The 115,343-nt window shown below is 70.2% G+C and carries 84 protein-coding genes (1 of these 84 running past the window's edge); 35 read left to right on the top strand and 49 right to left on the bottom strand.

The window, feature by feature from the left end; all coding sequences use genetic code 11:
- On the top strand, nucleotides 1-714 hold the 3' portion of the coding sequence (purT, locus tag EJ913_RS19415) for a formate-dependent phosphoribosylglycinamide formyltransferase (protein WP_127000894.1). The gene continues 456 nt to the left of window position 1, outside the view; only the last 714 of its 1,170 coding nucleotides appear in the window; its start codon lies off the left edge, out of view; its stop codon occupies nucleotides 712-714.
- Nucleotides 715-848: 134 nt separating this feature from the next.
- Here the strand turns inward: purT and hydA are convergent, their stop codons facing one another.
- The 5 genes from hydA to EJ913_RS19390 are packed head-to-tail and all read right to left on the bottom strand — an operon-like array spanning nucleotide 849 to nucleotide 6,879.
- Nucleotides 849-2,288 carry a dihydropyrimidinase gene (gene hydA, locus EJ913_RS19410; RefSeq protein ID WP_127000892.1) on the bottom strand — a complete coding sequence of 480 codons (1,440 nt, stop codon included), beginning with the start codon at nucleotides 2,286-2,288 and terminating at the stop codon, nucleotides 849-851.
- Between the two features lie 17 nt (nucleotides 2,289-2,305).
- Entirely contained in the window at nucleotides 2,306-2,977 is a 672-nt protein-coding gene (locus EJ913_RS19405; protein WP_127000890.1) for a TetR/AcrR family transcriptional regulator, read from the bottom strand.
- Nucleotides 2,974-4,224, bottom strand: a complete 1,251-nt coding sequence (locus EJ913_RS19400) for a Zn-dependent hydrolase (protein WP_127000888.1) — start codon at nucleotides 4,222-4,224, stop codon at nucleotides 2,974-2,976. Before EJ913_RS19400 ends, EJ913_RS19405 begins: the two co-directional genes overlap by 4 nt.
- A 21-nt stretch (nucleotides 4,225-4,245) precedes the next feature.
- Entirely contained in the window at nucleotides 4,246-5,541 is a 1,296-nt protein-coding gene (preA, locus tag EJ913_RS19395; RefSeq protein ID WP_127000886.1) for an NAD-dependent dihydropyrimidine dehydrogenase subunit PreA, read from the bottom strand.
- A gap of 15 nt (nucleotides 5,542-5,556) precedes the next feature.
- Complete coding sequence (locus EJ913_RS19390; RefSeq protein WP_127000884.1) at nucleotides 5,557-6,879, bottom strand: NAD(P)-dependent oxidoreductase; 1,323 nt, start codon at nucleotides 6,877-6,879, stop codon at nucleotides 5,557-5,559.
- A 417-nt stretch (nucleotides 6,880-7,296) separates the two neighbouring features.
- On the opposite strand from EJ913_RS19390, the gene ogt reads away from it, so the two are divergent.
- On the top strand, nucleotides 7,297-7,839 hold the full coding sequence (gene ogt / locus EJ913_RS19385) for a methylated-DNA--[protein]-cysteine S-methyltransferase (protein ID WP_127000882.1): 543 nt from the start codon (nucleotides 7,297-7,299) through the stop codon (nucleotides 7,837-7,839).
- Between the two features lie 66 nt (nucleotides 7,840-7,905).
- Here ogt and EJ913_RS31730 read toward each other — a convergent pair whose 3' ends face one another.
- Nucleotides 7,906-8,274 (bottom strand): hypothetical protein, encoded by a 369-nt coding sequence (locus tag EJ913_RS31730; protein ID WP_211099010.1) that lies wholly within the window; start codon nucleotides 8,272-8,274, stop codon nucleotides 7,906-7,908.
- 271 nt (nucleotides 8,275-8,545) lie between these two features.
- On the opposite strand from EJ913_RS31730, the gene EJ913_RS19375 reads away from it, so the two are divergent.
- The 5 genes from EJ913_RS19375 to EJ913_RS19355 all read left to right on the top strand — a co-directional run bounded on the left by EJ913_RS19375 (nucleotide 8,546) and on the right by EJ913_RS19355 (nucleotide 15,292).
- Entirely contained in the window at nucleotides 8,546-9,340 is a 795-nt protein-coding gene (locus tag EJ913_RS19375; RefSeq protein ID WP_127000880.1) for an SDR family NAD(P)-dependent oxidoreductase, read from the top strand.
- Between the two features lie 287 nt (nucleotides 9,341-9,627).
- The gene (locus EJ913_RS19370) at nucleotides 9,628-11,667 is read left to right on the top strand and encodes a methyl-accepting chemotaxis protein (protein WP_127000879.1); all 2,040 of its coding nucleotides are present in this window, start codon (nucleotides 9,628-9,630) and stop codon (nucleotides 11,665-11,667) included.
- A 399-nt stretch (nucleotides 11,668-12,066) separates the two neighbouring features.
- Nucleotides 12,067-13,917 (top strand): DUF2491 family protein, encoded by a 1,851-nt coding sequence (locus EJ913_RS19365; protein ID WP_127000877.1) that lies wholly within the window; start codon nucleotides 12,067-12,069, stop codon nucleotides 13,915-13,917.
- A gap of 47 nt (nucleotides 13,918-13,964) precedes the next feature.
- Entirely contained in the window at nucleotides 13,965-14,390 is a 426-nt protein-coding gene (locus EJ913_RS19360; RefSeq protein WP_127000875.1) for a DUF350 domain-containing protein, read from the top strand.
- Between the two features lie 134 nt (nucleotides 14,391-14,524).
- Nucleotides 14,525-15,292, top strand: coding sequence for a hypothetical protein (locus tag EJ913_RS19355; protein WP_127000873.1), 768 nt, complete (start codon nucleotides 14,525-14,527; stop codon nucleotides 15,290-15,292).
- Nucleotides 15,293-15,371: 79 nt separating this feature from the next.
- On the opposite strand, the gene EJ913_RS19350 is transcribed toward EJ913_RS19355, so the two are convergent.
- Nucleotides 15,372-16,739: a replication initiation protein gene (locus EJ913_RS19350; RefSeq protein ID WP_127000871.1), complete on the bottom strand. Its 1,368-nt coding sequence runs from the start codon at nucleotides 16,737-16,739 to the stop codon at nucleotides 15,372-15,374.
- A 657-nt stretch (nucleotides 16,740-17,396) separates the two neighbouring features.
- Complete coding sequence (locus tag EJ913_RS19345; protein ID WP_127000869.1) at nucleotides 17,397-18,149, bottom strand: TSUP family transporter; 753 nt, start codon at nucleotides 18,147-18,149, stop codon at nucleotides 17,397-17,399.
- A gap of 137 nt (nucleotides 18,150-18,286) precedes the next feature.
- Here EJ913_RS19345 and EJ913_RS19340 point away from each other — a divergent pair, with 137 nt between their 5' ends.
- Nucleotides 18,287-19,156, top strand: a complete 870-nt coding sequence (locus EJ913_RS19340; protein WP_127000867.1) for a LysR substrate-binding domain-containing protein — start codon at nucleotides 18,287-18,289, stop codon at nucleotides 19,154-19,156.
- Between the two features lie 39 nt (nucleotides 19,157-19,195).
- Here the strand turns inward: EJ913_RS19340 and gntR are convergent, their stop codons facing one another.
- Entirely contained in the window at nucleotides 19,196-20,254 is a 1,059-nt protein-coding gene (gntR, locus tag EJ913_RS19335; RefSeq protein WP_211099009.1) for an HTH-type transcriptional regulator GntR, read from the bottom strand.
- A gap of 479 nt (nucleotides 20,255-20,733) precedes the next feature.
- Between gntR and EJ913_RS19330 the strand changes: the two genes are divergently transcribed.
- The 5 genes from EJ913_RS19330 (at nucleotide 20,734) to EJ913_RS19310 (ending at nucleotide 24,728) form a co-directional block, all read left to right on the top strand.
- Nucleotides 20,734-21,279 carry a gluconokinase gene (locus tag EJ913_RS19330; RefSeq protein WP_127000865.1) on the top strand — a complete coding sequence of 182 codons (546 nt, stop codon included), beginning with the start codon at nucleotides 20,734-20,736 and terminating at the stop codon, nucleotides 21,277-21,279.
- Nucleotides 21,276-21,794: a TRAP transporter small permease gene (locus EJ913_RS19325; protein WP_127000863.1), complete on the top strand. Its 519-nt coding sequence runs from the start codon at nucleotides 21,276-21,278 to the stop codon at nucleotides 21,792-21,794. The genes EJ913_RS19330 and EJ913_RS19325 overlap by 4 nt, the downstream gene beginning before the upstream one ends.
- A gap of 18 nt (nucleotides 21,795-21,812) precedes the next feature.
- Nucleotides 21,813-23,090 (top strand): TRAP transporter large permease subunit, encoded by a 1,278-nt coding sequence (locus tag EJ913_RS19320; RefSeq protein ID WP_127000861.1) that lies wholly within the window; start codon nucleotides 21,813-21,815, stop codon nucleotides 23,088-23,090.
- 56 nt (nucleotides 23,091-23,146) lie between these two features.
- A complete protein-coding gene (locus EJ913_RS19315; protein ID WP_127000859.1) occupies nucleotides 23,147-24,154 on the top strand; it encodes a TRAP transporter substrate-binding protein in 1,008 nt (335 codons plus the stop codon).
- Between the two features lie 256 nt (nucleotides 24,155-24,410).
- The gene (locus EJ913_RS19310) at nucleotides 24,411-24,728 is read left to right on the top strand and encodes a GIY-YIG nuclease family protein (protein WP_238520097.1); all 318 of its coding nucleotides are present in this window, start codon (nucleotides 24,411-24,413) and stop codon (nucleotides 24,726-24,728) included.
- A 4-nt stretch (nucleotides 24,729-24,732) separates the two neighbouring features.
- Here the strand turns inward: EJ913_RS19310 and fes are convergent, their stop codons facing one another.
- From fes to EJ913_RS19230, 16 genes are all read right to left on the bottom strand, one after another.
- Nucleotides 24,733-26,337: an enterochelin esterase gene (gene fes, locus EJ913_RS19305; protein WP_244939419.1), complete on the bottom strand. Its 1,605-nt coding sequence runs from the start codon at nucleotides 26,335-26,337 to the stop codon at nucleotides 24,733-24,735.
- Between the two features lie 10 nt (nucleotides 26,338-26,347).
- Nucleotides 26,348-33,598 carry a non-ribosomal peptide synthetase gene (locus EJ913_RS19300; RefSeq protein ID WP_211099007.1) on the bottom strand — a complete coding sequence of 2,417 codons (7,251 nt, stop codon included), beginning with the start codon at nucleotides 33,596-33,598 and terminating at the stop codon, nucleotides 26,348-26,350.
- 67 nt (nucleotides 33,599-33,665) lie between these two features.
- Entirely contained in the window at nucleotides 33,666-33,872 is a 207-nt protein-coding gene (locus EJ913_RS19295) for an MbtH family protein (protein ID WP_127000857.1), read from the bottom strand.
- A 12-nt stretch (nucleotides 33,873-33,884) separates the two neighbouring features.
- Entirely contained in the window at nucleotides 33,885-34,670 is a 786-nt protein-coding gene (dhbA, locus tag EJ913_RS19290) for a 2,3-dihydro-2,3-dihydroxybenzoate dehydrogenase (RefSeq protein WP_244939418.1), read from the bottom strand.
- 5 nt (nucleotides 34,671-34,675) lie between these two features.
- On the bottom strand, nucleotides 34,676-35,542 hold the full coding sequence (locus EJ913_RS19285) for an isochorismatase family protein (RefSeq protein ID WP_127000855.1): 867 nt from the start codon (nucleotides 35,540-35,542) through the stop codon (nucleotides 34,676-34,678).
- 13 nt (nucleotides 35,543-35,555) lie between these two features.
- A complete protein-coding gene (locus EJ913_RS19280) occupies nucleotides 35,556-37,244 on the bottom strand; it encodes a (2,3-dihydroxybenzoyl)adenylate synthase (RefSeq protein WP_127000853.1) in 1,689 nt (562 codons plus the stop codon).
- On the bottom strand, nucleotides 37,241-38,482 hold the full coding sequence (locus tag EJ913_RS19275) for an isochorismate synthase (RefSeq protein ID WP_127000851.1): 1,242 nt from the start codon (nucleotides 38,480-38,482) through the stop codon (nucleotides 37,241-37,243). Before EJ913_RS19275 ends, EJ913_RS19280 begins: the two co-directional genes overlap by 4 nt.
- Before the next feature lie 419 nt (nucleotides 38,483-38,901).
- Nucleotides 38,902-42,108, bottom strand: a complete 3,207-nt coding sequence (locus EJ913_RS19270) for an efflux RND transporter permease subunit (RefSeq protein ID WP_127000849.1) — start codon at nucleotides 42,106-42,108, stop codon at nucleotides 38,902-38,904.
- 1 nt (nucleotide 42,109) lies between these two features.
- Nucleotides 42,110-43,240 carry an efflux RND transporter periplasmic adaptor subunit gene (locus EJ913_RS19265; protein WP_127000848.1) on the bottom strand — a complete coding sequence of 377 codons (1,131 nt, stop codon included), beginning with the start codon at nucleotides 43,238-43,240 and terminating at the stop codon, nucleotides 42,110-42,112.
- On the bottom strand, nucleotides 43,237-44,496 hold the full coding sequence (gene entS, locus EJ913_RS19260; RefSeq protein ID WP_127000847.1) for an enterobactin transporter EntS: 1,260 nt from the start codon (nucleotides 44,494-44,496) through the stop codon (nucleotides 43,237-43,239). The genes EJ913_RS19265 and entS overlap by 4 nt, the downstream gene beginning before the upstream one ends.
- Nucleotides 44,493-45,284 carry a thioesterase II family protein gene (locus tag EJ913_RS19255; RefSeq protein ID WP_127000846.1) on the bottom strand — a complete coding sequence of 264 codons (792 nt, stop codon included), beginning with the start codon at nucleotides 45,282-45,284 and terminating at the stop codon, nucleotides 44,493-44,495. The genes entS and EJ913_RS19255 overlap by 4 nt, the downstream gene beginning before the upstream one ends.
- Before the next feature lie 163 nt (nucleotides 45,285-45,447).
- A complete protein-coding gene (locus EJ913_RS19250; RefSeq protein ID WP_127000845.1) occupies nucleotides 45,448-47,376 on the bottom strand; it encodes a TonB-dependent receptor domain-containing protein in 1,929 nt (642 codons plus the stop codon).
- Between the two features lie 384 nt (nucleotides 47,377-47,760).
- On the bottom strand, nucleotides 47,761-49,362 hold the full coding sequence (locus tag EJ913_RS19245) for a PepSY-associated TM helix domain-containing protein (RefSeq protein ID WP_127000843.1): 1,602 nt from the start codon (nucleotides 49,360-49,362) through the stop codon (nucleotides 47,761-47,763).
- A gap of 16 nt (nucleotides 49,363-49,378) precedes the next feature.
- Nucleotides 49,379-49,723 carry a hypothetical protein gene (locus EJ913_RS19240; RefSeq protein WP_244939417.1) on the bottom strand — a complete coding sequence of 115 codons (345 nt, stop codon included), beginning with the start codon at nucleotides 49,721-49,723 and terminating at the stop codon, nucleotides 49,379-49,381.
- A gap of 2 nt (nucleotides 49,724-49,725) precedes the next feature.
- A complete protein-coding gene (locus EJ913_RS19235) occupies nucleotides 49,726-50,001 on the bottom strand; it encodes a hypothetical protein (protein ID WP_127000841.1) in 276 nt (91 codons plus the stop codon).
- 310 nt (nucleotides 50,002-50,311) lie between these two features.
- Nucleotides 50,312-50,794 (bottom strand): Lrp/AsnC family transcriptional regulator, encoded by a 483-nt coding sequence (locus EJ913_RS19230; protein ID WP_127000839.1) that lies wholly within the window; start codon nucleotides 50,792-50,794, stop codon nucleotides 50,312-50,314.
- Nucleotides 50,795-50,932: 138 nt separating this feature from the next.
- Between EJ913_RS19230 and EJ913_RS19225 the strand changes: the two genes are divergently transcribed.
- Nucleotides 50,933-53,350 (top strand): thiamine pyrophosphate-binding protein, encoded by a 2,418-nt coding sequence (locus tag EJ913_RS19225; RefSeq protein ID WP_127000837.1) that lies wholly within the window; start codon nucleotides 50,933-50,935, stop codon nucleotides 53,348-53,350.
- Between the two features lie 31 nt (nucleotides 53,351-53,381).
- Here the strand turns inward: EJ913_RS19225 and norR are convergent, their stop codons facing one another.
- Entirely contained in the window at nucleotides 53,382-54,986 is a 1,605-nt protein-coding gene (gene norR / locus EJ913_RS19220; RefSeq protein WP_127000835.1) for a nitric oxide reductase transcriptional regulator NorR, read from the bottom strand.
- Nucleotides 54,987-55,119: 133 nt separating this feature from the next.
- Between norR and hmpA the strand changes: the two genes are divergently transcribed.
- Nucleotides 55,120-56,295 (top strand): NO-inducible flavohemoprotein, encoded by a 1,176-nt coding sequence (gene hmpA / locus EJ913_RS19215; RefSeq protein ID WP_127000833.1) that lies wholly within the window; start codon nucleotides 55,120-55,122, stop codon nucleotides 56,293-56,295.
- A gap of 213 nt (nucleotides 56,296-56,508) precedes the next feature.
- A complete protein-coding gene (locus tag EJ913_RS19210; RefSeq protein WP_127000831.1) occupies nucleotides 56,509-56,925 on the top strand; it encodes a hemerythrin domain-containing protein in 417 nt (138 codons plus the stop codon).
- A gap of 21 nt (nucleotides 56,926-56,946) precedes the next feature.
- On the opposite strand, the gene EJ913_RS19205 is transcribed toward EJ913_RS19210, so the two are convergent.
- Nucleotides 56,947-58,659: a Na/Pi cotransporter family protein gene (locus EJ913_RS19205; RefSeq protein WP_127000829.1), complete on the bottom strand. Its 1,713-nt coding sequence runs from the start codon at nucleotides 58,657-58,659 to the stop codon at nucleotides 56,947-56,949.
- Nucleotides 58,660-58,843: 184 nt separating this feature from the next.
- Here EJ913_RS19205 and EJ913_RS19200 point away from each other — a divergent pair, with 184 nt between their 5' ends.
- Nucleotides 58,844-59,914: a hypothetical protein gene (locus EJ913_RS19200; RefSeq protein ID WP_211099006.1), complete on the top strand. Its 1,071-nt coding sequence runs from the start codon at nucleotides 58,844-58,846 to the stop codon at nucleotides 59,912-59,914.
- A gap of 143 nt (nucleotides 59,915-60,057) precedes the next feature.
- Here the strand turns inward: EJ913_RS19200 and EJ913_RS19195 are convergent, their stop codons facing one another.
- Nucleotides 60,058-61,272 (bottom strand): alpha-hydroxy acid oxidase, encoded by a 1,215-nt coding sequence (locus EJ913_RS19195; RefSeq protein WP_127000827.1) that lies wholly within the window; start codon nucleotides 61,270-61,272, stop codon nucleotides 60,058-60,060.
- Between the two features lie 179 nt (nucleotides 61,273-61,451).
- On the bottom strand, nucleotides 61,452-62,288 hold the full coding sequence (locus EJ913_RS19190) for an aldo/keto reductase (RefSeq protein WP_127000825.1): 837 nt from the start codon (nucleotides 62,286-62,288) through the stop codon (nucleotides 61,452-61,454).
- 505 nt (nucleotides 62,289-62,793) lie between these two features.
- On the opposite strand from EJ913_RS19190, the gene EJ913_RS19185 reads away from it, so the two are divergent.
- From EJ913_RS19185 to EJ913_RS19150, 8 genes are all read left to right on the top strand, one after another.
- A complete protein-coding gene (locus EJ913_RS19185; RefSeq protein ID WP_238520115.1) occupies nucleotides 62,794-64,164 on the top strand; it encodes an oligosaccharide flippase family protein in 1,371 nt (456 codons plus the stop codon).
- 32 nt (nucleotides 64,165-64,196) lie between these two features.
- On the top strand, nucleotides 64,197-66,551 hold the full coding sequence (locus EJ913_RS19180) for a GumC family protein (protein ID WP_127000823.1): 2,355 nt from the start codon (nucleotides 64,197-64,199) through the stop codon (nucleotides 66,549-66,551).
- Nucleotides 66,552-66,587: 36 nt separating this feature from the next.
- On the top strand, nucleotides 66,588-67,745 hold the full coding sequence (locus EJ913_RS19175; RefSeq protein ID WP_127000821.1) for a glycosyltransferase: 1,158 nt from the start codon (nucleotides 66,588-66,590) through the stop codon (nucleotides 67,743-67,745).
- 49 nt (nucleotides 67,746-67,794) lie between these two features.
- Nucleotides 67,795-68,775 carry a glycosyltransferase family 2 protein gene (locus EJ913_RS19170; RefSeq protein WP_127000819.1) on the top strand — a complete coding sequence of 327 codons (981 nt, stop codon included), beginning with the start codon at nucleotides 67,795-67,797 and terminating at the stop codon, nucleotides 68,773-68,775.
- Nucleotides 68,772-70,220 (top strand): O-antigen ligase family protein, encoded by a 1,449-nt coding sequence (locus tag EJ913_RS19165; protein WP_127000817.1) that lies wholly within the window; start codon nucleotides 68,772-68,774, stop codon nucleotides 70,218-70,220. Before EJ913_RS19170 ends, EJ913_RS19165 begins: the two co-directional genes overlap by 4 nt.
- On the top strand, nucleotides 70,217-71,425 hold the full coding sequence (locus tag EJ913_RS19160) for a glycosyltransferase family 4 protein (protein ID WP_244939416.1): 1,209 nt from the start codon (nucleotides 70,217-70,219) through the stop codon (nucleotides 71,423-71,425). Before EJ913_RS19165 ends, EJ913_RS19160 begins: the two co-directional genes overlap by 4 nt.
- Nucleotides 71,422-72,690, top strand: a complete 1,269-nt coding sequence (locus tag EJ913_RS19155) for a glycosyltransferase family 4 protein (RefSeq protein WP_127000815.1) — start codon at nucleotides 71,422-71,424, stop codon at nucleotides 72,688-72,690. Before EJ913_RS19160 ends, EJ913_RS19155 begins: the two co-directional genes overlap by 4 nt.
- A 172-nt stretch (nucleotides 72,691-72,862) precedes the next feature.
- Nucleotides 72,863-74,485 (top strand): DUF2190 family protein, encoded by a 1,623-nt coding sequence (locus EJ913_RS19150; protein ID WP_244939415.1) that lies wholly within the window; start codon nucleotides 72,863-72,865, stop codon nucleotides 74,483-74,485.
- Here the strand turns inward: EJ913_RS19150 and EJ913_RS19145 are convergent.
- Complete coding sequence (locus tag EJ913_RS19145; protein WP_127000811.1) at nucleotides 74,472-75,653, bottom strand: glycosyltransferase family 4 protein; 1,182 nt, start codon at nucleotides 75,651-75,653, stop codon at nucleotides 74,472-74,474. The two genes, EJ913_RS19150 and EJ913_RS19145, sit on opposite strands and share 14 nt — an antisense overlap.
- A gap of 323 nt (nucleotides 75,654-75,976) precedes the next feature.
- Between EJ913_RS19145 and EJ913_RS19140 the strand changes: the two genes are divergently transcribed.
- Nucleotides 75,977-78,673 carry a carbohydrate-binding domain-containing protein gene (locus tag EJ913_RS19140; protein ID WP_127000809.1) on the top strand — a complete coding sequence of 899 codons (2,697 nt, stop codon included), beginning with the start codon at nucleotides 75,977-75,979 and terminating at the stop codon, nucleotides 78,671-78,673.
- Between the two features lie 64 nt (nucleotides 78,674-78,737).
- The gene (locus tag EJ913_RS19135; RefSeq protein ID WP_127000807.1) at nucleotides 78,738-79,535 is read left to right on the top strand and encodes a glucose 1-dehydrogenase; all 798 of its coding nucleotides are present in this window, start codon (nucleotides 78,738-78,740) and stop codon (nucleotides 79,533-79,535) included.
- A 19-nt stretch (nucleotides 79,536-79,554) separates the two neighbouring features.
- On the opposite strand, the gene EJ913_RS19130 is transcribed toward EJ913_RS19135, so the two are convergent.
- Nucleotides 79,555-80,595, bottom strand: a complete 1,041-nt coding sequence (locus EJ913_RS19130; RefSeq protein WP_238520125.1) for a lytic transglycosylase domain-containing protein — start codon at nucleotides 80,593-80,595, stop codon at nucleotides 79,555-79,557.
- Between the two features lie 118 nt (nucleotides 80,596-80,713).
- Complete coding sequence (locus tag EJ913_RS19125) at nucleotides 80,714-81,094, bottom strand: hypothetical protein (RefSeq protein WP_127000803.1); 381 nt, start codon at nucleotides 81,092-81,094, stop codon at nucleotides 80,714-80,716.
- Nucleotides 81,095-81,266: 172 nt separating this feature from the next.
- On the opposite strand from EJ913_RS19125, the gene EJ913_RS19120 reads away from it, so the two are divergent.
- Complete coding sequence (locus tag EJ913_RS19120) at nucleotides 81,267-82,313, top strand: hypothetical protein (RefSeq protein ID WP_127000801.1); 1,047 nt, start codon at nucleotides 81,267-81,269, stop codon at nucleotides 82,311-82,313.
- A gap of 56 nt (nucleotides 82,314-82,369) precedes the next feature.
- Here the strand turns inward: EJ913_RS19120 and EJ913_RS19115 are convergent, their stop codons facing one another.
- The 8 genes from EJ913_RS19115 to EJ913_RS19075 all read right to left on the bottom strand — a co-directional run bounded on the left by EJ913_RS19115 (nucleotide 82,370) and on the right by EJ913_RS19075 (nucleotide 92,500).
- Nucleotides 82,370-83,371 carry an LLM class flavin-dependent oxidoreductase gene (locus tag EJ913_RS19115; protein WP_127000799.1) on the bottom strand — a complete coding sequence of 334 codons (1,002 nt, stop codon included), beginning with the start codon at nucleotides 83,369-83,371 and terminating at the stop codon, nucleotides 82,370-82,372.
- Between the two features lie 142 nt (nucleotides 83,372-83,513).
- Complete coding sequence (locus tag EJ913_RS19110) at nucleotides 83,514-84,635, bottom strand: DUF1513 domain-containing protein (RefSeq protein ID WP_127000797.1); 1,122 nt, start codon at nucleotides 84,633-84,635, stop codon at nucleotides 83,514-83,516.
- A gap of 4 nt (nucleotides 84,636-84,639) precedes the next feature.
- Entirely contained in the window at nucleotides 84,640-85,755 is a 1,116-nt protein-coding gene (locus tag EJ913_RS19105; RefSeq protein ID WP_238520129.1) for an imelysin family protein, read from the bottom strand.
- Between the two features lie 215 nt (nucleotides 85,756-85,970).
- A complete protein-coding gene (locus EJ913_RS19095; RefSeq protein WP_238520130.1) occupies nucleotides 85,971-87,257 on the bottom strand; it encodes a di-heme oxidoredictase family protein in 1,287 nt (428 codons plus the stop codon).
- A complete protein-coding gene (locus EJ913_RS19090) occupies nucleotides 87,250-88,701 on the bottom strand; it encodes a multicopper oxidase family protein (RefSeq protein ID WP_127000791.1) in 1,452 nt (483 codons plus the stop codon). Before EJ913_RS19090 ends, EJ913_RS19095 begins: the two co-directional genes overlap by 8 nt.
- 131 nt (nucleotides 88,702-88,832) lie before the next feature.
- Nucleotides 88,833-90,113, bottom strand: coding sequence for an imelysin family protein (locus tag EJ913_RS19085; protein WP_127000789.1), 1,281 nt, complete (start codon nucleotides 90,111-90,113; stop codon nucleotides 88,833-88,835).
- A gap of 169 nt (nucleotides 90,114-90,282) precedes the next feature.
- Entirely contained in the window at nucleotides 90,283-91,200 is a 918-nt protein-coding gene (locus EJ913_RS19080; protein ID WP_127000787.1) for a bestrophin family protein, read from the bottom strand.
- A 148-nt stretch (nucleotides 91,201-91,348) separates the two neighbouring features.
- The gene (locus tag EJ913_RS19075; protein ID WP_127000785.1) at nucleotides 91,349-92,500 is read right to left on the bottom strand and encodes a trans-sulfuration enzyme family protein; all 1,152 of its coding nucleotides are present in this window, start codon (nucleotides 92,498-92,500) and stop codon (nucleotides 91,349-91,351) included.
- A gap of 223 nt (nucleotides 92,501-92,723) precedes the next feature.
- Here EJ913_RS19075 and EJ913_RS19070 point away from each other — a divergent pair, with 223 nt between their 5' ends.
- Nucleotides 92,724-95,507, top strand: a complete 2,784-nt coding sequence (locus tag EJ913_RS19070; RefSeq protein WP_185909849.1) for a hybrid sensor histidine kinase/response regulator — start codon at nucleotides 92,724-92,726, stop codon at nucleotides 95,505-95,507.
- Between the two features lie 19 nt (nucleotides 95,508-95,526).
- Here EJ913_RS19070 and EJ913_RS19065 read toward each other — a convergent pair whose 3' ends face one another.
- From EJ913_RS19065 to EJ913_RS19055, 3 genes are all read right to left on the bottom strand, one after another.
- Entirely contained in the window at nucleotides 95,527-96,597 is a 1,071-nt protein-coding gene (locus tag EJ913_RS19065; RefSeq protein WP_127000781.1) for an AbrB family transcriptional regulator, read from the bottom strand.
- 133 nt (nucleotides 96,598-96,730) lie between these two features.
- Nucleotides 96,731-98,095, bottom strand: a complete 1,365-nt coding sequence (locus EJ913_RS19060) for a globin-coupled sensor protein (protein ID WP_127000779.1) — start codon at nucleotides 98,093-98,095, stop codon at nucleotides 96,731-96,733.
- A gap of 530 nt (nucleotides 98,096-98,625) precedes the next feature.
- Entirely contained in the window at nucleotides 98,626-99,099 is a 474-nt protein-coding gene (locus tag EJ913_RS19055; RefSeq protein WP_127000777.1) for a hypothetical protein, read from the bottom strand.
- A gap of 669 nt (nucleotides 99,100-99,768) precedes the next feature.
- Between EJ913_RS19055 and EJ913_RS19050 the strand changes: the two genes are divergently transcribed.
- From EJ913_RS19050 to EJ913_RS19035, 4 genes are all read left to right on the top strand, one after another.
- Nucleotides 99,769-100,467: a hypothetical protein gene (locus EJ913_RS19050; protein WP_127000775.1), complete on the top strand. Its 699-nt coding sequence runs from the start codon at nucleotides 99,769-99,771 to the stop codon at nucleotides 100,465-100,467.
- A gap of 52 nt (nucleotides 100,468-100,519) precedes the next feature.
- Nucleotides 100,520-101,101, top strand: coding sequence for a HutD/Ves family protein (locus tag EJ913_RS19045; RefSeq protein ID WP_127000773.1), 582 nt, complete (start codon nucleotides 100,520-100,522; stop codon nucleotides 101,099-101,101).
- Nucleotides 101,102-101,411: 310 nt separating this feature from the next.
- Nucleotides 101,412-101,936 carry a PAS domain-containing protein gene (locus EJ913_RS19040; protein WP_127000771.1) on the top strand — a complete coding sequence of 175 codons (525 nt, stop codon included), beginning with the start codon at nucleotides 101,412-101,414 and terminating at the stop codon, nucleotides 101,934-101,936.
- Entirely contained in the window at nucleotides 101,911-103,203 is a 1,293-nt protein-coding gene (locus tag EJ913_RS19035; protein ID WP_127000769.1) for a methyl-accepting chemotaxis protein, read from the top strand. Before EJ913_RS19040 ends, EJ913_RS19035 begins: the two co-directional genes overlap by 26 nt.
- Here the strand turns inward: EJ913_RS19035 and EJ913_RS19030 are convergent.
- From EJ913_RS19030 to EJ913_RS19010, 5 genes are all read right to left on the bottom strand, one after another.
- Complete coding sequence (locus EJ913_RS19030) at nucleotides 103,178-104,557, bottom strand: GH1 family beta-glucosidase (protein ID WP_127000767.1); 1,380 nt, start codon at nucleotides 104,555-104,557, stop codon at nucleotides 103,178-103,180. The genes EJ913_RS19035 and EJ913_RS19030 overlap by 26 nt on opposite strands.
- Before the next feature lie 28 nt (nucleotides 104,558-104,585).
- Nucleotides 104,586-104,921, bottom strand: coding sequence for an acyl carrier protein (locus EJ913_RS19025; RefSeq protein ID WP_127000765.1), 336 nt, complete (start codon nucleotides 104,919-104,921; stop codon nucleotides 104,586-104,588).
- Between the two features lie 348 nt (nucleotides 104,922-105,269).
- Nucleotides 105,270-106,679 carry an MBOAT family O-acyltransferase gene (locus EJ913_RS19020; protein WP_127000763.1) on the bottom strand — a complete coding sequence of 470 codons (1,410 nt, stop codon included), beginning with the start codon at nucleotides 106,677-106,679 and terminating at the stop codon, nucleotides 105,270-105,272.
- Nucleotides 106,680-106,748: 69 nt separating this feature from the next.
- Complete coding sequence (locus EJ913_RS19015; protein ID WP_185909848.1) at nucleotides 106,749-108,197, bottom strand: GDSL-type esterase/lipase family protein; 1,449 nt, start codon at nucleotides 108,195-108,197, stop codon at nucleotides 106,749-106,751.
- Between the two features lie 83 nt (nucleotides 108,198-108,280).
- Nucleotides 108,281-109,816: an SGNH/GDSL hydrolase family protein gene (locus tag EJ913_RS19010; RefSeq protein ID WP_185909847.1), complete on the bottom strand. Its 1,536-nt coding sequence runs from the start codon at nucleotides 109,814-109,816 to the stop codon at nucleotides 108,281-108,283.
- 226 nt (nucleotides 109,817-110,042) lie between these two features.
- Between EJ913_RS19010 and EJ913_RS19005 the strand changes: the two genes are divergently transcribed.
- On the top strand, nucleotides 110,043-111,395 hold the full coding sequence (locus tag EJ913_RS19005; RefSeq protein WP_185909846.1) for a M48 family metalloprotease: 1,353 nt from the start codon (nucleotides 110,043-110,045) through the stop codon (nucleotides 111,393-111,395).
- Between the two features lie 9 nt (nucleotides 111,396-111,404).
- Here EJ913_RS19005 and EJ913_RS19000 read toward each other — a convergent pair whose 3' ends face one another.
- Nucleotides 111,405-113,012: a YncE family protein gene (locus tag EJ913_RS19000; protein ID WP_127000755.1), complete on the bottom strand. Its 1,608-nt coding sequence runs from the start codon at nucleotides 113,010-113,012 to the stop codon at nucleotides 111,405-111,407.
- Between the two features lie 399 nt (nucleotides 113,013-113,411).
- Here EJ913_RS19000 and EJ913_RS18995 point away from each other — a divergent pair, with 399 nt between their 5' ends.
- Nucleotides 113,412-114,875: a DUF3828 domain-containing protein gene (locus tag EJ913_RS18995; protein WP_185909845.1), complete on the top strand. Its 1,464-nt coding sequence runs from the start codon at nucleotides 113,412-113,414 to the stop codon at nucleotides 114,873-114,875.
- Nucleotides 114,876-115,343 lie beyond the last annotated feature (468 nt).

Below are 115,343 nucleotides of genomic sequence, written 5' to 3'. Positions count from 1 at the left end.
GGCAAGGGCCAGAGCACCGTCCGCACGGCGGCGGAGCTGGAGGCGGCCTGGGACTACGCGGTGGCGAACATGCGCGGCGACCGCCGGAAGGTCATCGTCGAGGAGTTCGTGGCCTTCGAGTACGAGATCACCCTGCTGACCGTCCGCACCCGCGACGGCGTGTTGTACTGCGAGCCGATCGGCCACCGGCAGGAGCGCGGCGACTACCAGGAATCCTGGCAGCCGGTCGCCATGCACCCGCAGTTGCTGGACGACGCCAAGGCGATGGCGGCCCAGGTCGTGGACAACCTCGGCGGCTACGGCATCTTCGGCGTCGAGTTCTTCGTCACGGCCGACGAGGTGATCTTCTCCGAACTGTCGCCGCGCCCGCACGACACCGGCATGGTGACGCTGCTGTCGCAGACCCTGTCGGAGTTCGACCTGCACACCCGCGCCATCCTCGGCCTGCCGATCCCCCGCATCCGCCTGCACGGCCCCACGGCCTCGGCCGTGATCCTCGCCGACCGCGAGGCCGAGAGCTTCGCCATCGAGGGGCTGGCGGACGCGCTTCGCCTCGGCACGGCGGAGCACGAGGTGGACGTGCGGCTGTTCGGCAAGCCGACGACGCGCAAGAACCGCCGCATGGGCGTGGCGCTCGCCGCCGGCACGACCACCGACGACGCCCGCGCCCGCGCCCGCCAAGCCGCTGACGCCGTACGGATCCGGTATTCGTAAAGAGCTTCGGAGCATTTTTAGCGCCCTTCTCCCCTTGCGGGAGAGGGGTTGGGGTGAGGGGGCGCAAACTGATTTCGCCTTCGGCGAATACCCCTCATGCCAACCCTTCTCCCGCAAGGGGAGAAGGGCTTGAATTACCGCTCCACGGGCTTCGCCATGGTCAGCGCGTTGCGCTTGGCGACCGCCTCGTACACCGGCGGGAAGGCCGGACGGTTGACGTAGCGGCCGGCGCCGCGCACCGCACGGCTTTCGCCCAGCGCGTGGACGATCCTCCCCTGGCTCAACGTGTAGACCGGCAGGCCGGTGACCTCCATGCCCTCGAAGATGTTCAGGCCGACCTTCTGCATCTGGGTCCTGGCCGAGATGGTCTTGGTCGCCTTCGGGTCCCACACCACCAGATCGGCGTCGGCCCCGACGGCGACCGAGCCCTTGCGCGGGTAGAGGTTGAAGATCTTGGCCGCGTTGGCCGAGGTCACCGCGACGAACTCGTTCATCGTCAGCCGGCCGGTGTTGACGCCGTGGGTCCACAGCGCGGTCATGCGGTCCTCGATGCCGGCGGTGCCGTTCGGGATCTTGGTGAAGTCGTCCTTCCCCATCGCCTTCTGCTCGGCGCAGAAGCAGCAATGGTCGGTCGCCGTCGTGTGCAGCCGCCCCGCCTGGAGGCCGCGCCAGAGCGCCTCCTGATGCTCCTTCGGGCGGAAGGGGGGGCTCATGACGTGGCCGGCGGCGAAGTCCCAGTCGGGGCTGCGGTAGACGGCGTCGTCCAGCAGGAGATGGCCGGCCAGCACCTCGCCGAACACGCGCTGCCCGTCGTTCTGGCCGCGTTCGATGGCCGCCAGCGCCTCCTTCGCCGAGACGTGGACGATGTAGACCGGCACGCCGAACACCTTGGCGACCTGGATGGCCCGGTTGGCGGCCTCACCCTCGACCTCGGGCGGGCGGGAGAGGGGGTGCGCCTCCGGCCCGGTCATCCCCTGGGCCAGCAGCTTCTTCTGGAGCTGGAAGACCAGTTCGCCGTTCTCGGCGTGGACGGTCGGGATGGCGCCCAGTTCCAGGCAGCGCTGGAAGCTGTTCACCAGCGTCTCGTCGTCGGCCATGATGGCGTTCTTGTAGGCCATGAAATGCTTGAAGCTGTTCACCCCGTGGTCGGCGACCAAGGTTCCCATGTCGGCGCGCACGCTCTCGTCCCACCACGTCACCGCGACGTGGAAGGAATAGTCGCCGGCCGCCTTTTCCGCCCAGCCGCGCCACGTGTGGTAAGCCTCCATCAGGCTCTGTTTCGGGTTCGGAATGACGAAGTCGATGATCGTGGTCGTTCCGCCCGCGAAACCGGCGGCGGTGCCGCTGAAGAAGTCCTCGGTCGTCACCGTGCCCATAAAGGGCAGTTCCATGTGGGTGTGCGGGTCGATGCCGCCCGGCATGACGTAGCAACCCCCAGCCTCCACCACCTCCGCCCCGGCCGGGACATCCAGGGCCGCGCCCACCGCCTTGATCGTTCCGTCCTCGCAATAGACGTCGGCGCGCGTGGTCTGTTCGGCGGTGACGACGGTTCCGCCACGGATGACGATGCCCATGGAAGGCGCTCCCTTGCTTATGCGTTGGACGGATGTGGAGGGGTGTCGGGAAGCCCGGCGGCGCGCAGGATGAGCCGCAGGACCTCGGCGGTGATGTGGGCGAAGTCCTGGCGCGTCAGGGTGCGGCGGCCCATAACCTTGCGGACCTGGACGTCGAAATCGGCGTAGTGCTGGGTCACCGCCCAGATCATGAACAGGAACTGCCGGGCGTCGAGCGGCGCCACCCGGCCCGCCGCCACCCAGCCGTCGATGACGGCGGCCTTGTCGTCCACCAGCCGGCGCAGATCCTCGGCCAGGAAGCGCTCGATCTGGGTCGCGCCGTGCAGCATCTCGTTGGCGAAGACCTTGGAGGCGTGGGGGCGGGTGCGCGACGCCTCCAGCTTGGCGGTGACGTAGGCGGTCAGCGCCTTGGCCGGGTCGGCGTCGGGGGTGATCGCGTCGATGGGCGACAGCCACAGCCGCAGGATGTTGTCGAGCACCGCGCGGTAGAGCTCCTCCTTGGTGCCGAAGTAATAATGCAGGTTGGCCTTGGGCAGACCGGCCCGGTCGGCGATGTCGGCCATGGTGGCGCCGGCGAACCCCGCCTCGGCGAAGACCAACTCCGCCGCCTTGAGGATGCGCTCGCCATTCTCGCGCCGGATGCGGCCGGGCAGGGGGGTGTCGGTGGCGATGGAGGAGGAAGGCATCATTCCGCCTTGGCGTTCGCGCGCTCCAGCACGGCGTGCAGCAGCACCTCGCAGCCGGCGGTCACCCATTCCGGGGTGGTCTCCTCGATCTCGTTGTGGCTGATGCCGTCGATGCAGGGGATGAAGACCATGGCGGTCGGCGCGACCTTCGACAGGTAGCAGGCGTCGTGCCCGGCGCCCGACACGATGTCGCGGAAGGAATGGCCGGTCCGCTCCACCCCCTGGCGCACCGCCGCCACGCAATCGGCGTCGAAACGGATCGGCGCGTAGTACCAGATCTGCTGGAAGTCGCTGTCCAGCCCGATCCCGTCCGCGATCTCCGCCACGGCGGCGCGCAGCTCGCCGTCCATCGCGGCGAGGATCGAATCGTCGGGGTGGCGGAAGTCCACGGTGAAGAAGACCCGGCCCGGAATGACGTTGCGCGAGTTCGGGTGGATCTGCATCAGCCCGACCGTGGCGCAGGCGAAGGGGCCGTATTTCAGCCCGATGCGGTTGACCGCGTCCACCACCCGCGCCGCGCCCAGCAGCGCGTCCTTGCGCCGCGTCATCGGCGTCGGCCCGGCGTGCGCCTCCTGGCCGGTGAAGGTGATCTCGTACCAGCGCTGCCCCTGGCAGTCGGTGACGACGCCGATGGTCTTGCCCTCGGCCTCCAGGATCGGTCCCTGCTCGATGTGGGCCTCGAAATAGGCGCCGACCTTGCGCCCGCCGACCGGCAGTTCCCCGGCGTAGCCGATGCGCGCCAGCTCCTCGCCCATCGTCCTGCCGTCCAGATCGGCGCGCGACAAGCCGTAGTCCAGATCGAACACGCCGGCGAAGACGCCGGACGACACCATCGCCGGGGCGAAGCGTGAGCCCTCCTCGTTGGTCCAGACCGCGACCTCCACGGGAGCCTCGGTGACGTAGCCCAGGTCGTTCAGGCTGCGCACCACCTCCAGCCCGGCCAGCACGCCGTAGACGCCGTCATATTTGCCGCCGGTCGGCTGGCTGTCGAGATGGCTGCCCATGATGATCGGCGGGAGGGTGTCGTCGCGCCCGGCGCGGCGGGCGAAGATGTTGCCCATCCGGTCCACCGACACCGTGCAGCCGGCCTCCTCGCACCAGCGCACGAACAGGTCGCGACCTTCCTTGTCGATGTCGGTCAGGGCCAGCCGACACACGCCGCCCTTGGGCGTCGCGCCGACCTGCGCCATGTCCATCAGGCTCTGCCACAGGCGCGAACCGTTCACGGCGACATTCTGCGGGTAGGACATCGTGAAACTCTCCCGGTTTTCTTATTCGGCGGCGACGGGGGCGGGGCGGGGCACGCGCATCGGGTTTCGGGCGTCCTCGGGCCACGTCACATAGGGCAGGTTGTTCTGTTCCGGTGTCATGGTGATGCAGTCCGGCACCGGGCAGACGTGGGAGCACAGGTTGCAGCCCACGCACTCCTCGTTGACCACCGTGAAGATCCGGCGTCCATCCCCCTGGTCGATGCGGATCGCCTGATGCGAGGTGTCCTCGCAGACGATGTGGCAGCGCCCGCAGTCGATACACAAGGCGGGGTCGATCACCGCCTTGGTCGAGAAGTTCATGTTCAGGTCGTTCCAGTTGACCGTGTTGCGCACCGCGCGCCCGATCACATGGTCGAGGCTGGCGTAACCCTTGTCGTCCATCCAGTTCGACAGGCCGTCGATCATGTCCTCGACGATCTTGAAGCCGTAGGTCATGGCGGCGGTGCAGACCTGCACGTTGGTGGCGCCGAGCGCCAGGAATTCCGCCGCGTCGCGCCACGTGTTGACGCCGCCGATGCCGGAGATCGGCAGCCGCGCCGTGTCCGGGTTGCGGGCGATCTCGGCCACCATGTTGAGCGCGATGGGCTTGACCGCAGGGCCGCAATAGCCGCCGTGGCTGCCCTTGCCGTCCACCACCGGGGTCGGCGCCATCGCGTCGAGATCGACCGCGACGATGGAGTTCACCGTGTTGATCAGCGACACCGCGTCGGCGCCGCCGCGCCTGGCGGCCTCGGCCGACCACAGGATGTTGGTGATGTTGGGGGTCAGCTTGACGATCACCGGCAGGCGGGTGGTGTTCTTGACCCAGCGGGTGACCTGCTCGACCATCTCCGGCACCTGCCCGATGGCCGATCCCATGCCGCGCTCGCACATGCCGTGCGGGCAGCCGAGATTCAGCTCCAGCCCGTCCGCCGCGCCGGTGTCGGCGATGCGGCGGGCCAGACCGGCCCAGGCCTCCTCCTCGATGCGGGCCATCAGCGAGACGACCATCGCGCGGTCGGGCCAGTCGCGCTTGACCTGGACGATCTCCTGGAGGTTGACCTCCAGCGGCCGGTCGGAGATCAGTTCGATGTTGTTGAGCCCGATCAGCCGGCGCTCGTTGTCGAGATGGGCGCCGTAGCGGCTGGACACGTTGACGACGGGCGGATCCTCGCCCAGCGTCTTCCACACCACCCCGCCCCAGCCGGCCCGGAAGGCGCGGACGACGTTGGTCAGCTTGTCGGTCGGCGGCGCGGAGGCCAGCCAGAACGGGTTCGGCGAGCGGATGCCGGCGATGGTGCTGCGCAGGTCGGCCATGGTTCGGCTCCCGTCTCAGGCGGTTTCGATGGGGGCGGCTTGAAGGGCGGCGCTTAGGTGGCGGTGGATCGACAGGGCGGCGAGCTTGCCGTCCTGCACCGACTGGACGGTCAGATCCGCGCCCGACGCGACGCAGTCGCCACCCGCGAAGACCTTCGCCAGCGTCGTGCGGTAGCCCTCGTCCACGGCGATCTTGCCACCGGCCAGCGTGACGCCCGCCAGCGCCGCACGGTCCAGCGTCTGGCCGACCGCCTTCAGCACCGTGTCGGCGGCGATGGTGAAGGTCTCGCCGGTGCCCGCCAGTTTGCCCTCCTCCAGCCGGGTGCGCTCGAAGGTGACGCCGCCGTCGTTGATGCCCACGGGCGCCGCGAAGGTCACCAGCACCACGCCGTTGGTCTGCGCCAGCTCCTGCTCCCACGGCGTGGCGCCCATCTGGCCGCGCCCGCGCCGGTAGACCAGCGTCACCGTCTCGGCCCCCAGCCGCTTGGCCTGGATGGCGGCGTCCACGGCGGTGTTGCCGCCACCGATCACCACCACCCGGCGCCCGACCGCCACCGGGGCTTGCGGCGTCGCCTGCCGCACCCGCTCGATGAAGGCCGTCGCGTCCTCCACGCCCGGCCGCCCCTCACCGGGGATGCCAAGACGGTTGTTGCCGCCCAGCCCGACGCCGAGGAACACCGCGTCAAAATCCTTTTGCAGTTCTTCCAGCGACAGGTCGGCGCCCAGCCGGCGGCCATGCTCGACCGCGATTCCGCCGATGCCGAGGATGAAGGCGACCTCGCGCTGGGCGAAGTCGTCGGCCATCTTGTAGGGGGCGAGGCCGTATTCGTTCAGCCCGCCGGCCTTCGGCTTGGCCTCGAACACCGTCACCGCGTGGCCGAGCATGGCGAGGCGGTGCGCGCAAGCCAGACCGGCCGGGCCGGCGCCGACCACGGCGATCCGCCTGCCGGTCGCCTCGGCGCGGGCGAAGGGATGGACCGTGGCGGTGCTCAGCAGGCGGTCGGTGGCGTGGCGTTGCAGGCGGCCGATGGCGACCGGGCGCTCCTCCGCCGTGTTGCGGACGCAGGCCTGCTCGCACAGGGTCTCGGTCGGGCAGACGCGGCCGCAGGTGCCGCCCATGATGTTTTCCGACAGGATCGTCCGCGCCGCGCCGCGCAGGTTGCCGGTGGCGATGGAGCGGATGAAGGCCGGAATGTCGATGCCGGTCGGACAGGCGCGGACGCAGGCGGCGTCGTAGCAGAACAGGCAGCGGTTGGATTCGGCGAGCGCCTGCACCGCCGTCAGGGGCGGCGTGAGATCGGCATAAGGCGAGGGCGGAATGTCAGCGGTGAGGGTCATGGCGGATGGCTTCCCCTGGTTCGCTAGCGGCGTGGCTTGCGGAACCTCAGCAACCCGTGTGCCAAGCGAAACAGGGCGGGGCACAGCGGCGGAAAAGCTGACTGTCCGGTCAAGAATTGACGCCTTGGACAATCATGGCAGCCATGCTTTGTGCACGCAACTCTGCCTTTCGGCGCCTGTTTTTGCAGCGATGCGGCCGAACGGTCGTGGAAAGCCCCGCCGATCGCAGGGGGAAACTCAAGGAATCAAGCGCTTGGGCGGAACGCGCCTGCCTTGATTTTCGGCAAGCGCCGCAATCCCTGGGTCATCGGTCGTTGGAGCAAAGGGCGTAGCTCCGCCTGGAAAGGGCGCGCCGGATGTGGAATCGTGCCGGACCCTCCCCATCCCCGAGGCCCCATCCGCAAGAGGAGTTCCGGCATGGCCGAGCCGCCGACTCTGCTGATCGACCGCACCGAAACGCCCATCGGCGAACTGATCGTCGTCGCCGACGAGGACGGCCATCTGCGCGCCGTCGATTGGACGGAGCACGAGCCGCGCATGCACCGGCTGCTGCGCCTGCATTACGGCGCGGGCCTGTCCCTGCGCCCGTCCCGCGACCCGTCCGGCCTGACCTCCGCGATGGCCGCCTATTTCGCGGGCGACCACGCCGTCATCGACCGGCTGCCGGTGCGCACCGGCGGCACCGCCTTCCAGCGGTCGGTGTGGGAAGCCCTGCGCGCCATCCCCTGCGGGGCGGCGATCACCTACGCGGAGCTGGCCCGGCGGATCGGCCGCCCGACGGCGGTGCGGGCGGTGGGGCACGCCAACGGGGCAAACCCGGTGGGCGTCGTCGTGCCCTGCCACCGCGTCGTCGGAACCGACGGAACCCTCACCGGCTACGGCGGCGGACTTCAGCGGAAGGACTGGCTGCTCGCCCATGAGGGCTACCGGCAACGGGAAAAGCGATCGTCCCCGCCGTGAGGCGACGGGCGAACCCGGTCCACGGCGGGGAGGCGATCGACGGGCTTCAGCCTGAGGGGCGCGGTGTCAATGCGCCGAGTTGTGGGGGGCGACCTCGCCCACTTGGACCACCGGCTTGCCCGACGCGAGGCGGTTGGCGTCCGCCGCCGGCTCCAGACCGGCCAGCCCCAGCTTGCCGCGGGCGAAGTTCAGGAGGTCGAGGGCCTTGGCCTCCTGCCCCTGGGCGGCCAGCGACCGGGCCATCGTGATGTAGGTGTTGGCGAGGTCGCGCTCGCTGCGGTCGGCTTGGGAGGCGGTGACGCCGACGGCGGCGGCGCGGGTGTCGGCCAGCAGGGCGTCGAAGCCGGCGGAAGCGGCGAAGGCGGCGCCCGAGAACAGGACGGCGGCGGACAGAGCGGCGGCGGCGATGGTGCGGACGACCATGATGATCTCCATGTTTGAAACTGCGTTTGAAAGCGCGCCCCGCGTCGGGGGGCGGAGGATCGGAGGAACGGCGTTCGGTGCGCCGTCCGTGAGACAAAAGTTAAGAGTTCCTTCCACAGGGATAAATCCGATTGTCCGGACAACTCTGTTCGTTCCGTCAGAACAATCCCAAAGGAGACTTTCAGCGCCGCCGCGTTGACGCTCCACTCCGCCGGCCCGTATCATCCGCACCGAACACAATCGACCAATCGGATATTCGAATCCGAAAACAGGGAGACCCACCATGACCAACCCCACCCCCGCCGCCCCGGCTTGGCCGGCCGACCTCCTGGCCCAGGAATTCCGGGGCAAGCGCGTGCTGGTGACCGGCAGCAGCCGGGGCATCGGCGCCGCCGTGGCCGCCGCCTTCGCCGATCTCGGCGCGTCGGTCGCGATCCATGGCCGCGACGAGGCCGCCGTGACCGCGCAGGCCGCCCGGATGGGACGGGGCGTGGTGCCGCTGGCCGGCGACTTCGCCGACCGCGCCCAGGTGCGGGGCGTGGTGGAGCGCGGGATCGGGGCGCTGGGCGGGCTGGACGTGCTGATCAACAACGCCGGCACCATGCTGGGCCGCGTCGGGCTGGCCGACATCGACGACGATTTCCTGCAACGCCAGTTCGACCTGAACGCGGCGTCGGCCGTGATCGCCAGCCGCACCGCCCTGCCGGCCCTGATCGACTCGCGCGGCGCCATCGTCAACACCGGCTCCATCTCCGGGCGCACCGGCGGCAGCCCCGGTTCGGCGCTGTACAGCGCGGCCAAGGCGTTCCAGGCCAGCCTCGCACGGTCGCTGGCGACCGAACTGGCTCCGCACGGCATCCGCGTCAACGCCGTGTCCCCCGGCACCGTCGCCACCGATTTCCACGACCGCTACTCCACCCCGGAGAAGCTGGCCCAGACGGCAGCCCGCATTCCCCTGAAGCGGCTGGGCACGGCCGAGGATTGCGTCGGCGCCTACCTGTTTCTCGCCTCCGGCCGGATGGCGGGCTACATCACCGGCCAAGTGATCGAGGTGAACGGCGGCCAGTTCTTCGGATAAGCCCGGACAAGGGGCCGATGTTCGGATGGGCAGACAAGCGAAGACTTCCAAAGACTTCACTTTCCGCCATCATCGGCCTTCTTCTTTTTGCACTGCGGAAAATCTGAAAATGGTGCGCAGCCCAGCGAATTGTGACAATTTTCGTCGCCGATTCTTCAATTTTCGTCATCCCATAGGGTGAAATCCTGATTTGCGTTTTGTTGATGGCTGACATTATTTTTGAACAACTGGGCATCGTGCCGAAGACGGCATGGTTCGCCTGTTTGTCAGCCAGCGGAACGACCCCCATGACCACCAAGCCCCATCAAGAAGCGAACGCCTTCGCCAACCTGCGCACGGCAACCAAGGTGTACACGGGCTTCGGCGTCACGCTGTGCCTGCTGGTCGGGCTGGGCGGCGTCTCCTGGGTCGGGCTGCGGGCCAGCGAGGACGCGATGCACAAGTATTCGACCCAGTCGCGCATCGCGATGCTGGTGGCGGAGGCGGACACCGACATGTCCGACGCCTTCACCGCCGCGCAGGAGTTCATGGCGACCGGCAGCACCGCCGCCGCCGACCGTTTCCACGCCACGGCGGTGCATTTCCGGGGGTTGCTGGCCGACGCCGCCGGCCGGATGAGCAACCCGGACAACCGCCGGCTGGTGGCCGAGGTGGGCGAGTTGGAAAACCGGTTCTCCCAGGGCTTCGACCGGCTCGTGGCGCTGCGGACGGAGCGCGAGGCGCTGACCGCCTCGGTGGTCAACACGGCGGGCGCCGACATCCGCCGCCTGCTGAGCGAGACGGTGCGGCTGGAGAAGGAGGGCGGCAACCTCGACCGCACGGTGGCCGCCGCCGAGCTGAGCGAGCAGTTCCTCCTCGTCCGCGTGCTGGTCGCCCGCTTCGTGGCGGAGACCAAGCCGGAGGATCTGGCCCGCATCCGCAAGGACCTGACCGCCTTGCGCGGCGCCGCCGAGACCACCCTCGCCGCGCTTCCCGACGGCGCCGCGAAGGCCAAGCTGGGCGAGATCGCCGGCAAGCTGCCGGCCTACGCCACCGGCGTCGACCGCATCGCGGAGCTGAGCGACCAGCTCCGCGCCGTCAACCACGAGGCGCTGGAGCAGGTCGGCAAGAGCGTCAACGACAAGATCGGCGCGATCCGCAAGAACGCCGCCACGGCGCAGAACACGCTCCAGGCGGCGGCGGATTCCGCCGTGGCCTCGGCCCAGTCGCTGGGCGCGCTGGTGTCGGGCGTGGCGGTGGCGCTGGGGCTGCTGCTGGCCTGGCTGATCTCGCGCGCCATCACCCGTCCGCTGGGCGGCATCACCCGCGCGATGGGGCGGCTGGCCCAGGGCGACCTTGGCGTCGAGGTCGCGGGCGACACCCGCCGCGACGAGATCGGCGAACTGGCCCGCGCGCTCCAGGTCTTCAAGACCAACACCCAGGAGATGCGGCGGCTGGAGGCCGAGCAGGAAGCCAGCAAGCACCGCGCCGAGGCCGAGCGCAGGCGCGCCATGCTGAGCCTCGCCGACAACTTCGAATGCACGGTGAAGGGCATCGTCGACACGGTGGCCTCGGCGGCGACCGGCATGCGGAGCGCCGCGACCGCGCTGTCCGCCACCGCCGCCCAGGCGAGCGAGCGCTCCACCATGGTCGCCGCCGCGTCGGAGGAGGCGTCGGTGAACGTGCAGACCGTCGCCTCGGCCAGCGAGCAGCTCTCGGCCTCGATCAACGAGATCGGCTTCCAGGTGGAGAACTCGACCCGGATCGCGGAAAAGGCGGTCGTGGACGCCGAGGGCGCCAGCGAGACGATCCGCAAGCTGGTGACCGCCGCCGAACAGATCGGGCAGGTGGTGGAACTGATCAGCGGCATCGCCGCGCAGACCAACCTGCTGGCGCTGAACGCCACCATCGAGGCGGCGCGGGCGGGGGAGGCCGGGAAGGGCTTCGCCGTCGTCGCGTCGGAGGTCAAGGCGCTCGCCACCCAGACGGCCCGCGCGACCGACGAGATCCAGGCCAAGGTGCAGGAGATCCAGGGCGCCACCGGCGGCGCCCGCACCGCCATCGCCAGCATCGGCCAGACCATCACGCGGATGAGCGAGATCGCGACCACCATCGCGTCCGCCGTCGAGGAGCAGGGGGCCGCCACCCGCGACATCGCCAGCAGCGTGTCGCAGGCGGCGCAGGGCACCGACGAGGTGTCGAGCAACATCGTCGGCGTGACCAACGCGGTCCACCAGACCGGCTCCGCCGCCAGCGAGGTGCGCACCACCTCGGAAGCCCTGGCGGTCGAGGCCGAACGCCTGCGCCGCGAGGTCGGCACCTTCATCGCCACCGTGCGGAGCGCGTGACGCCGAGGGGCGAAGCGCGCGAAATCCCGCCACGGTTTGCCCCCACCCCGGCCCTCCCTCGCCGGGCAGGGGAGGGGGACAGGAGCCTTGCCGGCATCCAGAGGCGTTCCCCTCCCCCGCCCAGCGGGGGAGGCAGGGTGGGGGCATCCGCAACCGCACTCATCCACCACCCCCTTGAAGCGCACCCGGCCTTTCGGCCGAAGCCTTCGACCGCCCGAAGCCCTTGAGATGTTTCGCGTGCGCGCTTAGCTTCCCCCCGACAAGCTCCCCCGGCGGCTCCACCGCCGAAGGACAATGGCGAGGAAGGGGACGAATGAAACAGCGCGCGTTCGGGTGTGTCGCAACGCGGCACGGCGTGTCCTCCGGTCCTCTCCCCGCAGCGGCGCCACGGGTGGCGGGATGACGGGTCGCCCGCCTTCCTCCACGCCGTCGCCGGCCATCGCCAAGCGGCTGCGCGCCGCCGCCATGGCCGCGCTGCTGATGCTCCACCCGGCCGGCGCGCCGGTCCCGCCACTGCTGACGGTCGTGGCCGCGACCACGGCGGCGGCCGTGTCGATGGCGCCCGGCGACGCCTCGGCGCGGGCCTCCTCGTCCCGCTCCTCGTCGTCGGGCGGCTATTCCCGGCCGTCCTCCTCCTCTTCGGTCCGCACGCCCTCGACCAGCAGCCGGAGCAGCAGCGGTGGCTACGACCGGCCGTCGCCCTCCCGCACCCCGTCCACCAGCCCGTTCTCCTGGGGATCGTCCCCTTCGTCGGGGTCGTCGAGCGGCGGCTACGCCCGGCCGGGCGCCAGCGCGCCTTCCGTCGCGGCGCCACCCCGGTCGGCGGGCGATCAGGCCATCAGCCGGCAGGGCTCGTCCAACGCGCTGAACGACTACCGCGCCCGGCAGGACGCCGCCCGCGCGCCGGCGCAACCGGCCCCCTCCGCCCAGACCGCCCCCCAGCCGGCCCCGCGCAGCAATTCGGGGAGTTCCTGGAGCTGGGGATCGGGGGGCGGATCCGGGCGGACGCCATCGACGCGACCGGCCCCGGCCCCTTCCTACCCGAACGCCTATCGCGGCTACGGCTGGGCGCCGCCACCCTACGCGATGAGCGCGCCGCGCCGCTTCGGGGTGTGGGACGGGCTGTTCCTGTGGTTCATGCTCGACACGCTGACCCGGCCCAGCCACGCCGCCTTCTTCCACGACAACGCCAACGACCCCGGCTACCGCGACTGGCGCGCCGAGGCCGACCGCCAAGCCAAGGACAACGCGGAGCTGCGCGCCAAGCTCGACCAGCTCGACCAGACGCTGGCGGCGCAGAAGGACACACCCCGCGCGGAAGGCCGGCTGCCGCCCGACATCCCGACCGAACTCGCCCGCGCCGATTCCTCCTCCTCGATCGACAGCTCCTCGATCGACAGCTCCTCGGCCGCCGCCGTCGCGCCGGACGACGCCCCGGCGGCCAAATCCTCGGGCTTCGGCCTGTGGGTCTTCGTCCTGCTGGGGATCGCGGTCCTGTTCCTGCTGTGGCGCATGCGCCGCCGGATGGACCAGAAGCCCGGCCAGCCCGCCGCCCCGAAAACCGCCAACAAAGCCAAGGGAGGATCCGACGTGCCCCTGTTCGGAACGCTCGGCAACTACGTGAACCAGAAGCTGTCCGGCCAGCGCTACAGCCCGTCGCTGTTCCGGCTGGGCATGGCGGTCACCGTCGATCCCACCCCCTTCCTGCTGGCGGAGGGCGCCACCAAGGTCAAGGCGCCGGACACCGGCACCGACCGGCTGGTCTCCATCGACGGCGTCGGCACGGTCACCTCCGGCAACGCCACCGTCCATCGTCTGCACCTGCCGGACGGAAGCTTCTTCCAGATCCACCTCGGCCCCGACGGGCAGCCGGACGAGTGCCGCTACTTCACCCCCATCGACAGCGTCACCCCCGCCGACGCCGACGAGTGGGGCTTCTGGCTGGACGAGCGCGAGGGCATGATCGGCTGGCCGGAATTCCAGACCAAGGACGGCAAGCTCTACCCGCGCGTCTGGTCGCCGGGCAGCGGCCGGATCCCGCCCTTCGACCTGTCGGAATCGCTGCAGACCGTGCGGGGAACGGAGACCGTGGTCAGCCACGCCATGCTCTACGGCGCGCCCAGCGGCGCGAAGGCCCCGGCGCCGGAGTACGAATACATCCTGGTCGCCGCCGTGGAACGGAACGGCCAGGCCTCCGTCGAGATCGCGGCGGGGATCGACGTGAACCCCGCCTCCCTCGCGCTGTCCTGATCCTTTCCCGCCCCATCCCTTCCCGTTCTTGAGCGAGTGCCGGCCCCATGGAAAGCACCTTCGGTTCCATCCTCAGCGCGCTCGGCGCCGGCCTGCCGGTCCTGCTGCTGCAGCTTGCCGTCACGCTGGCGCTGCTGGTCGCGGGCGTCTTCGTCTACACCCGCATCACCCCCTTCGACGAACGCCGCTTGGTCTCCGACGGCAACGCGGCGGGCGGCCTGACCCTGGGCGGCTCCATCGTGGCGCTCGCCATCCCGCTGGCGGCGACGCTGGCGACCAGCACGGTCATCCTCGACATCGTGATGTGGGGGCTGGTCGCGCTGATCCTGCAACTGGTCGCCTTCGCGGTCGCGACCCTGATGATCCGCGACCTGCGCGGCCAGATCGAGGCCGGCAACGTCGCCTCGGCGGCGGCGCTGGTCGGCGTCCAGCTGGGCGTCGCCGTGATCAACGCCGCCGCCATGGCGGGGTGAGGACGCATCTTCCCCCAAGCAGTAAGGATGGGGTCTTCGCTATGCGGGTCTTGCAGAGCGGCGCCCCCCCTCACCATCTGTTCCGCTGAAGCGCCGCGCGCTTCCAAACAACCCATCGACAGGAAACCAGACCCATGATCTCGTTCATCCGCAACCTTCTCGGCGTGAAGACCGACCAAGCCGTCCAGGGCGCCATGGAGGCGCTGGTGCGTTGGGATCCCAAATCCGCCACCGAGGCGGAGCTGCGGACGATGGAGCAGCACCTCGACGACCTCGGCCGCCAGGTGGCCGAGGGGCGCGCCATCTACGACCGCGAGCAGCGCGAGGCCGATGAGATCAAGAAGCTGTCGAACCAGCGCATGGCGGCGGCCGAGCACCTGCAGCGCCAGCTCGACGGCGAGACCGACGCGTCGCGCAAGGCCGCGCTGGAGAAGAGCCTGGAGACCATCGTCGCCATGCTGGAGGAGATGGCCCCCGACATCGAGCGCGAGGAGCGCGACGCGGTGGACGCCCGCCAGTTCCTGGAGATGCTGGAGAAGAGCTACGCCGACGCCGGCGCCAAGCTGAAGTCGGCCCGCGCCGACCTGACCCGCGCCCAGCGCGACATGGGCCGCGCCGAGCAGCAGCGCGGCATGGCCGAGCGCCAGGCCGAGGCCGCCCGCCGCACCGCCGGCTTGGCGAGCGCCACCAGCGGCCTGACGGTGGCCTTGAAGGCGATGCAGGACACCGCCGCCAAGGATCTGGCCGCCGCCGAGGCCGCCAACGCCAAGGCCAAGCTGCTGACCCCGTCCGCGCCCGAGAAGGACGACCCGAACATCGCCGCCGCGATGGCCGCCGCCTCGGGCAAGACCGTGCCGAGCAGCCTGTCCGACCGTCTGTCCGCGCTGAAGGCCAAGCACTGACGTTTTCGTTTTGCCCCTCTCTCCTCCGTGGGAGAGGGGCAACTCCCCACGGACACGGGCACAGGTTCGCCCGCCATCCTTACGCCTTGGGGGAGGCCTTCGCCGCCGCGCGGCGGACCGGCGTGTCGAAGGTCACGTCCTCGATCATCCCGCTGGTCAACGAGGACAGCGCCGACTTGAAGCTCGGCCAGTGGTTCATCCGCGCCGTGTCGGCCACGGCGGCGTTGCCGGCCTTCAGGACCAGCCGGCGCCCGCCCTGCGGCGCCTCCTCGACGCGTTCGGGCTCCAGCGAGGCCAGCAGCGGAGCCGGGACCTTGCCCTTGAGCGCGTGCAGCAGGGCGGCCCACAACGCGGTCACGTCGTCGGCGTCGGGCAGGGGGCCGAGGTCGGCCAGACCGGCGTCCACGGGGCTTGCGGCCTCCTCCGCCACGGTGTCCACGGTACCGATCCGCCGCGCCCGGCGGCCGGCGCTGTGGCGTTCCCGCTCCAGATAGGTCTCGGCGGCCTCCTCCTCGTCCTTGGCGAGGAAATCCAGGGTCACGGCCTCCACCTTGCGGCCCTTCCGCTTCATCTTGTCCTCCGGCATCGTCACCCGGAAGGGGGCGAGCTGGTTGACCTCGACGATGGCGCGGTCGATGGTGCGGGTGCGTAGGATGCCGAAATCCTTGTAGGCGCCCTCCGGCACGTTCAGCAGCTTGCGCAGCGTGTCGATGTCCAGCTCCAGGGACGGGAAGTCCATCTGGTAGCGCTGCATGCCGATCTCGTAGAGCTTCAGCGCGTAGGTGCTGGTCACCTTGACCATCGCCGGCCCCGACAGCTTGGCCCAGAGCTGGGACGAGCGCTGGATCTCCAGGAAGGCGTCGGTGAACTGGAAGTGGATGTCGGCGGCTTCGCTGTCCTCCTCCTCCTCGGGGCGGACGTAGCTGCTGAGGATGCGCAGCTCGGCGCGCGACCGGCGGCCCCGGAACGGACCGATGACGACGAGGCTGGAGTCGAAGATCTCCTTCACCGCGTCGAAGATGCGCTCGTTGCCCTTGTGGTTGCCGCGCACCACGCGCTTGGGCAGGCGGTAGAGCTTGTTGGCGAAGTTCTGGCTGCCCGCCAGATGGATCATGAAGTTCAGCATCTTCTGCGCCGGCAGCGACAGCCGCGTGCCGTTGGCCGGGTAGCTGTAGACCGCCTCCGCCGCCTTGATCAGGTGCTTGTAGCCGTCGCGCTCGAAGGTGGCGCTCGCCACGCGGGCGGTCAGCCCGGCGGCCGGGGGGGCCGTTTCCGCCGCCAGCGCCGGCAGGCTGGGCATGACGATCCCGGCGGATTCGGCCGACTCCCCGTCGATGATCGCGCCGCCGCCGGCCAGATCCTCGGGCGCCAGGACGGCAAGGCCCGTCGACGGCGCGGCGTCCTCGCCCGCCGCTCCACGCGTCTTCCTGCGCCCCGTTCCCGCCATGCCGTCCTCCGCCGCAACCGACGGAAGCTAGATCAATCCTTACACCGAAAACAAGTAAGGAAAGGGTTTGTCCACGGATTTCGATTCATCCTTACCGCCTGGGGGAATCACCCTTACGCCCTGGGGCGTGGGGGATCCGCCCCCACCCGGTAAGGCTCGTTCCCCCGAGCCGTAAGGCTAATCGGCCCCGACTCGCGGATTCCCTTGGGCTTTTGCGGCCATGAATCCTCTTAGAAGGGGAACAGAGTCCGCAGGCGCGGCGGACACGCCGCCAAAGCGCCCACCACCAGCAGTCGGATCCGGCCACAAACCCGCCGGCCGGGTGGTCGGTGCACGATTCGAGGGCGAATCGGCCACCGCTTTCCTTACGGCTTGGGGGCGTGGTGCCAAGCGCAAGCCTTGGAAACCGGCCATCCAGGCTTCATCCTTACTCCCTGGGGGCACCCCCCGCCGGATCCGGCCCCCAAGAGGTAAGGTTGACATCGCCTCTCCAAAGCCGAGTCGCGTCATCGCTAAAAAACGGCTTTCCAAGGGGTTCATCGCCCCCCGGACGTAAGGATGCCCGCCAATCCATCCTTACGGCTTGGGGGCGGGCAACGCGCATCGGCGCCAAGCGGGGGAGCGTTCCCCCAGGGAGTAAGGATAAGTTGGCTCGCCTCAGTGCGAGGCCAGCAGGAACAGGCCCTGGCTCAGATAGACGCTGGCGGTCCCCATCACGAGATAGCGGCTCCAGAGGCGGAACTGCGTGTCGCTCATGCGGTCCAGCGCTTGCCGCGACAGGTTGGTGCCCAGCAAGGCCATGACGATGGAAATCAGGATGATGGCCGCCTCGACGGTCTCGCCGGGGGCGTCCGCGACCATCGGGGCGAAGTAGGCGACCTTGATCGCGTGCCCGAACACCTGGGTGGTGGCCTTGGTGGCGACGACGCTCTGCCGGGTCATCGCCGAGCGGACGAAGAACGCGTCGAGCAGCGGCCCGGATATCCCAGCCAGAAGCTGGATTCCCATGCACAGGAAGCCCGCCAGCAGGGCATGGAAGGGCTTCCTTGCGTCCAGCGCCCAAGCCTGCGGGACGGCGAGCGCCAGGAAGGGCGTCAGCCCGAGCAGCAGCAGCGAGGCCCCGCGATCCGGCACCGCCCCCACCAGCGCGAACGCTCCACCCGCCGCTGCGGCGCCCAGCGCGAAGCGGCCGACGATTCCCCAGTCCACGTGGCGCCGCCACAGCCACGCCCGCCAGCCGTTGGAGGTGAACTGGGTGATGCCGTGCAGCAGCATGGCCGACGGCACCGGCAGCAGCACCAGCAGCAGGCCCATCAGCACCATGCCGCCGGCCATGCCGAAGAGGCCCGACAAAAACGAGGTCACGAGCACGGTGAGGCCAAGCCCCACCATCAGCGGAAGCGTCAGCATGAAAGACCTTATGGAGTGAGCGACTCGGGGGAATCCTTACCTGATGTCGGAAGCTCGCACGCGGACGCTTGCGCCGCAAACGGCATTGCCCGATGCTCAGGGCCAGGAAAACTTGGGGTCAAGTAAGGATAGAGCGGATGCGTCGCCTGCCCTCGCTGAACGGATTGCGCGCCTTCGAGGCGGCGGCCCGCCACGGCAGCTTCACCGGCGCGGCGGCGGAGCTGCACGTCTCCCAGGCGGCGGTCAGCCGGATGGTCAAGCTGCTGGAGGAACGGCTGGGCTTCCCGCTGTTCGAGCGTCGGGCCAACGCGCTGACCCTGACCGAACGCGGGCGGGCGCTGCACCCCACCCTGACCGAGGCCTTCGACGCCATCGCCCACAGGGTGGACCGGGTATCGGCGATGCGCTCAGGGCCGGTGCTGACGGTTGGGCTGGGGGCGACCTTCGCGGTCCGCTGGCTTATTCCGCGCCTGTCGGGCTTCCACATGGCGCATCCCGAGATCGAGATCCGCATCGCCACCGGCGGCGGCAGCGCCCCGATGAGCGACGAATGGACCTGCGCCGTGCTGATCGGCGACGGCCGCTGGCCGGGTTACGAGGCCGAGCACCTGTTCTCGTCGAACCTTCAGCCGGTCTGCGCCCCGTCCCTGGCGTGCACCTTCCACCGCCCGGCGGATCTGCGGACGGCCACCTTGCTGCACGTGTCCCATTGGGCGGCGGACTGGCCGCGTTGGCTGGCGGCTTCGGGGGCGGGGGCGCCGGACAGCAACGGGCTGTCCTTCGGCAGCTACGCGATGACCTTGCAGGCGGCGATCGACGGGGTCGGCGTGGCGCTGGCGCCCCAACCCTACATCATGGACGACATCGCCGCCGGGCGGCTCGCGGCGCCGTTCCCGCTGGCGCTGCCGATGGAGTCGTCCTGGTATCTGGTTTATCGCGCGACGAGGCGCGGGGCGCCCGGCTTCGCGGCGTTCCGGGACTGGCTGTTCGAACTGTGCGCGGCGTGACCGGATCCGGCCTTTGCATCCAGGCCTGGATCCGGGGCTTCAGGTGCTGTCGCGCGGGATGAAGGTCAGCCCCAGATCCATCCGGTGCGTCGCCGGTTCCCGCCCCTCGATCAGGTCGAGCAACATGGCGGCCGAGTGCCGGCCGATGGCGTAGCGCGGCGTCGCCACCGTGGTCAGGGTCGGCGTCGTCCAGGCGGCGGCGGCCAGATCGTTGAAGCCGGCGATGGCCAGCCGCCCGGGCACCGGAATGCCGCGCCGCTGGCACTGGAACAGCGCGCCCTGCGCCAGATCGTCGTTGCAGAAGAACACGGCGTCGCAGTCGGTCTTCTCGTCGATCATCCGGTCCAGCATGGAGGCGCCCAGGCTGAGCGAGGAGGGCTCCTCCCGCCGCCACACCCGCGCCGGGTCGTACAGCCCGGCCTCCTGCAAGGCCTGCCGGTAGCCTTCCAGCCGCGACAGCGTGCGGGGGTCGAGCTGCACGGCGGCGAAGCCGATGCGGCGGTAGCCGCGCTCCAGCAGATGCCGGGTCATCAGCCGCCCGCCCTCGACCTGCGAGCAGCCAACGCTGTAGCTGTCGGGATCGTCCAGCAGTTCCATCATATGGACGGTCGGGCGTTGCAACGCCGTCAGGTAGGTCCGCGTCGCCGCCGTGTGGTCGTTGCCGGTCAGCAGGATGCCGTCCGGCTGGAACTGGAGGTAGGTGCGCAGCAGCCGCTCCTCCTCCACCGGGGAGTAGTGCGAGACCCCGATCAGGATCTGGTAACCGCGCGGGTGCAGCACCTCGTGGATGCCGGCCAGGGTTTCGACGAACACCGTGTTGGTCATCGACGGGATCAGCACCGCGACCGTCATCGAGCGCGCGGACGCCAGCGCGCTCGCCGCCTGGTTGGGGACGTAGCCCATGGCCTGCGCCTCGGCCAGGATGCGCTCGCGCAGCTCCGGCGCCACCAGTTCGGGCCGCTTGAAGGCGCGCGACACGGTGATGGCGCTGACGCCGGCCCGCCCGGCCACGTCGGCCATGGTGGCGCGCCCGGTACGCGAGGAGCGCCGCTTGCGCGTCTTGGCGGTCGAATCCCGATCGGTCTCGTGCGTCGTCACGCGGACTCTCCCTTGGCGCTTCCGTCCGGCGCGGAACGAACGCGCGCGGCCGGGATGATGGACACTCAGGCTCCCCGATGGCAAGGCGGATCGCGGTTGTCTGGAGTTCGGCCAAATTCAAAGCCCTTCTCCCCTTGCGGGAGAAGGGTTGGGATGAGGGGTGTTCCGCCGCAGGCGGAAAGATTTGCACTCCCCCTCACCCCAACCCCTCTCCCGCAAGGGGAGAGGGGCTTTAACCGTCGATAGGCCGTATGTCTGCCTTCCGACCCGGATCCCCTGCTTTCGACCCGCCGCCCGTTCTGTTGGTTCGCGGCTCAAACAAAACACTTTACGGCGGGAGACGTTAGCGCTAACAGTATCTGCACATTGCCACAGCGTCGCGTCGATCCGCCGGCTTTTCCCGGTCCGGAAAACCGACCCTGTCTTAATGATAGCGCTAACATCGGGCCGGATCAAGGCCCAACCGGAAACGAGGGCCCATGATCGGACCGCCGATTGTCGTTGTGATGGGGGTTGCCGGCTGCGGCAAGTCCAGCGTCGGGCGCGGGCTGGCCCAGGCGCTCGGATGCGTCTTCATCGAGGGCGACCAACACCACCCGCCCGCCAACATCGCCAAGATGTCGTCCGGAATTCCGCTGACCGACGCCGACCGCGAGGGCTGGCTGGCGGTGCTGGCCGGCTTCATCGCCGAGGCCGACCGCGACGGGCGGGAGCTGGTCGTCGCCTGCTCGGCGCTGAAACGGCGCTACCGCGACCAACTGCGCGGGACCAGCTTGCGCGTGGTGTTCCTGCACCTGCGCGGCGACAAGGCGCTGATCGCGTCGCGGATGGGCGCGCGCACCGCGCATTTCATGCCGACCGCGCTGATCGACAGCCAGTTCGCCGATCTGGAGCCGCCCGGCCCGGACGAGGCGGCGCTGACCTATGAGATCACCCTGACCGCCGACGCGATCGTGGCCGATGCCCGTCTCCGTCTGGCGGCGATGTTCGAGACGGGCGGCGGGGCCGCCGGGGAGGAAACATGAAACGGTTGGCGGACGTCCTGGAACGCCTCACCGAATGGCTGATGGCCGCGATCCTGGCGGCGATGGTCGTGCTGGTGTTCGGCAACGTGGTGCTGCGCTACGTCTTCAACAGCGGCATCGTGGCGAGCGAGGAGCTGGCCCGGCTGCTGTTCGTCTGGATGGTGTTCCTGGGCGCCACCGTCGCGCTGCGCGGTGGCCAGCACATCGGGTTGGAGATGCTCCAGGAACGGTTGCCGCCCAAGGCACGCCGGGCCTGCGCGCTGGTCAGCCACCTGCTGATGCTCTACGCCGTCTGGCTGCTGGTGCAGGGAAGCTGGCTGCAGCTGCTGATCGGGTTGGACACCTATTCCACCGTCCTGCGCTTCCCCATGGCCTTCTACGCGGCGGCCGGCTTCCTGCCGGGGCTCGCCATGGCCTGCGCTGTGCTGGCCAACCTCGTGAAGATACTCGGCGGCCACCCCGAAGCGCGCGTTCCCGGCGATCCCTCCGCCGGCGAAGCCGCCTACGCCGAATAAGCCTCCGGAGCCCCTGTCATGACGATCGTCGTCTTCCTGTCGTCGCTGTTCGGCTTCATGCTGCTCGGCATGCCCATCGCCTTCGCGCTGATGCTGAGCGGCGTCGCGCTGATGGCCCATCTCGACTTCTTCGACGCCCAGCTGCTCGCCCAGAACATGCTGAGCGGGGCCGACAATTTCCCGCTGATCGCGGTGCCCTTCTTCCTGCTGGCCGGCGGGCTGATGAACCAGGGCGGCATCTCGCGCCGCATCGTCGATCTGGCGGTCACCCTGTTCGGCCACATCCGGGGCGGTCTCGGCTTCGTCGCCATCGGCGCGGCGGTGATCCTCGCCAGCCTGTCCGGCTCGGCCATCGCCGACACGGCGGCGGTGGCGACGCTGCTGATCCCGATGATGCGGTCCAACGGCTACAACGTCGAGAAGTCCTCGGGCCTCATCGCGTCGGCCGGCATCATCGCGCCGATGCTGCCGCCCAGCATGTCCTTCATCATCTTCGGCGTCACCACCAACGTCTCGATCACCAAGCTGTTCATGGCCGGCATCGCGCCCGGCCTGATGATGGCGGCGGTGCTGGTCGCCACCTGGGTCTGGGTGGTCCGGCGCGAACAGATGCCGACCGCGCCGCGCCGCTCCTGGGCGGTGCGCGGCCAGGCCTTCGTCGACGCCTTCTGGGCGCTGCTGCTGCCCATCATCATCGTCGGCGGCATGCGCGGCGGCGTCTTCACCCCGACCGAGGCGGCGGTGGTGGCGGCGGTCTACGCCTTCCTCATCAGCTTCTTCGTCTACCGCAGCCTGACGCTGGCGATGCTCCCGGCCATCCTGATCGCCGCCGCGCGGACGACGGCGGTGGTGATGTTCCTGGTCGCCGCGGCGCTCGTCACCTCCTACATGATCACGCTGGCGGATCTGCCCGGCATGCTGATCGAGCTGCTGGAGCCGCTGCTCGACCACCCGAAATGGTTGATGGCCGCGATCATGGTGGTGCTGACGTTGGTCGGCACGGCGATGGACCTGACGCCGACCATCCTGATCCTCGGCCCCGTGCTGATGCCGCTGGTCACCCGCGCCGGCATCGACCCGGTCTATTTCGGCGTGATGTTCGTCATGGTCGGCGCCGTCGGTCTGCTGACCCCGCCGGTCGGCACCGTGCTGAACGTGGTGTGCGGCGTCGCCCGCGTCAGCATGGAGGGGATCATCAAGGGCGTCTGGCCCTACGTCATCACCTACACCATCCTGCTCGGCATCTTCGTCATCTTCCCCGAGCTGATCACCGTCCCGGCCGGCTGGCTGCATTGACCGCCGGCCCGCTTCCGACCCCGACCGACACAAGAAACCTCCGGAAGGAAACAGCCATGAAAACCAAGTTCGTCGCCTTCGCCGCCTCGGTCGCCGTTCTCCTCGGCGTCGGCACCGCCGCCGCGCAGGACATCAAGCCGCGTCTCATCCGCTTCGGCTACGGCCTGTCGGAGAACAGCAACCAGGGCCGCGCCGTCAAGGTCTTCGTCGACGAACTGTCGAAGCGCTCGGGCGGCAAGCTGAAGGTCAAGGGCTTCGGCGACGCCAGCCTGGGCAGCGACATTCAGATGCAGAACGCGCTGATCGGCGGCGCGCAGGAGATGATGGTCGGCTCGACCGCCACGCTGGTCGGCATCGTCAAGGATTTCGGTGTCTACGACCTGCCCTTCCTGTTCAACAACGAGCAGGAGGCCGACGCCGTCCTCGACGGTCCCTTCGGCCAGAAGCTGATCGCCTCGCTGAACGACAAGGGCCTCGTCGGGCTGGTCTATTGGGAGAACGGCTTCCGCAACCTGACCAACAGCAAGCGCCCGATCACCAAGGCCGAGGATCTGGGCGGCATCAAGCTGCGGGTCATGCAGAACCCGGTCTACATCGACATGTTCAACCGCTTCGGCGCCAACGCGGTGCCGCTGGCCTTCTCCGAGCTGTTCACGGCGCTGGAGACCGGCACGGTGGACGGCCAGGAGAATCCGGTGACGACCATCCAGTCGTCGAAGTTCTACGAGGTGCAGAAGTACCTGACCATCTCCAAGCACGTCTACAGCCCGTGGATCGTGCTGGCGAGCAAGCGCTGGTACGACGGCCTGTCGGCCGACGAGAGGAAGATCCTGCAGGAGGCCGCCGTCGCCTCCCGCGATTTCGAGCGCAAGGACAGCCGCGAGGCCTCGACTCAAAGCATCGCCTCCCTCAAGGAGAAGGGGATGCAGATCAACGAGCTGAGCACGGCCGAGCTGGATCGCATGCGCGAGCTGGTCAAGCCGGCCTTCGACAAGTACGCCGCCGAGGGCGGGGCGGATCTGCTGGCGAACCTCCAGGCGGAGATCGTCAAGGTCCGCAAGTGAGGCTGATAGGGTGGGGAGGTTTTGCCCCCACCCTAACCCTCCCCCGCTGGGCGGGGGAGGGGACTGCCGCCGAACGCCCGCAAAGCTCCTGTCCCCCTTCCCCCGCCCAGCGGGGGAAGGTCGGGATGGGGGCAAACCCTCTCCATATTATACCCGGATAAAAACCTCTTGCTCTTAATATCATCCGGGTGTAATCACCCCGCATGAACGCCAGCCGATGGGGACGGGCATGATGGGTGAGGAGAGGCGGGCCGCCATGGCCGCCTACAAGGAACGCAACGTTTCCGCCGGCGTCTACGTCGTGCGCTGTGCCCCCACGGGCCAGATCTGGGTCGGGACGGCGCCCGACGTGGACAGCATCCGCAACCGGATCTGGTTCCAACTGCGGATGACCGCCAGCCCCCACCACGACCTCCAGGCCGCCTGGACCGCGCATGGTCCGGACAGCCTCGCCTTCGAGGTGCTGGAACGGCTCGACGAGGAACCGCTCGCCTACGCCCGCACCGCCGCGTTGAAGGCGCGGCTTGCCCATTGGAGCGCGGCGCTGGACGCCCCGGTGCTGGCGGTGCGCTGACGGGTCACTTCCCCCCGAACAGCGCCAGCAGCCCGTCGCCCAGCACGCCCTGCCACGCGTAGTAATCGTGTCCGGCGGCGTATTCGCGGTAGGTCACGTCGTAGTCCTTGGCCTCCAGCACGTCGCGCAGATGGCGCGAACTTTCCAGGATGCCGACCTCGCCGTCGCGGCCGTATTCGAACAGCCCGGCGCCGAGGAAGAAGCGGACCGGCAACCGCTCGCCCCGCGCCACCAGCCCGGCGACGTGCTCCGGACGCTCGCGCGGGCTCGCGTCGGGGTGCCACCAGAAGGAGCCGGAGATGGACAGCGCGTTGCCGAACCGTTCCGGGTGCGCCAGCGCCGCCGTGGCCGCCGCCAGCCCGCCATAGCTGGATCCGGCCAGCACCGTGCGGTCGGCGCGCGGCGTCAGCCCCGTGCGCTCCGCGACCCAGGGCAGCAACTCCTCCGCCAACATCGCGGCGAAAGCGGGGTTGCCCGGCAACTCCCGCGCGCGGGCCGCCGCGTCCGGGTTGGCGATGAACACGCCGACCACCGGCGGCAGCCGCCCCTCCGCGACCAGCGCGTCGAGGATGGCCGGCACCGGCATCCGGGTCCGGTACTCCTGCCCGTCGAACATCAGCAGCAGGATGGTCTCCGGGTTGCCGGGATCGAAGCCGGCCGGGGTATAAACGGCGACCTCCCGCTCGTTGCCCAGCCTTTCGCTTCTGAAGCGTTCGGCGATGAGCCGGCCCTGTGGCGCGCCGTGGACCCCGACGCCCGGCTGCGGCGGGGCTGCGGGCAACGCGACCAGGGAGTGCTGATTGAAACGGTCGGGCGCTTCTGCCGGCCAGGGGTGCCTGTTCAGCGGATCGACCTGGGTCTGCGCCAGGATCGCCTCGCGGCATTCGCGGCAGGTGCCGGGAAACTCCGGGATGTCCGGGGCGATCTGGTAGGACAGCCGCGTCGTGTCCGGTACCATGAAACTCTTGAACCAGACGTCGCTGCCGCCCAGGCGCTCCAGAGCCTCGTGGTCGGAGCTGGGGCCACCGAGGATCCGGACGTTGCGTTTCGCGCCGCGCACCAGGAAGGTCATCGCCACCATGCCGGCGCCGTGCGGCTCGACCAACGGCGTTCCGGTTTGGGCGACCTGTTCCCAAAAGGCGTCCGTGCCCTCGCCGCGCTCCAGCGCCTCGGCGAGGGCCGCGATGGCAGGGCTGGGGTAGACGCGCGGCGGCGCAAGTTGCTCGCCCATACCGAGCTTGCGGGTCAAGGCGAGGGTGTAGGCCCCGGCCCCGCGCGCCGTCAACCGCAGGGCGGCGTGCCCCACCGCCGCGACGAAGCGGAAGGTGGTGCGTCCGACCGAGCCGTCGAGCAGCAGCCGGACCGGCCGGCCTTCCGCGTCGACGAGCCGGAGATCAACGGGCGTCCCGCCGCCGTCCAGCACGCCCTCCACGTAATCGCCTTCGGCAACGGCGAGCGGGTGGACCGCCTCGCCGCCGGCATGCCCGATGCCGCCGCCGACCGGAACCGCCACGGCAAGCGGCTCGCCCGCTGGGGCGGGTGACATGGTCAGGCCCATGGCGAACAGCCCCGCGATGAGGAGCGTGACGACGAGGCGAAGCAATCCCATGCCATGGTCGTTATCCCGCAATCCGTTCCACCGCAAGCCGTGCCGGCCGGTCGGCGCCGGCCGTGTTCCGGCCCTGTCCAGCCGCCTCGATGACCGCGTTCAGCAGCGGCCCGACGATTTGCAGCGACGACGGCGAGAGGATGTCCTCGTGCGAGCAATGCGCCAGCCGGTGGACGTCCAGCCGCGCCACCCGGCCCGTCCAGGAGCCTTCCGGGTCGATCTCCTCCGGGATGGATTTCTCGGCGACGAACAGGGTCAGCGCGCCGTCGAAGTTTGGGGTGCGCGCCTTGGACAGCAGTTTCACGGCGTCGGTGTAGTTGGCGAAGATGTGGCCGAACATCTCCTCCTTCTCGCGCCGCAGGGATTCGTCCATCACGTCGGCCATGGCGTCGTTGATGAACTGCTCCTGCTCGCGCTCGGCGCCGAGGTTGGCGTCCTCGCGGCCGAGGCCGCTCCAGTCATGCGCCTCCGCCGGGTAGGTGTCGAGCAGGCCCAGGAAATTCACCGTCTCCCCCAACTGCCGCAGCCGCACCGCCAGCCCGTAGGCGACCGTCCCGCCCAGCGAATAACCCAGCAGGTAATAGGGTCCATGCGGCTGGACCTCGCGCAGGATGGCGAGCTGGCGGTCCCAGACCTCCTCCATGCTGTCGCTCAGCGCGACCGGGCCGTTGGGACGCGGCGATTGCAGGCCGATGATCGGCATGCCGTTCCTGAGGTAGCGCGACAGCACGCTGTACTGCCACGCGATGCCCGACCCCGGATAGACGCAGATCAGCGGCGGACCGCTGCCCTCGCGCAGCCGGATGACCAGCTCGAAGCCGTCCTTGGCGAGGCCGCTCACCAGCTCGCCCTTGGCCAGATGCCCGGCCAGCTTGGCGACGGTCGGCGTCACCATGATCTGGCCGACGGCGATCTGGCGCTTGAGATCGCCCCGGATCCGGGCCGCCAGACGCATCGCCAGCAGCGAATGGCCGCCGATGGCGAAGAAATCGTCGTCGGCGCCGACGCGCTCCAGCCCCAGCAGCTCGGCGAAGATCGCCGCCAGCCGGCTCTCCAGCCCCGGTGCCGGGGGCCGTCCGGCGTCGCGGGCCGGCAGCGCGCCGCCGGGGGAGGGCAGGGCCTTGCGGTCCAGCTTGCCGTTGGCCGACAGGGGCAGCGTGTCCAAGTGGACGTAGGCGACCGGCACCATGTGCGCCGGCAGCGTCGTGGCGAGCGCGGTCTTGACGGCGTCCGGATCCGCCGGCCTGTGGCCGGATGCCGGGACCAGATAGGCGACGAGCTGCCGCTCGTCCATGCCGGGCGCGGCCTTGCGTCTGTCGCCGAGAACGACGGCGTGGACGACCGCGTGCTCGATACCGGGCAGGCGTTCGATTTGGTTCTCGATCTCGCCCAGTTCGACGCGCTGGCCCCGGATCTTGATCTGGTGGTCGCTGCGGCCGAGATACTCGACCGCGCCGTCGGGCAGCCAGCGGGCCAGATCGCCGGTGCGGTACATGCGCGCGCCAGAGTCGAACGGATCGGCGACGAAGCGCGACGCGGTCAGATCCGGCCGCCCGAGATAGCCGATGGCGAGCTGCGCGCCGCACAGGTACAGCTCGCCGCCCACCCCGATGGGAACCGGGCGCAGCGCGTGGTCGAGGATGCGCAGCTGGGTGTTCCACACCGGCCGCCCGATCGGCACCCCGGCGCCGCCCTGGGACAGGTCGCCGAAGGCCGGGGCGTGGGTGACGTCCACCGCCGCCTCCGTCGGTCCGTAGAGGTTGTGCAGCTCCGCCGTGAAGCGGCCGGAGAATTCGCGGGCCAGCGTCTTGCCCAGCGCCTCGCCGCTGCAAAAGACACGGCTCAGGCTGGCGCAGACGGGGGCGTCGGAGCCGAATTGCTCGATGACCGTGGCGGTGAAGATCGCCAGCATCGAGGGCACGAAATGCAGGGTGGTCACGCGGTGGCGGTCGATGAGATCGACCAGCGCCGCCGGGTCGCGGTGCGCGTCGGGTGGCGCCATCACCAGCCGCGCCCCGACCATGAAGGACCAAAAGAACTCCCACACCGACACGTCGAAGCCGCAGGGCGTCTTCTGCAGGATCACGTCGTCGGCCGTCAGTGGGTATTCGTGCTGCATCCATAGGATGCGATTGACGATGGCGCCGTGCGAGACCGCCACCCCCTTCGGCCGTCCGGTGGTGCCGGAGGTGTAGATGACGTAGGCGGGATGGTCCGTCGTCAGCCCGTTGTCGGGAACCGCTTCCATGCCGTCGCCGCTTCCCTCGATCAAGGCGTCGAAGGCCAGCACCGGCACGGCGTCGCCGAACAGGCCGCGCGTGGCGGCATCGGTGACCAGCGCCCTGGGCTTGGCGTCGTCCAGCATGAAGCCCAGCCGTTCGGCCGGGTAGCCGAGGTCGAGCGGCAGATACGCCGCCCCGGCCTCGACCACCGCCAGCAGGGCGAGGCTCAGCCGCGCCGAACGCGGCAGGCCGACCGCCACCACGTCGCCGGGCCGCACGCCCGCCGCCCGCAGCCGCCGGGCCAGATCCGCCACCTGATGCCGAACCGCGCGGAAGGTCAGGCTGTGCTCCGCGTCGATCAGCGCCACCGCGTCCGGTGTCCGCGCGGCCTGGGCGACCAACGTGTCGCGCAGCGTCACGGCCGGCAGTGCCCGCGCGGTGTCGTTCACCGCCGCCAGGAAGCGGCGCTCCTCGTCGGTCTGCAAGGGGATGGCGGCGACGGGGCGCTCGGGCTGCTCGATCAGGCCCGTCAGCAGGCCGAGCAGGCGGTCGGCCAGCCGGCGCGGGTCGGGCAGGGCGCCGCGATTCTCGACCAGCAGGGTCAGCTCCTCGCCCGGCAGCACCAGAAGGGCCAGCGGGTAATGGCTGTAACCCCGGTTGTGGATGCCGCGCACCGCGACGCCGTCCAGGTCGTGGCCGAGGTAATCGCTGTCCGGGTAGTTCTCGACCACCAGCAGGCTGTCGAACAGGGTGGCGCCGCCCGCCAGGGCCTGGATGTCGCCCAGCCCCAGCCCGTCGTTCTCCATCAGTTCGATGTGGCGGTCCTGCATCGCGGGCATCTGCGCCCACAAGGAGGTTTCGGGACGCAGGCGGACGCGGACTGGGATGGTGTTGAGGAACAGCCCGACCTGCTCGGCGATGCCCTCGACCGCGCCCGAGCGCCCGGAGATCGGCGTGCCGAACACCACGTCCTCGCGCCCGGCCATGGAGCCCAGCACCAAGCCCCAGACCGCCTGCATCACCACGTTCAGGGTCAGGCCGTCGCGCCGGATCCGGGCCAGCAGCGCCCCGGTCGTCGCCTTCGGCAACCGCACCTCGCACTCCTCCACGCCGCCGGTGGCGGCGGTCCGGTCGAACAGCACGGTGGGGGTGACGCCGTCGAGCGCGCGCGCCCACACCGCCCGGCTCGGTTCGGGATCGCGGGCGGCGAGCTGGCCGATCACCGCCGGGTAATCGACGGCCAGCGGCGGCAGGCGGTCGGCGGACTCACCATACGCCTTCAGCAGGTCGCGCAGGATCAGCGGCGTCGACCAGCCGTCCACCACCAGATGGTGGATGGCGATCAGCAGCGCGCAACGGCCCTCCCCGCGCCGGATCAGCGCCGCGTTCAGCAGCGAACGGAAGCGCGGGGCGAGGTAGTCCCGCCCGACGATGTCGGCCTCGATCCGGGCCATCTCCGCCGTTTGCGCGGCGTCGTCCAGCCCGGCGAGGTCGTGCTCCTCCCACGGCCAAAGGTGTTTTTCCCCGGTGGGCAGCGCCGGCATCAGGAAGATCGGCTCGTCCCGCCCGTCCTCCCGCCCGCCCATGTCGAACAGCCCGCCCAACTGCGGGTAGCGGCGCAGCACCGCGTCGAAGGCGTTGCGCAGCCGCTCCACGTCGAGCGGGCCTTCGAGGTCGAGCCGGGTGAAGGAATTGTAGACGCTGGCCCGGTCGCCGAGCTGGGTGTGGAACAGCATGCCCTTTTGCAGCGGCAGCACGGGAACCACCGCCGCGACGGCGCCGTAGCGGGCTTCCAACGCGCCCAGATCCGCGAGTGGCGCGACGGCGAGGGCGGTCGGCGCTGTTCCTGCGGCCGGTTCGAAGCGCGTCAGCGCCAGGGCCATGCGCCGGGGATCGCGCCCGGTGAAGACGTCGCGCGGGCGCAGCTGGTAGCCCCGCGCCCGCAGCGCGCTGCCCAGCGCGATGGCGGTGATGCTGTCGCCGCCGAGCGCGAAGAAGTCGGCCTCCGCGCCGACGGCGGGCAGCTTCAGCACCGTCGCCATGGCTTGGCAGAGGATGGTTTCCTCAAGCGTCGCCGGTTCGGCGTCGCCCTCCGCCGTCATCGGCGGCGGCAGCCGGGCCTTGTCGACCTTGCCGTTCACGTTCAGCGGGAAGGCGCCCAGCACCACCAGGGCGGCGGGCACCATGTAGTCGGGCAGGGTGTCGCGCAGGCCCCGCAGCAGCGCGCGGGCCGCCGGGCCGCGCTCCTCCTCGGCGATTCCGGGGAGGACGCAATAGGCGATCAGCCGGTGGCTGTCGTTCATCGCCTCGGCCAGCACCAGGGCGCTCTCCACGCCGGGGAGCTTTTGCAACGCGCCCTCGATCTCGCCGACCTCGATGCGGTAGCCGCGCACCTTGATCTGGTGGTCGGCGCGGCCGAGGAAATCGACCTGTCCGTCGCCGCTCCAGCGCACCAGATCGCCGGTGCGGTACATGACGGCGCCCGGCTGGAACGGGTCGGCGACGAAGCGCTGCGCGGTCAGATCCGGGCGCCCGAGATAGCCCTTCGCCAGCCCCTTGCCGGCGATGTACAGCTCGCCCACCACCCCGACCGGGACCGGCCGCAGCCGCGCGTCCAGCACGTGGACGCGGACGTTGCCGACCGGGCGGCCGACGACCGGCCGCTCGGACACGGACACCGGCGCCCGCAGCGTGTCGACCGTGTTCTCGGTCGGGCCGTAGAGGTTGCAGGCGTGCAGGTCGGGGTGACGGCGCAGCTCGGCCCACAGCGCGGGCGAGGCGGCCTCGCCGCCGATCAGGATCATCGTCGGGCGGTGGCGGTCGGGCGCCATCAGCCCGCAGGCCAGCATCTGCGCGCAGAAGGAGGGCGGCAGATCCAGCGCGTCGATCCGGCGGCGCTCGACCTCCTGGACCAGCGCGTAGGCGTCGCGCCGCATATCCTCGTCGAAGACGTGCAGCTCCTGGCCCAGCAGCATCCAGAACATCTGGAGCCAGGACGAATCGAAGGAGAAGGAATGGGTGTGGGCGGCGCGCAGCGTCCGTCCGGGACGGCGCTTGGCGAAGGCGGACAGCGCCGGCCCGTAGAGGGTGCCGGTGTGCGACAGCAGCAGGTTCAGCAGGGCGCCATGGGTGTTCATCACGCCCTTGGGCCGTCCGGTGGAGCCCGAGGTGAAGATGACGTAGGCGACCGTCGCCCCGTCCAGCACGCCCCGGCGTTCCGAGGCGGTGACGGGGGCGCCGGACAATTCCTCGCAGGCGGCCATGAACTCCGGGTCGTCCAGCCGCAGGATGTCCAGCCCGGCGGGCAGGCGGCCGGCGACCAGCGACCAGGTCAGGGCGCAGACCGGGCGGGCGTCCTCGCACATCATGGCGAGGCGGTCGGACGGGTAGTCGAGGTCGAGCGGCAGATGGGTGGCGCCGCTCGCCATCACCGCCAGCATCGCCACCACCGTGTCGACCGAGCGCGGCACCGCCACCGCGATCACGTTACCGGTGCCCACGCCGCGCCGGATCAGCGCGCGGGCGACGCGCGAGACGCGGCGCGACAGCTCGGCGAAGCTGAGCGTGGTGTTGCCGAAGACCAGCGCGGTGGCGTCCGGCGTCTCCTGGGCCTGCCGGTACAGCACGTCGATGACGCTCGACGGCCGGGAGGGCGCGTCGAAGACCGGGCCGGCGGACCACGCGGCGATGGCCTCGGCTTCCGCCCTGCCGATCACCGGCATGCGCCCGGCGGGCGTCGCCGGATCGCGCAGGACCGCGTCCAGAAGGCCGTTCAGCCGCTCGGCGTGGCGGGCGAGATCCGCCGTGTCGTAGCGGGTCCGGTCGGCGCGCAGCTCCAGTGTCACTGCCTCGCCCTGGATCAGCACGCCGAACTCGAAATCGTCCACCGGACCGGTCGCCAGATGGTGGGTGACGCCGCCGACGCCCGCGAAGTCCAGGTCGTAGTCGAACATGCGGTAGTTGACGATGGGGCCGTACAGCCCCTTGCCCGAGCCGACGAGGTTCAGGTCGCGCTGGATCCGCTCCGCGTCGTAGCGCTGGTGGCGGCGGGTTTCCTTCAGCGCGGCCCGGATCCGGCCGGCGACGGCGGTCAGGGTCAGCTCGTCCGTCACGTCGATGCGCAGCGGCAGCACGTTGACCACCGGCGCCACCGAATCGATCGCCACCGACCCCATGCGCCGCATGAAGGGGAAGCCGACCACTTGGCGGGATTCACCCGACAGGCGGTAGAGGTAGACGGCGATGGCGGCCATGATCAGGTCGGAGACCGCGACCTTCCCGGCCCCGGCGAGGTCGCGCAGGCCCGCCGCCGTCTCCGGCGCAAGCCGGGCGGCGTGGCCGACGACCTCGGAGGTCGCCTGCTGTTCGGTCGGCTTGCCGCCGCGTGTGGACAGGGTGAAGGGGGCCGGAAGGGTGGCGCAGCAATCCCGCCAGAAGGCGCGGTCTTTCTCGAATCCCGCCGAGGCTTCGTAGGCCCGCTCCTCCTCGACCACCGCCGCGACGGAGACGAAGGGCGATTCCCCGGCCGGCTCATCCCGCATCAGCGCGCCATAGAGGGTGGCGATCCGGCGGGTCAGCGCGTTGAAGCTGAAGCCGTCCAGCATGATGTGGTGGTAGCGCTGGTACCAGAACCAGCGCGGACCCTCCCCGGCGGTCGAGGCGTCGATCAGGATCTGCCGGCACAGCGGGGCGCAACCGTCCGCCGTCAGGTCCTGCGCCAGATCGGCCTCCATGACGGCCCGCGCGACCCCGGCCGGATCCGCCGCCCCCGTCACGTCGAGCCTTTCGGGTTCGGGCACCAGGAGGGCGTCGCCCGGCTCGCGGACCGTCTGGAACGCCGCGCCGTCGCGCTGGGCGTAGGTCGCGGTGACGGTGTCGGCCTCGGCCAGCCCCAGGCGGATCGCGCGGGCCAGCCGGTCCGCATCGACCGCGCCGCGCAGCTCGATGGCGTGGGCGATGACGTAGGCGTTCTTGCGCGTCGCAACCTGATCCGCCAGCCAGATGCCGAGCTGCGTGCCTACCAGGGGAATGTCCCGCATGGCCGTATCCTGTTCCATCATGTCGAGCGAAACCGAGGGGGTGTGGTGTCGAGGCTGGTCGTCGCGCTCAAGCGCCGGCGGGGGTCAGCTCCGTCCAGGACGCCTCGATGTGGGTGAGGCAGGCGACGCGCTCCGCCGGCCCGAAGACCGTCTTCCAGCCGTCCGGGACGGCGGCGAAGACCGGCCACAGGCTGTGCTGGCGCGCGTCGTTGACCAACACCAGGAACGCGTGCCGTTCGTCGTCGAACGGGCTGACATACTGTTCGTTGCTCATGCTTGCCGTTCCTTATTTGCCCAGGGTCGCGCCGCCGTCGACCAGGACGTCCATCATGGTGATGTGGCCGGCGGCGGGGGAGGCGAGGAAGACCACCGTGTTGGCGATGTCCTGCGGGGTCGCCAGCTTGCCCAGCGGAATGCCGATGCGGTGCTGGGCGTGGTTGCCGGCGATGGTGCGCGCGGCGCCGTCGGCGTCCGACCACATGCCGCGCAGCATCGGCGTGTCGGTGGAGCCGGGCGACACCACGTTGCAGCGGATTCCGAAGGGGGCCAGTTCCAGCCCGGCGGTCATGGTCAGGCTGGTCAGCGCCGCCTTGGAGGCGCCGTAGACCGCCATCCGCGCGCGCGGCACATGCGCCGCGTTGGAGGACACGCTGACGATGCAGCCCTTCCCTTGGCGCTTGAGGACGGGAACGACCGCCCGCATCAGGTGGAAGGGGCCGGCGGCGTTGACCGCGAAGCTCTGTTGCCAGTCGTCGAGGCCGAGCGTTTCCAGCGCGCCGAGCCGGAGGATGCCGGCGACGTTGACCAGGGCGTCGATCCCGGTCCCCGCCGCGAACAGCTCCTCGCAGGTGCGGGCGACGGCCTCGGCGTCGGTGACGTCGAGCGCCAGCCGGCGGAACGGGCGCTCCACCGTTTCGTCGTGGCGCAGGTCGAAGCCGATCACCTCGGCGCCCTGCGCCGTGAAGGTCTCCGCCACCGCCAGCCCGATGCCCTGGTTGACGCCGGTCACCCAGACGGTCTGGCCGAGGAAGGCTTGCGCGGTGGTGTGGTCGGTCATGGTGAGGGTCGCCATGGCGATCAGGCCGCGAGCGCTTGGCGGGTTTGCAGCAGGCTCCACCAGCCGTCGATGGTCGGGAACTTCGCCAGTTCGACGAAGCTGACCTCGATCCCGGCCTTCTTCCAGTCGCCGATCAACTGCATCACGGCGATGGAATCCAGGCCGTAATCCATCAGGTTGTCGGTGTCGCCCGGCGTCTCGTCGAGGACGCCGGCGAGCTTGGCGCGCAGGCCCTCCTTCGACAGCATGGGCTCGCCACCCGCCGCCAGAATCTCGCTGGAATGCACGGTGCGGCCCGCGTTGCGCCCGACGTAGCGCAGCGCCATCAGATGGTCCTCGCGGGAGAAGTCGCAGATGGCGTCGGCGACCAGGAACGGCTTGATGCCGCGCATGAAGGCGTCGACCGCCGTCTGCATCACGCCGATGTGGCCGTAGATGCCGCAGATGACCAGCTGGTCGCGCCCGCCCTCCGCCATCGTCTCGGCGAGCGGCGAACGGAAGAAGGCGCTGTAGCGCCACTTGGTCAGCACCGTGTCGTCGGCGTCGGGGGCGAGCGCCGCGACGATGCCGGCCTCCTCGGGCCGGCGGGTCAGCCCCGGACCCCACATGTCGTTCAGCAGGCCGCGGTCGGCGTCGGACTGCTCGGGCGGCTGGGCGGTGTAGACGACCGGCACGCCCAGCGCCTTGCAGCGCGCGCGCAACGTGGCGATGGTCGCGGTGCACTGCGCGATGGCGGGGTTGCCGGCGCCGTAGAACGCCATGAAGTAGTCCTGCATGTCGTGAATCAGCAGCACCGCCTTGGCGGGGTCGAAGGGCCAGGACACCTTGTCGGCCGTCAGGTCGGCGGCGGTCGGCAGGGCGTAGGGGGCGATGGATCGGATGGTCATGGTGGTGTTCCGTTCAGGCCGTCACGGTGGAGCGGACGGGCGCCGCGTTCAGGTCCGGCTGTTCCCGCTTCAGGGTTTCGCGCAGGAGCTGCTTGTCGATCTTGCCGACCGCCGTCTTGGGCAGGGAGTCCACGAAGACGATCTTGTCGGGCATCTTGTAATCGGCCAGGCCGCGCTCCCGCAGGAAGCGGCGCAGGCCGGACGCCTTGGTGCCGGGGGCGGCCAGGACGAAGGCGCAGCTGCGCTCGCCCATCAGGGCGTCGGGCATGGCGACCACGGCGGCGAAGTTCACCTGGGCGTGGCCGGCCAGAACGTCCTCGACCTCCTGCGCGTCGATCTTCTCGCCGCCCCGGTTGATCTGGTCCTTGCTGCGGCCGCAGACGATCAGGTTGCCCTCGGGGGTCCGGCTGACCAGATCGCCGCTGCTGTAGAAGCCCTCGGCGTCGAAGACGCGGGCGTTGTGCAGGTCGGCCTTGTAATAGCCGCGGAAGGTGTAGGGGCCGCGCGTCCACAGCTCCCCCGCCTCGCCGGGGGCGACGGGGTGGCCGGACGGATCCAGGATGCGGATCTCGTCGTCGGGGCTCATCGGGCGGCCCTGCGTGTTGAAGACCGTCCAGGGATCGTCGTCCAGCCGGGTGTAGTTCACCAGCCCCTCGGCCATGCCGAAGACCTGTTGCAGCCGGCAGCCGAGCTCCGCCGGAACCCGCTCCGCGAAGGAGGCGCTGAGCTTGGCGCCGCCGACCTGGACGACCTCCAGGCTGGACAGATCCGCCGCCGTGTGTCCCGCTTCCGCCAGCCACAGCGTCAGCACCGGGGGAACCAGCGCCGCCCAGGTGACGCGGTGGCGTTCGATCAGCGGGAAGCAGGTCGCCGGGCCGGGATCGCCGGCCATCACCACCGTGCCGCCGGCCAGGAACACGCCCAGCGCGCCGGGCGAGCTGAGCGTGAAATTGTGCGGCGCCGGCAGCGCGCAGAGGAAGCGGCAGGTGGCGTCGAGGCCGCAGACCTCCACGCTCTGGCGGACGCTGTAGAGATAGTCGTTGTGCGTGCGGGGGATCAGCTTGGGCGTTCCGGTGCTGCCGCCGGACAGCTGGAAGAAGGCGACGCCCTTGGCGTCGATCGCCCCTTCCGGCCGCCCATCTTCCGCCGCGTCCAACGCCGCGCCGTCCGCCCAGGCGAAGCCGTCCAGGCAATCGTCGTCCGCCGCCTCGTCCAGCAGCAGCACGCGGTTCAGCCCGACGCTGCCGCCGAGTTGTCCGAGCAGCGAGTCGGGGCGTTCGCCGCGCGGATCGGGCTCGACCAGCGCGTGACCGCGCCACAGCACCGCCAGACGCGGCTCGATCTGGCCGGCGTAGGACAACAGCTCGAACGCGCCGTGGTTGTTCAGGGCGTTGACCGGGACGGCGCCGCATTTCAGCAGCGCGAAGAACACCACGTAGAACTCGGCGCGGTTGGGCAACTGCACCAGCGCGGTGTCGCCGGCCCGCAGCCCGCGCCGTTGCAGGGCCCAGGCCAACCGGTCGGACAGCCGGTCCAACGCGGTGTAGGAGAAAGCGCGTTCCCCGCACAGGATGGCGGTGGCCGCCGCCGTCTCGCCTTTGTGGCGGGTGATCACGTCGGTCAGCGGCTCGTCGCGCCAATAGCCCTTGGCGCGGTAGGCGGCGGCGAGGTCGTCCGGCCAGGGGGTGTGGACGACGCTCACGACGCCATCTCCAGCCCGGCCATCTCCGACCCGGCCATCCCCGACCCGGCGGTGGCGACGGCGGCCGACAGCCCGAAGGCGTTCAGCATGGTGGTGAGCTTGGCGGCGGTCTCCTCCCACTCGGCGGCGGGCTTGGAGTCGGCGACGACCCCGGCGCCTGCGTAGAGGCGCAGGTTGCGCCCGCTGGCCAGACCGCAGCGGATGCTCAGCGCCCATTCGCCGTTGCCCTGGCTGTCCATCCAGCCGACCATGCCGCCGTACCAGTTGCGGGCGTAGCCTTCCAGCCGGCCGATGGCGTCGAAGGCCGGATCGGTCGGCGTGCCGCAGATCGCCGGGGTAGGGTGCAGCGCGTGGGCCAGCCGCAGCGACGACACCGACGGATCGGCCAGCTCTCCGGCGATCTCGGTGGACAGGTGCAGCATCGTCGGCGTGCGGATCACGCTCGGCCCTTCGGGCACCGACAGCGTCGCGCAATGGCCCGACAGCGCCTCGCGCACGGCGTCGACGACGTAGCGGTGCTCGGTCTTGTCCTTCTGCGAGCCGAGCAGGGCCTTGACGCGGCGTTCCTCCTCCTCGCGGGACGGGCTGCGCCGGGCGGATCCGGCCAGCGGGTTGCTGACGATGTTGCGGCCGGTCTTGCGAATCAACAGCTCCGGGCTGGCCCCGATCAGCGTCTGGCCGTAGGCGACCGGCACCGAGAACACGAAGGCGCCCGGATTCTGGCGCAGCAGCGCGTGGGCCAGGCTCTGCGGCGCGAACAGGCGGCGTGCCTCGATGTCGAGCGGCCGCGACAACACCACCTTCTTCAACGCGGTCGTCCGGAACAGATCCAGCGCTTGCCCGACCGCCGATTCGTAATGACGCCGATTGATCGTCTCGTGGATGCCCGCGACCTCCAGCGCGGCGCCGTCATCCCCGGCGTCGCGGACGAAGCGGGCGGCGTCGGCGATCTCGTAGCGGCGCGGGATGAACAGCTGGGCCGGTTGCCGGCTGTCGAAGGGCACGGCGCCGACGACGATCGGGTTGTCGACGCCCTTCGCCTTCAAGGCGCGGAAGGCGTTCCGGAGCCGTTCGTCCCAGGCCCCGCCGGTGAAGTCCGGGCTGTTCAGGGCGACGGGCAGCCGCTCGGCGATCCCGAACGACTTCAGCACTTTCCCTTGCGAGGAAAACACAAAGTCCGGGTCCGGCGAATCGCCGTCGGACGGAAAGTCTCCGGCGGAGGGGGAAATGACGTCCATGGGAACCGATCCTTTCGATTGAGTCCCGCAACGGGTTGAACCGTGGATTTTTGCGAAAACCGAACGCCCCTGGCCGGCCGATGCGACACGGGAGGGATCGGGTGAAACTGGCCGGTGGCTGGGAAAAGCCTGCACCGCGACGGCAAGGCACAACTTTTGTTAAGCAAGAGATGACGTGTCAGTGATTCTCATTCGCAATATAAATATTTCCCTCATCGCGTGCAAGAAAATATTTCAGTAACGCAATAGTGTGTATTTTATGTTCTTGAATGGAATTGGGAAATTCTTGGATTTTGAAAATAAAAGATCGTTCTGAAAGGCGATTTTTTTGCCCTTCAGGCTTCCCGGCCCGTTGTTTCCTTCAGCGGCGGCGGAGCGTCGTCCGCCTTCGTGCCGTGTGTGTCGTCAGTGTGGCGTCATCACGCACTCTTCACCGGCGGAAGGCCGCGCGGGCGGAAACTCCGGACCCAGGCCGAACCGCGAAAGACCAGCGACAGGGCGACCGGCAGGACCGTGATCGTCACGAGGCTGGAGAACAGCATGCCGAACAGCACCACCAGCCCAAGGCCCCGGTACAGCTCGGTTCCGGCGCTGGGGATCAGGACCAGCGGGACCAGCCCGAAGATCGTCGTCACCGTGGAGATCATGATCGGGCGCAGGCGCAGGCGCAGCGCCTCCTCGACCGCGTCGGCGATGGCCATGCCCTTGCGGGTCCGGTTCTCGGCGGCGCGCTCGACGATCAGGATCGGGTTGTTGACCACCGCGCCGATCAGCACCAGGAAGCCCAGCATGGTCAGCACGTCGAAGGGCTGCTGCGTCGGTGCCAGCCCGATCAGGTCGAGCCGCGCGCCCAGCGCGTTGAACAGCCACAGGCCGAGCAGCCCGCCGCTGATCCCGGTCGGCACCACCGCCATGATGATCAGCGGGTAGCCCCAGTGGGCGAAGACCGCGACCAGCACCAGATAGGCGATGATCGCCGCCAGCACGAAGCCGCCGGTCATGGCGGCCCGGATCTCCTCCAGCTCGCCGCTGGCCCCGGTGATGCGGGTGGTGATCGCGTCCGGAATGACACCCTCGGTGCGCAGCCCGTCGAGCAGCTTTTCGCGCACCAGCGCGATGCCGGTCTCCAGCGCGACCGAACGCGGCGGCATGATCGTCAGGGTGACGGTGCGCAGGCCGTCGACCCGCGCGATGCTGGACGAGCCGACGGTCTCCCGCAGCTCGGCCAGCGTGGAGATCGGCACCGGCACGCCCTTGCCGGTGTAGAGCGACAGATTCTCGAAATCCTGGCGGTCGCGGTTGGCGTCGGCGGCGACCCTCAGATAGATGTCGAGCTTCTCGTCGTTCAGGATGTACTCGTCGGCGAAGGCGCCGTCCGCGTAGGCGCGCAGCGCGTAGCCGAGTTCGGTCAGGCTGATGCCGAGCTCGCTGGCGCGTTCCCAGTCCGGGTGCAGCTCCAGAAGCGGCTGCGACATGTTGAGCGTCGGCGGCGAGGGATCGCTGTTGACCTGCCCGTTCTCGAACAGCCGGCCCGCGCGGTCCAGCACCGCCAGCGAGGTCGCGTAGAGGGTGCGCAGATCGCCGCCGCTCAGTTCGACCTTGATGGCGCGCGAGCCGCCGCTGTTGCCCGAGAAGATCGACCCGCGCGCGGCGAAGGCCCGCATGCCGGGGACCGCGCGCAGCTTTTCGGTGACGGCCTTGATCAGCGTCTGGGTGTCGGCGGCCGACAGCGGCTCGGTGACGAAGCGCATGAAGCCCGGCCGCACGAAGCTGAGGTTGACCGCCAGCGGGGGCACGCCGTCCACGGTCCCGGACTCCGGCGCGGCGCCGACCCGGCCGCTCAGCGCGGGGTCGATGCCGCGCCAGATCTCCATCATGGTGTTCATGCTGTAGCCGGGCGGGGCCGACACGAAGCTGAAGACCGTGGCCTCCTCGCCCTCGGGCAGGTATTCGGCCGGCGGGACCATCCAGGCGATGATGGCCGCGACCAGCGCGACCGCCGCCGCCATCACCGCCAGCTCGCGGCCCAGCCCGTGCAGCACCCAGCGCACCCCGGCGGCGGTCGCCCCGGTGAAGCCGGCGCCCAGCCGGTCGAGGAGCCGCCCCAGCCGCCCCGGTTCGGGCGCCGCCAGCGGCCAGCGGCTGGCGGCCATGGGAACGATGGTCATGGCGACCAGCATCGACATGACGATGGATCCGGAGATCGCCACCGCGATGTCGGAGTAGAGCTGCCCCGCCTCCCGATCGAGGAGCAGCACCGGCAGGAACACCATGACGGTGGTCAGGGTGGAGGACAGGATCGCCGGCCACACCTCGGTGATGCCGTCGAGCGTCGCGGCAAAGCGCGGCTTGCCCCGGTCGAGATGGCGGCTGATGTTGTCGAGCGCGACGATGCTGTTGTCGAGCGTCATGCCGATGGCGAACGCGATGCCGGACAGCGAGATGACGTTGACGCTGCGCCCGGCCGCCGCCAGCACCAGCAACGTCGCCAGCACGCAGATCGGCATGCCGGCGGCGGCGATCACCGTGGCCGGCAGCGACCGCAGGAACAGCAGCAGCACCAGCGCCGCCAGCCCGCCGCCCAGCACCAGATTCTCGAGGACGTTTCGGATCGATTGCTCCATGTAGCGCACGTCCTCGGACAGCAGCCGCATGGTCAGGCCGCGGTCCTTCAGCGCGTGGCGGTTCAGCTCGTCGGCGGCGGCCAGCACGCTGTCCTTCACCGCGATGACGTTGGCGCCGACCCGCTTGCCGATGCCGATCAGCAGCGCCGGCTTGCCGTCGGCAAAGGCGAGGTTGCGCGGCTCCTCCGTGCCCAGCGTGGCGTGGCCGACGTCGCGCAGACGGATGTGGGCGCCGTTCTCCTGCGCGACGATCAGGTCGTTCAGCGCCTCCAGGTCGCCGAAGCGCCCGATGGTGCGCAGGAAGTAGCGTCGCTTGCCGAACTCCTTGTCGCCGCCCGAGACGTCGCGGTTGCGCAGGCGGATCGCGTCGCGCACGTCGCCGACGTTCAGGCGCCGCGCCGCCAGCTTCAGCGGATCGAGCTGGATGTGGATCTCCTGCGGGGCGCCGCCGATGACGCGGACGTTGGAGACGCCCGGCACCCGCTCCAGCCGGGGGCGCAGCGTGGTCTCGACCCAGTTGGTCTCGCGCTGCACATCCTGCGCATTGGAGGCGGATGCGTCGGGACGGCCCGGAAGTCGCTCGACGCCGAAATACAGAAACGGGTCGTCGGACACCGATTCGGCGACGATGCGCGGCTCGTCCACCGTGTCGGGGTAGCCGGTGACCTGCGACAGCGCGTTGTTGATGCGGATCAGCGCCTCGTTGATGTCGAGGCCGGGCGGGAATTCCAGCTCGACGCTGCCGGTCCCGAACTCGGCGTTGGAGGCGAGGCGGACGAGGCCGGGGATGCGGCGCAGGTGTTTCTCCTGCTCGACCAGGATCTCCTGCTCGACGTCCTGAGGGGTGGCGCCGGGCCACACGGTCTCGACGCTGACCACGCGGGGGCTGACGTCGGGGATCATCTGGATCGGGATGCGGAACACCGACACCGCCCCGAACAGGCAGACGATCAGGATGCCGATCAGGAAGACGATGGGGTTGGCGAGGATCAGACGGAACATCTCAGCCGACCTTGCCGGAGGTCGCGGCGCCGGGGGCCATGCTGTCCGAGGCCGGAACCGGGATCACCGGCTGGTCGGGGCGCAGGCCCTCGTTGCCGCGCACCACCACCGCGTCGCCGGCCCGGATCTCCGGGCTGGTCACCTCGATCCGGTCGCCGGCATGGCGTCCGGTGCGCACCGCGACGGGGCGGGCGACGGTGCCGCCGCCAGTCCCGCCGCTGGCCGGGCGCACGACCCAGACGCGGACGCTGCCGTCCGGCCGGCGCTCGACGGCGTCGGCGGGCACCTGCGTGACGTCGTCCGCCGCGCCGGGAGCGAGCGCGAAGACGACGCGCGCCGACATGCCCGGCATCCACGTCCCTTGCGGGTTGGGCAACGCGACGTGGACCGGGAAGGTCCGGCTCACCGGGTCGCTGGAGGGCACGACACGCTCCACGCCGGCTTCGACCGGAGCGCCGTCGCCGAAGGCGAGCGTCACCGTCTGTCCCGGCGCGATCAGACCGTGCAGCCGCTCGGGCACGTCCACGTCGACGCGCAGGCGGTCGGTCTGCATCAGCCGAAGCACGGCGGTGTCGGCGCCGACCCATTGCCCGCGCTCGGTCTGCCGCCCGGTGACCACCCCGTCGAAGGGCGCGGTCAGGGTGTGGCGCCCGATCCGTTCGCGCTGGATGGCGACGGCGGATTTCAGCTGTTCGAGCTTGGACTCGTCGATCGCCGCCTGCGCCACCTGCGAGCGGTATTTGGATTGCGAGACGCTCTGCACCCCGGCCAGCGTCTCGGCCTCCTTGGCCAAGCGTTGGGAGTCGCGGTGGACGTGTTCCGCCTCGCGCAGGCTGTGTTGCAGGCGTTCCAGCTCCAGCCGGCCGAGCGTGGCGTCGAGCGTCAACAGGGGCTGCCCCCTCGTCACGCGGTCGCCGGCTTCGACCAGCAGCGCCTCGACATGGCCCTCGACCCGCGTCGCGAGCGCGCTGGATTGCGGGGACACGACGGTGCCGGGCAGTTGCAGGGTCTGCCGGACCGGCGCCGCGACGACCGGGCTGACCGAGACCTTGACCTGGGCCAGCACCGGCGCGGCGCCGCTTACCAGCAGGAAGGCCAGCGACCCGGCGGGGAGGGAGAGGCGCGCGCTCATCGGGCGGCCTCAGGCTCGGCGAGCGCCGGATCGCTCAGCGGTGCTCGCCGCATGGCGGGGAAGAAGCCGGCCACCGCCCCGCACAGCGCCAGGGCGGACAGCCCGAACAGCAGGATGGCGCCGGCGGGTGTCACCAGCGTCGCGACCAGGCCGATCCCCAGCGTGCCGACGCTGTCGCCGAACACGTCCTGCGCCGTCCACAGGCTGTTGACGCGGCCGAGGTAGCGGTCGGGCGTGTGGCCCTGGACCATGGTGTATTGCAGCAGCGAGGCGGTGGACATGGCGTAGCCGAACACCGTCAGAGCGGCCAACGCGACGTACAGGTTGCCCGTGCTGCCCAGCAGCGTGATGCAGGCGAAGGCGAGCGCGCAGACCTGGCTCATGGCGAGGCCGGGCCGCGCGACGCGGGTGGCCCAGCCGCTGACCGCCGCCCCCACCGTCGCCCCCACCGGCACCGCCGTGTACATCAGCCCGACCTCGAAGGCGCCGCCGCCGTAGACCCCCAGCGTCAACGCCGGGAAGAGGACGCGGATGGCGGTGGTCAGCGTCATCAGCGTGCCCATCCCGACCACGCCGAGGATGATTCGGTGCCGGAACAGGAAGGTGAAGGCCTCGGCCAGCATGCGCAGCGGGTGCTTGGTCTCGCCGCGCTCCGGCACCATGCTCGGCAGGCCCAGCAGCGTCAGCACGGTCAGCCCGGTGCCGAGCGCCGTCCCGGCGTAGGCCCAGCCCACCCCGGCCGCCGCGATGACGGCGCCGGCGATGGCCGGCGAGGCGATGGTGGCGAAGCGCATCGTCAGCATGCCCAGCGCGCGGGCCTGCATCAGGTTCTCCCGCCCGACGATGTGCGGCATGGCGGCCATCAGGGCGTTGACGCCCAGCGCGCCGAAGAAGCCGTCCCAGAAGGACAGCGCGAAGACCAGGGTCAGCGACGGCGCGTCGAGCGCGGCGTTGAGCGCCAGGGCGACGAAGCCCAGCCCGCAGACGCTGCGCGCGAACAGGATCAGCCGGCGGCGGTCGTGCAAATCCGCTAGCACGCCGCCCAGCAGCAGACCGACGAACATGCCGACGCCGTCGAGCGCCATGGCGAGCCCGACCAGCGCGCTCGATCCGCTGAGGTCGTAGACCTGGATGGGGACCGCCACCGACAGCAGCCCCAGCCCCAGCAGCGAGATGGTCCGGGCGACCAGCAGCCGGCGGAAATTCGGGTTCGTCCTCAGCAGGCTGCAATCGACGAACAGCGTGGACAGGGTCATCGCGGGTCGCTCCGTGACAGGCCGAACGCGCCGAGCACGACGTCGAGCGCCGCCTCGTTGTGGTCGGTCAGGTAGAAATGGCCGCCGGGGAAGAGGCGGGCGGCGAAGGGGCCGGTCGTCTCGCGCGCCCAGCCGGCCAAGCTGTCCGGCGGAAAGGCGCGGTCGTCGATCCCGGCGAGGGTGGTGACGGGCAGGGCGAGTGGGTCGCCCGCCGGGGGCCGCCACGTCGCGAGCGCCTCCAGGTCGGCGCGCAGCCCCGGCAGGATCATCGCCATGACGCCGGCGTCGTTCAGCATTGCGTCGGGTGTGCCGCCGAGCCGCTTGAGAAACTGGACCAGATCCGCGTCGGACAGCGTGTCCGGGACGGAGCCGGTGGCGGGGGAGTCTGGCGCGCCGCGCGCCGACAGGAACAGGTGGTCGGGCTGGCGTTGGCCGTGGGCACGCAGCGAGCGGGTCAGTTCGAACGCGACCAGGGCGCCCAGGCTGTGGCCGAAGAAGGCGATCCGGTCAACGTCGAGCAGCGGTTCGACGGCGTGCCGCGCGCCTTCGACCAGGGTGGCGAACTCTGTCAGGCCGGGTTCGGTCAGCCGAGAACAACGTCCCGGATACTGGATGCCCACAAGGTCCACCTCGTCGGGGACGAGGCGGGCCCAGCGGTGATAGTGCATCGCGCTGCCGCCCGCGAAGGGAAAGACGAACAACCGCAGGGCGGGGCGCGCCCGGCGGTTGAACCGGACCAGCCAGGGAGAGTCCGGGGCGTCCAGCGCGTCTTCGTGCTCGCGAAGCATGGAGCGTTTCCTTCCCTGGGCAGGGTTGCGGGAGCCTGCGTGCTTGCCCCCTCCCCATCCCTCCCCCGCTTCGCGGGAGAGGGGGCCGGACGCTTGTCGGCGTTTGGCGGCAGTCCCCTCTCCCGCGAAGCGGGGGAGGGTTAGGGAGGGGGCAAGCCGACGATCAGAACCGGTACTGCGCGCTGACGTAGTAGTTGCGGCCCAGCTCATGCGTCTGGAAGCGCGTGCTCTTCTCGCCCAGGATGACGTTGCCGATGTTCTTGACGCCGGCCTGGAGCTGGATGGCGTCGTTGACGTCGCCGGTCACGCCCAGGTCGAAGATGGTGTAGCCCGGCACCTTGTTGACGGTGCCGCCTTCCAGCTGCGGGCCGGTGTAGCGGGCCGACCCGCGGACGGCGAGGTAATCCAGCGCCTGCCAGCTCACCGCCGCGTTGACCTTGTGGTTCGGGCGGTTCTCCAGCGTGACGCCGGTGTTGGCGTCCTTGGCGTGCAGGTAGGCGTAGTTGCCGCTGACGGTCAGGCCGGGGATCAGGTCGACCGAGCCGGTCAGCTCCAGGCCGGAGATGTCGACCTTGTTGACGTTGCTCCAATTGCGCTGGACCCGGACGGGATCGTAGACCGCCACGATCATGTCCTTGACCTTGTTCTTGAAGATGACCGCGCTGACGTCCCAGGTCTTCTGGCGGGCCTCGACGCCGAGTTCGTAGTTCGTGCTGGTCTCGGGCTGGAGGTCCGGGTTGCCCGACAGGAAGCAGCGGCCGCCGCAGCTGATGACGCGGTATTCGCGGCTCAGCTGGTAGGCGTCCGGCGCCTTGTAGCCCTGGCTGACGCCGCCCTTCAGCGACACCACGTCGGTCAGCCGGTAGACGACGTTGGCCCGGCCGGTGAACTCGCCGCCGAAGATGTCGTGATCGTCGTAGCGGCCGCCCACGGTGAAGATCAGCTTGTCGGTGACGCTGATCTCGTCCTGGAGGTAGACGGCCTTCTGCTTGATCTTCGACTTGCCGGTGGTGACGAAGGTCGCCGGATCCTCGACGGTCTGGTCGCGGTATTCGGCCCCGGCGGTGACTTGGTTGAAGCCCGCCACCGCGAAGCTGGTGCGGCCGTGCAGGAAGAGGTTCTTTTCCTTCATCGCCCGCTGCTGCGGCGCGTTGTAGGTCGAGTTGTAGTCGTCGATGTCGGCGTTCTCGTAGTTCGCCTCCAGCAACGTGCTGCCCCAGCCCCATTTGCCGGTGTGGCTCAGGCTGAAGGTGTTGCGGGTGATCTCCTGGTCCCGGTAGGACGGGACGTTGTCGTAGACGCTGTACGGACGTTCGTCGTGGTTGAGGCCGTAGCCGAACTCCAGCGTCTGGTTTTCGGTGAGCGCCGCGGCGACGGTCGTCCGCAGATTCTTCAGCGACTTCTCTTCCAGGATCGGCACCCGGCCGGCGTTCTTGGAATCGTGGTACCAGGCGTTGCGGCGGTACAGCTCGCCCGCGACGCTGGCCGACACCTTCTCGGTGATCGGGCCGGCGCCGTAGAGGTTCAGGCGGTACTGCTCGCCGTCCTTGCCCGGCTCGACGTAGCGGTATTCGGCGCCGACGGTGCCGGTCCAGCGGTCGGTCGGCTTCTTGGTGATGATGTTCACCACGCCGCCCATGGCGTCCGAGCCGTAGAGCGAGGAGAGCGGGCCGCGCACGATCTCGACGCGCTCGATGGCCGACATCGGGATGGAGTTGTAGTCGAAGTCGCCGCCGCGCCACAGGGCGTCGGAGGAGGAGACGCGCTTGCCGTTCACCAGCACCAGGGTGTAGTTGGCGCCAAGGCCGCGCACCACCACCTCGTCGCGCCCCAGGTTGTCGGAGCTGTTGTTGACGCCGACGGTCTCGCGCAGAAGGTCGGGGATGCCGTTGGCCGGGCCCTGCTTCTGGAGGTCGTCGGCCGTGATGACGGAGGTGAAGGCCGGGGCGGTCAGCGTGCTCTGCGCGGTGCCGGTCGCGGTGACCACGACGGGGCCGAGAACCTGGGCGCTGTCCGCCGCCTGGGCGTGGGCGCCCGCCGGCGCCAGACCGACGAGGGCCACCGCCCCCAGCAGCGCGCCCTTGAACGTCATGGTGGAACCGTTGCGCCGCGCACGTCCGTTCGAGCGCGCTCCCGCTGTGCAAGAGTTCATTGTCTGCTGCCCCCGATGTGATCGCTTGTCTTGAAGTTGATAGTGATTCGCACTTTCAGCTTATGCTTGCTAGCCTATCCGGCTTATCCCCACAAGAAATATGACCATCGGAAATGCAAAATTCGTTACGTACCTAAGTATTGTTGCATAACGGTCACATCAATTTTAAAGTAAAAATGTCAGTCTATCAGAGAAAAGTTCTCCGTTTTCGTCATGCGGTCCGCATGCGAAGTGAAAATTTCGTCCTTCTCTTTCTCTCTTGTTCTTCGACGTGGCGCGGCGGATCGAAGAGAAACCATCCCGCCGGTTTGACGCCGCCAGCCTCTAATCCGCTGTTCCCGCCGCCTCCTCCAGACGGAGCCGCCGTCCCGACCACACGCTGTCGGCCGGGCCTTGCCGGATCCGGCGGGCGTTGGCGCGGGCCATCCAGGCGAAGACCAGGGCGCCGGCCAGGGCGACCAGATCGACGCCGAGGCTGTCCGACACCCACAGCCCCAACCCTGGCAGCAGCCCGGCGAGCAGGGTGGTTGCGGGAATGGCGGCGGTTGCGGCGGCGGTCGCCCACAGCAGCTCCACCCCGGCCCTGGCGGCGCCCCGGACGAAGGCCCAGACGCAGGCCCCCAGGAACACCGCGTAATAGACGCCGTGATGCCAGCCGTTGAGATCCTCGACCGCCCCATGCAGCCATTTGCCGGCGGCGATGGTCAGCGACAGGCCGGCGATGCAGCCCAGGCTGACCCCGACCGTGCCGGCCGCCATCAGGGCGGTGGAGCGGCTCTGCGCGACCAAGCCGCCGTGGCGGCGCTCGGTCTTGCGGCGGCTCTCGATCCACAGCAGGTTCCCCGAATAGAACAGGAAGGCCCCGGCCAGCCCGAGGAAGAAATAGCCCCAGCGGACGGTGCCGCCGCCGAAGCTGCCGAAATGCAGCGAGAAGAAGGCCGACACGGCTGACGACCACGTTCCCTGATGGCCTGGCATGTATTCGGTGTCGACGACGGCGCCGGTCGCCGCGCTCATCAGCAGGAAGCCCTCGCGCCGCACCAGATAGCGGGGATCCGCGCCCCACACCCGGACCAGGGCGCCGCCGGTGCCGTAGCCCTGGTACTGGAGGCTGGCGGGCGCGAAGCCGGGCTCGAAGGCCTTGACGCGCGCCAGGATCTCGGCCGGCGGCAGCATGGCGGCCGGCCGGGGATCGCGCTTGAGCGTGCGCATCGGGCTGCTGCCCTCGATCACCGTCCTCATGCGGCCCTCGTAGACCACCTCGTTCAGCGTGTCGTAGAACTGGTCGTGCAGGCCGAACACCACCGCCGACAGGGCCATCACGATGTGGAAGGGCAGGCTGACGATGCCGACGACGTTGTGGGCGTCCAGCCACATGCGCTTCAGGTTGCGGCCGACGCGCAGGACGAGGAAGTCCTTCACCAGCGACGGCAGCAGGATGATCACCCCCGACACCAGCGCCACCACGTAGAGGGCGCTGGCGATTCCGGTCACGGCGGTGCCGAGGTCGAGGTCGCCGGGGACGCCCGCCGTGCGGTGGACGATGTCCACCAGCAGGCCGATGCCGGCGGGATCGAGCTGCGTCACCTCCACCGAGCCGTCCGGCGCCAGGATCGCCGACCACGGGTCGGGATCGTTCCGCATCCGCTCCCACGTCACGTGCAGCGGCCGGCCGTTCCCCTCCGCCAGCACGAGGCTGAACCCCGTCGCGGCCTCGGGGCGCAGCGCCAGGGCGCCGTCGATCAGCTCGCTCCCCTTCTCCAGACCGGCCGTGGACACCGGCGCCGGGGGCGCGATCCAACGGTCGAGCGGCTCCTTGAACATGGTCAGGGCGCCGGCGTAGAAGGCGATGAACAGGATCAGGCCCGTGACGATGCCGGTCCAGGTGTGGACGCTCTTGTAGACGCGGACGACATCGGTGCGCATGGAACGGTCCCCGGTATCAGCGGAAGAGGGCGCGGCAGACGTACAGCGCCGCGTAGGCCGCGAGGTTGGCACCCCCCAGCCAAGTCCAGCAGTCCCGCCCGCTGCGGAACAGGAAGCAGAAACTGACGATTCCCAGCCAGATCGGCGCCAGCATCCACATGTTGAACTGGTACTTGTTCAGCGCCTGCGCCCCGCCCGGCCCGGCCCAGGCGAAGACGCCCGACAGCGCCACGGCCAGCGTGAATCCCAGGATGACGCCGCCCAGGCTCTTGCTCCACCAGTCCGGCCGGATGGCGTCGGCGGGCTCGGAAGCGGAAACGGGCGCCGGTGTGGGCGTGTGGCTGGAAAGATCGTCGGGCATCGTCACGGCCTCCGCAGCCGGGTGGACAGCAGGGCCGAGAAGGGCAGGGCGATGAACAGCCCCATCGCCACCGTCAGCGACGTGAAGACCGCCGTGGCCGGGTGCAGGATCGCGCACCACAGCAGGAGCCCCAGGAACAGTAGGATGCCGCCGCCGAGCCGGCTTTGCAGGGCCGGCCAGGGCTGCGGCAGCCATTGCTGGCGCGGCGCCGACAGATAGAGGAAGGCGCAGCCGGCGACGGTCGCGACGAAGGCCACGAAATGGACGATGCCGGTCATCGTGCCGTTTCCGGCCTTGGAACCGTCGGCTCCCGCATTGCAACACGCGAATAATTTTTATTCGCATCCATCAGCGGGCCGACTCCCCTGTTTCCGGCTGACATCCTCATTCCCGTCGGCTTCCCGTCCCTGGTCCCGATTTCGAGGAACGACGGTCGACCGTCGCCCCATGCTCAGACAACGATGGGGCCGCCGGGGGTTTTCAAATTTTTTTGCTCACCCTCGAATTTTTTTGTCGGCCGACGTGAGGGGCGGCGGATTTGTTTTTTGTAAAAACCGTGAGGGTCTAGCCCCGGCTGCCCCCACCCTGCTACTCCGGCAGATGCCCCAACGGCAGGGCGGTGCGGTAGCGCACCTGTTTCAGCGCGAAGCTCGACCGGATGTTGGCCACGCCGGGGATGCGGGTCAGGTGGTCCTTCAGGAAGCGCTCGTAGCTCGCCAGATCGGGCACGACGACGCGCAGCAGATAATCGGCGTCGCCAGTCATCAGGTAGCATTCCAGCACCTCCGGCCGCTCCATCACCGCGGCTTCGAAGGCGTCGAGCCGGTCCTCCACCTGACGGTCGAGGCTGACGCTGACGAAGATGTTGACCGGCAGATCGACCGAGCCCGCGTCGACCAGCGCCACGTAACCGGCGATGACCCCGGCCTCCTCCAGCGCCTTCACCCGGCGCAGGCAGGGCGAGGGCGACAGGCCGACCCGCTCCGCTAACTCGTTGTTGGGCTGGCGCCCGTCCTCCTGAAGGAGGGACAGGATCCTGCGGTCGATGCGGTCGAGTCTGATCTTTGGCATCGGATGCTGTTTTCCCGGCGAGGACGGCACGCGATGCTAATACGTCCCGCTTCCCGGCGCCACTTCGCAACCACCTGCTGGAACACAGATGATAGACTGCACGGATCATCGACCGCCTTTCGCGAAAGGGTGACCTCCATGGCTGCGACCGCCTCCCGTTCCGCCGATCTCGACTGCCTGCGGGCGCTGGAGCGCAAGGTCCTCTGGCTCGCGTCCTGGACCATCCACAACGCCAACCACGTCCGCCCCAACCTGGACGGCATGAAGATCGGCGGGCATCAGGCGTCCTCGGCCTCGCTGGCGGCGATCATGACGGCGCTGTACTTTTCGGTGCTGCGGCCGGAGGACCGCGTCGCGGTGAAGCCGCACGCCGGTCCCAACTTCCACGCCATCCAATACCTGCTGGGCAACCAGACGCGCGCGAAGCTGGAGAATTTTCGGGGCTACAAGGGCGTGCAGTCCTACCCGTCGCGCACCAAGGACATCGACGACGTGGATTTCTCGACCGGCTCGGTCGGGCTGGGGGTGGCGCAGACGCTGTTCGCCTCGCTGACCCAGGACTATCTGAAGGCCAAGGGCTGGGCGAAGGATCTTCCCGAGGGCCGCATGGTGGCGCTGGTCGGCGACGCCGAGATGGACGAGGGCAACATCTTCGAGGCCCTGCTGGAGGGCTGGAAGCACGGCCTGCGCAACACGTGGTGGATCGTCGACTACAACCGCCAGAGCCTCGACGCGGTGATCCGCGAGGGGCTGTGGGAGCGGCTGGAGAACATCTTCCGCGCCTTCGGCTGGGACGTGGTGATCCTGAAATACGGCACGCTGATGCAGGCGGCCTTCCAGGAGCCGGGCGGCGACCGGCTGCGCGACTGGATCGACACCTGCCCGAACCAGCTCTACTCGGCGCTGACCTACCAGGGCGGGGCGGCGTGGCGCCGCCGGCTGCTCGACGACCTCGGCGACCAGGGCCCCGTCACCCGGCTGATCGAGAGCCGCGACGACGCGGCGCTGGCCGAACTGATGGGCAACCTCGGCGGCCACGATCTGCCCGCGCTGCTCGACGCCTTCGAACAGGCCCGCACGCACGACCGGCCGGTCTGCTTCATCGCCTACACCGTCAAGGGCGCCGGGCTGCCGTTGGCCGGGCACAAGGACAACCATTCCGGCCTGCTGACCCCCGCCCAGATGGAAAGCTTCCGCGCCGCCCACGGCATCCGCCCCGGCCACGAGTGGGACCGCTTCGAGGGCGCCGCCCTGCCAGCCGCGACGCTGGACTCCTTCTTGGCGCGCGTCCCCTTCGCGCAAAAGGGCCGGCGCCGCTTCACCGCCCCCGCCGTCCCGGTGCCGGCGGCCCTGCCGGTCCCGGCGCAGAAGAGCCTGTCCACCCAGGCCGCCTTCGGCCTGATCCTGAACGAGCTGGGGCGCGAGCGCTCGGATCTGGCCGAACGCATCGTCACGACGGCGCCCGACGTGACGGTGTCGACCAACCTCGGCGCCTGGGTGAACCGGCGCGGCCTGTTCGCCAAGAGCGAAATGGCCGACCTGTTCAAGAAGGAGCGCATTCCCTCCACCTATTCCTGGGAGTTCTCGCCGAAGGGCCAGCACATGGAGCTGGGCATCGCCGAGTCCAACCTGTTCATCATGCTGTCGGCGCTGGGGCTGTCGCATTCGGTCTTCGGCGAGCGGCTGCTGCCCATCGGCACCGTCTACGACCCCTTCATCATGCGCGGCGCCGACCAGATGAACTACGCCTGCTACCAGGACGCCCGCTTCCTGCTGGTGGCGACTCCGTCCGGCGTGACGCTGGCGCCGGAAGGGGGCGCGCACCAGTCCATCGCCACGCCCCTGGTCGGCATGGCGCAGGACGGTCTGGCCTATTTCGAGCCGGCCTTCGCCGACGAGCTGGCGGTGGTCATGCGCTGGGCCTTCGACTACATGCAGCGCGAGGGCAGCAGGGACGGCGGCGAGCCGGACGAGCGCAACTGGCTGCGCGACGAGACCGGCGGCGCGGTCTATCTGCGCCTGTCCTCGCGCACGTTGGAGCAGCCGTCCCGGACGATGGACGAGGAACTGGAGCGCGACATCGTCGACGGCGCCTATTGGCTGCGGCGGCCGGGGCCGAACGCGCAGGTGGTGGTCGCCTACACCGGCGCCGTGGCGCCCGAGGCCATCGAGGCGGTCGGCATGCTGGGCGAGGACCGGCGCGACGTCGGGCTGCTGGCCGTGACCTCCGCCGACCGTTTGCAAGCCGGCTGGAGCGCCGCGCAGCGGGCGCGCGAACGCGGGGCCGGGCACGCCCGCTCGCACGTCGAACGGCTGCTGGCCGGGCTGCCGCCGCATTGCGCGCTGGTCACCGTGGTGGACGGGCATCCGGCGACGCTGGGCTGGCTCGGCTCGGTCGAGGGGCACCGGACGCGGGCGCTGGGGGTGGAGCATTTTGGCCAGACCGGCACCGTCGCCGACCTTTACCGCCATTTCGGCATCGACGCCCAGGGCATCGCGCGGGCGGCGGCGGCGCTGTCGCCGGGCCGCCCAGTGCGGCATCTGCGCGTGGTGTGAGGGGCACGGACAACAGGAGCGCAGCGCCAAATCAGGCCGTCGGCTTGGCGTTGGGTCCTTCTTCCCGCAGCCCCAGCCGCCCGGCCAGACGGAACAGGTTGCCGCGGTCCAGCCCCAGCGCGCGGGCGGTGGCGGCCCAGTTGCCGCCGTGGCGGTCGAGCTGGTCGCGGATCATCCGGCGTTGCAGGTCGTCCACCGCCTCGCGCAACGGCGTGCCGGGCGCGGCGCTCCCGGATTCCAGCGCCTTGACCGGCGGCGGCGCCTCGTCCCCGGCCAGCCCCAGGTCGGTGGCGGTCAGCGTCAGCACGCCGGCCCCGTCCCCGGTGTCGCGGGCGATGCCGGCGGCGCGGGCGCGGATGGCGCCCCGGCCGATGGCGTGCTCCAGCTCGCGCACGTTGCCGGGCCAGGGGTAGGACAGCATCCGCCGCTCCGCGTCCGCCGAGAGCCGCAGGTTGCGCAGGCCCAGCCGCGCCCGGTTGCGCTCCAGGAACAGGCCGGCCAGCCGCAGCGCCTCGGTCCCGCGCTCGCGCAAAGGCGGGACGTGCAAGGGGTAGACGCTGAGCCGGTGGTAGACGTCGGCGCGGAACCGCCCGTCGCGCACCTCGCGGGCCAGATCGCGGTTGGTCGCCGCGACGACGCGCACGTCCACCCGCAGCGGACGGTCGGAGCCGACCCGCTGGATCTCGCCGTTCTGCAAGGCGCGCAGCATCTTGGCCTGGACGGGCAGGGGAAGCTCGCCGACCTCGTCGAAGAACAGGGTGCCGCCGTCGGCCAGCTCGAACTTGCCCCGGCGGTCGGCGACCGCGCCGGAAAAGGCGCCGCGCACATGGCCGAACAGCTCGCTCTCCACCAGCGATTCCGGCAATGCCGCGCAGTTGACGTGGACCAGCGGCCCCTGCGCCCGGCGCGAGCGGGCGTGCAGCCGCCGCGCCACCAGCTCCTTGCCGACGCCGGTCTCGCCCAGCACCAGCACCACCAGATCGCTGTCGGCGACGGTGTCGATCTCCCGCAGCAGGGCGGCCATCGCCGGCCCCTCGCTGCCCGGATCGAAGGCCGGGTCGGGGCGCTCCTCGAAGGGGCGGGGCAGCTCGGCCTCGCGGGGGAACGGCGGGGCGGGCGGGGGGAGGCGCCGCTCGCTCGCCTCGGCCAGGGCGGCGGTCAGCCGCGCCACGCCGAGGATGACGCCCTCCCTCCCGTCGAAGCTCCCGGCGTGCAGCGCGTCGAGCGTCAGCACGCCCCAGAGCCGCCCACCCGCCGTCAGCGGCGCGCCGACGCAGTCGTGGACGTGCAGCCGGTCGCGCCGGTCGGGGATCAGCCCGTCATAGGGGTCGGGCAGCGGGGAGTCGGCGGGAAAGCGCAGCGGCGGCCCGCCGGATTCGACGATGGCCTTCAGCCGGGGGTGCTCCTCCAGCCGGAAGCGGCGGCCCAGCGTGTCGGGACTGAGGCCGCGCGTCGCCAGCGGCACCAGCCGGTCGCCATCGTGGCGCAGCAGGGCGCAGGCGTCGCAGGGCAGCCGCCGCGCGATCAAATCGAGCAGGGCGGGCCACAGCCGCGCCGGCTCGTCCAGCCGGCCCAGCAGCGCGGCGGCGTCCTCGGCGGTCAGGGTGAGTGTCGAATCGACAGCGTCGTCGTCCATTCGACATCTTACCCCGCCGTGTCCCTTTGACAACGTACAATCCGGCAGGGGCGGAAAACCGCGCGACGGGACCCTGGCACGGGGCTTGCCATGGGAGATGCGACATCATGCCGCGCAAAGGATCGCCCTCCCCATGCTGACGCCCGCCCAGACCGCCGTCATCAAGGCCACCGCCCCGGTCGTCGCCGCCAACGCCTCGCGCATCACCGGGACCTTCTACCCGCTGATGTTCGAGCGCTTCCCCGAAGTCCGCGCCGTCTTCAACCAGAGCCACCAGCGCGGCGGCGCCCAGCCGGAAGCGCTGGCGAACGCCATCATCGCCTACGCGTCGAACATCGACCGGCTGGAGGCTCTCGGCCCGGCGGTGGAGGGGATCGTGCAGAAGCACGTCTCGCTGAACATCACCCCGGACCAGTACGAGATCGTCGGCGCCTGCCTGATGGAGGCCATCGGCCGCGTGCTGGGCGACGCGGTGACGGCGGAGGTCGCCGACGCCTGGGGCGCCGCCTATTGGCAGCTCGCCCGCCTGCTGATCGCGGCGGAGGAAAAGGAATACGCCCGCAAGGCGGCCCTGACCGGCGGCTGGCGCGGCGCGCGGCGCTTCCGCATCGCCGGGAAGACGAGGGAGAGCGCCGTCATCACGTCCTTCCGGCTGGAGCCGGTGGACGGCGGTCGGGTCATGGACTTCCAGCCCGGCCAGTATCTCGGCCTCAAGCTGTCCGTCGATGGCGAGACGGTCCACCGCAACTACAGCCTGTCGGCCTCGCCCAACGGCCGCGACTACCGCATCTCGGTGAAGCGCGAGCCGCAGGGGGCGGTCTCGGGCTTCCTGCACGACCGCGTCCAAATCGGCGACGAGCTGGAGGTCTACCCGCCGGCCGGGGAGTTCGTGCTGCGCGACGGCGACGGCCCGCTGCTGCTGATCACCGGCGGGGTCGGGCAGACGCCGGCCCTGCCACTGGCCGAGCAGGCGCTGGCCGCCGGGCGCCGGGTGGTCTACGTCCACGCCGCGCTCAACGGGTCGGTCCACGCCTTCCGCGACCACGTCGCCGAACTGGCGCAGCGGCACGCGGGCTTCCGTCCCGTCTGCTGCTACGCCGAACCGGAGGCGGCGGACCGGCCGGACCTGACGGGGCTGCTCGACCGCGACCGTCTGGCGGCGCTGCTGCCCGAGGGGGAGGGCGTCGCCGCCTACGTCGTCGGGCCGAAGCCCTTCATGGCGGCGGTGATCGCGGCGCTGACCGCGCTGGGCCTGCCGTCCTCCGCGATCCACCACGAGTTCTTCGGTCCGAAGGAAGCCGTCGCCTGAGGTCAGACCGTGTCCCGACCCGACACTCTCTAAAGCCCCTCTCCCCTTGCGGGAGAGGGGTTGGGGTGAGGGGGGCAAATCCTTCCGCCTTCGGCGGAATACCCCTCATCCCAACCCTTCTCCCGCAAGGGGAGAAGGGCTTTTTCACAACCGAGAGGCTCTCCAACTGACTGCGCTGGAGAATCTCTGCACATCGTTCAGGAGCACCACACCATGGACATCACCAACTTCCAGGACCATCACGTCGAGGTGCTGGGCATCGCCACCGCCATCGAACGACGGCTCGACCCGGCGTCGGTGACGACCGATCCCGGCGCGGTTTCGGCCGACGTGGTGAAGCTGTTCGGAAAATTCTCGGTCCATCTGGCGATCGAGGACAAGGCCCTCTACCCCCGGCTGGCGCAGGCCGCCGACCCGGAGCTGCGCCGGATGGCCCAGCGCTTCCAGGAGGAGATGGGCGGGCTGACCCAGCGTTTCGACGCCTACCGCAAGGCGTGGCCCGGCCCGCTGGCCATCGGCAAGGATCCCGCCCGCTTCGTCGCCGAGACGCGCGCCATCCTCACCGAGCTGCGCAACCGGATCGGCCGCGAGGACGCGGCGCTCTACCCGCTGGCGGCGAAGGCGGCCTGATCGGGGCCGAGTGGCGGGGAATCAGCGCAGCGAGGGCTGCCCGCCCCCGTGCCCGCCCCCGTGCCCGCCGTCCCGCTCCTTCAGGCGGCTGGCGCGCAGCTCGCCCGACTGGTCGAGCACCGGGTAGGCGGCGGCGACCAGATGGGCGTTGATCCGGCGCAGGTCGCGCAGGATGTCGATGTGCAGCGCGCTGGTCTCCAGGCTTTCGCTGCGGCCGGCGCGCAGGCGGGTGAAATGCGCCTCGGTCGCCTGGGTCTCCAGCGCGCGGATCACCTCCTTCTCGCGCATCAGGGTGCGCGCGGTCCGCAGGTCGCCCGACACGAAGACCGCCGCCGCCAGCCGCTGCGTCGCCACCAGCCGTTCCAGCATGCCGGCGATCTCCGCCGCCCCCTCGTCGGAAAAGCGCAGGCGTCGCTTGATCTTCTTGGACGCCGAATCCATCAGGTTGCGGTCGATGATGTCGCCGACATGCTCCAGGTTGATGACCAGGGTCAGGATGTCGGTGGCGCGGCGGGCGTCGGAATCGTCCATCTCCTCCGGCTCGATGTGGGTCAGGTAGTCCTTGATGGCGCTTTGCAGACGGTCGAGCACGTCGTCCATCCGCCGGATCTCCTGGATCAGCTTGCGGTCGTCGCTGCGGAACACGTCCAGCGCCCCGCGCAGCATGACCTCCACCGTGTCGGACATGCGCAGCGTCTCGCGCGCCGCGTTGGCGATGGCGATGTGCGGCGCGCCGAGCGCCGCGCGGTCGAGGTGGATCGGGGCGGAGGGATCGGCGACGGTGACCCGCTCCGGGAACAGCCGGATCAGCAGCTTCGCGATGGCCGGCAGCGGCAGCACGAACAGCGCGGCGAGCGCCACGTTGAACAGCAGGTGGAAGTCGGCGGCGAGTCGCCCGCCGCTTCCCGACAGCCGCTGCATCCCCGCCGCGATGGGATCGGCCAGCACCAGCACGATCAGGCAACCGACGGCCCGGTTCAGCAGATTGCCGACCGGCAAGCGGCGCGCCGCCGGGTTGCCCGCCGGGCCGTCGCCCTTCGGGCCTTCCAGGATCGGGTTGACGGCGCTGCCGAGGTTGGCCCCGGCGACCATGGCGATGGCGGCCTCCGGCGGGATGACCTGCGTCCCGGCCAGCGAGGCGATCAGCAGCACGATGGCGACGCTGGAATGGGCGGCCCAGGTCAGCGCGGCGGCCAGCAGCATGGCGATCACCGGATCGCCGGTCAGCACCCCCAGCACCTCGCGCAGGGCCGGGGCGTTGCCGGCCGGCTCCACCGTCAGCAGCAGCAGGTGCAGCGACAGCAGCATCAGCCCCAGCCCGATCCCGACGCGGCCCAGATCGCGCGTCCGCGTCCGCGCGCCGCGCCGGAAGGCCAGGAACCCCGCCAGCAGCAGCACCGGGGCCAGCCGCGCGGCGTCGAAGGCGAAAAGCTGCACGATCAGCGTGGTCCCGACGTTGGCCCCCAGCATGACGGCGAGCGCCGGCACCAGCGGCATCACCCCGGTCGCGGCGAAGCCCGTCACCATCAGCCCGGTGGCCGTGCTGCTTTGCAGAAGCGTGGTGACGCCCAGCCCGGCGGCCATCGCCGACCACCGGTTGCGCAGGCCCACCGCCAGGATGTTGCGCAGGTCGCCGCCGAAGGCGCGGGTCAGGCCCGACTGCACCATGTGCAGCCCCCACAGCAGAAGCACGACGTTGCCGGCAAGGGCCAACAGAACCTCGGTCGCCTGCATGCGCGCGCGCTCCTTAGTTATGGCCTGATGGGGATCGTCCGTGGCGGGTGGTGTCGGGTTCAATCATGGTCCGCGCGGGCGGCGGCGACAATATGACAGTTGTGTTACACCTCCGCGCAATCGGGAGAGGCGTGGCTGGGAGGCGGAGCGCCCGCGTGCTATGCTCGGCCGCAAAGGAGCATGCATGTCGTCTGATCGTGTGATGAAGCTGGGCGCCTGGGATCGCCCGGCGGAGATGCCGGACACCCTCGCCGCCGAGGTTGCCGCGTGGCCGGTTCTGGTCAAGAACCCCTTCGGGGGTGGATTCTATTCGCAGGACGGCCGTCCTTGGCTGGAGCCGCAACCCGGCTGCCTGCGCGGGTCCGACCGCTGGAATCTGGACGGCGAGGGGGAGGGTGCCCCGACGCACTTCCCCACCGACCGCCGCCTGCCGGCGCGCGCCACCTGGGCCGTGGCCCGCTGGACGGGGGCTGTGTGGGAACTGCTGTCCACGGGCTCGGTCGAGCCGCGCGAGGTGCGCGAGCACCGCAAGGAGCGGGCGGATCGGCTGGTCGCCTCCCGCCGCTGGACCCGCAGCGACCTGGAGGTGATCCAGGCGCTGCTCGGCGCCGAGGCACTGCCGCGCGCGACGCTGCTGGCCGGCGACGCCGCCGGGCGGGAGCGGTCGCTGCGCTCGCTGCTGACGCTGCGGCTGGCGCTGGAGGCGAACGCCGAGGATGCGGGTCGGGATCCGGAGCTGCCCGACGCCGCGCGCCGGCTGCTGCGCGGGGGTGCGGAGTCGGCGGTCTGGCTGGACGAGGACGGCCGGGCCGTCGCCTCGGACGTGCTGGCGTGGCACGCCAAGCGTCACGCCCGCGTCGAGAACCGCAAGGACCGCCGCGCCGAGGAGCGCGACCGCGGCGACGACCTGAAGCTGTCCATCGCCACGGCGGTGGGCAACGTCTTCCCGCTGATGCCGGCCGAGGTGGCGCTGTCCGCCGCCGCCCGTCTGGTCCCCAGCGTCGCCAAGCTGGGCCGCCGTCCCGGCACCCAGAACATCGTCGACGCGGTGGTGGAGATCCGGCTGGAGCGCTGGCGCCAAGCCATCGCCAGCGACCCGGAGGTCGAGGCGCGGCTGGTGGCGATGCAGGCGCGCGGCGCCAACGGCCGGGTGCGCAAGCGCTTCCGCGACCAGCGCGCCGCCGAGAAGGTGGAGGCGGAGATCCGCGACTGGCGCGGGGAGCTTGAGCCGGTGTCGTCGCACCGGCTGGGGTGACGGCTTTGGGGGGAGGGCGCTTGCCCCCTCCCCATCCCTCCCCCGCTTGTCAGCGGGAGAGGGGGCCGGCTTGTCGAAGGGCGTCGGAGTTCCCTCTCCCGCGTCAGCGGGGGAGGGCTAGGGAGGGGGCTCTTGCGTGTCCCTTACAGCCCGAACCCGGGTCCGCCCGCCAGAATGTCGGTGGTCACGTCCTGGATGTCGCGCAGGCCGCACATGGCCATGGTGACGTCCAGCTCCTTGCGGATGATCGTCAGGCATTCCGACACGCCGGCCTCGCCGCCCGCACCCAGCCCGTAGAGGAAGGCGCGGCCGATGTAGACGCCCTTGGCGCCCAGCGCCACGGCCTTGATGACGTCCTGGCCGGTGCGGACGCCGCCGTCCATGTGGACCTCGATCTTGTCGCCCACCGCCGCGACGACGGCCGGCAGCGCCGCGATGGAGGATATCGCCCCGTCGAGCTGGCGCCCGCCGTGGTTCGACACGATCAGCGCGTCGGCGCCGGACTCGGCGGCCATGACCGCGTCCTCCGGGTCGATGATGCCCTTCAGGATCAGCTTGCCGTCCCAGCGGTCGCGGATGCGCTTCACGTCGTCCCAGTTCAGGCGCGGGTCGAACTGCTCGGCGGTCCAGGAGGACAGCGAGCGCAGATCGCCCACCCCCTGGGCGTGGCCGACGATGTTGCGGAAGGTCCGCCGCTGGGTCTGGAGCATGTTGGCGCACCAGTAGGGCTTGGTCGCCATGTCCAGGATGTTGGGGATGGTCAGGCGCGGCGGGGTGGACAGCCCGTTCTTGATGTCCTTGTGGCGCTGCCCGAGGATTTGCAGGTCCAGCGTCAGCACCAGCGCCGAACAGCCGGCCGCCTTGGCGCGGTCGATCAGCCGGTCGATGAAGTCGCGGTCGCGCATGACGTAGAGCTGGAACCAGAAGGGCCGGTCCGTGTTCTCGGCCACGTCCTCGATGGAGCAGATGCTCATGGTCGAGAGCGTGAAGGGGATGCCGGCCTTGGCCGCCGCGCGGGCCGCGTGGATCTCGCCGTCGGCGTGCTGCATCCCGGTCAGGCCGGTCGGCGCGATCGCCACCGGCATGGCGACCGGCTGGCCCACCATGGTGCTGGCGAGCGTCCGGTTCGTCATGTCCACGGCGACGCGCTGGCGCAGCTTGATCTTCTGGAAGTCGGAGGTGTTCGCCCGGTAGGTCGATTCCGTGTAGGAGCCGGAATCGGCGTAGTCGTAGAACATGCGCGGGACGCGCCGCTTGGCCAGCCGCCGCAGATCCTCCACGCAGGTCACGTGACCCAGGGAGAACAGCTTCTCCAGGGCGGAAGGCGGCTTCGAGGTCGGCATCTTGACGGCGGTCATGGGAGGTGTCCCGATGGTTCGGCGGCTGGGTTGGGGCCGCGATTTGGCCACCGACCGCCCCGAATCGTCAAGCCCGCGCTGCCGGCGGTTGCGGATCCCATGGGGTTTTTTGCCCCTCCCTGACCTTCCCGCCCTTGGCGGGGGAGGGATGGGGAGGGGGCGCCGGCCCGCACTCCCCCTCAGATCATCGCCAGCGGCCGTTTGCGCCTGGGCGGCGGGAAGGCCGCGTCGATCTCCCCGATGTCCTGGGCGGTCAGCGTCAACTCCGCTGCCGCCGCGTTCTCGATGGCATGCTCCGGGCTGCCCGCCTTGGGAATCGCGATGACGCCGCCCTCGCGCAGCGCCCAGGCCAGCGCGACCTGCGCCGGGGTCGCGCCGTGGCGCCGCGCCACCGCGGTCAGCGCCTTTGAGGCCAGCAAGTCGCCGCCTTGCCCGACCGGCGAATAGGCCATCACCGGCATGCGGCGCGTGTGCTGCCAAGGCAGCAGGTCGAACTCGATCCCCCGCTGTTCGGGGTTGTAGAGCACCTGGTTGACGGCGCAGCCGCCCAGGTCGGCGGCCTCGCCCAGTTCCTCCAGATCGTCCACGTCGAAGTTGGACACGCCCCAGCGTGCGATCTTGCCGGCGTGGCGCAGGGTCTCGAACGCCTCCACCGTCTCGGCCAGCGGCACGCCGCCGCGCCAGTGCAGCAGGTACAGGTCGATGCGCTCGACCCGCAGCCGCTTCAGGCTGCGCTCGCACGCCTTCATGGTGCCGGCGCGCGAGGCGTTGCTCGGCAGAACCTTGGTCACCAGGAACAGCCCGTCGCGGCGACCGGCGACGGCCTCGCCCACCAGTTCCTCCGAGGCGCCGTCGCCGTACATTTCGGCGGTGTCGATCAGGGTCAGGCCGCGATCGATCCCGGCCTGGAGGGCGGCGATCTCCGACCGGCGGCGGTCGGGCCGCTCCGCCATCATCCAGGTGCCTTGGCCGAGCGCCGGGACGGAGACGCCGTCCGGCAGGGTGATGCGCTTCATGACGAGGACTCTCCCGTGTGACCGGACGCGATGACCAGATTGGTGCGAAGCCTCCTCCTTGTCGAATCCCTCTTTGGCCGATGGGATGGCTTCGCACGCCAATGATCTACCCATCCCGTGTTTTTTGCAGATGCGAAGAACGCACCACCCCGCAAGATCCGGTGCCGCGCCTGCGATCCGCTGTCGTGGGGAGTATCGGCGGAGCACAGATGTGCTGTGAAGGAAGGATGCCGAAAGTGACGTTGACCCATGGAAGTGGCGATGCCTAACGTTGCCCCGTCGCCAGGCGATTGGAAACGCGTCAATTCGTTCGTTGTTCCAACAATTTGCGCGCCGCCCATGACACGTCGCTGATACCCATCCGACACCAGGGGAGCCCAAGCCGCCCCCCGGATCGACGCACCGCGACAATTCGAATCCCGCGCTCGGAAGCCTCCGGCTTTCCGGAACGCACCACCATGCCTCGACGACCAGCAACCGGCCCAACAACCAGGGGAGTTCGCTCGTGACGGCAGCAGGACAGGACGAAACCGCCGACCGGGCCGCCGTGCGCCCGGCGCGCAGCTTCGCCAGGGATGGCGTCACCACCGTCATCGTCACCGCCCTGACCATGGGGTTGGGTCTGCTGACCGGGATCATCGTCGCCCGCACGCTGGGGCCGGACGGACGGGGGGCGCTGACGGCGGTGCTGACGGTGCCGCAGGTGCTGGGCTGGCTGTTCGGCATGGGCTGCGGCAAGGCGGTGACCTTCGCCCTGGCCCGTGACCCGGCGGCGGGCGGGCGGCTGCTGGCGACCTGGGCGCTGATCCTGGTCCCGGTCGCGCTGGTCGCCGTGCTGACGGGCGAGGCGCTGCTGCCGCATCTGCTGGCGGCCCAGCCGGCCGAGACGCTGGCGCTCGCGCGGCTCTACCTGCCGACCATCGCCCTGGCGCTGATGGCCGAGCTGATGCTGGGCCTGCTGCTGGGCGACCAGGATTTCCCCGTGTTCAACGCGCTCGCCTTCGCGCAGCCGGCGGCGACCGCCGCCGCCTATCTGCTGCTGTGGGCCGACGGGCGTTTCACCGTCGAAAGCGCCGTCGTCACCCAGGCGGTCACCAGCGCGCTGGTCCTGCTGGCGGCGACGATCCGCGTCGTCTCCCGCCACGGTCTGGCGCGGCCCGACGCGGCGCTGGGGCGGCGGACCGGCTGGTACGCGCTGCGCACCCATGGCGAGGTCGTCGGCGGCGTCGTCACCCAGCGGCTGGATTTGCTGATCATCCCGGCCTTCCTGTCGGCGGCCGGGGTCGGCCTCTATGCCCTGGCGACCAACCTGTCCTGGCTGGTCGTCACCTTGTCGAGCGCGCTCGCCACCGTCGTCATGCCGGCGGCGAGCCACCGGGGCGAGGGCGGGCGCACCCTGATCCTGCACAGCCTGCACGCCACCTTCGCCATCGGCGCGGTGCTGGGCGGCGGGCTGTTCCTGTTCGCCGGGCCGGCGATCCACCTCGTCTACGGGCCGGATTTCGCCGGCAGCGTCCTGCCGCTCCGCCTCCTGCTGCCGGGGGCGGTGCTCTACGCCGCCGCCGGCATCCTGCTGAACGGGCTCTACGCCGAGAACCGCCCCGGCACCGCCACCGTCGCGCAATCGCTGGGCATGGCGGTCACCGTCCTCGCGCTGCCGGTCTTCCTGCGATCGGGCGGCCTGCTCGCCGCCGCCATCGTCTCCACCGTCGCCTACACGCTGGTCTTCGTCACGGCGGCGGTCCTGTACCGGCGCGCGACCGGCCTTCCCTGGCGCGCCTTCCTGCCCGACCCGGCTCGGCTCGCCGCCCTCTGGCCGCGACGGAGACCGGGCCGGGCGGCGACCGAATCGGCAGCGACCGAGACCGCCGGCTGACACCAAGCGCCTCAACCAAGGAGTTCCCGCCCATGGAAGCATCGGAACATCGGCTGCCGCCCGGCGCGCCCGGATTTGTGGCGCCACCGGTCGGACCGGGCGCCGACAAGGTCGACGTGAAGCGGCTGGCCCAGACGCTGTGGCGGCAGAAGCTGCTGATCCTCACGATCATGGCGGTCCTGTGGATCCCGGCGCTGCTGCTGATCAACGCGATGACGCCGGTCTACAGCGCCTCCTCGGTTCTGGTCATCGACCCCCGGCTCAACCGGATCATCAACATCCCCTCGGTCACCGAGCCGATGGGCATCTACGTCGACACGGTGAACACCGAGGTCGAGATCCTGCGCTCCCGCGATCTGGCCCGCCGCGTCGTCGAGACGCTGTCGCTGGCCGACGAGCCGGAATACGGCCGCCTGAACGCGCCCTCCGCCGGGCTGGGCGGCGTCGCCGACTCCATCGCCCGCGGCGTCCGCGACGGGTTCGCCCGCGCCGGCGCCGCGCTGACCGCCGCGGCTCCCTGGCTCGGCCCCACCCCGCCCCTCGCGCCGCCGGGCGCCAAGGCCCCGGTGGAGGACACGACCGCGGCCGCCAACGCCGCGGACGAGGCGCGCAACCGCCTGATCGACGCCTTTCAGAAGAACCTGCGCATCGCGCCCGGCGTGCAGTCGCGGGCGATCCGCATCAGCTTCGACGCCCAGGACCCGCAGCTCGCCGCCCGCGTCGCCAACGCGGTGGTCGACGTCTACGCCTCCATGCAGACCGAGGCCAAGCGCGCCGCCACCGTCCAGGCCACCGAGTGGCTGCAATCGCGGCTGGACGAGCTGCGCGCCGACATGACCGCCACCGGTCAGGCGACGGTGGAGGCGATGCGCTCGGAAACCGGCCTGATGCGGGGCCGCGAGGCGCCGCTGGTGACCGAGGAGATGTCGGCCCTGAACGCGCAGCTCAGCGAGGCGCGCACCGCCCACGCCAACGCCCAGGCCCGCCTCCAGCAGATCCTCGCCGTCAAGCCCGACGGCAAGGACGCCCTGGCCGGCGCCGAGATCACCGGCAACCCGCTGATCGCCGCCCTGCGCCAGCGTCAGGCGACCCTGCGCGCCCAGCTGGCCGAGCTGCGCGAGCAGTACGGCGAGCGCCACCCGGCGCTGACCCGCCCCGCCGCCGAGCTGCGCGACCTCAACGCCTCCATCGCGGCGGAGACCGACCGCGTGGTGCGCGGCCTGCGCGGCGAGGTCGAGCAGCAGCTCAGCAAGGTCCAGGACCTGACCCGCCGGATGGAGGCGTTGCGCGGCAACGCCGTGGACGCGCTCCAGGCCGACGTGCAACTGCGCCAGTTGCAGCGGCAGGCCGACGCGTCGGACGACAATTACCGCCGCGCCGTCACCCGGCTGAAGGAGACCCAGGTGCTGGAGGCGTTGCAGATGACGCCGGACGTGCGGCTGGTCTCGGCGGCGACGGTGCCCTTCGCGCCGGTCGGCCCCGGCAAGACGGTGCTGGCGGGTCTCGCCGCCGTGATCTGCGGCGCGCTGGCGATCGGCGTCGCCCTGACGCGGACGATGATGCAGCGCGGCGTCTACAGCTCCCATCAGGTCGAGGCGCTGCTGGGGTTGCCGGCGGTCGGCATCGTGCCGCTTTTGGGGCGCGAGGGGCTCGGCCGCAAGGGGCTGGGCAAGGCGGGCGCCCGCGCCACCCGCAAGGGCGGCGACTTCGCCGAGGCGGTGTGGCGGCTCTGCGCCCGCCTGAAGCTGATCGGCGCCCCCGGCGAGCCGGTGCCCGACAAGGGTGGCGAGGTCATCATGCTGACCTCCTCGGTCGCGGGCGAGGGCAAGACGACGCTGGCCGTGGCGCTCGGCGCCTTCCTGGCCGACACCGGGCTGCGCGTGGTCATCGTCGACTGCGACACCCGCCGCCCGGCGATCCACCGCCTGCTGGGATCCGCGCAACCGAACGCCGGGCTGACCGATCTTCTGGGCGGCGACGCCACGCTGGAGGAGGCGCTGGGCCACGACGACCGCCGCCGCGTCGCGGTGATCGCCGCCGGGCGCCCCACCGCCCGCCCGCACACCCTGCTGGGGTCCAAGGCGATGCTGTCGCTGCTGGTCGAGCTGTCGGGACGCTACGACGTGGTGATCCTCGACACGCCGCCGGTGCTGTCGGCGTCGGACGCGCTGATCCTGGCGCCGATGGCCGACCGGGTCCTCTACGTCGTGCGCTGGGCGCGCACCGCCTCCAGCCTCGCCGGGGCCGGGATCAAGCAGCTGCGCGAGGTCGGTGGGCGGGTGACCGGGGCCGTGCTGTCGATGGTCAACGTCCGCGACCACGCGAACCTCGAATACGGCGTCCGCCTGCCCAGCGGGCGGCCCTATCTGCTGCGTCAGACACCCTGACAACCACAAACTTCTGACGACCGAAGGATCCAAGCCATGAAAGTCGCCATCGTCCATTACTGGCTCGTCGGCATGCGCGGAGGGGAGAAGGTCCTGGACGCGCTCTGCGACCTTTACCCCGAGGCCGACGTGTTCACCCATGTCTACCGGCCCGACCGCATCTCGCCGGCCATCCGCCGGCACCGGGTGCGCACCACCTTCATCGACCGGCTGCCCTTCGCGCACAAGATGTACCAGAAATACCTGCCGCTGATGCCGCTGGCCCTGGAGCAGCTCGACCTCAGCGCCTACGATCTGGTCATCAGCAGCGAATCCGGCCCGGCCAAGGGCGTGCTGACCCGGCCCGACGCGCTGCACGTCTGCTACTGCCACACGCCGATGCGCTACGTGTGGAGCGGCTACCACGATTATCTGGCCTCCGCCGGGCCGCTGGTCCGCCCGCTGATGCCCTACGCGGTCCACCGGCTGCGGCAATGGGATCTGGCGACCGCCGCGCGGGTCGACCACTTCGTCGCCAATTCGACCACGGTGGCGCAGCGGATCTGGCGGGCCTACCGGCGCGACGCGACGGTCATCCACCCGCCGGTCGACGTCGACCGCTTTACCACCGACACCCCGCCCGGCGGCCATTACCTGTTCGTCAGCCAGCTGGTCCCCTACAAGCGCGCCGACGTCGCCATCGAGGCCTTCAACCGCATGGGCAAGTCGTTGATCGTCGTCGGCGAGGGGGAGGAGTACAAGCGCCTCAAGCAGATGGCCGGGCCGACCGTCTGGCTGGCCGGCCATTGCTCGGCCGAGGAGCTGGCCCGGCACTACGCCGAATGCCGCGCGCTGGTCTTCACCGCCAACGAGGATTTCGGGATCGTCCCGGTCGAGGCGATGGCGTCCGGCCGCCCGGTGCTGGCGCTGCGGCGCGGCGGCGCCACCGAAACGGTGAAGGACGGCGTGACCGGTCTGTTCTTCGACGAGCAGACGCCCGAGGCGCTGATCGAGGCGGTCGAGCGCTACGAGGCCCAAGCCCACCGCTTCCATCCGACGATTTTGCACGAGCACGCCCGCCGCTTCGACGAACAGGTGTTCAAGGAGAAGATGCGCAGCGCCATCGACGGCTGGATGCACGCCGCCGCGCTGGAGTCTCCCCCGGTCCGCTACGCCGTCGAACCCCGCCCCCGCCCGGAACTGGCGCCGGCGTGACGCGCCCTCTCCCGAGGCGGGAGGGGGACAACCAAGGAGGGAGACCGCCATGCAGACCGAGACCCGTTTCCCCGTGACGGTGATCGTGCCGACCTACCGCCGGCCCGACCGTCTGGTCCACTGCCTTGCGGCGCTCACCCGGCAGACGCTGCCGCCGTCCCAGGTCGTCGTCACCGTGCGCCCGGAGGACACCCGCTCCGCCGACGCCGCGCAGGCGTTCGCGGAGGCCCTGCCGCTCGACATCGTCGCGGTGACAGTGCCGGGCGTGGTCGCCGCGATCAACCGCGGCATCGACCACGCGCGAGGCGCGGTCGTCGCCATCACCGACGACGACGCCGCCCCGCACCCCGACTGGCTGGAGCGCATCGAGGCGTGGTACCACGCCGACGACCGCATCGGCGGCGTCGGCGGCCGCGACCACGTCTTCCACGACGGCGTGCCCGAAACCGGCGCGGCGCGGGACGTCGGCCGGCTGCAATGGTTCGGCCGGGTGATCGGCAACCACCACATCGGCACCGGCCCCGCGCGCGACGTCGACGTGCTGAAGGGCGCCAACTGGAGCTTCCGGCGCTCGGCCATCGGCGACCTGCGCCTGAACACGCGGCTGCGCGGCACCGGCGCCCAGGTCCAGAACGAGCTGGATTTCTCGCTGCGGATGCGGCGGCGGGGCTGGCGGCTGGTCTACGACCCGAACGTCGCGGTCGATCATTTCCCCAGCACCCGCCACGACATCGACCGGCGCGGGGAGGCCGGCTTCCACCCGCAGGCCAAGGAGAACGCCGCCTTCAACGACACGCTGGCGCTGATGGCCCATTTCGGCCCGGCCAACCGCGCGGTCTTCGCCGCCTGGGCGCTGCTGGTCGGCACCAGCGAGTTTCCAGGGCTGGTCCAGGGGTTGCGGCTGGCCCTGCTGCGCCGCGACCGCCACGCGGCGGCCAAGCTGCGCGCCACCCTGCGCGGCCGCGTCGCCGGATTCCGCGACGGGAAGACGGACCGTCGAGAGAAAGATGGCCGGGAGACGGCGGCATGAGCGCCGCGAACGACATCGATACCGCATCGGCCTCTCCCGTTCCGGCCTCCGGCCTCGGCGGCGGGCTGCCCTCGCTCGCCAAGCTCGCGCCGACGGTCTTCTGGTTCCTGGTCGCCGCGATCCTGCTGGTCGGTCAGGCCGGGCTGCTCGGCCTCGTCTTTCCGGCCGGCGCCCTGGCGGTCGGCGCGCTGCTGGTGGCGCGCGATCCCGCCCGCTTCGTCGCCTTCACGTGGTGGCTGTGGTTCCTCACGCCCGAGATCCGCCGGCTGGTCGATTTCCAGAGCGGCTGGAGCAGCATCAGCCCGGTGATGGTCACCCCCTTCCTGGTCGGCGCGCTGACCTGGGGAACGCTGGCCGCCTATCTGCCGATGCTGCGCTACCGCGCCTATGTCGGCTTCGCGCCGGTGATCGCCGGGCTGCTCTACGCCTACGCGGTGGGCATCGCCCAGGCCGGCGCGGCGGCGGCGACCTTCGGGCTGCTGAACTGGCTGGTGCCGGTGACGCTGGGGATCTACGTCGCCTTCCATTGGCCGCTCTACCCGGAGATGCGCGACGCGGTGCTGCGCGCCTTCGTGCTGGGGCTGGTGGTGGTCGGCGGCTACGGCCTGATCCAGTATTTCGTCATGCCGCCCTGGGACGCCCGCTGGCTGGTCGACGTCGGCATGACCAACCAGGGCGATCCACTGCCGATGCGGGTGCGGGTGTTCAGCACGCTGAACTCGTCGGGGCCGCTGGCCTTCCTGCTGATCACCGGTCTGGCGCTGCTGCCGGCGGCGCGCGGTCCCCTGGTGCCGCTGGCCGGCGCGCTCGCCTTGGCCAGCCTGTTGCTGAGCCTGGTCCGCGCCGCGTGGCTGGGAGGGCTGTTCGCCTTCGCGTGGCTGCTGCTGACCATGCCGGGGCGCCACCGCCTGCGGCTGCTGGCCTTCGGGGCGGCGCTGCTGGTGGCGGCCTTGCCGCTGCTGGCGGTGCCCCGGATCAACGACGCCATCATGGCCCGCTTCGACTCGCTGAACTCCATGGAGAACGACCGCAGCTACCAGGAGCGGCAGGAGTTCTACGGCCGCTTCCTGGCCCAGGCGCTGACCGAGGTGGCCGGGGCCGGGCTCGGCACCGTGGACACCGCGACCAAGCTGTCGAACGACGGCCAGCTCGGCGTCATGGCCTATTTCGACAGCGGCGTGATGCGCGTCCCCTACGAGCTGGGCTGGTTCGGCACGTTGGGCTACGTCGGCGGCATCGTCGTGCTGCTGGTGGTGCTGCTGCGCCGGGGCGGAGCGCCGCCCGACCCGGCCGCTCGGTGCTGCGAGGCGGTGGTGCTGACCATGCTGGCCTGCATGGTCTTCGAGCACACGCTGGTGAAGGTGACGGGAGTCGGCTTCTGGTTCTTCCTGGGGCTGGGGCTGGCGGCGAAGACTCATGGCTTGGCGATGCGGGGGGTGCGATGAGCGACGCGATGAACGGTGCGGTGAGCGGCGGCCGGGCGGTGCTTCAACTGGGCCTCGGCTGGTTCCCCGAAAGCCATGGCGGGGCCGAGAACGTCTTCTACCACCTCGCCAACCATTTGCCGGGTGCCGGCTTCTCGGTGTTCGGGCTGGTGCTGGGCTCGGGGGCGGCGGAGGCGGAGAGCGGGCGGCGCGTCGCCTCCTTCGCGCCGCCCACGGCGTCGCTGCCCCGGCGGATGGCGGCGGCGCGGGCGGGGGTCGGCTCGGCGCTGCGCCGGCACGACCCCGATCTGGTGGCCTCGCATTTCGCGTTGAACACCGTCGCCGCTCTGCCCGCCCTGCGCCACCGCCCGCTGGTGGTGCATTTCCACGGCCCCTGGGCGCTGGAGAGCGCCGCCGAGGGCGCCGGCCCGCTGGCCGTCCGCCTGAAATTCCTGATCGAGCGGCTGGTCTACCGTCGCGCCGCCCGTTTCGTCGTGCTGTCGCGCGCCTTCGAGACGATCCTGCGCGAGCGCTACCGCGTGCCGGAAGAGCGCATTCACCGTGTGGCCGGCGGGGTCGACGCCACCCGCTTCGCCATCCCCGAGGACCGTCCCACGGCGCGCGAGCGGCTCGGCTGGCCGCAGGGACGGCCGATCGTCCTCACCGTGCGGCGGCTGGTGCGGCGCATGGGGCTGACGGCGCTGCTCGACGCCATGGTGGAACTGCGCGCCCGCGTGCCCGACGCGCTGCTGCTGATCGCGGGACGCGGCCCGGAGGAAGAGGCGCTGCGCGACCGCATCCAGGCGCTGGGGCTGGAGGACCATGTCCGGCTGCTCGGCTTCGTGCCCGACGCGCGGCTGCCGCTGGCCTACCGCGCCGCCGACCTCTGCGTGATGCCCTCGCAGGCGCTGGAGGGCTTCGGCCTGACCGCGCTGGAATCGCTGGCGGCGGGCACTCCGGTGCTGGTCACCCCGGTCGGCGGCCTGCCCGAGGTGGTGGAGGGGCTGGACGGTGACCTCGTCCTCGACGGCGCGGACGCTCCCGCGCTTGCCGCCGGGCTGGCCGAGGCGCTGACCGGCGCCCGCCGCCTGCCCGGCCGCGACGCCTGCCAGACCTACGCCCGCCGCCACTTCGACTGGCCGGTGATCGCCGCGCGGGTCGGGCGGGTCTACGACGGCGCGCTCGCCGAAACCGGGCTGCCATCGAACGACGGGCCGGCATCATGAGCACCGTCGTCATCCTCTGCGACCACGCGCACGCCTCGGGCGGCTTGGCGAAGGTCGCCATCGCCGGGGCGGCGGGCTTGGCGCGGCGCGGGCACCGCGTGGTCTTCGTCGCCGCCGTCGCCCCGGTCGCCGATGAGCTGAAAGCCGCGAACATCACGGTGCATTGCCTGGAGCAGACCGACCTGCTGGGTGCCGCCAGCCGGGTGGAGGCCGCCTTGCGCGGGGTGTGGAACGGCGTCGCGGCGCGGCGGCTGGCCGCCGTGATCGACGGCTGTCCCCCCGGCGACACCGTGCTGCACATCCACGGCTGGGCCAAGGCGCTGTCGCCCAGCGTCTTCCCGGTCTGCCGCCGATCGGGACTGCCGGTGCTGCTGACCCTGCATGATTATTTCCCGCTCTGCCCGAACGGCGCCTTCTTCGAGTTTCCCGCCGGGCGGAACTGCGAACGCCGCGCCCTGTCGGCCGCCTGCCTCACCACTTCCTGCGACGCCCGCGCGCCGCACCACAAGCTGTGGCGCGCGGCGCGCCACGCGGCCGGCGCGCTGTCGGGCGGATTCACGCGGGGGATGATTCTGGTCACGCTCAGCGACCGCCAGCGCGCCGTCGTCGCGCCGCACCTGCCGCCCGGCACCGCCACCGTCGCGATCCCGAACCCGGTCGAGGTGGAGAACCACGGCCCCGCCCCAGTGGCGGAAAACCGTCCCATGCTGTTCGTCGGCCGCCTGTCGCGCGAGAAGGGCGCCGCGCTGCTGGCCGAGGCGGCGGCGCTGGCCGGCGCGCCCGTGCGCTTCGTCGGCGACGGCGGCGAGGCCGGCGCGATCCGCCGCCACCGGCCGGACGCCGAGCTGACGGGCTGGCAAGGCGCTGCGGAGGTGCACGCGGCGATTCGGGGAGCGCGGGCGCTGGTGGTGCCGTCGCTGTGGTACGAGACCTTCGGGCTGGCCGCCTACGAGGCGTTGGCGAACGGCGTCCCCGTCGTCGTCAGCGACAATTGCGCGGCGGCGGAAGCGGTGGAGGAGGGCCGCAACGGCCTGCTGTTCCGCAGCGGCGACGCCGGCGATCTGGCGCGATGCCTGCGGGTGCTGGGCGACGGCGCGACGGCGGCGCGGATGGGGCGGGCGGCGCACGAGCGTTACTGGCGGGCGCCCTTCACGCTCGACCGCCACCTCGACCGGCTGGAGGAGGTCTACGCGCAGGCTCTGCGCGGGGGCGTCGTCGGGGCTGGCTCCGCCACGGCGATGCGGGTCGAGCCATGCACGCCGTGAGCGGGGGATGGGGCGCGTGTGTCTCCGCCCCCCTTCCAGCCGTTTCCCCCTCTCCCGCCTATGGCGCCAAAGCCCTCTCCCGCACCGGGAGAGGGAGCCAAAGGCGATTGCCCTGCCCCTGGGGAGAGGGGGGAAGAGGGGGCCGGCGCCAGGGAGGATGGGGCGGCGGGCCATGCCCATGACTCCCCCTCCCCGTTTCGGTCGCCGCGCGTTCCTCGGCGCGTCGGCCCTGCTGCTGGCCGGCGCAGCCCGCTCGCAGCCCGACCCCGGCGCCCTATCGCTGAAGGAGCGCGGCGCCGTCGGCGATGGGCGCAGCCACCCCCTGTCCGAACGCTTCCGCACCCTGCGCGACGCCCAGCGCGTTCACCCCCACGCCACCGCGCTCGACCAGGAAAGCGACTGGGCCGCCCTGCAGGGCGCGATCCTGGACCTCTCGCGTTCCGGCTTCGGTGGGACGGTGACGGTGCCGCCCGGCCGCTACCGGCTGAACGCCGACCTTGTGCTGCCCAACCTCGACCAAGGCGACGATTCCTTCAACGAGGTCGAGATTCGGGGCTCCGGCATGCGGTCCACGGTGCTGTCCTGGACCGAAGACCTGGGACCCGGCCGCTTCGCGTTGCGCGCCGGAAGCCGCGACGGCGGACCGGACCGCGACGGCTACCAGCGCACGCGGATCGCCGACCTGACGCTGCTGGGGCCGCGCCCCGGCAACCGGCCGGGCGACGCGCCGCCGGGGATGGGCGGTGTCGCCGTGACCTCGCGCTTCGTGCTGGACCGGCTGGGGATTTACGGGTTCCGCGCGGGCGTCGACGTGTGGCGCGACCATTCCTCGCTGCTGTCCTGCCAGATCGCCAAGAACCACGTCGGCGTTCACTGGTCGAAGGGGACGCGGAGCTTCGGCGACCATCTGCTGCTCGACGCGGATCTCGCCGGCAACACGCTGGCCTCCATCGCCGTGGATCCCGAAAACGGCATCGACCACAGCAGCTTCATCGGCTGCCATTTCGGCTTCTCGCCCTACGGCATCCTCGCCGAGGACGGCGCGCCGGCCCGCAGCTTCCTGTCCAACAACAAGCTGATCGACTGTGCCTTCGAGGCCTGCGGCAATGGCTGGATCCGGGGGCCGGAGGCGGAGATGCACGGCAACAGCCTGATCGGGTGCAGCGGGTCGCTGCTCCCCCGCTACCGGCTGGCGGGGCGGCCGGTCACCGGGCTGATCGTCGTGCGGACACTGGAGCGCAACCTGTTCCTCGGCGGCACCGCCAGCTTCGGCGACGGCACCCCCGGCATCGAGACCGCCGTCGTCGTCGCCGAGGACGCCGTCGGCAACCGCTTCGAGGACGGGGAGCAACTCGTCCGGATGGGCCGCGACGGCGGTCCGGACGGCGGCGTCCCGGCGCTGTCCATCGCCCGCGCCTGCCGCGCCAACCGCTTCCAGGCCGTGGAGTTCTCCGGCGAGTTCCTGCGCGTCGGCGAGGGCGGCGTCGCGGGCGGCGAACTGGTGCAACGCGACTACGACCGGGCGCGGCGGGCCGGGGCTGACAAGCCGGTGCTGGGCGTCGCCATGGCGGGCGGCCCGGCGGGCAACGTCGTTCCCATCGCCACCGCCGGTCAGGTTCCCGTCGCCAAGACCGCCGCCGCGATCCGCATGGGCGCCGTGCTGCGCCCCGCCGCCGGCCAGCCGCAGCGGGTGGACGCCGGAAACGGCGCGACCGCCCCCATCGGGATCGCAACCACCGACGCGGCGGAAGGCGCCGCCACGGTGACGGTCGAGCTGCGCCTCACAACGCGGTGAGCCGAGCCGGGCGGCGTTCAACGTCCAGGCCAGGGTCGCGCGGGCCGGCGGTCTCGATCAGGTCGGCGTGCTCGTTGGCGGTGACCACCCAGTCGTAGCGCTCGGCGACGGCGCGGGCGGCGGCGCCCATGCGGCGGCGCTCCGACGCGTCGCCGGCCAGGCGCCGCAGGGCCGCCACCAGATCGGCCGCCCGCTCCGGCTCGTCGAGCACGACGGCGGCCCCGTCGGCCAGCAGCCAGCTCGCCCCCGCCACCCGCGTGGTGACGACCGGCAGGCCGCTCGCCGCCGCCTCCAGCAGCACGAGGCCGAACGGCTCGTAGCGGGTCGGGAAGACGAACAGGTCGGCCGCCCGCATCAGCGCCGCCACGTCGCGGCGGTGGCCGAGGAAGCGCACCCGGCCCTCCAGCCCGAGGCGCGCCGACAGCGCCGGGAACGGCCCGCCCCGCGCGTCGCCGACCACGGCCAGCGCCAGATCCGGCACCGCCGTCAGCGCGTGCAGCACGCCGTCGAGATTCTTGCGGTCGCTCCGCGCGTCGCCGACGAACAGCGCGACCGCCCGGCCCGGCTCGAAGCCCAGCGCGGCGGGGTCGGGGGTGCCCGGCCGGAATTCCTCCGCGTCGACGCCGTTGTCGATCACCCGCACGCGGGCCGGGGCGACGCCGTCGGCCAGCAGCTCGTCGCGCACCGTGCGCGACACGGCGACCAGCCGCCCGGCGCGGCGGAAGCTCCAGCGCTCGAACCCGACGTTCAGCAGGGTATAGAGCGCGCGGTAGAGGCTAAGCGGTGTGATGCGCTTGCGGATCGGGTGGACGGGCGACCGCATCCAGGCGGAATGCACGAAATGGACGACGTTCACGTCCGACCGCGCCCAGCAGACGAAGCCGTTGACGACCACCCGGTCGATCTCCGCCCGCGCCGCCGCCAGGGCACGCCCGGCACGCCACGCGAAGATCTGGTCCTTGGCGAGCTGGGTCGGCACGCCGCCGCCCGACACGCGGATCCAGCGCAGCCGGGGATGGTCGCGAAGCTCCTGCTCCAGCTCGGAGGCGATGGCGAGGATGCTGTGCCCCCGGCGCAGCAGCTCGGCGACGACCACGGCGTTGACGCGGCCCTGCCCGTCGTGCCGGACGATCTTCTGGGTGACGAAGGCGATGCGCAAGGCGGGCATCTCCCGATCATCAGGGTTGTGGGATTGTGCAGCGCATTGCACCACGCCGTGGTGCCCTGACCAACCGGACGAACGGGCGGAGGCGGAGTCCATCCGACGTACACCCGACGACGGCGTGCGACCGCTTCCGTGTTCCAAGAAAACGCAAAATCCAATATCGGTTTCAAAAAGAAGAGTCAAAGAAGAGTCAAAATCATATCCCATCTTTATCATATGTGATCATCACAAATGAATGTCAAAAGCCGCTCGGCGAAAGAACATGACGGCTTCATCTCGGTTTTTGAAAAATTGTTCGATGAAGGGCCGTTGCAAGGATTAACAAAATGACAACGAATCAAAGCCGCCCGATCCAGGTGACCTTTGTGGTCGATGCCTGGGGACAGGCGGCGGGCGGCGTCTGGCCGCATCTGGCGCTGAAGCTGGACGGAACCACCATCGGACAGGCGACCGTCGCCTCCGCCACGGCCGGGCGCTACAGCGTCACCGCCCTGGTGGCCCCGGACACCGCGCACAGCCTGCAACTGGTCTATGACAACGACGGGCAGAAGAACGGCGAGGACCGCAACCTCTTCGTCCGCTCCGTCACCGTCAACGGCCAGACCATCGCGGCCACCGACGCCTCGGTCCGCTACGACAAGGGCGCGGTGGACGGCAAGGACGTGGTCAAGGGTCAGGAGGCGCTGTATTGGGGCGGCGCGCTGAACGTCGCGCTGCCGGCGACGCTGTTCCCCGCCCCGGCCCCGATCGCGACCCGTTCCACCGACATCGTGGTCAACGCCTGGGGCACCAGCGCCGGCGGCGTGCCGCCGCATTTCAAGCTGCTGATCGACGGCAAGGCGGTGGGCGAGGCCAAGGTCGCGACGACCGGTTCCGCTGCTTACGCCTTCAAGGTGGACGTCGATCCGACCCAGGCCCACAGGATCCAGATCCAGTACGACAACGACGGCGTCGTCAACGGGCAGGACCGCAGCCTCCACGTCGGCTCCATCGCCGTCAACGGCACGGTGATCCAGGCCACCGCCCCCACCGTCACCTACGACAAGGGCGCGCTGGACGGCCGCGACGTGGTCGCCGGCCAGACGGGCCTGTGGTGGAACGGCACGCTGGGCTTCGCCGTCGCCCGTGAGATCTTCGCCGCCCCGGTGGCGGCGCTCCCCGCCGCGCCCAAGCCCGACCGCGGCAACACAGGCAACGTCAGCTCCGACCGGCCGCCGCTGGCCGGCGAGGTCTCGACCATCTCCTGGGGCGCCGACCGCGGGCTGGCGCCCCAGCATCTGTTCTGGGAGTCCGTCCCCGACTACGCCAGCGCCGCGCACATGAAGGAGACGCGCGAACTCGCGGCCTCGCACGAAGCGGCCGGCGTGCTGCCGGTCATCGGCCTGCAGTCGTGGGAAGACACCATGGAGTATTCGCTGCCGGGCGGCCAATTCGCCAATCTGGCCGGGCACAAGGCCTGGGTGGCCTGGGTGCAGGCCCACCCGCAGTATCTCGGCCGCGACGCGCAGGGCGCCATCCACCACGCCACCGCCGCCGATCCTTACGGCTGGGGGTACGTCAGTCCCTTGATGCCGCTGGACGCGGCCGACGCGCCGGCCGGCTGGACCGGCGGCACCGCGCATTACGCCGACTGGCTGGCCGACAAGCTGGGCCGGCTCGCCGCCCACACCGGAACGCGCGGCTTCGAGTTCGCCGATTTCTACGACGGCAGCCCGCATTCCGGCGTGATGAACTCTTTCAACACGCGGATGATCGCCGAATTCTCGGCCAAGAGCGGGATCACGGTGGCCGGCTCCACCCTGGTCCAGCAGGCGGCGGACATCCGAGCCAACCACCCGACCGAATACCTCGACTACTTCGTGGACGGCTGGGCCTATGGCTGGAAGGCGCTGGACGAAGCCATCGTCAAGCACACGGGGAAGCCGGCGTGGCTGTCCACCCAGGTCTCCTTCACGCCGGCCGCGATGCGCGAATACGCCGGGGTGGACGTGCGGGTGCTGGGCGAGACGATGAACCTCAAGGACATCCTGTTCAACGTGCAGACGCTCGAACGCTTCGAGATGCAGCACAAGCAGGCCCCGGCCTCCTACGAGCAGGCGATGCTGGGCCTCCACGCCGCCCGCGCGCCGGAGGGCCATTACGGCCACATGCTGTCCTCGTCGGAGAACGACTATTGGGGCGCGGTGGACAGCCTCTACGCCGGCGTCGCCGGCACCGCCGCCCGCGACGAACTGGGTTGGGGCCGGCTGGAGCAGACCTGGCTGCAAAGCGGCTGGACCAACATCATGGACGCCGACGGCGGCATCCGCCGCGCGGCGGAATCCTGGTCGCGCAGCTACCACGACTGGGGGCAGGTCGAGGAGAGCTGGCTGAGCCTGCTGCGCGACATCGTGCCGACGCGCTCCTTCGGGCCGGCGCTCTACTACAGCGTCAACGCCGAGCGGGCGATGAACGCGCTGGAGCCGACCGGCAATGACATCGGCAACGCTTATCTGGGCGAGTTGCTGACCCCGATCACCAGGCTGCACGATGCCGGCGTTCCCTTCGGCACCTACGTCAGCGACGCGGCGCTGCCCAGCGTCACGGCGGCCAGCGCCCCCAGCGCCTGGATCATCCCGCAGCGGAGCTACAACGGGAAGGACCTGTTCACCGACGCCGAGATCAACGCCCTGAAGGCCACGGCCCCGGTGCTGGTGGGGGACGAGGCCATCGGCTACCGCCATCCCTTGAGCTTCACCGACAAGGACCCGGACGCGCAGATCACCGGCTATGGCTTCTACGACCAGAGCGACCGGCTGATCGTGGTGGCGTCGGACCGCGTCGATTTCGACGACACCGCCGCGCGCAAGGCGGTCGCCACCCATGTCGAACTGAGCCTGAAGGACGGTCATTACCGGGTGGAGGATCTGATCCACCACACCAGCCAGTCCTTCGACGTGCTGGGCGGCAGCGGCGGTTTCGACACCACCATCGCCCGCTGGGACACCGGCGTCTACGCGATCACGGCGGACCTGTCGGCGTAGCCGCCGGAACCTTCACCCCCCGCCGCCGTCTTCTCTTGGGAAACCGGGACGGGGGACACAGGCGATGGAATGCAGGCTCGACGGGCAGGTGGCGCTGGTCACCGGCGCCAGCTCCGGCTTGGGCGAGGCCATCGCCCGGCTCTACGCCGAGGCCGGGGCCAAGGTCGTCGTCAACTACCACTCCGGCGCGGAGCGGGCCGAGGAGCTGGTCCGCTCCATCGAGAGCGCCGGCGGTCAGGCCGTCGCCGTCGGCGGCGACGTGTCGGACGAGGGCGCGGTGGACCGGCTGTTCGCGCGCGCCGTCGACGCCTACGGCGCGGTGGACATCCTGGTCGCCAACTCCGGCCTGCAGAAGGATTCGGCCTTCGCCGAGATGAGCCTGACCGACTGGAAGACGGTGCTGGACGTCAACCTGACCGGCCAGTTCCTGTGCGCCCGCGCGGCGGTGCGCCGCTTCCGCCTGCAGGGCGACCGGGGCGTGTCGCGGGCCATCGGCAAGATCCTGTGCATGAGCTCGGTGCACGAGACCATCCCCTGGGCCGGCCACGCCAACTACGCCGCCTCCAAGGGCGGCATCTCCCTGCTGATGCGCAGCCTCGCCCAGGAGGTGGCGGGCGAGCGCATCCGGGTCAACGCCCTGGCCCCCGGCGCCATCCGCACCCCCATCAACGAGAAGGCGACGAGCGGCGAGGCGGGCGAGCGCCTGCTGAAGCTGATCCCCTACGGCCGCGTCGGCGACCCGGTGGACGTGGCGCGGGCGGCGCTGTTCCTGGCCTCGGACATGGCCGACTATCTGGTCGGCGCCACCCTGACGGTGGATGGCGGAATGACGCTGTATCCGGGCTTCCGGGACAACGGATAGCCCGTCCCCACGCCGATCCTCACGCCCCCGGCGCCACCACGAAGCACGCCATCCCGAGCCCGACCAGACCGCTGCACGCGGTGGCGGCGTCCTGCTGCGACAGGCCGGTCAGGCGGGCGCGGTAGAGCGGCCCCGTCTGGGTGTCCACCGACTGGACGATCTTCTGGGTGCGCGACAGCGCGCCGGGCAGCGAGCGGCGGGCGCGGTCGATCACCCGCGTGCTGTCCTCGGCCGACTTGAAGGCGCCGAGCTGAACCGTCCACACCCCGCCGCCGGAGCTTCCGCCCATCGACGGGGCCGGCGGCGAGACCCGCACGTCGGGCGGCGTGCTGTCGGGCGCCACCACCCGGACCGGACCGGACTGGGTGGCGATCGGCGACGGCAGGGCCGCGACGGTGACCGGCTGGCGCGCGGCCGGCGGGGTGTAGGCGGGCGGCGTGTACGGCGGCGGGGTGTACGCCGGCGGCGTGTAGGAGGGCGCGGCGGCCGCTGGCGGAGCCGAATAGGGCGCCGCTTCCGTGGCGCTGACCAGCACGATGTCGGTGCCGGTCGGCGACGGGGTGCGGTTCAGGCGCGGGCCGACCGAGGCGATGTAGCGCTTGGTCTCGCCGGGCAGGCTGCGCTTGCCGGCCAGATAGTCGCCGTAGCAGCCCGGCCCGCAGTTGTAGGCGCCGAGGAACCCCGGCGCGCCGAACAGGTTGTACATCTCGCGCAGATAGGCGGTGCCGGCGACGATGTTGTCGTGCGGATCGTAGGGGTCGGAGCCGAGGTCGTGCTTGCGCCGCATCTCGTCGTAGGTGGCCGGCATCACCTGCATCAGCCCCATGGCGCCGGCCTTGCTGACGATGGGGCGCCCGTTCATGGTGGTGCGCCCGCCGCTCTCCTGGCGGATGACCTCGCGGATCCACAGCTCCGGCATGTCGAAACGCTTGGAGGCCTCCGCGACATGCGCGTCGATCTCGGCCTGGGACACGCTGCGCGGCCCGCTGCCGCCGCTGGCGCAGGCGGACAGGATGGCGGACAAAACGGCACAGGCCAGCAACGGCTTCACGCGACGCACGGGAGCCCTCATTCTCTTCCCACGAACCCACTCAATTTGGAGGGGGGACGATTGCACATCCACGCCGGCCCGTAAACCGTCGGCGCTGTGACCTTCGCCCAAGGTGGAGGTGGTGGGATTACGAATCGGAGAGGCGATCCAGGCTCAATTCGCGCAGCAGCCGTTCCTTCGCGGTGCTGCCGCTGCCGGGCGCGGCGCGGCGGCCCAGGCGCCGCAGCAGGCCGGACGCGCCCTTGGCCCCTTCCCGCCCGGCCGCCCGTTCCGCCTCGCGCCGGGCCAACTGGGCGGCGCGTTCGGCCAGCGGCAGCCGCAGCCGGTCGGGCAGCGCCTTGAAGGCGAGGTCGGCGCGCTTGAGATCGACCGCCGCCTCGGTGGAGCGGGCGATGCGCAACGCGATCCGAAACAGGTCGAGCTCCCACGAATCCGCCCCGTCGTGCGGCAGCGTCTCCGCCGCGAGCAGCAGCGTGTCCAGCCCCTTGCCGTCCTCTCCCCCGTCCATCCCCGCCCTTCGCGCTCCCGGTTTTCCCGCCCCTCCATAAAAGCCGGTCGCGGCGCCCGGCGGGTGTGTCAATTCTTCCGGGGAGATCCGCGGGCCTCCCCCCAAGAGGACGGTCGACAGCGCGCCGCGCCGCTCCTATGGTCGCCGCGAACGAGCGTTGGGGACGGGCATCATGGCGAAGCGGAACGACGGGGCGAACGGCAGCGGCGGAAAAGGCGGCTCCTTCACGGGCACGCCGGCCGACCGGCTGATCAGGTTGTGGCGCAGCAACGACCAGCGCTTCGGCGTGCTGCTGGACGAGGTGCTCGATTCCGGCCGCCAGCCGGTGATCGAGGCCGCCATCGCCAAGCTGCGCGAGGACGAATCCTACGCCTTCATCGACGAGGTCGACGCCTTCTCCGAGACGCTCCAGCGCACCGACAGCTACGGCGACCCGTCGACGGTGACGCTGTTCTGGCTGGCCGTGGAGGTCGAGGGCGATCTGACCGAGGCCCCGCCGGCCGAGGCCATCGAGCGCGCGCTCGACTCGTCGGGCCTGCTGGAGAACGCCGCCGACACCCGCCTGCTGCCGCTGTGGCTGGACCCGGAGCCGCTGGCCTATCTGGAGGCCGCCGACCGCCGCACCCTGCTGCACCGCCTGCTGGCCTCGACCGACGAGGCCGCCGACTTCGTGCGCAAGCAGGACCTGCTGGCCCCCGTCCTGCCCGCCGAGGACACCCCCGGCCCGCGCTTCGTCGCCGTGGTCGGGCTGGTCGAGGAGAGCGATGACGCCAGCGCCGCCTCGGCCGAGGCGATCCCCGACCCGCTGAACTTCGGCCTGCCGCAGGCCGAGGAGCCGGAGATCGACCCGGCGGAGGAACTGCGGATCAAGGAGGCGATGGCCGCCTTCTCCGACGCGGTGCGCGCGGCCGACCCGCGCGTGCGGCGCTGCGAGCCGATCGGCGGGCTGACCGATCTGCTGGACTTCACGGCGGACGAGGCGTGGCAGGCCGACGGTGAGCTGGACGAGGTGGCGGATTTCCTCGACATCGCCAGCAACGAGACCGCCGACGGCGTGATCGACGCGACGGTGGCCGACACGGTCGCCGGCTTGCACGTCCGCGCCTACGATTCGGAAGGCCGTCTGCTGGACGACCGCCTGTTCACGCTGGAAGGCGAACAGGCGGCGGGTGCCCTGGCGCTGCTCAAGCGGCGTTGCCGAAAGGTCACCGGGGCGTAAGAGGTCACGCCGCTTGCCCCCTCCTGCGCTGGGCGGGGGAGGGGGGAAAGACCCCGCTAGGCAACGCTCCCCAACCGGTCCCGCACCTCCGCCCCGATCTGGAACGAGCGCAGGCGGGCGGCGTGGTCGAAGATCTGGCCGGCGAGGATCACCTCGTCGGGCTGGGTGGCGCGGATGACCTCGCGCAGCCGGGACTCCACCATGTCGGGCGTCCCCACGGCGGACACCGCGAGCGCGCGCTCCACCATGGCCTGCTCGCCCGGCCGCCAGAAGGTGTTGATATCGTCAATCGGGGCCGGCAGCGGTCCCGGCGTGCCGCGCCGCAGGTTGGCGAACTGCTGCTGGGCGGAGCTGAACAGCCGCCGCGCCTCGGTCTCGGTGTCGGCGGCGAACAGGTTGACCGCGACCATCGCGTGCGGGCGGTCGAGCGCCGCCGAGGGCTCGAAGCGGGCGCGGTAGATGGCGAAGGCCTCCATCAGCATGTCCGGCGCGAAATGCGAGGCGAAGGCGAAGGGCAGGCCCATCATCGCCGCCAACTGCGCGCTGAACAGGCTGGAGCCGAGCAGCCAGATCGGCACCAACAGCCCGGCGCCCGGCACGGCGCGGATCGGCTGGTTGGGCTCGGGCTCCTCGAAATACATCTGGAGTTCGACGACATCCTGCGGGAAGCGGTCGCCGTTGTCGCTGCGGTCGCGGCGCAGGGCGCGGGCGGTCATCATGTCGGTTCCCGGCGCCCGGCCGAGGCCGAGGTCGATGCGGCCGGGGAACAGCGAGGCCAGCGTGCCGAACTGCTCGGCGATCACCAGCGGGGCGTGGTTGGGCAGCATGATTCCGCCCGAGCCGACGCGGATGGTCTTGGTCCCGGCGGCGACGTGGCCGATGACCACGGCGGTGGCGGCGCTGGCGATGCCCGGCATGTTGTGGTGCTCGGCCAGCCAGTAGCGCTTGTACCCCCAGGCCTCGGCGTGCTGGGCGAGGTCCAGCGTGTTGCGGAAGGAATCCGCCGCCGTCGCCCCCTGGACGATCGGGCTGAGGTCGAGAACGGAAAAGGGAATCATGGGCTTGTCCATCGTCGGGGGGCGTCGGGAGGGCGGTTGGCCTTGCCCTTGAGAGGGTAGGAGTCCGCCCGGCGTCGTTCAATCCGCGCCCGGCGCGGGTCTGCCCCGCCGCCGGCCGCTCCGTCGATGGAGGAAAGAGCCGTCAGACCCGCGTCAGGTGGTTGTCCCAGCGGTAGGCCGGGGTGCGCCGCTCGGCCGCCGCTGCCGCGTCCCTGGCCGACAGCGTCTCGATCACGCCGAGGCCGCTGGTGGCGACGAAGCCCTCCCTGCCGGCGGCCAGACCGCAGCCGTCGGGCAGCTTGGTGGAGCCGAGCCAGTCGCCGCTCGCCCCGTCCCACAGCGCGATCAGCCCGCCCTTGGGCGAACTGGCGGCGAGCACCTTCCCGTCCGAGGCGACGCTGCCGATGTAGCCGTCCAGGGTGATCAGCAGGTCTTCCGGGGCGTCGAACAGGCGTGGGGCCGGTCCGCCCGGCTTGTGGGTGCCGGTCAGCGGCTGGAGTTCGCCGTTCGGGCGCTCGTCCTGCACGCCGAACGCGATGGCGCCGTCGTCGAGCAGGGCGATGTGGCGCATGCCGAGGTTGGAATGCTCCGCCGGCAGCCGGGCCTTGTCGATCAGCCGGCCGGTCGCCGCCTCGACATAGGTCAGGCTGCTGTCCATCTCGTCGAGGTTCAGCTTGGCGCGGCCGGTGTCGGGATGGGTGATGACGCCGCCGTTGGCGACGGCCAGCACCGCGCCGTCCGCCATCAGCAGCAGTTCGTGCGGCCCCAGCCCGTGCGTCGGCAGGGCGCCCAGCCGGCGGTAGCCGTCGTTGGCGTCGTAGACGCCGATGGCGCCGACCTCGTTCGGCACGTCATCCTCGGCGACGTAGAGCAGCGCCCCGTCGGCGGAGAACACCCCGTGGCCGGTGAAGCGGCGGTCGTCCGGTGCCTTCACCACCGCGCCCGGCGCGCCGTCCGTCAGCGACAGCGGCATGAACCAGCGGCCCGGCCGGCGGGCGAAGGCGACGGCCTCGGCGCGGGTCGGGTGCGGCTCGATGGCGTGGGCGCGGCCCGGCGTCGGCGTGGTGAACAGCACCGCGCCGGCCTCGCCGAGCCCGGCGACGCCGAAGTCCGGCGTTGCCCCGGCGGTGGCGTAGGCGTTGAGATAGACTGGTTTGCCCCCGGCGCCCAGCGCGCGGGCGAGGCCGGAAAAGGCGTCGAGCAGGCCGCTGCCGAGTGCCCCGCCGCCCAGCAGGCCCATGATGTTCCGGCGGTTCAGCGTCATGGCCTCAGTCCCCGTCCAACTCGTTGAAGCCCAGCGTGATCTCCAGCAGCGGGGCCAGCGTGCCCAGCATCTCGACCCGCGCCGCCTTGATCAGGCGCAGCGCGCCGTCCGCCTTCTTGTGCAGCGCCGGGTCGGCGACCGCGACGTTCAGCGGGGCCGGGATCGCCGCCGCCGCGCCGATGGCGGCGGCGAAGCTCTCGTCGAGGGCTTGGCGGGCGGTGGCGCCGTCCGCGTTGGCGGGCAGCAGCGACGCGAAGCCGGGGCCGTCGGCCTCGCCCAGCATCAGCGCCCGCATCGCTTCCAGGTTGAGGACGATGTTGCGCACGGAGCGGCCGCTGCGCAGCGCCTCGACCACCGCCGGCTTGGCCTCGGTCACGCCGGTGCCGAGCGGGGCCATCAGCTTCTGGTCGACGACGATCTGCATGGCGGTGATCGCGGAGGCGAACAGCGTGTTGACCGCTTCCGCCGGGGTCGGGCCGAGGATGGTCGGCTCCCCGGCGGCCAGCGGCCCCTCGAGCGCCTTCCAGCCGTCGCGCGAATCGGCGGCCATGGCGGCGAGGTTGCGGGCGGCGGCCACGGCCAGGGCGCCACGGAAGCGCTTGGCGTCGTCGCCGGTGAAGGCGTCGGCGGTGACGTTCTCGTCGAACAGCAGGCGCTCCAGCACCGTCAGCCCCTGCACGGCGGCGCTCTGGCGGGCGAGCGCGCCCGGCTCCAGAAGCTTCGGGTTGCGGTCGCGCAGGATCTGGGCGATCTGGCGCTGGACCACGCCCGGCCGCTCGGGCCAGAAGGAGATGCGGTCGGCGCGCAGATCCATGGTCAGCGGGCCGGGGCGCAAATGCTGCACGCTGGCCCAGGCGTCGGTCACGGCGCGGTGGGCGGCGCGGCTCTCCTCCAGCCCGGCGGCGTCGGGGGAGGCGGCGAAGCGGTCGAGCCGCTCGGCGTAGGCCGTGGCCGCCGTGGCGAAGGCCTCGAAGCGGGGCAGGGCGTGGGTGCGGGTCATGCCGACCAGGAAGGCGGTGTCCCTGGACGCCTCGCGCGCGGCCCGCGCCGAACGCGACGGCAGCAGGGCCGCCACGGCGGCGGCGGCGGACATCAGACCAAGCAGGACGCGGCGTCGCATCGTTTCATCCTCGTTGCCGTTCGGCGGGCCGGGGGCAAAGCCGTCGCGTGAAGGCGTGGGGCTGGCTTGGTCCCTCTCCCCTTGTGGGAGAGGGGTTGGGGTGAGGGGTCGCAAGTCTCCTTTCCGCCTTCGGCGGAACACCCCTCATCCCAACCCTTCTCCCGCAAGGGGAGAAGGGCATTTCAGCGCCCATACGCCTTTGCCCTTTCCCTTCTTTACAAACCCAGCACGTAGCGCACCAGACGTTTCCGCGCGTCGCGCGGCAAATCCATGAAATTCTTGCGGGCTTTTTCCGCCTCGCCGCCGTGCCACAGGATCGCCTCGGTCACGCTGCGGGCGCGGCCGTCGTGCAGCAGCGACAGGCGGCCGTCGTCCTTGGCGAGGCGATTCAGCCCCCACAGCGGCGTCGTGCGCCAGTCGCGCCCGCGCGCCTCGCCCATCGGCACCTCGTCGGCCAGACCGTCGCCCATGTCGTGCAGCAGCAGGTCGCTGTGCGGGAAGATCACCTGCTTCGACAGCGTCGGGTGCGCCGGATCCGCGCCCGTCGTGTAGGACGGGCGGTGGCAGGCGGCGCAGCCGGTGGCGGCGAACAGCGCGCCACCGGCCTTGTCCTTCGGCGCCTCCAGGCTGCCGTCGGGCGGCAGGGTGCGCAGGTAGGCGTCGATCAGCCCGATGACGGTGGAGGGAATCTCCAGCCCCTCGAACTGCTTGGAATCGCCGTGATGCGCCTCGCGGCAGGCGGTCTGGGCCGGGGTGCAGTCGCCCCACGGCTCGCGGTAGTCGGGGGTGGACATGCCGATGTCGAGGCTGAAGGCTTCGGCGTCCTGCTGGGCGAGGGTCGGGTGGGTGGCCTTCCAGCCGAAGCGGCCGATCCGGGGAACGCCGTCCATGGGCACGCGGTTGGGCCGGCCGGCGACCACGCCGTCGCGGGACTGGCGGTCGGCCTCGGCCTGGAGCTCGGCCTCGGGGATCAGGTCGAGCAGCCCCATGCCGTGGACACGGGGGGAGACGCGAGCCGACAGCGCCGTCGCCTCGGCGAGTGGGCCGTAGCCCAGATCTTTCACCCCATGCGTCGGGCGGCGCAGGCGGACCGTCTCGCCGTCGGGAAAGCGGACGGTCTCCTCGCGGTACGCGACGGTCGGGCGCCCCTCGATGACTTGGCCAAGGATGGCGTTGGACTGGATCTGCCGGCCGTAGACCGGGTCGCCGCTCAGCTTCAGGGCGAAGCCGACGCCCTGGTCGCCCTCGGAGGCTGGGTCGGGCGGGCGCCCGCCACCGCCCCTGGGGTGGCAGGTGGCGCAGGAGCGCGCGTTGTAGAGCGGCCCCAGCCCGTCCGCCGCCTGGGTGGCGGTGGGGGCGGCGACCCACATGCGGCGGAACAGCCCCTCGCCGATGCGGCTGTCCAGGCTGTCGGCGGCGAACGCGGCACCGGCGGGAACCAGCGCCAGCAGCAGGGCGGCGGTGGCGAGGAGGGGACGGCGCTTCGAAGCGGTGTCAGGCAACGCGGATATACCCCATCATGCCGGTGTCCTGATGCTCGATGATGTGGCAGTGGAACATCCAGTCGCCGGGGTTGTCGGCCTTGATGGCGACGCGCAGCCGCTCCTTGGGCTCCAGCAGCACCGTGTCGGCGTGGTGCGGCACCACCTTGCGCCCGTCCGAGGACAGCACCTTGAAGGTGTAGCCGTGGATGTGGATCGGGTGCAGATGGGGCGTCAGGTTGGCCAGCTCGAAGACGTAGCTGCGGCCCTTGTCCAGCGTGACGAGGGGCGGCGGCAGCCGTTCGTGCCCGCCCTCCGGCCAGCTCTGCTGGTTGATCGCCCAGAAGGTCTTCGCCGCCAGACAGCGCGCGTCGGCCTCGGGCAGCGTCGTCAGCAGGGCGCTGTCGAAGACCTGCGGCGCGGCGGCGGCCGAGAAGGCCATGGGGACGACCTGCGCCGTTTTCAGATCCGGTTCGGGAATGTCGGCGGCCGGCAAGGCGCGCGGGGCGAAGCGTTTATTCGGCAGCGCCGGACCGGTGGCGCGGAAGGTGGCCAGCGGCTTCGGTTCGGCGGAATAGACGTTGGTCAGGCGCAGCGTCTTGCCGGCCTCCTTCGGCGCGCGGAACACCACGTCGAGCCGCATCGCCGGGGCCATCGGCCAGCCGTCGAGCGGGCGGGGCGGCAGCGGGTTGCCGTCCACCGCGATGATCCAGGCGCCGCCGCCGTTTTCGGTCCCCTCGACCCGCAGGTCGATCACGCGGCTGCTGTCGACGTTGTAGAGCCGGGCGCGGACGTCGCCGTTGGCCGGCACGTCGATCACCGGGTCGATCTCGCCGTTGACGGTGGAAACGGTGCCGAAGGTACCGGCGCGCGACGCGCCCCGGTCGCTGGTGAACTCCCCGAAGGCGCCGGTCGCCTTGTCGAGGATCCAGTCCTTGACCATGCAGACGAGGTCGGCGTCGAACTTCGGCCCGCCCTCCTCCTCGACGATCAGGGCGCCGGCCAAGCCGCGCCCCAGCAGCTCCACCGTGTTGCAATGAGGGTGGAAGAAGAAGGAGCCGGAATCGGGCGGCGTGAATTCGTAGGTGTGGCGCTCGCCGGGCCGGGTCACGGCTTGCGTCAGGAAGGGGACGCCGTCCTCGGCGTTGGGCAGGCGGATGCCGTGCCAGTGGATCGAGGTGTGCTCGTCCAGCCCGTTGACCAGCGTGGCGCGCAGCCGCTGCCCCTTGCGCAGGCGGATGACCGGGCCGGGGAAGCGCTCGGCGTAGGTGATCAGGGGCGAGGGGGCCGCTGGCTCCGGCAGGATGCGCTGGAGACGCGGCTTGGCGAGCAGCTCGACCTCGACCAAGTCGGTGCTCGCGGCGGCGAGGCTGCGTCCGCCCGCCACCGCCGCCGCCGCCAGAACCGTCCCCCCGGCGCGCAGGAGGGTGCGGCGGGACAGGCGGGGGGCGAGGAAAGCGGGCATGGCGGGCGTCCGAAGAAACAAACGATAGAGCAGAAGACAGGGTCCGGTCCCGCCCGTCGCGGCCGTTCGGCCCGGAAGGGAAGAAGGGGCGTCCCGGCGCGAAGCGCGGGACCGGACCCTATGGCCGGAGCTTACTTGGCCACCTTGGACGGATCGTCGAGGCTGTCGGAGCCCTTGACCTCGACCGACACGCCGAGCGCCGCGACGGCGCCTTCCAGCGCCTTCTTCTGGCCGACCAGACCCTCGACCGCGTCGGCGACCAGCTTGTTGCCCTCGGCGTTGTCGGCGCCGATCATCTGGTCGTAGGCCATCTTGTGGCTGTCGGCGGTGTCCTTGATCGCCTGCATCGCGGCGGTGGTCACGCCCATCGCCTGCTTGACCTTGGCGTCGGCGTCGGCCGACTTGGCCGCGACCAGCTGCGACAGCGACGCGCCCGTCACCACCTTGCCGTCGGTCCGCTTGTAGGTGCCGCCATAGACGTTCACCATGCCGACCTGGTCGTAGTAGTGCGAGTTGTGCGTGTTGTCGGAGAAGCAGTCGTGCTCCTCTTCCGGATCGTGCAGCATCAGGCCGAGCTTCATGCGCTCGCCGGCCAGCTCGCCGTAGCTGAGCGAGCCCAGCCCGGTCAGCATGCGGGCGATGCCCTCCTCGTCCTTGGCCTTGGCGATGGAGGCGCGGGCCTTGCCCTTGGGACCCCAGTCGGCGACCATCTCGCCCAGATCCTCGACCAGCATCTGGCTGGCGACGGTCAGGTACTGCGCGCGGCGGTCGCAATGGCCGTTGGTGCAGTCCTTGCCCTTGGCGTAGTCGGTCGCCTTGCGCTCGCCGGCACCCGGACCCGTGCCGTGCAGGTCCTGGCCCCACAGCAGGAATTCCACCGCGTGGTAGCCGGTGGCGACGTTCGCCTCGACCTTCCCGGCCTCGTGCAGCTTGTCGGCCAACAGTTCCTTGGTGATCTTGGTGGCGTTGATCGTCTTGCCGCCGGCGGTGATCTTCGCGTTGGCGATGACGTTGGCCTTGGCGTAGGGGTTGCTCTCGCCGCCGCCGTAGCCCTCGTCGACGTAGTCGATCAGGCCCTCGTCGAGCGGCCAGGCGTTGACCTTGCCTTCCCAGGCGTCGACGATCGGGTTGCCGAAGCGGAAGGCCTCGGTCTGCATGTAGGGCACGCGGGCGTTCAGCCACGCGGTGCGGGCCTTGGCGAGGTTTTCCTCGGTCGGGTTCTTGACCAGCGCGTCGATGGCGGTCTTCAGAACCTTGGCGCCGTTGGCGGCGTCCTCGTAGGCGGCGTGGGCGATGTCGGCGTAGGTCTTCGCGACGTCCTTGTAGGCCGGCTTGGCCGTCTGGGCGGTGGCGGCGAAGGGCAGCAGAGCAACAACGGCCACGGCGGCAAGGCCGGCAGCGCGCTTCGACATGGAGGTCTCCTCGAACGTCGGTTACGTCGGTGGGCTTAAGGATGGGCTGAGGCGAGTGCGTGCTGTTTTGAGGGAATAACGTCGCGAATCATTCTCAGTGTCAAGCCCTATCCTTATTGGGGGTACTCACAATCGCGCGAGCGCCCTCGGGAAAAGGGGGGCTTCCGCGTCAGAGAAGCACCCCGTCGACGGGGAGTTCGGGGGCGGGGGCCGGCTCGCCCAGCAGTTCCATGGCGGAAATCTCGATGCCCCGGCAGAGGGCGTTCAGCGGCAGGTCGTTGGGGTGGGTGTCGAAGGGATCGGCGATCTGGTCGCCCAGCGCGTCCAGCCCGAAGAAGGTGTAAGCCAGCACGCCGACCGCGACGGGCGTGAACCAGCCGATGCTGTCCACCAAGCAGAAGGGCAGCAGGAAACAGTAGATGTGCACCACCCGGTGCAGCATGAGAATGTAGGGGTAGGGGATTGGCGTGCTCTTGATGCGTTCGCAGCCGCCGAAGGCGATGGACATCCGGGTCAACTGCGCGTCGAAGCCGGTCTGGATGACCTCGCCGGCCCCGGCGTTCCGCGCCGCGTCCATGAAGCGCCGGCCGAGCAGGCCGAGCAGCCGGTTGGGGCGGTTGCCGACGCCGTCCAGCGCCTCAAGCGCCGCCGGGTCGAGCAGGCGCCGCGCGTCGGCCCCCGGCGGGTCGCCGCGCAGATGGTCGCGCATCGTGTAGGCGAAACCGACCAACGGGTTCACCAGCTCCAAGCGCTCCGCCCGGTTCAGCTCCGGCAGCAGGCTGGACGCTTGGCGGGTCAGGTTGCGGGTGGCGATCAGCAGCTCCCCCCACAGGGTTCGCGCCTCCCAGAAGCGCTGGTAGGCCACCGTGTTTCGGAAGCCGAGGAAGATCGCCAGCGTCAGGCCCCACATGGTGAAGGGGGTGGCGGTCAGCAGGACCTTGTAATTGTAGACCGTCCCATGGGTCGCCATGACGACCGAGCTGATGAGGATGGTGAACAGCACCTTCTTCCAGATGACCTGGAGGACCGCTCCCTTCAAGGAGAACAGAAGAACGCCGATGGACGGATTTTGAGGGTGGGTGATCATACGGGGGGCGGAGGACAAGTGGTTGAAGACACAGGCTTATCCCAAAGCCCCGTCGTCAAGGCCAGCCATCCGCCGCCGCGCCCGCCGCACGGCTGGACCGCCAAAAGACCGTGGCGGCCCGGTTGGTGCGGGGTGGTTTTCCCTGTCCTCAGCCCGCCGCGCGGTTCAGCGCCCGGTCCAGATCCTCGAACAGGTCGTCGGGCGCTTCCAGCCCGACCGACAGGCGCAGCAGGTTGCCCGGCACCGGGGAGGTCGGCCCCTCGATGCTCGCCCGATGCTCGATCAGGCTCTCCACCCCGCCCAGCGAGGTGGCGCGGCGCCAGACCGTCACCCCGGCGGCGGTGGCGATCGCGGCCGGCGCGCCGGCCTTGACGCGGATCGACAGCATGCCGCCGTAGCCGCCGGTCATCTGGCGCGCGGCGATGCCGTGGCCGGGGAAGCCGGGCAGGCCGGGGTAGAGCACGTCGGACACCGCCGGGTGGGCCGACAGCCGCTCCGCCAAGCCCTGCGCGGCGGCGCTCTGCCAGCGGACGCGGGCGAACAGGGTGCGCAAGCCGCGCTGGAGCAGCCACGCCTCGAAGCTGCCGAGGATGCCGCCCTGCTGGGTCTGCACCGCCTTGATCCGCGCCCAGGCCTCGTCCTTGCGGGCGGTGGTCAGCGTGCCGGCGATCACGTCGGAATGGCCGTTCAGGTATTTCGTCGCCGAATGCATGACGATGTCGGCGCCCAGATCCAGCGGGCGGGTGTGGACCGGCGTCGCCACTGTGCTGTCCACCGCCAGCCGGGCGCCGGCCTCGTGCGCCAGCCCGGCGACGGCGGCGATGTCGGTGACCGTCCACAGCGGGTTGGCCGGCGTCTCGACCCAGACCAGCTTGGTCTCGCCGGGCCGGAGCGCCGCGCGCACCGCGTCGCTGTCGGCGGTGTCGACCCCCTCCACCCGCAGGCCCCAGCGGGTCGCGGCGCCGTGCAGCCAGTTGCGCAGCGCCCAGTACATCACGTCCGGGACCACCACGTGGTCGCCCGGCTCCAGCGCCATGAACACCGCCGTCGCCGCCGCCATGCCCGACGCGAACAGCAGGGTGTCGGCCCCGTTCTCCAGCGCGCTCAGGGTGCGGGCGGCGGTGTCGAAGGTCGGGTTGTCGGCGCGGGCGTAGACCCGGCCCCGGCTGTAGGCGTTGTCGGGGTCGCGGACGTAGGTGGTCGAGGGGTGGATCGGCGGGATGATCGCGCCGCTGTCCGCGTCCTCGTAGCCAAGCGCGCCGGCGGCGACGGTTTCCGGACGGTGTGGATGGTCGGTCATCGCCGGCGGGACTCCAGGAGAGAGTGGGAAAGGGGTCGGGCGAGGATAGCGGGGGCCGTGTCGGGGGCGCAACGCTTGTCCGGCCTTGCGGACGGTCTATCCTTCTTACCGCGCCGCGCTTATCCTACGGCATTGTCAGGCGCGGCGCGGTTTCGCTATGACGGGGCATCCGTCGACGAGGAGAGTTTCCCTGGACCAGAGTGACGCCGCGGACCGGCGGGCCTTGCCCTTCGCCCGGTCCTGGCGCGACAGCCCGGCCGGCGCGCTGGTCGTGGAGTTCGACTGGACGGCGACCAGCCTCGGCCCCATCGCGGGCTGGCCGCAGAGCTTGCGCACGGCCGTCGATCTGGTGCTGGCCTCCCCCATCCCCATGGTGCTGGTGTGGGGACCGGACCACCACATGGTCTACAACGACGGCTACGCGCGGATCGCCGGGGGCAAGCATCCCCGGGCTCTGGGCGGCACCGCCCCCGAAGTCTGGCCGGAGATCCGGGACTGGAACCGCCGGGTCCTGGACAAGGGCTTCCGGGGCGAGAGCCAGAGCTACACCGACCATTTCTTTCTTCTGGAACGCAACGGGACGCCGGAGGAGGTCTGGTGCGACCTGTTCTACGCCCCCGTGCGCGACGAGGCGGGCGCGGTCGCCGGGGTGCTCTGCACCGTCATCGAGACCACCGGCCGCGTCCAGGCGCTGCGCGCCAACGAGCGCAGCGAGGAACGGCTGCGCCACGCGCTCGACATCGGGGTGGCGCTGGGGGTGTGGGACTGGGACATCCCCAACGACCGCTTCCGCACCAGCGCCGCCTGCGCCCGGCTGTTCTCGGTCGATCCGGCCCTGGCGGAGGCCGGGGCGCCGGTGGCCGCCTTCATCGGCGCGATCCTGCCGGAGGACCGCGAGCGGGTCCGGGAAGGGCTGGCCGCCACGCTGCGGACCGGCGCGCCGTTCAGCGCCGAATACCGTCTGGTGGCCGACGGCACGCTGCGCTGGCTGTCCAGCCACGGGCGCTGCGCCATCGGCGCCGACGGCAAGCCGTCGCACGTGTCCGGCATGACGATGGACATCACCGAGCGCAAGACGACCGAGCAGGCCCTGCGCGACAGCGAGCGCCGCCTGCGCCGGGCGCAGGAGGCCGGGCAGATCGGCACCTTCGAGGCGGACATCGCCGGGAACGTCGTGCACGGGTCGGACATGTTCTTCCGCCTGTGGGGGCTGGAGCCGGCCGCCAGCATGCCGATTAGCCGGTTCGAGGGGATGCTGATCCCCGAGGACCGCGACCGCGCCTCCAGCCAGACCAGCCGCGCCCAGGGCAGCGCCGCGCCGGTCACGGAATACCGCATCCGCCGCGCCGACACCGGCGAGGAGCGCTGGCTGGCGCGCTGGGCCGATTTCGTGCGCGACGCTTCCGGCCACCCGGTGCGGCTGGTCGGCACGCTGCACGACATCACCGAGCGCAAGCGGGCCGAACTCGCGCTGCGCGCCCTGAACGCCGAGCTGGAGGACCGCGTCGCCGAACGCACGCGCGAGCGCGACCGGATCTGGGCGGTGTCGCAGGACCTGCTGGGCGTCGCCGACGACCAGGGCGTCCTGCTGAGCGTCAACCCGGCCTGGAGCCGGACGCTGGGCTGGCCGGAGTCGGAGATCGTCGGCCGGCGGTCGACCTGGATGGAACACCCCGACGACCGGGACAAGACCCACGCGGAGCTGGGCAAGCTGGCGGCCGGCGCCCGCACGCTGAATTTCGAGAACCGCTTCCTGTGCAGCGACGGCTCCTACCGCTGGTTCTCCTGGACGGCGGTGCCGGAAGACGGCCTCTTCTACTGCGTCGCCCGCGACATCACCGCCGAGAAGGAGCACGCCGCCGCCCTGGAGCGCGCCCACGAGCAGCTGCGCCAGAGCCAGAAGATGGAGGCGGTCGGGCAGTTGACCGGCGGCATCGCCCACGACTTCAACAACCTGCTCCAGGCCATGTCGGGCTGCCTCCAACTGATCGGGAAGCGGGCGGGGCAGCAGCCCGGCGTCGCCCCGCTGCTCGACGCCGGGCGGCAGGCGGTGGACCGGGGGGCGCGGCTGGTCCAGCAGTTGATGGCCTTCGCCCGCAAGCAGAGCCTGCACCCCGAGCCCTTCGACCTGCGCGACCGGCTGCTCGGCATGAACGGGCTGCTGGAGCGGGCGTTGCGCGCCGACATCCATCTGACGATGGAGATCGGCGGCGGGTTGTGGCCGGCGGTGGCCGATCCGACGCAGTTCGAACTGGCGGTGCTGAACCTCGCCGTCAACGCGCGCGACGCCATGCCGACCGGCGGCCGGCTGAGCGTCGCCGCCGACAACGTCACCCTGTCGGGGGAGCGGCCGGACGGGCTGTCCGGCGATTTCCTGCGGGTGCGCATCGCCGACACCGGCACCGGCATGCCGCCGGAGGTGGTGGCCCGCGCCTTCGAGCCCTTCTTCACCACCAAGGAGGTCGGAAAGGGCACCGGGCTGGGGCTGTCGCAGGTCTACGGCTTCGCCCACCAGTCCGGCGGCGCGGCAATGGTGGAAAGCACGCCCGGACGCGGCACCGCCGTGACCCTGCTGCTGCCGCGGGCGGCCTGCGCCGCCCTGTGCGAGGCGGTGGTGGAGAAGGCCGCGCCGGAGGGGCGCGGCGTCCGCATCCTGCTGGTGGAGGACGACCCCGTCGTGGCCCCGGTGGTGACGGCGGCGCTGGAGGACATGGGCTACGCCGTCGCCCACGCGGTGAGCGGCTACGAGGCCCTGACCCGGCTGCGCGGTGGCGAGCCGGCGGACCTGCTGTTCAGCGACGTGGTGATGCCGGGGACGGTCAGCGGCGTCGAGCTGGCGCAGGAGATGCGCAGCCTGCGCCCCGGCCTGCCGGTCCTGCTGACCACCGGCTACAACGAGAACGTCGCCGGGATGGAGGGCTTCCGCGTCCTGGCCAAGCCCTACCGCATCGAGGAGCTGGCCGCCGCCATCGAGGCGGAGTTGGCCGCGCACCCAACGGCGCCGTGAGCGGCCTCCCTGCGGGCGGTCAGGCGGTGCGGCGGTCCGCCGGGCGCACCGCATAGCGCGCGATCAGGCGGGCGATGGGCGGGCCGGTCAGGACGACGACGAACAGCCGCAGGGTCTGGAGCGCCAGCACCAGCGGCAGGTTGACGCCGCCGCCCAGCGCGATCACCACCACCGAATCCAACCCGCCGGGGCTGGTCGCCAGATAGGCGGTCAGCGGGTCGGTCGGCAGCAGCGTCACCAGCATCCAGGCCGACACCGCGCAGAGCGCGATCATCAGCCCGGTGGACAGCAGCATCTGCGGCAGCGCGCGGAAGGCGTGGCCCAGAACCTCGCGGGTGAAGCGCAGGCCGATGCTCCAGCCCAGCACCGCGTAGGTGACGGTCAGCAGGGCGTGCGGCAGTTGCAGGGTCACCCCGCCCACCGCCTGCACCAGCGCCCCCGCCACCATCGGCGCCAGCAGGGCGCCGGACGGCACGCGGAAGCGGTGGCCGGCCCAGCCGGCGATCCCGGCCACCGCCAGCGTCGCGGCGAAGCCTGTCAGATCGAGCGAGGCCACCGATTCCGCCGTCACCGGCAGCGGGGCGCGGCCGTCCATCAGGATGTGGGTGACGATCGACGCGCTCAGCACCACCAGCACGACGCGCAGATACTGCATCACCGCGACCAGCCGCGCGTCGGCGCCGTACTGCCCGGCCATGGCGACCATGGCGGCGGCGGCGCCGGGCGACACGCCCCAGGCGGCGGTGGTGCCGGGCAGGCTGCCGTAGCGCACGAAGACGAAGCCGACGACGGCGCTGACCAGCACGGTGACGCCGACCGTCCCCAGCATCAGCGGCCAGTTCTGCAGGATGGTGACCAGGATCGCGGGGGTGACGGCGTGGGCGACCAGACAGCCGATGATGGCCTGCGCGCCCAGGAAACCGCTGTTGGGCACCCGCACCGTGGCGCCGCCCACCCCCAGCGCGATGGCCGCGACCATCGGGCCGATCAGCCAAGCGGCGGGCAGGGCGACGGCGTCCAACCCCAGCGTCAAACCGGCCGACAGCGCGAGCAGCCCCGCCCATTGCCCGGCGGCCTTCATCCACCCCATTCCGACACCTTGTTCGCCCTGCGGATCATCGAGGGCCGCATGGTGCCCGTCCGCTCCCGCCCGCGTCCAGCCGTTCGGCCGGTCCGGCGCGTGGCGGCTGCCATGCGCTGGGCGGGCGGGAAAGCGGAGACGGCTAGCGGGCGGCGCGGATGCGGGTCAGGAAGTCGCCGACGCTCCGGCTCAGCGTGTCGGCCTGCCCGTGCAGCAGCCCGGCGGACTGGAGAACCTCCTGCGCGATCCCGCCGGTCTCGGTCGAGGAGCGGGTGACGGCGCCGATGGAGGTGGTGACCCGGCGTGCGCCGACGGCGACCTCCTGCACGTTGCGGGTGATCTCCTGGGTGGCGGCGGTCTGCTCCTCCACCGTGGCGGCGACGCTGGTGACGATCTCGTTGATGTGGGTGATGGTCTTGCCGACCCCCTGGATCGCCTCGGCGGCGCTGGCGGCGGCGTTCTGCATGCCGGCGATCTGGGCGCCGATGTCCTCCGTCGCCTTGGCGGTCTGGTTGGCGAGGCTCTTCACCTCGGTGGCGACGACGGCGAAGCCCTTGCCCGCCTCGCCGGCGCGCGCCGCCTCGATGGTGGCGTTCAGCGCCAGCAGGTTGGTCTGGCTGGCGATGTTGTTGATGAGGCTCACCACCTCGCCGATCCGCTGCGCGGCGTCGACCAGCCCGCTGACCGTGCCCTTGGTCCGCTCCGCCTCGGCCACCGCCGCGCTGGAGATGCGCGAGGATTCGTTCATGTTGCGGCTGATCTCGCCGATGGAGGCCGACAGCTCCTCCGACGCGCTCGCCACGGTCTGCATGCTGGAGGAGGCCTCCTCCGTCTCCGACGCGACCTGGGTGGACTGCCGGCTGGTGGCCGAGGCGATGTCCGTCATGCGCTGGGCGTGCGTCTGCATCTGGTTGGAGGCGGCGACCGTGCTCTCCACGATGGCCTTGACGCTGCTCTCGAAATTGCCGGCGAGCCGTTCCATGGCGGCCCGTTTGCTGTCCTCCTCGGCCGTCTGGTAGGTCTCCAGCAGCAACTCCAGGTCGAGCCACGTCACGCGGGTCAGCGCGCCCAGCATCGCCGCACGGGTCCGCCGCGCGCCGCTGCCCAGCAGCCCGCCGATCATCCCGCCGCTCCCGTCCTCGGTCAGCCCCAGCTCACGCACGATGCCGGTGCTGACCGTGGCGTGGCACAGCGCCACGGCGTAGGCGGGGACGCCGTTCTTGTAGAAGGCGGTCGCCAGACGCTTGGCCGACTCCTCGAAGCCATCGTCGATGCGGCCGGACGCCGCGCGGGTCCAATGGTCGACGCGGGCGGCGTGGACCTCCGGCAGCATCAGCGCCGCCTGGATTTCCGGCCAGCTGGCGAACAGCCGGTGCCAGTCCGCCAGCAGGGTGGGAAGGCGCCGCTCCGCGAAGTCGCGGTTGCCGCGCAGCAGGGAGAGGTCGTCGGCGGTGATGTTGAAGGTGGCGAGGCGTCTGGCCTGCCCGTTGGTCGACACGACACTCATCTCTTGACCACCTCTTCGCGAAGTCTTGACGCAACGATGTTGGAGAACCCGGCACCATTTCCGCGACGGCCGGGCCGTTTGGCGGCCCGGTCATAACGGAGTATGATGCTCAACTATTGAAGCATGCATTTTGCAGCGAAAAAAGTGTAATATTTCGGCAATTTGTATCGGAGACGCGCCGTTTGTCTTGCGGTGCGCCGATGCAACGCAAATCCATGCAAAGTCTTGGCGTTACTGAGCCGCACCGGAGGCGCGACGCTGGTGTGGTCTCGTGCGCAAGCCCGCACTGCGATGCCGGTTGAACGATGCCGCACACGGAAACGTGGAAAACGACGATGGCTTTATGGGAGGTTCGGTTTCCGGCGGCGGCGCTCCACCCCCCTGCCTTCAAGAAAACACGCTGGCCTCCTGATAGAAAAAGCTGAAGAGGGAAACGCCACAGGACACGGATGAGCAAGGATAGCCGCGGATGGTGTCGTCCTTCCATCCGTGGATACCCTTACAGCGGCTCAAGCGACCGTGACCGGGGCCTATGCGCTCCACGACAGCGTGACGCCGACCTCGCCCGGCATGCCGTCGGGAAAGCTGATGATCTCGACGGCGATGTGAAAGCCGGACGCTTTCAGGTTCGCGTCCCAGAACTCGTAGAACTCCCGCGCCATGCCTTGCAGTGTGTCGGGCCAGCCGTCTTCCCGCACGTTGATCTTCCGCCCGTGATCGGTGCACCAAGCGCTCGGGAAATGGCCGAGAAGCAGCTCGGACTGGCCGTTCTCGGCGGCGGTGCGGACCCGCCGCATGATGCGGTCGACGACCTCGGGCGTCAGCTTCCGCGAGAAGAACAGGTCCTTGCGGTGCTTTTCCTCCTCGTCCAGAAGCGCCCGCTCCCTGGCTTCCTCGGCCGCCTTCAGCCGTTTCCGCTCCTCGGTGAGGCTGCGGATGTCGGCGGCCGAGGGGATGCCGAATGCGTTGGCGCTTGAGGCGGGCGCGATGTCGTCTTGCGGCATGGGACAATCCTTATCGAAGCGGCGCGTGGTCATCCGCCGCATGGTTTGCCCGTGCAAGCCGGCGTCGGCGCCACCTTTGGAGTTCGTTGCACATGAGGCCGGTGGCGTGGCTATGCAAGGTTCGGCGGACCCGCCGCAAAGCCCTTGGCAACCCGCCGGGGCCGCGCTATGGTTCCGGTCATGCGACACGCGCTTCTCACCGCTCCGTCGGGTTCGTCCCGATATTTTGGCCGCTGGTTTCCGCCGGCGGCCTAGGATCGCGCACGCTTGTTGCTCCATCCCGAAGCCGCCCGGACCCCGAGGCGGCTTTCGTGTTGTGTGACCCCTTTACAGCGGTGCATCGACCAAAGCGATCAAGGGATCTCCGGGTGGCCTCATCAGCCAGACGAGGTTTTCCCCATGTTCGATTTCGACGTCGTGACCGGTCCCACCCAGCCGCCCCAGTCCCAGGCCAGCGAACCGGCCCCCTCAGCGCCGCCGGCCGCCGAGCCCCAGACGAAGGAGTCCACGCAGCCGTCGTGAGCCTGCGTGGCGACCCACGCCGCGATCCGTAAAATTTTTCCGTTTTCCGCGCAGGAGGCCCCAGCGTCGTTCGTATACCGTTGTGCAGGGATGCCCTGCGGGACGGGGGCGGCGGGCCTTCTGTCGGAACGGAAGGGATGACGGGCCATGGCCGACGATGCGATCTCCAGCGTCAGCTCGATGGTTTCGAGTCTCAACGCCTCGATCACCAACGCGGTGTCGGCCCTCCAGGCCCAGCAGGCCGCCGCATCGACCGACGAGATCAAGACCTACGAGAAGTCGGTCAAGAAATCCTCGCTGACCAACTCCGGCGCCGCGACCGACATCGGCATCCTCGCCAAGAACACCACCCGCCTGAACGTCGCCAGCACGCTGGCCGCCAACGACAGCGTCGATTTCTACAAGTTCAAGGTCACCAGCAAGGGCGAGGCGACCCTGGGACAGGTCGGCGACGACGGCGTGCGGGTGCAGTTGATGTCCCGGCTGGGCACCGTGCTGGCCGACAGCAACAAGGACTCCGGCGGCGACTACGAGAAGTACCAATCCCTGCAACGGGGCGAGTTGACGCTGGACAAGGGCGACTACACCCTGCGGATCACCCGCGACAAGGGCGAGTCGGCGAACACGGACAAGAACTACGCCCTGCAGCTCGTCATGGGCAGCTACAGCCAGGATTACGACACCGTCGCCAAGCAGCCGACCAAGGGCGAAAGCCCCTTCCAGATGTCCACCGCGCAGCAGTCGATGCTGGACGGGCTGAACACGGCGATCAGCTCGGCGAACTCGATCACCTATGGCCAGACCGGCACCGAGAAGCTGATGGGCAGCTTCAGTCTGTTCGTCTGACCCGTCGGGATGCTATGACGCGCCGTCCGCCCGCCGCCGGAGACGCGCCGTCATGCCGCCTGTCCTCACCTTGCTGACCCCCGCCGATGGGCGCCGCGTTCCTTGGCGCAACGGCCTCGGCCTGACGACGGAAATCGCGCTCGAAGCCGTGGACGGCGGCCGGTTCCTCTGGCGCGTCAGCGTTGCCGACGTGGCGGCGGCCGGCCCGTTTTCCGCCTTTCCCGGTTACGACCGCCTGATCGCCGTGGTGGAGGGGCCCGGCATGCGTCTGACCGTCGACGGGGCCGCCCCGGTGGAGCGCCGCCGGATGGAGTCGGCCTTCGCCTTCCCCGGCGAGGCGGCGGTGGACTGCACGCTGCTCGGCGGGCCGATCCGCGACTTCAACCTGATGCTCGACCGCGCCACCGCCAAGGGGGCGGTGACGATGCTGGCGGGGCCGTTGGCGCATGCCGCCGAAGCCGACGCGGTGCTGGTCCACGCGCTGGCCGGAACCCTGACGGTGACGGCGGCGGAGGGCGGGGAGGCCATCGCCGTTCCCGCCGGCTACAGCGTTCTCGTGCGCGGCGGCGCCGCCACCGTCACGGTCCCGGAGGACGGCGAGGGCGTGTGCGCCGAGGTGTGGCGGCGCGGCTGAGGGCGGCCGGGTCCGGAACCCGACACGGGAGTCGAGGCCGCGTTTTGTCGCATAGCCGACTTGTCACGGGCCGGGTGTTCGCGGCCTTACACCATGGCGTGGCTGTGGTTCGTACACGCTTCCACAACCCGGACTATCGTTCGGGTGCGTCTCGCGTCCAGCGCACTGATTTTGCTTGGGATGGTGCGGGTTGCGATGGTCGTTCCCGGTGACGGCCCGCCGGATGGCGTTCCCGCGGGATCCTGGCATGGTTCCTGCTGCTTTCCGCCGTGATCGACCAGGATCGGCGGGCAGCGAAGGGGACACGCCCATGCTTCACACAGGCGTCCACCTGACCGGCCGGGAACGAACCTTCCCGCCGGACGAGATCATCGTCAGCAAGACCGACCCCAAAGGCCGCCTGACCTACGTCAACGACGTCTTCCTGGAGGTCGCCGGCTACACCGAGGCCGAGCTGATCGGCAAGTCCCACAGCGTCATCCGCCACCCGGCGATGCCCCGCACGGTCTTCCGCCGGCTGTGGGACACCATCCGGGGTGGCCGCGAGATCTTCGCCTACGTCAACAACCGGGCGAAATGCGGCGACCATTACTGGGTGCTGGCCCACATCACGCCCAACCTCGCGGCGGACGGCGGCGTCGCCGGCTACCATTCCAGCCGCCGCTCCCCGCGCCGCGCCGTGCTCGACGTCGTCGGGCCGCTTTACGACCGCCTGCGCGCGGCGGAACTCCAGGCGGGCGACGGCGCCGCCGGGATGGCCGCCGGCGCGCGCCTGTTGGACGACATCCTCGCCGGGGAGGGCGTGAGCTATGAAGAGTTTGTCCTCGGTCTCTAGGGCCGTCGCCGCCGCCTGGGCCCTGCTCGGCGTGCTGGCCGTCCTGTTGGCGGTTTCGGCGCTCCGGCAGGACTGGCCGGTGGCGGTTCTGGCGGCGCTCGCGTTTCTCCCCGCGCTGGCCGGCCTGCATTCCCTGAAACGGGCGGGCGCCAGCATCGACAAGGCGATGGCGGTCTGCGAGGCGGCGGCGCGGGGCGACCTGTCGGTGCGGGTGATGGGCATCCGGGGGCACGGCAACATCGGGCGGATGCTGCGCAACGTGAACCGGCTGCTCGACCTGACCGAGGCCTTCTGCAAGGAGGCCGACGCCGCCATGCAGCACGCCAACGAGCGGCGCTATTACCGCAAGATCCTGACCACCGGCCTGCGCGGCGACTTCGCCCGCCACGCCGCCACCATCAGCCAGTCGCTCGACCGCATGAAGGAGCGCGACGCCGAGGCGCTCCGCTTCGCCGAGCAGAACGTCCGCCGCGTGCTGCTCGGCGTGTCGGGGGCGGTGACGCAGCTGCGATCCAACGCCGAACAGCTGGCCTGCAACGCCGACGCCGCCGTGCGCGACGCCGTCGCGGCGGCGGCGGGGGCGGAGCGCGCCTCGGTCAACGTCCAGGCGGTGGCGGCGGCGACCGGGCAGCTGGCGGCCTCCTTCGACGAGATCAACCACCAGACGGCGGCGGCGACCAGCGTGGCGGGCGACGCGGTGTCGATGGCCCTGCGCACCGACCGCACCGTCGGCGAGCTGTCCGAGGCCGCCGACCGGATCGGCGGGGTCGTCGCGCTCATCCGCGAGATCGCGGCGAAGACCAACATGCTGGCGCTCAACGCCACCATCGAGGCGGCCCGCGCGGGCGAGGCGGGCAAAGGTTTCGCGGTGGTCGCCAACGAGGTGAAGGGCCTCGCCGCCCAGACCGCGCGGGCGACCGACGAGATCGCCGCCCACGTCCACCGCATGCGCCGCGTCGCGGACGGGGCGGGGGAGGCGATCCGCGCCATCGGCAGCACCATCGCCAGCATCGAGCAGACCTCCACCGCCGTGGCCGGCGCGGTGCAGCAGCAGAACGCGGTGACCGGCGACATCGCCGGCAACGTGTCGGACGCCGCCGCCGGGGCCGGGGTCGTGATCGCCGCCATCTCCACCGTCCAGCGCGCCGCCGAGCGGACCAACGGCGTGGTGGGCGAGATCAACGCGGCGACCGGCGAGCTGTCGCAGCAGGCCCTCGCCCTTCAGGAGCAGATCGACGCCTTCATCGCGCGGGTGCGGGCGGCGTGACGGCGCCGGTCGTGGCGCTGCCGCCTTGCCGCGCCGCGCGGATCAGGTCGGCGTACCAGCGGGCGGAATCCTTGGGCGTGCGCGTCCCCGTCGGGAAATCGACGTGGACGACGCCGAAGCGCTGGCCGTAGCCGCTGCCCCATTCGAAATTGTCCAGCAGCGACCAGACGAAATAGCCGCGCACGTCGGCGCCCCGCGCCATCGCGTCGCGCATCGCGGCGTTGTAGATGGTCAGATAGGCGATGCGGTGCGGGTCGTGGACGGCGCCGTCCGACGCCACCACGTCGCTGCCGCCGCAGCCGTTCTCCGTCACCACGATGGGCAGGCGGTAGCGCGTCTGGATGGTCAGCAGCTCGTCGCGGAAGGCGTCGGGGAAGATGGCCCAGCCGACGCCGTGGGTCGGGGAATCCGGTGGCGCGTCGCCCCAGCCGTAGCCCCAGACCCGCGACGGGTCGGCCTTGGCGAAGATCGGCCCGTAGTGGTTCAGCCCGAACCAGTCGACCGGCCGGGCGATGCGCGCCATGTCGCCGGGTTGGACGTGCGGCTCGATCAGGGCGGCGGTCTGCGGCGGGTAGTGGCCGAGGATCTGCGGGTCGCAGAAGACGAGGTTCCAATGCTCGTCCAGCAGGGCCGCCGCCGCGCGGTTCTCCGGCGTGTCGGTTTCGGGGATCACGGCCTGCCGGTTGTGAATCGCCCCGATGGAGGCGCCGGGCACCAGATCGCGCAGCACCTCCACTCCCGCGCCATGGGCGAGGTTGGCGTGGTGGATGGCGCGCAGGTGCTGGGTGCGGTCGACGATGCCGGGCGCCGCCCAGGGGATCGCGTAGCCGAACAGGGTGAAGACCGAGAACTCGTTGAAGGTGATCCAGCGCTTGACCCGGTCGCCGTAGCGCTTGGCGCAGAGCGCGGCGTAGTCGGCGTACCAGCCGACGCTGTCGCGGCTGGACCAGCCGCCCAGATCGTGCAGCGCCTGCGGCAGGTCCCAGTGGTAGAGGCAGAGCCACGGCTCGATGCCGCGTTCCAGCAGCCGGTCGATCAGCCGGTCGTAGAAGTCCAGTCCCGCCTCGTTCGGCGCCCCCCGCCCGCGCGGCAGCACGCGCGGCCAGGAGACCGAGAAGCGGTAGGCATCCACCCCCAGCCCGGCCATCAGCCCGACATCCTCCTCCCAGCGGTGGTAATGGTCGCAGGCCACGTCGCCGGTGTCGCCGTTCACCACGCCCCCTTGCGTGCGGCAGCGGGTGTCCCAGACGCTGGGGCCGCGCCCGTCCTCGGCCGCCGCGCCCTCGATCTGGTAGGCGGAGGTCGAAACGCCCCAGACGAATCCGGGCGGATAGGGGGAGGTGGGGGCGGTCATGGGCATCCTTCCGGCGGGCGGGTCCGCTTCAGGCGATGGCGTTGACCGCCCGGCAGCGGCCCTCGAAGGCATCGGAGATGAATTCGGGCCGCTTGTAATAGCCCTTCATCCAACTCGCCAGCAGGCACAGCTCCTCCAGCTTGACCAACTCGTCCAGCGTGCCGCCGGGGAAGCTGACCTCGAAGCTTTCGGCGATGTATTCCAGCACCTGCTCGACCTGCTCGATGGACAGGCCGATGTCGGTTTCCAGGGTCGCGTTGCGGGTCAGCAGCGTTTCGTCGATGCCGTACTCGTCGCGGATGAGTTTCACGATCCAACGGAACATGTGCATCCAGTTGGAAACGCCCTCGATCGATTTGCTCATCTCGACACTCGCTCAGGGTCCCGGCGGATGGGTGGCGCTGGAGGCTGTAAGAGGTAGGCCGAACGGCAAGGACTATACACGAGCGGGCGTTAAGAAAAACCTGGGATCCTCATCCACCCAGGGTGAGGCATGGCGAAAAAACGCGCCGTGCTTGCCGCCGGCGCAGCTCCCTTCGACCGCGACGGCAAGGGCGCGCCAGCACCCCTGTCCAAGTCCCCGCCGCTTCGGCCAGTGCGTCCTCGACATGAACGATCCACCGGGGCTGCCCAATAATCCCAACGTCCCATCCCTCCCAAGTGCCCTTACGACCTCATTTTCATAGGTGTCTTGAACGGATCCGAACAACGCTCAGAACTGGAAATAAATGAAGGGCGCCATTCCTTCCGGTCCCAGCAGATCGATCACATAGATGCTTATGGCGAACATCGCGCCGACCACCGCGCCAGGCCAGCGCTCCAGACGCCGGACGAAGCGCGGCAACCAAGCGTCGGCAGGAAGCTGCTGCCCCAGAAGGACCATCGCGATCAGAGCGAGCGTATAGGGTGTCGCCTGTCGTATCGGCCCTTCCACCGGATCCCACAGGGCAAGAATGAAGCTCTCCGCCGCCTCCAGCGTCGGGCTGCGGAACAGGATCCAGCCGAGACACACCACATGGAAGGTGAGAATCCGGGAGAGCAGAAGGCCGGGCAGGCTGGTGGAGCCCGGCCGGTGATCGAGCACCCGCTCAAGCGCCAGTCCCACGCCGTGCAGCAGGCCCCACAGCACGAAGGTCCAGTTCGCCCCATGCCACAATCCGCCCAGCAGCATCGTCAGCATCAGGTTGCGCAGGGTGCCGAGGCGTCCGTTCCGACTGCCCCCCATCGGCGTGTAGAGATAGTCCCAGAGCCATCGCGACAATGAAATGTGCCAGCGGTGCCAGAATTCGCGCAGGGACGCCGCCCGGTACGGCCTGTCGAAGTTGTTCGGAAAGCGGAATCCGAGAAGCGCCGCGATGCCGATGGCCATGTCGGTGTATCCGCTGAAGTCGCCATAGATCTGGACGGCGTAACCATAGGCGGCCAGCACCAGGTCGCCCCGCGAGAACGCCGCCGGATCGGCGAAAACCGGATCGACCAGCGTCGTTCCGATCACACCCGCCACGACGACCTTCTTGATGAACCCCATGGCTATGAGCGTGAGCGCCCATGTGGTGCGAAGGCGTTCCTTATGAACCGGCGCTTTCAACTGCGGCAGGAAATAGGCCGCCCGAATGATCGGGCCGGCGACCAGATGGGGAAAAAGGGCGATGTAGAGCAGCAGGTCGATGAAGGAATCGGCCGAAGCCACCCGTCCGCGATGGATGTCGATCACGTAGGACAGGCAATGAAAGGTGAAGAAGGAAATCCCGACCGGAAGCGCGACGCCCAGCAACGGCGGGGCGGCTGGAATTCCCAGCGCCGCGAGCAGATCGGCCACGCTTTCGGCGAAGAAATCGTAATACTTGAACAGGCAAAGGACGGCGAGATTGGCGACGACCGCCACACGCAGCCAGATGTCCTTCCGGCGCCCCTCCGCACGGCCGATCATCGCCCCCATGACGTGGTTGACGAGGGCCATCCCGACCAGAAGCGGGACGAAACGGATCTCCCAGATCCCGTAAAAGAAAACGCTGGCGACCGCCAGGAACAGCTTGTGCGCTGTCCAGTGCCCACGCAGCAGCCAGCCGACGGTGAAGACGATCAGGAAGAAGATGGCGAACTCGGCCGTGGGGAAAAGCATGAATCGGTGTTCTGATCCGGTGGGCGTGCGGGATGGAGGAAACCGGTTCCGGTCCGATGGCGCGGCGCGCTAGCGGAGGCATTGGATGGAGCCGTTCAGATACACCGTGCCGCGACAGTCCGGGAGGCGGATCGGCCCCGGCTTCCCCCTGGCCGGAGGAGGCGCCTGGTGCAGTTCCATGATGTCGTTGAACAGCGCCTCGGCCGCCATCCGGTACCCCTCCGCACGGAAATGAACATGATCCGGCGCGGCGAGCGCCGGGGTCGCCTTGCCCCAGTCATGGGTGCCGCACGCTCCTCCCATCACCGCCGACCAGTCCCAGAAGGCGGCCCCGGCCGACAGCGCCTCGCTCCGCTGGATGGTTCGTACGGTCGCGAGTTCCGGGGGGGGATACCAGGCACAGCTCCCGCTCTGCGGCCGGACGGAGGCGCAGCTTGCGGTGGCCTCGGGCGGACAGCCCTTGGGGAGGCGGTTGGCGTCGGGCGGTCCGATCACGAGAATCGACGCCCAGGGTGCTTGGCGCCTCAGAACGGCCAGACGCTCGCGGAAGGCGGTCCGGTAATCATCGGCGGACAGGCTGGCGTTGAAGCCCTCGTTGGTGCCGAAGGCGAGGATGATCAACTCCGGCCGCAGCGCCTGAAGCTCGGCGGCGACGGTCGGTTCGTGCCAGCGCCGCATCAGGGTGGCGGTCGCGCCGATCACACCATGGCTTTCATACAGAATGCCCTTGTTCCCGCCTTTCAGCGAGACGCGGAGCAGGGTGACGCGGCCATCCCCCTTCGGGCTGAGGGTGATGGTTCGGGCCGGCTGCGCAAGCGGCACCGGGACCACGACTCCCGTTTCGCGCGGCCCCTTGGTCGGCACGCTGCGGACCGGCTTGCCGTCCGCCTCCACCAGCAGGGTGCCGCCCGCAGGACCGGCGGCCAAGGTGAGGGAAACCGCCGTCACCGGCGCATCGCCTTTGCTTTCGAAGGACAACGCGTTCCCCGGCTGCGCCGACGTCGCCTGGAAGCCGCTGAAGCCTACGATGTCGCCGCTCTTCACCTCCAGCCCGCCGGACACCGTCCAGCTCTGCGGTCCCAAGGTGACGGTCGGGGAGTAAAGTCCCTTGTAGGACGGTCCGGGGGGGAAGCCGCCGGGGCCGGCGTCGCCGAAACGCCCCTGCAGCAGGGTGCGCAAGGCTCCGCTGAAATGGTTGCCCGCCGTGTGGCTGTCGCCGATTTGCAGGATCTGGACCGTGCCGCGCGGAGCGCGCTCCAGCTTCGTCAGCGCCGCCATGAAGGTGGCCAGGCCACGCTGGCCGCCGGCCAAGCGCCCGGTGTCCTGCCCATGGCCCTTCTCGGCCACGGGGGGCGTCCGGGAACCGGAAGGCCGGTCGGCCGCATGGGCCGGCAACGCCGCGAACAGCGCCACGGCCGCAACCGCCCACAATCCGGCCGGCAAGCCCGCAAGCTTTCCGGCGGCGCAGGCCGAAGCCGATCCATGGGCGGGTCGTCCGGTGTGAAGGAAGTTGATCAAGGTTGGCATCCATGGCTGAGCGGCGAACATCCGGCTTGGTCGATTCCAGCATCCCCGGCCATCGCGAGGATGACGAACGCGCGTCACCGCCGGTTCAACTGCGGCCGCAGCGCCGGAAGGACCTGACTCGCGATCCATTCATAGCCGCGTGGGCTGAAATGGATGCCGTCGCCGCTGCGCAGCTTCCAGGAGCGTTCGCCCGCCCCCTCCCAATAGAGGGAATAGCGGCCGTTGCGGTCGGCGGTCAGCCGTTCGAGGTCGATGAAGGAAAGGCCCGACTCGACCGCCGCCTGCCGGTAAATGCCGTTGAGGAACACCACGTTCTGCGCGTAGGGTTCGTCACGCATGACAGGCAGTCCGACCCAGACCAGCGGGATGCCCCGGCTGCGGAAGCGCCCGATCGTTTCGCGCACCCGCCGCGCGTAGGCGGCGTTCCAGGCCGGGGTGTGGAAAGCGTCGCGCCTGCGCCGGTCCTCATGGACGAAGCCCTGCGGATCGTTGGCGCCGAGCAGGACCACGGCCGCATCCACCCGCTCCGTGCGGAGAATGCGCTCAAGCTCCTGGCCCCAATCGAAGAAGTCGAGCCGGCTGAGGCCCGTCGAGACGCGCCCATGGTTCAGCACCTGGACATGGTCGGCCCGCAGCAGGCGCGTCAGTCCCGGTCCCAGCCCCTGCGCCAGCGAATCGCCGAACACCAGAACCGTCCCGCGGCTCTGACCGGCGGCCGCACTCCCGACCGCAGGCTGCGGCTGGACGGCGGGCGTCCTTGCGCCCTCCCTCGCGCCCTCCCTCGCGCCCTCGACCCGTGCCCGCGGAGGGGGTGGTTTCGGCGGCGGAGGCGCGGCGGGTTTTCCGGACACGGGAAAAACGGTGGCGGCCGGAGCCGCCGCGGCGGAAGGAGGCGCCATGGCGAGAACCGGCTTGCCGTCCTCGTCCGACGGAACGGCGCCGGCGGTCGGAATGGCGATGGGAGCAAGCGGTTCGCCGTCCTCCGCCGGGGCGGAGGCTCCGGCTTCGGCGATCGGAAGCGACCCGTCGGGTAAACGTGCCGGTCCGCCGGGCTGGAGCGCCGGGTCGGATCCGTCGGACCGCGTGGCGCCTTCCGCCATGCCGACACCCGATGCGGGCAACCGTCGGCCCTTGACGGCATCGGCCGTCGCGCGCGCCTGCCGGGTCACGGATCCGACCCCCAGACGCTCGGCCTGATCGTTCAGGAATTGCGAGGCGGCCAACGCCGAGTCGCCGGCCGGTCCGTCTTCAAGCCCCAGCGCCCAGGACGTCAGGGCCGGCGTGTTCAGGGCCGCGAGCATCATCGCGGCGGTGAACAGAGTGACCGCCGTACGCCGCACGGACCAGCCGATCGGCGTGCGGCCGTCGGCTTCGAACATATCCACCAGATAACGGCGATGCTCCCGTTCCCCCGCATGCTTGCGGTAGAGCAGAACGCGGAGTTCCGAGGCGGTGTGATGATCACGCCGAAGCAGCCAATTCCGCCGCAGCACCTCGGTGTCGCCGGTGCGAAGCACCTCCTGCCAGGTGTCGCCGTCCAGCCCCTCGATCGCGTAGACCAGACTCGGCTCCTCGGCCGACACCGGTTCGGCGTCTGCGAATTTCGACAAAGGGACTTTTCTCCAACGTCGGGGGAGGGAGCGGCGCCCGGTGTCAAGAAAGCGGGCGATGGAATCGCGGGGTGGGGGGCGGGCCGCTTTCCCGTTCATTCCTTTGCATCCCGTCTTCCCAACGCTCCGTTCAAGGACCGGATGAGCGGCTCGACCCAACTTCCGGTAAAAAATCTTATTACAAGACGATGCCATTTCCACTCAAATGGCGAGTCGACTCCGAAATTTGATTTATCTCAATGATCATGCATTCCACAGTCGCATTTTGAGGGTGAATTATCCTTTTGCCATTGATTTTTTTGATTTCTCCAGAAAAATTCAACCTCCAGGCGTCAAGGCCGGCCTGCAACGGCGCCCGTACAATCGAGGAACGACCATGCGCTTTCCTGCCGTCGCTGCGGCGCTGCTCGGCTCATCCCTTCTTCTTTCCGGCTGCCTCACGGACGGGCTTTCAACGGCTGCCGGCTCCTTCATGCAGGCCGCGACGGTGAGCGACGACGACATGGCGCAGATGGCGGCGGAAGGCATCGTCGAGTTGGATGCGACCAACCGCATCGCGCCGCCGCAAAGCCCCTACACCAGACGTCTTGCGGATCTGACGCGCAGCTACCGGACGGTGAACGGGCGTTCGCTGAACTTCATGGTCTACATGAAGCCGGAAATGAACGCCTTCGCGATGCCGAACGGCAGCGTCCGCGTGAATTCCGGACTGATGGACGCGATGACCGACGACGAGTTGAAGTTCGTCATCGGGCACGAGATCGGGCACGTCGCGCAGAACCACGCGAAACGGAAGTTCCAGATCGCCTACGCCACATCCGGCGCCCGGCAGGCGGTCGCCTCGCAGGGCGGCAAGGCCGGCAATCTCGCCGCCGGCCAGTTGGGCGGCCTGCTGGAGGAGGTCGTCAAAGCCCAGTTCTCCCAGGCGGAGGAAACGGAGTCCGACGAATACGGCCTCAATGTCGCTGTGCAGGCCAAGGCACGGCCCGAAGCGGCGGTCAGCGCCCTGCGCAAGTTCGGGGACGGCCGTTCGCCGGACATGATGCGGCAACTGCTCGCCAGCCACCCGGCTCCCGAGGCCCGTGCCGAGCATTTGCGCACCCTGATCGCCGGGAATGGCGGAGCCGTACAGATCGCCATGGCACCGCCCCCCACCCAGGCTCCGATCCAGGGGGCCGCCACCGGGGCGGACCCCGCCTCCCACACTCCCATGGCCGATCGCGTGGAGGCCGCTCCCATCGCAGCCACCGCAAAACCCGGCCACCCGCTGCGGCTTCGGCCGGAGGAGGGGCGGCAGCGTCCCGCCGCCGCAACGGCGCAGGCACGCCGGGACCATGGCGGCGTCTTCGTGCATCTGGCTTCCTACAACGACGACGGCTTCGTGGATCGCGTGATCGCCCAGAATCGCGACAAGGCCTGGCTGCGCGGGCATGACCTGTCGGCGCGCCGGGTCCAGCTCAGCGCGAAGGGGACCGTTGTCCGGTTGATGGCGGGCGGCTTCGGTTCGCTGGACGACGCAAGGCGCTTCTGCGGTGATATCCGCGGTTCCTGGACGTATTGCCAGCCGGTCGGACGGTGATGGGCCGGCTCACCGCCGCATCGGCTGGCAATAGCGCCCGGCGGCGCGGAACGGCCGGCACACCGCTTCGGCGGCGGCGGCGGTCGGATAGCCTTGGATGACCACGCGCTGCCAGCTCTGCCCGCTCTTCGGGTCGGTCACGCCCATGATGCTGAAGACATTGGCGCCGAAGGGCGTTTTCATGAGCGCGCGGACAGCCGTTTCCGCATGCACCCGATCCCGGTAGGATTCGAGGTGGATGAAGTAGGCCTCGCCCGCCGGGGGGCTGCCGGCGGTCGTCACCGACGCGGGCGCGGGAACGCGGCCGGGAGCAGGAGCAGGAGCGGGCACGGGCGCGATCCGCACGGCCGCGGCCGATGCGGCCGGCTCGGGCCATTGCGGGGCGGCCGGCGGCTGGACCGGCGGCGCGGCGGGCGGAGCGAAGGCTTTTTGCGATGGGCCGGGAGCGCCGGACAGCGAGTAAACGCCGACCCGGTGTCCGCCCAAACCGTTCATCCCCTGGCTGGACACCAGCAGAAGGTCTCCCTTCACGTCGAGGCCGACCGGATAGGGGGCCGCACCGGCATATTCCACGCCGGTGAGGTCGAGGTTCATCCGCGCGATCATTTTGGAATCGTGCAGAGCCACATAGATCTTGTCGTCCGCGACCTTGATGGTGCGGGCGCCCCCGCCGACATGCGAGGCCGCGACGGTGAGCGGGCTGTTCTGCTCGATGTGAGCCACCAGATTCCGCAACCCGATCCGCGACACGGTGCCGGAGACGTTCGAGCTGATGTACAGGGAGTCGCCGTGGACGACCAGATGCCGCGGCGTCGGCGGCACCTGCGTGATGACCTTGACCAGCCGCAGCGTCTTCACGTCGACGACCGCAAGCCCGCCGCCACCCATGCGGGCGACGACGAGGTAATCCGTCCCGGGAAGAAAGACGGTGCCGCGCAGGCACAGGCCGCAGGTCCGGTCACGGTTGCTCCCCGGCCGGACGGCTGGCGGCGGCCCGATCTCCACGGTTCCGATGCGGCGGACGGCCAGAGGATCCCGGATGTCGTAAAGCTCGACCTTGTTCTCCCCCCAAAGGGTCACGGCAAGCTGGCTGCTCGCGGCATCAGCGGAAATCGCCTTTGGAATGTTGCCGGTGGGAAAGCTGTGAACGATCCGGTCCGTTTCCGTGTCGATCTGCACGAACATCGACGGACCCGTCGCGTGGGTGTCCCGGTTCATGCGGTAGTACGTCACCCAGAGATACCTGCCGCCATGGGTGAACCAGCCTTCGACCGGCTTTCCGAAGTCGTTGCCGGCGCTGTGCGCGATCGTGGCGGTCTTGGTCAGCGTCGCGGCGTCGTAGACCAGGGTTTTCCCGGCCTCCAAGGCGTTGATGTAGAATTTCGGCAGGACCGGGTGGAACAGCACCGATTTGGGGGAGATGACCTCGCGGTCCGTCAGGGCGCCAGCGAAGGGGCTTATTTCCGCGACCTTCAGGAAGGGTGGCGACGCCCAGGCCGGCGTCGGCAGGCTTGACGGTGACAGACCCGCAAGGATGACCGGAAGAAGGCCATGGAGAATGTTGCGCGGCCTCGCGGCGGACGGCTTTGCGGAACGGCGGGACGCGGAAAGGGTCATGTCGGATGGAAACCGCAGGGGAGCATGGCGGCCAATCCGCTCTCATCGAGTTCGGTCGGCGCGGGGCGACCGGACCCTGGCGTGTTCTGCATGGCGTCCGCTTGGGTCTCTGGTTTGCGCCGCTGCCGGCCACTCGGCTTGCGGTCGTCAATCGTGATTATCACAATACCAGCGTGCCGATGCCCTTGCATTCTTGTCGCATCCGGGAAAATGAGGCACCAAGTCGCCCTGTGGTCGCTCCGATGGTGCCGGCTCGGCTTCTGCCGCGTCAACCTGACCAGGGGAGCAAGGTTTGGCGGTGCTTGGCCGGGCAGCGTTGGGTGAAAAAGTGATTGCCAAGGTGGTTCTGATCGGCATTGACCCGGCCATAGGCTCGACTTGTCGCCGTCCTGGTGAGTGGTGGAAATCGTGGTGAATGAAAAATCAAAATACAAGCTTCGAATTTGGCAAGATAAAATCGACCTTGTCATCCGCGCTTCGGCGCTGGAGGAGGCGGCTGACCTTGCCCGCCGCTTGAGCCGACAAGAAGGTGACCTTACATTGATCGTCGAGACATGGGATCCCTCGGCGTTCACCTGGAATCCCTGTGACACGATCCAGGTACCCGGTCGTGGAGTCGACACGAAGGCCGCGAGCGGCGGGACAGCCGCGAGGTCCCGGTTGCGCGGGCTCGCCACCGTGGGTGTTGCCGCCGTCATCGGCGCGCTGGTCGGTGGTGGCGCTCTGTATTCCGGTCTGCCTGGGCGCATGGAGCCGGAGTTGACAGCCGTGCCGGTCCAGCCTTCTCCGCCGGCGGAACCGGTTGCCAAGCCCGACGCCGCTTCGCGCGGGATGCTGTGGCTGCCAAGCGGCGCCGATTTCGAAGCGATGGCCGCCGATGTCGGGGCGGCGGACGAGGAGAACCACGGGATGGAAGGGCCGTGGGCGTTGCCGGGCGGCGTCATCGCGGCCTACTGGGGGCAATGCGGCGGTTCCGGCTGCGTTTCGAAGGGCTGGACCTTCGTCCAGTTCCAACCCGATGGGCAGACGAAACGGTCGGAAAGCGTCTCCGCCCCGGACAACCAAGTCCCCAAGGCCATCGGTCAGGCCATCCATCTCAACGGCGCCAATGAGAATGGACGCTCCTCCGTGTGGATGTTCCAGGACGGTGTGCTGCGCAAAGCGTCGGAGCCAATCCCCATGACGAAATTGTCCGACGAGACCTGCAGAAGCTATCACGGCCTGATTGAACGGGAGTGCGCCCCCAGCAAGGCCTGCGCGGATGCCACCGGCGCGATGTCCAATGCCGGCTCGCGGGATCTCCAGTGGATCCAGGACACTTGGCCGGCGCGTGGAGTGATCTTTGAAAAGATGTGCGAGTCACAATGCCGCCGGAGGCCGGTGACGTTGGCCCAATTCGCCAAATCCTTTTGCCAGATTCCACCGGATCCCGCCATTGAGCAGCTTTTCCGTAAGATCTACGCCACCTACGTCGAATCATCCGACAAGGAGCCATATCCGCAATTCAATCGGCTTTCGGATATGCGCGAGGTCTTTTCCGAAGACATTGTCAAGGCGCTTCAATGGGATGCTGAAAACAACAAAGGGGATGTCGGGACTTTCGATTTCAATTTTTTCATTGCCGGGCAAGATTGGGAGTTGAGGAAAATCCCCACCTTTTCCATTGAAATGCTGGACTCTCAAAGAGCCAGCGTTCTGGCTGAAGGCATCAACGACCTGATCGGACCAAAATCAAAAATTGAGTTTTCCATGATCCAGACCGCCTTGGGCTGGAGAATCAACAACATACGTTGGCCAAAAATTACTTCGGATTTGATGACGACGATCCGGACGATCCGGAAACCGGGCAAAAGCACGCTGTGACCGACTTCGGTGCGCAGCTTGGCTGGGGACGGACTTCTGCCCTGCTGATTGATTGGCCGAAGTTCCAGTATGCCCGAGCCCGACCTTGGCCATCAGCCGCTGAAAGCCAAGTCGTCCGGCGATGGATCCATCGGAGCAGCCGAGATCATCGTCGATAACCGCACCCCCCGGCCGGGCCCAGGGTTAGCAATCGCGAAGCCGAAGCGGGCGGCGAATCTGACTTGGGTCAGATCGAGCTTGGCGCGGATGCTGCGGACGTTGGCGCTGCCGGGAGAATGCATCCAGATCTGCAAGGAACCATAAATTGTACGATGAACTTATTGATTTTATTGAGAAATATGGAAAAACTGGAATCATAAAGTGTCTCACTGGAACCATAAAATGGTCCCTTAGAGCACCTAACAAAAGGGTGTTTTGGCTGTTAAGGGGCTATGGCACGCCCCCTCGTCCCGGATCGGCTTTGGTCGA

Source organism: Azospirillum doebereinerae (assembly GCF_003989665.1).
GTDB classification, from domain to species: Bacteria; Pseudomonadota; Alphaproteobacteria; order Azospirillales; family Azospirillaceae; genus Azospirillum; species Azospirillum doebereinerae.
Note: the sequence above shows the minus strand (reverse complement) of the source record. Positions and strands in the feature narration are given on the sequence as shown.

Excerpts from the sequence above, each read along its gene's own strand:
- fes (WP_244939419.1), bottom strand. The coding sequence starts at position 26,337 with ATGGGATTGCTTCGCCTCGTCGTCACGCTCCTCATCGCGGGGCTGTTC.
- EJ913_RS19390 (WP_127000884.1), bottom strand. The coding sequence starts at position 6,879 with ATGACCCTCACCGCTGACATTCCGCCCTCGCCTTATGCCGATCTCACG.
- EJ913_RS19030 (WP_127000767.1), bottom strand. The coding sequence starts at position 104,557 with ATGACCGCCCCCACCTCCCCCTATCCGCCCGGATTCGTCTGGGGCGTT.
- EJ913_RS19355 (WP_127000873.1), top strand. The coding sequence starts at position 14,525 with ATGATCTCGTTCATCCGCAACCTTCTCGGCGTGAAGACCGACCAAGCC.
- EJ913_RS19195 (WP_127000827.1), bottom strand. The coding sequence starts at position 61,272 with ATGACCGCCGTCAAGATGCCGACCTCGAAGCCGCCTTCCGCCCTGGAG.
- EJ913_RS19105 (WP_238520129.1), bottom strand. The coding sequence starts at position 85,755 with ATGCGACGCCGCGTCCTGCTTGGTCTGATGTCCGCCGCCGCCGCCGTG.
- EJ913_RS19300 (WP_211099007.1), bottom strand. The coding sequence starts at position 33,598 with ATGCGGGACATTCCCCTGGTAGGCACGCAGCTCGGCATCTGGCTGGCG.
- EJ913_RS19235 (WP_127000841.1), bottom strand. The coding sequence starts at position 50,001 with ATGACCGGCATCGTCCATTTCGTGGCCTTCGTCGCGACCGTCGCCGGC.
- EJ913_RS19000 (WP_127000755.1), bottom strand. The coding sequence starts at position 113,012 with ATGACCCTTTCCGCGTCCCGCCGTTCCGCAAAGCCGTCCGCCGCGAGG.
- hmpA (WP_127000833.1), top strand. The coding sequence starts at position 55,120 with ATGCTGACGCCCGCCCAGACCGCCGTCATCAAGGCCACCGCCCCGGTC.
- EJ913_RS19210 (WP_127000831.1), top strand. The coding sequence starts at position 56,509 with ATGGACATCACCAACTTCCAGGACCATCACGTCGAGGTGCTGGGCATC.
- EJ913_RS19205 (WP_127000829.1), bottom strand. The coding sequence starts at position 58,659 with ATGCAGGCGACCGAGGTTCTGTTGGCCCTTGCCGGCAACGTCGTGCTT.
- EJ913_RS19285 (WP_127000855.1), bottom strand. The coding sequence starts at position 35,542 with ATGACCATCCGATCCATCGCCCCCTACGCCCTGCCGACCGCCGCCGAC.
- EJ913_RS19330 (WP_127000865.1), top strand. The coding sequence starts at position 20,734 with ATGATCGGACCGCCGATTGTCGTTGTGATGGGGGTTGCCGGCTGCGGC.
- EJ913_RS19400 (WP_127000888.1), bottom strand. The coding sequence starts at position 4,224 with ATGTCCTACCCGCAGAATGTCGCCGTGAACGGTTCGCGCCTGTGGCAG.
- EJ913_RS19310 (WP_238520097.1), top strand. The coding sequence starts at position 24,411 with ATGGCCGCCTACAAGGAACGCAACGTTTCCGCCGGCGTCTACGTCGTG.
- EJ913_RS19365 (WP_127000877.1), top strand. The coding sequence starts at position 12,067 with ATGACGGGTCGCCCGCCTTCCTCCACGCCGTCGCCGGCCATCGCCAAG.
- EJ913_RS19035 (WP_127000769.1), top strand. The coding sequence starts at position 101,911 with ATGAAGAGTTTGTCCTCGGTCTCTAGGGCCGTCGCCGCCGCCTGGGCC.
- EJ913_RS19120 (WP_127000801.1), top strand. The coding sequence starts at position 81,267 with ATGGCGAAGCGGAACGACGGGGCGAACGGCAGCGGCGGAAAAGGCGGC.
- EJ913_RS19060 (WP_127000779.1), bottom strand. The coding sequence starts at position 98,095 with ATGAGTGTCGTGTCGACCAACGGGCAGGCCAGACGCCTCGCCACCTTC.
- EJ913_RS19055 (WP_127000777.1), bottom strand. The coding sequence starts at position 99,099 with ATGCCGCAAGACGACATCGCGCCCGCCTCAAGCGCCAACGCATTCGGC.
- EJ913_RS19045 (WP_127000773.1), top strand. The coding sequence starts at position 100,520 with ATGCCGCCTGTCCTCACCTTGCTGACCCCCGCCGATGGGCGCCGCGTT.
- ogt (WP_127000882.1), top strand. The coding sequence starts at position 7,297 with ATGGCCGAGCCGCCGACTCTGCTGATCGACCGCACCGAAACGCCCATC.
- norR (WP_127000835.1), bottom strand. The coding sequence starts at position 54,986 with ATGGACGACGACGCTGTCGATTCGACACTCACCCTGACCGCCGAGGAC.
- EJ913_RS19230 (WP_127000839.1), bottom strand. The coding sequence starts at position 50,794 with ATGCCAAAGATCAGACTCGACCGCATCGACCGCAGGATCCTGTCCCTC.
- EJ913_RS19145 (WP_127000811.1), bottom strand. The coding sequence starts at position 75,653 with ATGCCCGCCTTGCGCATCGCCTTCGTCACCCAGAAGATCGTCCGGCAC.
- EJ913_RS19155 (WP_127000815.1), top strand. The coding sequence starts at position 71,422 with ATGAGCACCGTCGTCATCCTCTGCGACCACGCGCACGCCTCGGGCGGC.
- EJ913_RS19370 (WP_127000879.1), top strand. The coding sequence starts at position 9,628 with ATGACCACCAAGCCCCATCAAGAAGCGAACGCCTTCGCCAACCTGCGC.
- hydA (WP_127000892.1), bottom strand. The coding sequence starts at position 2,288 with ATGGGCATCGTCATCCGTGGCGGAACCGTCGTCACCGCCGAACAGACC.
- EJ913_RS19190 (WP_127000825.1), bottom strand. The coding sequence starts at position 62,288 with ATGAAGCGCATCACCCTGCCGGACGGCGTCTCCGTCCCGGCGCTCGGC.
- EJ913_RS19090 (WP_127000791.1), bottom strand. The coding sequence starts at position 88,701 with ATGCCCGCTTTCCTCGCCCCCCGCCTGTCCCGCCGCACCCTCCTGCGC.
- EJ913_RS19245 (WP_127000843.1), bottom strand. The coding sequence starts at position 49,362 with ATGCGCACCGATGTCGTCCGCGTCTACAAGAGCGTCCACACCTGGACC.
- EJ913_RS19050 (WP_127000775.1), top strand. The coding sequence starts at position 99,769 with ATGGCCGACGATGCGATCTCCAGCGTCAGCTCGATGGTTTCGAGTCTC.
- EJ913_RS19340 (WP_127000867.1), top strand. The coding sequence starts at position 18,287 with ATGCGTCGCCTGCCCTCGCTGAACGGATTGCGCGCCTTCGAGGCGGCG.
- EJ913_RS19020 (WP_127000763.1), bottom strand. The coding sequence starts at position 106,679 with ATGCTTTTCCCCACGGCCGAGTTCGCCATCTTCTTCCTGATCGTCTTC.
- EJ913_RS19315 (WP_127000859.1), top strand. The coding sequence starts at position 23,147 with ATGAAAACCAAGTTCGTCGCCTTCGCCGCCTCGGTCGCCGTTCTCCTC.
- EJ913_RS19350 (WP_127000871.1), bottom strand. The coding sequence starts at position 16,739 with ATGGCGGGAACGGGGCGCAGGAAGACGCGTGGAGCGGCGGGCGAGGAC.
- EJ913_RS19110 (WP_127000797.1), bottom strand. The coding sequence starts at position 84,635 with ATGACGCTGAACCGCCGGAACATCATGGGCCTGCTGGGCGGCGGGGCA.
- EJ913_RS19255 (WP_127000846.1), bottom strand. The coding sequence starts at position 45,284 with ATGCTTCGCGAGCACGAAGACGCGCTGGACGCCCCGGACTCTCCCTGG.
- EJ913_RS19175 (WP_127000821.1), top strand. The coding sequence starts at position 66,588 with ATGAAAGTCGCCATCGTCCATTACTGGCTCGTCGGCATGCGCGGAGGG.
- EJ913_RS19275 (WP_127000851.1), bottom strand. The coding sequence starts at position 38,482 with ATGGACGTCATTTCCCCCTCCGCCGGAGACTTTCCGTCCGACGGCGAT.
- EJ913_RS19225 (WP_127000837.1), top strand. The coding sequence starts at position 50,933 with ATGGCTGCGACCGCCTCCCGTTCCGCCGATCTCGACTGCCTGCGGGCG.
- EJ913_RS19080 (WP_127000787.1), bottom strand. The coding sequence starts at position 91,200 with ATGATCACCCACCCTCAAAATCCGTCCATCGGCGTTCTTCTGTTCTCC.
- EJ913_RS19025 (WP_127000765.1), bottom strand. The coding sequence starts at position 104,921 with ATGAGCAAATCGATCGAGGGCGTTTCCAACTGGATGCACATGTTCCGT.
- EJ913_RS19075 (WP_127000785.1), bottom strand. The coding sequence starts at position 92,500 with ATGACCGACCATCCACACCGTCCGGAAACCGTCGCCGCCGGCGCGCTT.
- EJ913_RS19180 (WP_127000823.1), top strand. The coding sequence starts at position 64,197 with ATGGAAGCATCGGAACATCGGCTGCCGCCCGGCGCGCCCGGATTTGTG.
- EJ913_RS19115 (WP_127000799.1), bottom strand. The coding sequence starts at position 83,371 with ATGATTCCCTTTTCCGTTCTCGACCTCAGCCCGATCGTCCAGGGGGCG.
- EJ913_RS19160 (WP_244939416.1), top strand. The coding sequence starts at position 70,217 with ATGAGCGACGCGATGAACGGTGCGGTGAGCGGCGGCCGGGCGGTGCTT.
- EJ913_RS19250 (WP_127000845.1), bottom strand. The coding sequence starts at position 47,376 with ATGACGTTCAAGGGCGCGCTGCTGGGGGCGGTGGCCCTCGTCGGTCTG.
- EJ913_RS19405 (WP_127000890.1), bottom strand. The coding sequence starts at position 2,977 with ATGATGCCTTCCTCCTCCATCGCCACCGACACCCCCCTGCCCGGCCGC.
- EJ913_RS19125 (WP_127000803.1), bottom strand. The coding sequence starts at position 81,094 with ATGGACGGGGGAGAGGACGGCAAGGGGCTGGACACGCTGCTGCTCGCG.
- EJ913_RS19140 (WP_127000809.1), top strand. The coding sequence starts at position 75,977 with ATGACAACGAATCAAAGCCGCCCGATCCAGGTGACCTTTGTGGTCGAT.
- EJ913_RS19345 (WP_127000869.1), bottom strand. The coding sequence starts at position 18,149 with ATGCTGACGCTTCCGCTGATGGTGGGGCTTGGCCTCACCGTGCTCGTG.
- dhbA (WP_244939418.1), bottom strand. The coding sequence starts at position 34,670 with ATGGCGACCCTCACCATGACCGACCACACCACCGCGCAAGCCTTCCTC.
- EJ913_RS19040 (WP_127000771.1), top strand. The coding sequence starts at position 101,412 with ATGCTTCACACAGGCGTCCACCTGACCGGCCGGGAACGAACCTTCCCG.
- EJ913_RS19320 (WP_127000861.1), top strand. The coding sequence starts at position 21,813 with ATGACGATCGTCGTCTTCCTGTCGTCGCTGTTCGGCTTCATGCTGCTC.
- EJ913_RS19150 (WP_244939415.1), top strand. The coding sequence starts at position 72,863 with ATGCCCATGACTCCCCCTCCCCGTTTCGGTCGCCGCGCGTTCCTCGGC.
- EJ913_RS19065 (WP_127000781.1), bottom strand. The coding sequence starts at position 96,597 with ATGGGGTGGATGAAGGCCGCCGGGCAATGGGCGGGGCTGCTCGCGCTG.
- entS (WP_127000847.1), bottom strand. The coding sequence starts at position 44,496 with ATGACCCTGTCCACGCTGTTCGTCGATTGCAGCCTGCTGAGGACGAAC.
- preA (WP_127000886.1), bottom strand. The coding sequence starts at position 5,541 with ATGGCCGACCTGCGCAGCACCATCGCCGGCATCCGCTCGCCGAACCCG.
- EJ913_RS31730 (WP_211099010.1), bottom strand. The coding sequence starts at position 8,274 with ATGGAGATCATCATGGTCGTCCGCACCATCGCCGCCGCCGCTCTGTCC.
- EJ913_RS19170 (WP_127000819.1), top strand. The coding sequence starts at position 67,795 with ATGCAGACCGAGACCCGTTTCCCCGTGACGGTGATCGTGCCGACCTAC.
- EJ913_RS19295 (WP_127000857.1), bottom strand. The coding sequence starts at position 33,872 with ATGAGCAACGAACAGTATGTCAGCCCGTTCGACGACGAACGGCACGCG.
- EJ913_RS19165 (WP_127000817.1), top strand. The coding sequence starts at position 68,772 with ATGAGCGCCGCGAACGACATCGATACCGCATCGGCCTCTCCCGTTCCG.
- EJ913_RS19240 (WP_244939417.1), bottom strand. The coding sequence starts at position 49,723 with ATGCCCGACGATCTTTCCAGCCACACGCCCACACCGGCGCCCGTTTCC.
- EJ913_RS19360 (WP_127000875.1), top strand. The coding sequence starts at position 13,965 with ATGGAAAGCACCTTCGGTTCCATCCTCAGCGCGCTCGGCGCCGGCCTG.
- EJ913_RS19265 (WP_127000848.1), bottom strand. The coding sequence starts at position 43,240 with ATGAGCGCGCGCCTCTCCCTCCCCGCCGGGTCGCTGGCCTTCCTGCTG.
- EJ913_RS19375 (WP_127000880.1), top strand. The coding sequence starts at position 8,546 with ATGACCAACCCCACCCCCGCCGCCCCGGCTTGGCCGGCCGACCTCCTG.
- EJ913_RS19085 (WP_127000789.1), bottom strand. The coding sequence starts at position 90,113 with ATGTCGAAGCGCGCTGCCGGCCTTGCCGCCGTGGCCGTTGTTGCTCTG.
- EJ913_RS19200 (WP_211099006.1), top strand. The coding sequence starts at position 58,844 with ATGTCGTCTGATCGTGTGATGAAGCTGGGCGCCTGGGATCGCCCGGCG.
- EJ913_RS19325 (WP_127000863.1), top strand. The coding sequence starts at position 21,276 with ATGAAACGGTTGGCGGACGTCCTGGAACGCCTCACCGAATGGCTGATG.
- EJ913_RS19135 (WP_127000807.1), top strand. The coding sequence starts at position 78,738 with ATGGAATGCAGGCTCGACGGGCAGGTGGCGCTGGTCACCGGCGCCAGC.
- EJ913_RS19270 (WP_127000849.1), bottom strand. The coding sequence starts at position 42,108 with ATGTTCCGTCTGATCCTCGCCAACCCCATCGTCTTCCTGATCGGCATC.